This window comes from Weissella paramesenteroides ATCC 33313 (genome assembly GCF_000160575.1).
Taxonomy (GTDB): domain Bacteria; phylum Bacillota; class Bacilli; order Lactobacillales; family Lactobacillaceae; genus Weissella; species Weissella paramesenteroides.
Window position 1 is genome coordinate 232,006 of the sequence record NZ_GG697129.1, and the last position, 115,343, is coordinate 347,348.

The 115,343-nt window shown below is 40.2% G+C and carries 118 protein-coding genes, 8 tRNA genes, 1 other RNA gene and 1 other annotated feature (1 of these 128 running past the window's edge); of the genes, 13 read left to right on the forward strand and 114 right to left on the reverse strand.

Annotated elements, in window-relative coordinates; all coding sequences use genetic code 11:
- Window positions 1-129: 129 nt before the first annotated feature.
- Window positions 130-954 (reverse strand): ammonia-dependent NAD(+) synthetase, encoded by an 825-nt coding sequence (nadE, locus tag HMPREF0877_RS03970; protein ID WP_002827949.1) that lies wholly within the window; start codon window positions 952-954, stop codon window positions 130-132.
- A 33-nt stretch (window positions 955-987) separates the two neighbouring features.
- Window positions 988-2,466 (reverse strand): nicotinate phosphoribosyltransferase, encoded by a 1,479-nt coding sequence (locus HMPREF0877_RS03975; protein ID WP_002827950.1) that lies wholly within the window; start codon window positions 2,464-2,466, stop codon window positions 988-990.
- A gap of 135 nt (window positions 2,467-2,601) precedes the next feature.
- Between HMPREF0877_RS03975 and HMPREF0877_RS03980 the strand changes: the two genes are divergently transcribed.
- From HMPREF0877_RS03980 to HMPREF0877_RS03995, 4 genes are all read left to right on the forward strand, one after another.
- Window positions 2,602-3,303, forward strand: a complete 702-nt coding sequence (locus tag HMPREF0877_RS03980; RefSeq protein WP_081443721.1) for a YoaK family protein — start codon at window positions 2,602-2,604, stop codon at window positions 3,301-3,303.
- Between the two features lie 24 nt (window positions 3,304-3,327).
- Window positions 3,328-3,595: a binding site (T-box leader), on the forward strand.
- A gap of 103 nt (window positions 3,596-3,698) precedes the next feature.
- Window positions 3,699-4,529 carry a MetQ/NlpA family ABC transporter substrate-binding protein gene (locus HMPREF0877_RS03985; RefSeq protein WP_002827953.1) on the forward strand — a complete coding sequence of 277 codons (831 nt, stop codon included), beginning with the start codon at window positions 3,699-3,701 and terminating at the stop codon, window positions 4,527-4,529.
- 71 nt (window positions 4,530-4,600) lie between these two features.
- Window positions 4,601-5,647, forward strand: coding sequence for a methionine ABC transporter ATP-binding protein (locus HMPREF0877_RS03990; RefSeq protein ID WP_002827954.1), 1,047 nt, complete (start codon window positions 4,601-4,603; stop codon window positions 5,645-5,647).
- Window positions 5,647-6,342, forward strand: a complete 696-nt coding sequence (locus HMPREF0877_RS03995; protein ID WP_002827955.1) for a methionine ABC transporter permease — start codon at window positions 5,647-5,649, stop codon at window positions 6,340-6,342. Before HMPREF0877_RS03990 ends, HMPREF0877_RS03995 begins: the two co-directional genes overlap by 1 nt.
- Before the next feature lie 239 nt (window positions 6,343-6,581).
- On the opposite strand, the gene HMPREF0877_RS04000 is transcribed toward HMPREF0877_RS03995, so the two are convergent.
- Entirely contained in the window at window positions 6,582-6,797 is a 216-nt protein-coding gene (locus tag HMPREF0877_RS04000) for a hypothetical protein (RefSeq protein WP_040760530.1), read from the reverse strand.
- 212 nt (window positions 6,798-7,009) lie between these two features.
- Here HMPREF0877_RS04000 and HMPREF0877_RS04005 point away from each other — a divergent pair, with 212 nt between their 5' ends.
- Window positions 7,010-9,769, forward strand: coding sequence for a cation-translocating P-type ATPase (locus HMPREF0877_RS04005; RefSeq protein ID WP_040760531.1), 2,760 nt, complete (start codon window positions 7,010-7,012; stop codon window positions 9,767-9,769).
- 89 nt (window positions 9,770-9,858) lie between these two features.
- Here HMPREF0877_RS04005 and HMPREF0877_RS04010 read toward each other — a convergent pair whose 3' ends face one another.
- The 29 genes from HMPREF0877_RS04010 to rpsJ form a co-directional block, all read right to left on the reverse strand.
- Window positions 9,859-10,329, reverse strand: a complete 471-nt coding sequence (locus HMPREF0877_RS04010) for a hypothetical protein (protein ID WP_002827958.1) — start codon at window positions 10,327-10,329, stop codon at window positions 9,859-9,861.
- A gap of 219 nt (window positions 10,330-10,548) precedes the next feature.
- Window positions 10,549-10,935, reverse strand: a complete 387-nt coding sequence (gene rplQ, locus HMPREF0877_RS04015; protein ID WP_002827959.1) for a 50S ribosomal protein L17 — start codon at window positions 10,933-10,935, stop codon at window positions 10,549-10,551.
- Window positions 10,936-10,973: 38 nt separating this feature from the next.
- Window positions 10,974-11,918, reverse strand: coding sequence for a DNA-directed RNA polymerase subunit alpha (locus HMPREF0877_RS04020; RefSeq protein ID WP_040760533.1), 945 nt, complete (start codon window positions 11,916-11,918; stop codon window positions 10,974-10,976).
- A 51-nt stretch (window positions 11,919-11,969) separates the two neighbouring features.
- A complete protein-coding gene (gene rpsK / locus HMPREF0877_RS04025; protein ID WP_002827963.1) occupies window positions 11,970-12,356 on the reverse strand; it encodes a 30S ribosomal protein S11 in 387 nt (128 codons plus the stop codon).
- 33 nt (window positions 12,357-12,389) lie between these two features.
- On the reverse strand, window positions 12,390-12,755 hold the full coding sequence (rpsM, locus tag HMPREF0877_RS04030) for a 30S ribosomal protein S13 (protein WP_002827965.1): 366 nt from the start codon (window positions 12,753-12,755) through the stop codon (window positions 12,390-12,392).
- A gap of 55 nt (window positions 12,756-12,810) precedes the next feature.
- Window positions 12,811-12,930: a 50S ribosomal protein L36 gene (rpmJ, locus tag HMPREF0877_RS04035; RefSeq protein ID WP_040760535.1), complete on the reverse strand. Its 120-nt coding sequence runs from the start codon at window positions 12,928-12,930 to the stop codon at window positions 12,811-12,813.
- A gap of 35 nt (window positions 12,931-12,965) precedes the next feature.
- Window positions 12,966-13,181 carry a translation initiation factor IF-1 gene (infA, locus tag HMPREF0877_RS04040; RefSeq protein WP_002827967.1) on the reverse strand — a complete coding sequence of 72 codons (216 nt, stop codon included), beginning with the start codon at window positions 13,179-13,181 and terminating at the stop codon, window positions 12,966-12,968.
- Between the two features lie 90 nt (window positions 13,182-13,271).
- Complete coding sequence (locus HMPREF0877_RS04045) at window positions 13,272-13,841, reverse strand: adenylate kinase (protein WP_002827968.1); 570 nt, start codon at window positions 13,839-13,841, stop codon at window positions 13,272-13,274.
- On the reverse strand, window positions 13,838-15,145 hold the full coding sequence (secY, locus tag HMPREF0877_RS04050) for a preprotein translocase subunit SecY (protein WP_002827969.1): 1,308 nt from the start codon (window positions 15,143-15,145) through the stop codon (window positions 13,838-13,840). The genes HMPREF0877_RS04045 and secY overlap by 4 nt, the downstream gene beginning before the upstream one ends.
- Complete coding sequence (gene rplO / locus HMPREF0877_RS04055; RefSeq protein ID WP_002827971.1) at window positions 15,145-15,579, reverse strand: 50S ribosomal protein L15; 435 nt, start codon at window positions 15,577-15,579, stop codon at window positions 15,145-15,147. Before rplO ends, secY begins: the two co-directional genes overlap by 1 nt.
- Window positions 15,580-15,620: 41 nt before the next feature.
- A complete protein-coding gene (gene rpmD, locus HMPREF0877_RS04060; protein WP_002827972.1) occupies window positions 15,621-15,806 on the reverse strand; it encodes a 50S ribosomal protein L30 in 186 nt (61 codons plus the stop codon).
- Between the two features lie 11 nt (window positions 15,807-15,817).
- Window positions 15,818-16,321: a 30S ribosomal protein S5 gene (rpsE, locus tag HMPREF0877_RS04065; protein WP_002827973.1), complete on the reverse strand. Its 504-nt coding sequence runs from the start codon at window positions 16,319-16,321 to the stop codon at window positions 15,818-15,820.
- 19 nt (window positions 16,322-16,340) lie between these two features.
- Window positions 16,341-16,697: a 50S ribosomal protein L18 gene (rplR, locus tag HMPREF0877_RS04070; RefSeq protein ID WP_002827974.1), complete on the reverse strand. Its 357-nt coding sequence runs from the start codon at window positions 16,695-16,697 to the stop codon at window positions 16,341-16,343.
- A gap of 87 nt (window positions 16,698-16,784) precedes the next feature.
- On the reverse strand, window positions 16,785-17,321 hold the full coding sequence (rplF, locus tag HMPREF0877_RS04075) for a 50S ribosomal protein L6 (protein WP_002827975.1): 537 nt from the start codon (window positions 17,319-17,321) through the stop codon (window positions 16,785-16,787).
- Between the two features lie 31 nt (window positions 17,322-17,352).
- A complete protein-coding gene (rpsH, locus tag HMPREF0877_RS04080; RefSeq protein ID WP_002827976.1) occupies window positions 17,353-17,751 on the reverse strand; it encodes a 30S ribosomal protein S8 in 399 nt (132 codons plus the stop codon).
- A gap of 43 nt (window positions 17,752-17,794) precedes the next feature.
- Complete coding sequence (gene rplE / locus HMPREF0877_RS04085; protein WP_002827977.1) at window positions 17,795-18,337, reverse strand: 50S ribosomal protein L5; 543 nt, start codon at window positions 18,335-18,337, stop codon at window positions 17,795-17,797.
- Window positions 18,338-18,367: 30 nt separating this feature from the next.
- Window positions 18,368-18,676, reverse strand: a complete 309-nt coding sequence (gene rplX / locus HMPREF0877_RS04090; protein ID WP_002827978.1) for a 50S ribosomal protein L24 — start codon at window positions 18,674-18,676, stop codon at window positions 18,368-18,370.
- 32 nt (window positions 18,677-18,708) lie between these two features.
- Complete coding sequence (gene rplN, locus HMPREF0877_RS04095) at window positions 18,709-19,077, reverse strand: 50S ribosomal protein L14 (RefSeq protein WP_002827979.1); 369 nt, start codon at window positions 19,075-19,077, stop codon at window positions 18,709-18,711.
- Between the two features lie 45 nt (window positions 19,078-19,122).
- A complete protein-coding gene (gene rpsQ, locus HMPREF0877_RS04100) occupies window positions 19,123-19,389 on the reverse strand; it encodes a 30S ribosomal protein S17 (RefSeq protein ID WP_002827980.1) in 267 nt (88 codons plus the stop codon).
- A 23-nt stretch (window positions 19,390-19,412) separates the two neighbouring features.
- Window positions 19,413-19,619, reverse strand: a complete 207-nt coding sequence (rpmC, locus tag HMPREF0877_RS04105) for a 50S ribosomal protein L29 (RefSeq protein ID WP_002827981.1) — start codon at window positions 19,617-19,619, stop codon at window positions 19,413-19,415.
- Complete coding sequence (rplP, locus tag HMPREF0877_RS04110; protein ID WP_002827982.1) at window positions 19,619-20,038, reverse strand: 50S ribosomal protein L16; 420 nt, start codon at window positions 20,036-20,038, stop codon at window positions 19,619-19,621. The genes rpmC and rplP overlap by 1 nt, the downstream gene beginning before the upstream one ends.
- A 1-nt stretch (window position 20,039) precedes the next feature.
- A complete protein-coding gene (rpsC, locus tag HMPREF0877_RS04115) occupies window positions 20,040-20,708 on the reverse strand; it encodes a 30S ribosomal protein S3 (protein WP_002827983.1) in 669 nt (222 codons plus the stop codon).
- Window positions 20,709-20,721: 13 nt separating this feature from the next.
- The gene (rplV, locus tag HMPREF0877_RS04120; protein WP_002827984.1) at window positions 20,722-21,069 is read right to left on the reverse strand and encodes a 50S ribosomal protein L22; all 348 of its coding nucleotides are present in this window, start codon (window positions 21,067-21,069) and stop codon (window positions 20,722-20,724) included.
- A gap of 16 nt (window positions 21,070-21,085) precedes the next feature.
- Window positions 21,086-21,367, reverse strand: coding sequence for a 30S ribosomal protein S19 (rpsS, locus tag HMPREF0877_RS04125; RefSeq protein WP_002827985.1), 282 nt, complete (start codon window positions 21,365-21,367; stop codon window positions 21,086-21,088).
- 53 nt (window positions 21,368-21,420) lie between these two features.
- On the reverse strand, window positions 21,421-22,254 hold the full coding sequence (gene rplB, locus HMPREF0877_RS04130; RefSeq protein ID WP_002827986.1) for a 50S ribosomal protein L2: 834 nt from the start codon (window positions 22,252-22,254) through the stop codon (window positions 21,421-21,423).
- 16 nt (window positions 22,255-22,270) lie between these two features.
- Window positions 22,271-22,558 (reverse strand): 50S ribosomal protein L23, encoded by a 288-nt coding sequence (gene rplW / locus HMPREF0877_RS04135; protein ID WP_002827988.1) that lies wholly within the window; start codon window positions 22,556-22,558, stop codon window positions 22,271-22,273.
- Window positions 22,558-23,181, reverse strand: coding sequence for a 50S ribosomal protein L4 (gene rplD / locus HMPREF0877_RS04140; RefSeq protein ID WP_002827989.1), 624 nt, complete (start codon window positions 23,179-23,181; stop codon window positions 22,558-22,560). The genes rplW and rplD overlap by 1 nt, the downstream gene beginning before the upstream one ends.
- Window positions 23,182-23,205: 24 nt before the next feature.
- Window positions 23,206-23,832, reverse strand: coding sequence for a 50S ribosomal protein L3 (gene rplC / locus HMPREF0877_RS04145; RefSeq protein WP_002827990.1), 627 nt, complete (start codon window positions 23,830-23,832; stop codon window positions 23,206-23,208).
- A 91-nt stretch (window positions 23,833-23,923) separates the two neighbouring features.
- Entirely contained in the window at window positions 23,924-24,232 is a 309-nt protein-coding gene (gene rpsJ / locus HMPREF0877_RS04150; RefSeq protein WP_040760539.1) for a 30S ribosomal protein S10, read from the reverse strand.
- A 467-nt stretch (window positions 24,233-24,699) separates the two neighbouring features.
- On the opposite strand from rpsJ, the gene HMPREF0877_RS04155 reads away from it, so the two are divergent.
- A complete protein-coding gene (locus HMPREF0877_RS04155; RefSeq protein ID WP_040760541.1) occupies window positions 24,700-25,689 on the forward strand; it encodes a polyprenyl synthetase family protein in 990 nt (329 codons plus the stop codon).
- 79 nt (window positions 25,690-25,768) lie between these two features.
- Here HMPREF0877_RS04155 and tsaD read toward each other — a convergent pair whose 3' ends face one another.
- From tsaD to abc-f, 19 genes are all read right to left on the reverse strand, one after another.
- Window positions 25,769-26,794 carry a tRNA (adenosine(37)-N6)-threonylcarbamoyltransferase complex transferase subunit TsaD gene (gene tsaD, locus HMPREF0877_RS04160; protein ID WP_002827993.1) on the reverse strand — a complete coding sequence of 342 codons (1,026 nt, stop codon included), beginning with the start codon at window positions 26,792-26,794 and terminating at the stop codon, window positions 25,769-25,771.
- A gap of 3 nt (window positions 26,795-26,797) precedes the next feature.
- Window positions 26,798-27,250: a ribosomal protein S18-alanine N-acetyltransferase gene (rimI, locus tag HMPREF0877_RS04165; protein WP_002827994.1), complete on the reverse strand. Its 453-nt coding sequence runs from the start codon at window positions 27,248-27,250 to the stop codon at window positions 26,798-26,800.
- Window positions 27,234-27,818 (reverse strand): ribosomal protein S18-alanine N-acetyltransferase, encoded by a 585-nt coding sequence (rimI, locus tag HMPREF0877_RS04170; RefSeq protein ID WP_002827995.1) that lies wholly within the window; start codon window positions 27,816-27,818, stop codon window positions 27,234-27,236. The genes rimI (HMPREF0877_RS04165) and rimI (HMPREF0877_RS04170) overlap by 17 nt, the downstream gene beginning before the upstream one ends.
- The gene (tsaB, locus tag HMPREF0877_RS04175; protein WP_002827996.1) at window positions 27,802-28,527 is read right to left on the reverse strand and encodes a tRNA (adenosine(37)-N6)-threonylcarbamoyltransferase complex dimerization subunit type 1 TsaB; all 726 of its coding nucleotides are present in this window, start codon (window positions 28,525-28,527) and stop codon (window positions 27,802-27,804) included. The genes rimI (HMPREF0877_RS04170) and tsaB overlap by 17 nt, the downstream gene beginning before the upstream one ends.
- Window positions 28,528-29,152: 625 nt before the next feature.
- Window positions 29,153-30,145 (reverse strand): UDP-glucose 4-epimerase GalE, encoded by a 993-nt coding sequence (gene galE / locus HMPREF0877_RS04180; RefSeq protein ID WP_002827998.1) that lies wholly within the window; start codon window positions 30,143-30,145, stop codon window positions 29,153-29,155.
- 39 nt (window positions 30,146-30,184) lie between these two features.
- Window positions 30,185-30,928, reverse strand: a complete 744-nt coding sequence (locus tag HMPREF0877_RS04185; protein WP_002827999.1) for an acyl-[acyl-carrier-protein] thioesterase — start codon at window positions 30,926-30,928, stop codon at window positions 30,185-30,187.
- Window positions 30,928-31,806 carry a 16S rRNA (cytidine(1402)-2'-O)-methyltransferase gene (rsmI, locus tag HMPREF0877_RS04190; RefSeq protein ID WP_002828000.1) on the reverse strand — a complete coding sequence of 293 codons (879 nt, stop codon included), beginning with the start codon at window positions 31,804-31,806 and terminating at the stop codon, window positions 30,928-30,930. The genes HMPREF0877_RS04185 and rsmI overlap by 1 nt, the downstream gene beginning before the upstream one ends.
- Entirely contained in the window at window positions 31,803-32,807 is a 1,005-nt protein-coding gene (gene holB, locus HMPREF0877_RS04195) for a DNA polymerase III subunit delta' (protein ID WP_002828001.1), read from the reverse strand. Before holB ends, rsmI begins: the two co-directional genes overlap by 4 nt.
- 9 nt (window positions 32,808-32,816) lie before the next feature.
- Entirely contained in the window at window positions 32,817-33,146 is a 330-nt protein-coding gene (locus HMPREF0877_RS04200) for a cyclic-di-AMP receptor (RefSeq protein ID WP_002828002.1), read from the reverse strand.
- Window positions 33,147-33,160: 14 nt separating this feature from the next.
- Window positions 33,161-33,805 carry a dTMP kinase gene (gene tmk / locus HMPREF0877_RS04205; protein ID WP_002828003.1) on the reverse strand — a complete coding sequence of 215 codons (645 nt, stop codon included), beginning with the start codon at window positions 33,803-33,805 and terminating at the stop codon, window positions 33,161-33,163.
- Window positions 33,806-33,938: 133 nt separating this feature from the next.
- On the reverse strand, window positions 33,939-34,202 hold the full coding sequence (locus tag HMPREF0877_RS04210; RefSeq protein ID WP_002828004.1) for a YaaL family protein: 264 nt from the start codon (window positions 34,200-34,202) through the stop codon (window positions 33,939-33,941).
- On the reverse strand, window positions 34,199-34,798 hold the full coding sequence (gene recR, locus HMPREF0877_RS04215) for a recombination mediator RecR (RefSeq protein ID WP_002828005.1): 600 nt from the start codon (window positions 34,796-34,798) through the stop codon (window positions 34,199-34,201). Before recR ends, HMPREF0877_RS04210 begins: the two co-directional genes overlap by 4 nt.
- A gap of 27 nt (window positions 34,799-34,825) precedes the next feature.
- Window positions 34,826-35,134 carry a YbaB/EbfC family nucleoid-associated protein gene (locus HMPREF0877_RS04220; RefSeq protein WP_002828006.1) on the reverse strand — a complete coding sequence of 103 codons (309 nt, stop codon included), beginning with the start codon at window positions 35,132-35,134 and terminating at the stop codon, window positions 34,826-34,828.
- Between the two features lie 24 nt (window positions 35,135-35,158).
- Complete coding sequence (dnaX, locus tag HMPREF0877_RS04225) at window positions 35,159-36,904, reverse strand: DNA polymerase III subunit gamma/tau (protein ID WP_040760543.1); 1,746 nt, start codon at window positions 36,902-36,904, stop codon at window positions 35,159-35,161.
- A 433-nt stretch (window positions 36,905-37,337) separates the two neighbouring features.
- Window positions 37,338-37,423: signal recognition particle sRNA small type (gene ffs, locus HMPREF0877_RS09840), an RNA gene on the reverse strand.
- Between the two features lie 20 nt (window positions 37,424-37,443).
- Window positions 37,444-37,971: a nucleoside deaminase gene (locus HMPREF0877_RS04230; protein WP_002828008.1), complete on the reverse strand. Its 528-nt coding sequence runs from the start codon at window positions 37,969-37,971 to the stop codon at window positions 37,444-37,446.
- Window positions 37,949-38,566, reverse strand: a complete 618-nt coding sequence (locus HMPREF0877_RS04235) for a class I SAM-dependent methyltransferase (RefSeq protein ID WP_040760545.1) — start codon at window positions 38,564-38,566, stop codon at window positions 37,949-37,951. Before HMPREF0877_RS04235 ends, HMPREF0877_RS04230 begins: the two co-directional genes overlap by 23 nt.
- A 26-nt stretch (window positions 38,567-38,592) precedes the next feature.
- Window positions 38,593-39,558: an alpha/beta hydrolase gene (locus HMPREF0877_RS04240; RefSeq protein ID WP_002828010.1), complete on the reverse strand. Its 966-nt coding sequence runs from the start codon at window positions 39,556-39,558 to the stop codon at window positions 38,593-38,595.
- A 66-nt stretch (window positions 39,559-39,624) separates the two neighbouring features.
- A complete protein-coding gene (gene abc-f, locus HMPREF0877_RS04245; RefSeq protein ID WP_040760746.1) occupies window positions 39,625-41,136 on the reverse strand; it encodes a ribosomal protection-like ABC-F family protein in 1,512 nt (503 codons plus the stop codon).
- Window positions 41,137-41,524: 388 nt separating this feature from the next.
- On the opposite strand from abc-f, the gene HMPREF0877_RS04250 reads away from it, so the two are divergent.
- Together HMPREF0877_RS04250 and HMPREF0877_RS04255 are read left to right on the forward strand one after the other, a co-directional pair.
- Window positions 41,525-43,330, forward strand: a complete 1,806-nt coding sequence (locus HMPREF0877_RS04250) for a M3 family oligoendopeptidase (protein ID WP_002828012.1) — start codon at window positions 41,525-41,527, stop codon at window positions 43,328-43,330.
- A gap of 233 nt (window positions 43,331-43,563) precedes the next feature.
- Window positions 43,564-44,976 carry a sugar porter family MFS transporter gene (locus HMPREF0877_RS04255; protein WP_002828013.1) on the forward strand — a complete coding sequence of 471 codons (1,413 nt, stop codon included), beginning with the start codon at window positions 43,564-43,566 and terminating at the stop codon, window positions 44,974-44,976.
- 69 nt (window positions 44,977-45,045) lie between these two features.
- Here the strand turns inward: HMPREF0877_RS04255 and HMPREF0877_RS04260 are convergent, their stop codons facing one another.
- On the reverse strand, window positions 45,046-45,834 hold the full coding sequence (locus tag HMPREF0877_RS04260) for a CHAD domain-containing protein (protein WP_002828014.1): 789 nt from the start codon (window positions 45,832-45,834) through the stop codon (window positions 45,046-45,048).
- Window positions 45,835-46,093: 259 nt separating this feature from the next.
- Between HMPREF0877_RS04260 and HMPREF0877_RS04265 the strand changes: the two genes are divergently transcribed.
- Entirely contained in the window at window positions 46,094-46,276 is a 183-nt protein-coding gene (locus HMPREF0877_RS04265) for a PspC domain-containing protein (RefSeq protein ID WP_002828015.1), read from the forward strand.
- Window positions 46,277-46,332: 56 nt separating this feature from the next.
- Here the strand turns inward: HMPREF0877_RS04265 and HMPREF0877_RS04270 are convergent, their stop codons facing one another.
- The 35 genes from HMPREF0877_RS04270 to HMPREF0877_RS10250 form a co-directional block, all read right to left on the reverse strand.
- The gene (locus HMPREF0877_RS04270; protein ID WP_002828016.1) at window positions 46,333-47,577 is read right to left on the reverse strand and encodes a chloride channel protein; all 1,245 of its coding nucleotides are present in this window, start codon (window positions 47,575-47,577) and stop codon (window positions 46,333-46,335) included.
- Window positions 47,578-47,593: 16 nt separating this feature from the next.
- Window positions 47,594-48,424: a hypothetical protein gene (locus tag HMPREF0877_RS04275; RefSeq protein WP_002828017.1), complete on the reverse strand. Its 831-nt coding sequence runs from the start codon at window positions 48,422-48,424 to the stop codon at window positions 47,594-47,596.
- Window positions 48,425-48,435: 11 nt separating this feature from the next.
- Window positions 48,436-48,837 carry a helix-turn-helix domain-containing protein gene (locus HMPREF0877_RS04280; RefSeq protein ID WP_002828018.1) on the reverse strand — a complete coding sequence of 134 codons (402 nt, stop codon included), beginning with the start codon at window positions 48,835-48,837 and terminating at the stop codon, window positions 48,436-48,438.
- Between the two features lie 130 nt (window positions 48,838-48,967).
- The gene (locus tag HMPREF0877_RS04285) at window positions 48,968-49,816 is read right to left on the reverse strand and encodes a methyltransferase domain-containing protein (RefSeq protein ID WP_002828019.1); all 849 of its coding nucleotides are present in this window, start codon (window positions 49,814-49,816) and stop codon (window positions 48,968-48,970) included.
- Between the two features lie 317 nt (window positions 49,817-50,133).
- Window positions 50,134-51,330: an iron-containing alcohol dehydrogenase gene (locus tag HMPREF0877_RS04290; RefSeq protein WP_002828020.1), complete on the reverse strand. Its 1,197-nt coding sequence runs from the start codon at window positions 51,328-51,330 to the stop codon at window positions 50,134-50,136.
- 172 nt (window positions 51,331-51,502) lie between these two features.
- Window positions 51,503-55,147, reverse strand: a complete 3,645-nt coding sequence (gene rpoC, locus HMPREF0877_RS04295; protein WP_040760748.1) for a DNA-directed RNA polymerase subunit beta' — start codon at window positions 55,145-55,147, stop codon at window positions 51,503-51,505.
- A gap of 148 nt (window positions 55,148-55,295) precedes the next feature.
- The gene (gene rpoB / locus HMPREF0877_RS04300) at window positions 55,296-58,898 is read right to left on the reverse strand and encodes a DNA-directed RNA polymerase subunit beta (protein WP_040760550.1); all 3,603 of its coding nucleotides are present in this window, start codon (window positions 58,896-58,898) and stop codon (window positions 55,296-55,298) included.
- A 270-nt stretch (window positions 58,899-59,168) separates the two neighbouring features.
- Window positions 59,169-61,664 (reverse strand): ATP-dependent Clp protease ATP-binding subunit, encoded by a 2,496-nt coding sequence (locus HMPREF0877_RS04305; RefSeq protein WP_040760552.1) that lies wholly within the window; start codon window positions 61,662-61,664, stop codon window positions 59,169-59,171.
- A gap of 1 nt (window position 61,665) precedes the next feature.
- Entirely contained in the window at window positions 61,666-62,142 is a 477-nt protein-coding gene (locus HMPREF0877_RS04310) for a CtsR family transcriptional regulator (protein ID WP_040760554.1), read from the reverse strand.
- Between the two features lie 137 nt (window positions 62,143-62,279).
- A tRNA-Arg gene (locus HMPREF0877_RS04315) sits at window positions 62,280-62,353 on the reverse strand.
- A 31-nt stretch (window positions 62,354-62,384) separates the two neighbouring features.
- Window positions 62,385-62,457: transfer RNA gene (locus HMPREF0877_RS04320), tRNA-Gly, on the reverse strand.
- Between the two features lie 6 nt (window positions 62,458-62,463).
- Window positions 62,464-62,536: transfer RNA gene (locus HMPREF0877_RS04325), tRNA-Thr, on the reverse strand.
- 20 nt (window positions 62,537-62,556) lie between these two features.
- A tRNA-Leu gene (locus HMPREF0877_RS04330) sits at window positions 62,557-62,639 on the reverse strand.
- Between the two features lie 244 nt (window positions 62,640-62,883).
- Window positions 62,884-64,167, reverse strand: coding sequence for a serine--tRNA ligase (serS, locus tag HMPREF0877_RS04335; RefSeq protein WP_002828025.1), 1,284 nt, complete (start codon window positions 64,165-64,167; stop codon window positions 62,884-62,886).
- Between the two features lie 13 nt (window positions 64,168-64,180).
- A complete protein-coding gene (locus HMPREF0877_RS04340) occupies window positions 64,181-64,834 on the reverse strand; it encodes a deoxynucleoside kinase (RefSeq protein ID WP_002828026.1) in 654 nt (217 codons plus the stop codon).
- 176 nt (window positions 64,835-65,010) lie between these two features.
- Window positions 65,011-65,427, reverse strand: a complete 417-nt coding sequence (locus tag HMPREF0877_RS04345; RefSeq protein ID WP_002828027.1) for a F0F1 ATP synthase subunit epsilon — start codon at window positions 65,425-65,427, stop codon at window positions 65,011-65,013.
- 17 nt (window positions 65,428-65,444) lie between these two features.
- Window positions 65,445-66,845 (reverse strand): F0F1 ATP synthase subunit beta, encoded by a 1,401-nt coding sequence (gene atpD, locus HMPREF0877_RS04350; RefSeq protein WP_002828028.1) that lies wholly within the window; start codon window positions 66,843-66,845, stop codon window positions 65,445-65,447.
- A 44-nt stretch (window positions 66,846-66,889) separates the two neighbouring features.
- Complete coding sequence (locus HMPREF0877_RS04355; RefSeq protein ID WP_002828029.1) at window positions 66,890-67,771, reverse strand: F0F1 ATP synthase subunit gamma; 882 nt, start codon at window positions 67,769-67,771, stop codon at window positions 66,890-66,892.
- Window positions 67,772-67,788: 17 nt separating this feature from the next.
- Window positions 67,789-69,300 carry a F0F1 ATP synthase subunit alpha gene (gene atpA / locus HMPREF0877_RS04360; RefSeq protein WP_002828030.1) on the reverse strand — a complete coding sequence of 504 codons (1,512 nt, stop codon included), beginning with the start codon at window positions 69,298-69,300 and terminating at the stop codon, window positions 67,789-67,791.
- A gap of 74 nt (window positions 69,301-69,374) precedes the next feature.
- Window positions 69,375-69,917 (reverse strand): ATP synthase F1 subunit delta, encoded by a 543-nt coding sequence (gene atpH / locus HMPREF0877_RS04365; RefSeq protein WP_002828031.1) that lies wholly within the window; start codon window positions 69,915-69,917, stop codon window positions 69,375-69,377.
- Window positions 69,917-70,432, reverse strand: a complete 516-nt coding sequence (gene atpF, locus HMPREF0877_RS04370; protein WP_002828032.1) for a F0F1 ATP synthase subunit B — start codon at window positions 70,430-70,432, stop codon at window positions 69,917-69,919. Before atpF ends, atpH begins: the two co-directional genes overlap by 1 nt.
- Before the next feature lie 24 nt (window positions 70,433-70,456).
- Window positions 70,457-70,675 (reverse strand): F0F1 ATP synthase subunit C, encoded by a 219-nt coding sequence (gene atpE / locus HMPREF0877_RS04375; RefSeq protein ID WP_002828033.1) that lies wholly within the window; start codon window positions 70,673-70,675, stop codon window positions 70,457-70,459.
- A gap of 38 nt (window positions 70,676-70,713) precedes the next feature.
- Window positions 70,714-71,424, reverse strand: a complete 711-nt coding sequence (gene atpB, locus HMPREF0877_RS04380) for a F0F1 ATP synthase subunit A (protein ID WP_002828034.1) — start codon at window positions 71,422-71,424, stop codon at window positions 70,714-70,716.
- 295 nt (window positions 71,425-71,719) lie between these two features.
- Window positions 71,720-72,997: a solute carrier family 23 protein gene (locus HMPREF0877_RS04385; protein ID WP_002828035.1), complete on the reverse strand. Its 1,278-nt coding sequence runs from the start codon at window positions 72,995-72,997 to the stop codon at window positions 71,720-71,722.
- A 241-nt stretch (window positions 72,998-73,238) separates the two neighbouring features.
- Complete coding sequence (locus tag HMPREF0877_RS04390; protein ID WP_002828036.1) at window positions 73,239-73,871, reverse strand: NAD(P)H-binding protein; 633 nt, start codon at window positions 73,869-73,871, stop codon at window positions 73,239-73,241.
- Window positions 73,872-73,967: 96 nt separating this feature from the next.
- Entirely contained in the window at window positions 73,968-74,597 is a 630-nt protein-coding gene (gene upp / locus HMPREF0877_RS04395) for a uracil phosphoribosyltransferase (RefSeq protein ID WP_040760557.1), read from the reverse strand.
- A 40-nt stretch (window positions 74,598-74,637) separates the two neighbouring features.
- Window positions 74,638-75,888, reverse strand: coding sequence for a serine hydroxymethyltransferase (glyA, locus tag HMPREF0877_RS04400; protein WP_002828038.1), 1,251 nt, complete (start codon window positions 75,886-75,888; stop codon window positions 74,638-74,640).
- A 29-nt stretch (window positions 75,889-75,917) separates the two neighbouring features.
- Window positions 75,918-76,946 (reverse strand): L-threonylcarbamoyladenylate synthase, encoded by a 1,029-nt coding sequence (locus HMPREF0877_RS04405; protein WP_002828039.1) that lies wholly within the window; start codon window positions 76,944-76,946, stop codon window positions 75,918-75,920.
- A 2-nt stretch (window positions 76,947-76,948) separates the two neighbouring features.
- Window positions 76,949-77,809, reverse strand: coding sequence for a peptide chain release factor N(5)-glutamine methyltransferase (gene prmC / locus HMPREF0877_RS04410; RefSeq protein ID WP_002828040.1), 861 nt, complete (start codon window positions 77,807-77,809; stop codon window positions 76,949-76,951).
- Between the two features lie 9 nt (window positions 77,810-77,818).
- On the reverse strand, window positions 77,819-78,904 hold the full coding sequence (prfA, locus tag HMPREF0877_RS04415) for a peptide chain release factor 1 (protein WP_002828041.1): 1,086 nt from the start codon (window positions 78,902-78,904) through the stop codon (window positions 77,819-77,821).
- Window positions 78,905-78,927: 23 nt separating this feature from the next.
- Window positions 78,928-79,530, reverse strand: coding sequence for a thymidine kinase (locus HMPREF0877_RS04420; RefSeq protein ID WP_002828042.1), 603 nt, complete (start codon window positions 79,528-79,530; stop codon window positions 78,928-78,930).
- A gap of 111 nt (window positions 79,531-79,641) precedes the next feature.
- Window positions 79,642-80,349, reverse strand: coding sequence for a type 1 glutamine amidotransferase (locus HMPREF0877_RS04425; RefSeq protein ID WP_002828043.1), 708 nt, complete (start codon window positions 80,347-80,349; stop codon window positions 79,642-79,644).
- A 4-nt stretch (window positions 80,350-80,353) separates the two neighbouring features.
- Window positions 80,354-81,706 carry a MurT ligase domain-containing protein gene (locus tag HMPREF0877_RS04430; RefSeq protein ID WP_040760559.1) on the reverse strand — a complete coding sequence of 451 codons (1,353 nt, stop codon included), beginning with the start codon at window positions 81,704-81,706 and terminating at the stop codon, window positions 80,354-80,356.
- Between the two features lie 155 nt (window positions 81,707-81,861).
- Window positions 81,862-82,827, reverse strand: a complete 966-nt coding sequence (gene manA / locus HMPREF0877_RS10245) for a mannose-6-phosphate isomerase, class I (RefSeq protein ID WP_040760561.1) — start codon at window positions 82,825-82,827, stop codon at window positions 81,862-81,864.
- 25 nt (window positions 82,828-82,852) lie between these two features.
- The gene (locus HMPREF0877_RS10250; RefSeq protein ID WP_002828046.1) at window positions 82,853-83,572 is read right to left on the reverse strand and encodes a MucBP domain-containing protein; all 720 of its coding nucleotides are present in this window, start codon (window positions 83,570-83,572) and stop codon (window positions 82,853-82,855) included.
- A 197-nt stretch (window positions 83,573-83,769) separates the two neighbouring features.
- On the opposite strand from HMPREF0877_RS10250, the gene HMPREF0877_RS04445 reads away from it, so the two are divergent.
- Window positions 83,770-83,841: transfer RNA gene (locus tag HMPREF0877_RS04445), tRNA-Asn, on the forward strand.
- 133 nt (window positions 83,842-83,974) lie between these two features.
- Window positions 83,975-84,046: transfer RNA gene (locus HMPREF0877_RS04450), tRNA-Asn, on the forward strand.
- A gap of 71 nt (window positions 84,047-84,117) precedes the next feature.
- Here the strand turns inward: HMPREF0877_RS04450 and HMPREF0877_RS04455 are convergent.
- The 5 genes from HMPREF0877_RS04455 to HMPREF0877_RS04475 form a co-directional block, all read right to left on the reverse strand.
- Window positions 84,118-84,849, reverse strand: coding sequence for an SDR family NAD(P)-dependent oxidoreductase (locus HMPREF0877_RS04455; protein ID WP_002828047.1), 732 nt, complete (start codon window positions 84,847-84,849; stop codon window positions 84,118-84,120).
- A gap of 134 nt (window positions 84,850-84,983) precedes the next feature.
- Window positions 84,984-86,771: an ABC transporter ATP-binding protein gene (locus HMPREF0877_RS04460; RefSeq protein WP_002828048.1), complete on the reverse strand. Its 1,788-nt coding sequence runs from the start codon at window positions 86,769-86,771 to the stop codon at window positions 84,984-84,986.
- Window positions 86,761-88,488, reverse strand: a complete 1,728-nt coding sequence (locus HMPREF0877_RS04465; protein WP_040760563.1) for an ABC transporter ATP-binding protein — start codon at window positions 88,486-88,488, stop codon at window positions 86,761-86,763. Before HMPREF0877_RS04465 ends, HMPREF0877_RS04460 begins: the two co-directional genes overlap by 11 nt.
- Before the next feature lie 148 nt (window positions 88,489-88,636).
- Window positions 88,637-89,920 (reverse strand): GTPase HflX, encoded by a 1,284-nt coding sequence (gene hflX, locus HMPREF0877_RS04470; RefSeq protein ID WP_040760750.1) that lies wholly within the window; start codon window positions 89,918-89,920, stop codon window positions 88,637-88,639.
- 7 nt (window positions 89,921-89,927) lie between these two features.
- Window positions 89,928-90,599 carry a histidine phosphatase family protein gene (locus HMPREF0877_RS04475; RefSeq protein ID WP_040760565.1) on the reverse strand — a complete coding sequence of 224 codons (672 nt, stop codon included), beginning with the start codon at window positions 90,597-90,599 and terminating at the stop codon, window positions 89,928-89,930.
- A 215-nt stretch (window positions 90,600-90,814) separates the two neighbouring features.
- Here HMPREF0877_RS04475 and HMPREF0877_RS04480 point away from each other — a divergent pair.
- Window positions 90,815-90,886, forward strand: a tRNA-Glu gene (locus HMPREF0877_RS04480).
- Window positions 90,887-90,919: 33 nt separating this feature from the next.
- A tRNA-Glu gene (locus HMPREF0877_RS04485) sits at window positions 90,920-90,991 on the forward strand.
- Between the two features lie 271 nt (window positions 90,992-91,262).
- Here the strand turns inward: HMPREF0877_RS04485 and HMPREF0877_RS04490 are convergent.
- The 22 genes from HMPREF0877_RS04490 to araA all read right to left on the reverse strand — a co-directional run.
- The gene (locus HMPREF0877_RS04490; RefSeq protein ID WP_040760567.1) at window positions 91,263-92,093 is read right to left on the reverse strand and encodes an exodeoxyribonuclease III; all 831 of its coding nucleotides are present in this window, start codon (window positions 92,091-92,093) and stop codon (window positions 91,263-91,265) included.
- Window positions 92,094-92,197: 104 nt separating this feature from the next.
- Window positions 92,198-94,891 carry a bifunctional acetaldehyde-CoA/alcohol dehydrogenase gene (gene adhE, locus HMPREF0877_RS04495; protein WP_002828053.1) on the reverse strand — a complete coding sequence of 898 codons (2,694 nt, stop codon included), beginning with the start codon at window positions 94,889-94,891 and terminating at the stop codon, window positions 92,198-92,200.
- 347 nt (window positions 94,892-95,238) lie between these two features.
- The gene (locus HMPREF0877_RS04500; protein WP_002828054.1) at window positions 95,239-97,155 is read right to left on the reverse strand and encodes a copper-translocating P-type ATPase; all 1,917 of its coding nucleotides are present in this window, start codon (window positions 97,153-97,155) and stop codon (window positions 95,239-95,241) included.
- Window positions 97,156-97,163: 8 nt separating this feature from the next.
- A complete protein-coding gene (locus HMPREF0877_RS04505) occupies window positions 97,164-97,433 on the reverse strand; it encodes a cupredoxin domain-containing protein (protein WP_002828055.1) in 270 nt (89 codons plus the stop codon).
- Between the two features lie 18 nt (window positions 97,434-97,451).
- Window positions 97,452-97,823: a cupredoxin domain-containing protein gene (locus HMPREF0877_RS04510; RefSeq protein WP_002828056.1), complete on the reverse strand. Its 372-nt coding sequence runs from the start codon at window positions 97,821-97,823 to the stop codon at window positions 97,452-97,454.
- Between the two features lie 18 nt (window positions 97,824-97,841).
- Window positions 97,842-98,294 (reverse strand): CopY/TcrY family copper transport repressor, encoded by a 453-nt coding sequence (locus HMPREF0877_RS04515; protein WP_002828057.1) that lies wholly within the window; start codon window positions 98,292-98,294, stop codon window positions 97,842-97,844.
- Between the two features lie 181 nt (window positions 98,295-98,475).
- A complete protein-coding gene (locus HMPREF0877_RS04520; RefSeq protein WP_002828059.1) occupies window positions 98,476-100,371 on the reverse strand; it encodes a M13 family metallopeptidase in 1,896 nt (631 codons plus the stop codon).
- Between the two features lie 153 nt (window positions 100,372-100,524).
- Window positions 100,525-101,250: a DUF4811 domain-containing protein gene (locus HMPREF0877_RS04525; RefSeq protein WP_131474165.1), complete on the reverse strand. Its 726-nt coding sequence runs from the start codon at window positions 101,248-101,250 to the stop codon at window positions 100,525-100,527.
- Window positions 101,251-101,373: 123 nt separating this feature from the next.
- On the reverse strand, window positions 101,374-103,833 hold the full coding sequence (locus HMPREF0877_RS04530) for a phosphoketolase family protein (protein ID WP_002828061.1): 2,460 nt from the start codon (window positions 103,831-103,833) through the stop codon (window positions 101,374-101,376).
- A gap of 149 nt (window positions 103,834-103,982) precedes the next feature.
- Entirely contained in the window at window positions 103,983-104,714 is a 732-nt protein-coding gene (locus HMPREF0877_RS04535; RefSeq protein ID WP_002828063.1) for a GntR family transcriptional regulator, read from the reverse strand.
- An 82-nt stretch (window positions 104,715-104,796) separates the two neighbouring features.
- On the reverse strand, window positions 104,797-106,218 hold the full coding sequence (locus tag HMPREF0877_RS04540; RefSeq protein ID WP_040760569.1) for a DHA2 family efflux MFS transporter permease subunit: 1,422 nt from the start codon (window positions 106,216-106,218) through the stop codon (window positions 104,797-104,799).
- A 22-nt stretch (window positions 106,219-106,240) separates the two neighbouring features.
- The gene (locus HMPREF0877_RS04545) at window positions 106,241-106,909 is read right to left on the reverse strand and encodes an HD domain-containing protein (protein WP_002828065.1); all 669 of its coding nucleotides are present in this window, start codon (window positions 106,907-106,909) and stop codon (window positions 106,241-106,243) included.
- A gap of 21 nt (window positions 106,910-106,930) precedes the next feature.
- The gene (locus HMPREF0877_RS04550) at window positions 106,931-107,476 is read right to left on the reverse strand and encodes a hypothetical protein (protein ID WP_131474164.1); all 546 of its coding nucleotides are present in this window, start codon (window positions 107,474-107,476) and stop codon (window positions 106,931-106,933) included.
- Between the two features lie 171 nt (window positions 107,477-107,647).
- A complete protein-coding gene (locus HMPREF0877_RS04555; protein WP_002828067.1) occupies window positions 107,648-108,142 on the reverse strand; it encodes an aminoacyl-tRNA deacylase in 495 nt (164 codons plus the stop codon).
- A gap of 177 nt (window positions 108,143-108,319) precedes the next feature.
- On the reverse strand, window positions 108,320-109,801 hold the full coding sequence (locus HMPREF0877_RS04560; RefSeq protein ID WP_002828068.1) for an ABC transporter substrate-binding protein/permease: 1,482 nt from the start codon (window positions 109,799-109,801) through the stop codon (window positions 108,320-108,322).
- A 16-nt stretch (window positions 109,802-109,817) separates the two neighbouring features.
- Window positions 109,818-110,549, reverse strand: a complete 732-nt coding sequence (locus HMPREF0877_RS04565; protein WP_040760584.1) for an amino acid ABC transporter ATP-binding protein — start codon at window positions 110,547-110,549, stop codon at window positions 109,818-109,820.
- Window positions 110,550-110,729: 180 nt separating this feature from the next.
- Window positions 110,730-112,214 (reverse strand): ABC transporter substrate-binding protein/permease, encoded by a 1,485-nt coding sequence (locus HMPREF0877_RS04570; protein WP_002828070.1) that lies wholly within the window; start codon window positions 112,212-112,214, stop codon window positions 110,730-110,732.
- Window positions 112,215-112,230: 16 nt separating this feature from the next.
- Window positions 112,231-112,962: an amino acid ABC transporter ATP-binding protein gene (locus HMPREF0877_RS04575; protein WP_002828071.1), complete on the reverse strand. Its 732-nt coding sequence runs from the start codon at window positions 112,960-112,962 to the stop codon at window positions 112,231-112,233.
- A 164-nt stretch (window positions 112,963-113,126) separates the two neighbouring features.
- Window positions 113,127-113,390: a hypothetical protein gene (locus HMPREF0877_RS04580; protein WP_002828072.1), complete on the reverse strand. Its 264-nt coding sequence runs from the start codon at window positions 113,388-113,390 to the stop codon at window positions 113,127-113,129.
- A 13-nt stretch (window positions 113,391-113,403) separates the two neighbouring features.
- Entirely contained in the window at window positions 113,404-113,637 is a 234-nt protein-coding gene (locus HMPREF0877_RS04585; protein WP_040760587.1) for a hypothetical protein, read from the reverse strand.
- 236 nt (window positions 113,638-113,873) lie between these two features.
- Window positions 113,874-114,722: an aldo/keto reductase gene (locus HMPREF0877_RS04590; RefSeq protein ID WP_002828074.1), complete on the reverse strand. Its 849-nt coding sequence runs from the start codon at window positions 114,720-114,722 to the stop codon at window positions 113,874-113,876.
- Window positions 114,723-114,952: 230 nt separating this feature from the next.
- Window positions 114,953-115,343: the 3' end of an L-arabinose isomerase gene (araA, locus tag HMPREF0877_RS04595; protein ID WP_002828075.1), read on the reverse strand. The gene runs 1,037 nt beyond the window's last position; only the last 391 of its 1,428 coding nucleotides appear in the window; its start codon lies beyond the right edge, outside the window — the gene reads right to left on this strand; it ends in the stop codon at window positions 114,953-114,955.

Sequence of the window (115,343 nt, forward strand, 5' to 3'; positions counted from 1 at the left end):
TGAGGCATTCCACCTCAGCCGCTTTTTGCTAAAAATGTATTTATCGCAATCCTGTAATCTTATAATTTTGATAGCGCAAATCACGTTACACACCGGCTTCAAAACAACTTTTGTCTCGCTCTTTTTGTTTTATCGCCACCACTGATCAAATACGGTCACTGGTTGACGACGCTTATGTTCTGTTGATGTGTATAGCCGTTCAATTTGCAATGCATCTGCTTCAGAAACTTCCTTACCTTCCAAGTAATCATCAATTGCATCATAAGTCACACCTAAAGCAACTTCATCTGGTTGTCCTGGACGATCTTCTTCCAAATCAGCCGTAGGTACTTTCTCATAGAAAGTAGCTGGTGCACCAAGATATGCCAATAATTGGCGACCCTGTCGTTTATTCAATCGATACAATGGCGTGATATCAGCCGCACCGTCCCCGAACTTTGTGTAAAAACCAGCTAAGGCCTCAGCTGCATGGTCAGTCCCGATGACAACACCTTTATAAGCAGCAGCCACACCATATTGCGCAATCATTCGTTCGCGAGCTTTAATATTTCCTTTATTGAAATCAGTTACAGGCACACCTGCAGCTTCTAACTCATGAACAACGCCAAGAACAGATTCTTCAATATTCACAGTCACTGTTTTATCAGCTTCTTGCCATTTGATTGCTGCCAACGCATCTGATTCATCAGCTTGTTCATTGTATGGTAAACGCATAGCAATAAATTGATACTCGCCATCCCCAGTCTCTTCACGCAACTGTTCAACCGCAAATTGCGCCAGTTTACCTGCTAATGTCGAATCTTGTCCGCCCGAAATACCTAAAACAAGTGTCTTTAACCCTGTCTGCTTAAGATAGTCTTTTAACAGTGTGATTGACCGTTTGATTTCAGTCGCCGGATCAATTGTTGGTTGAACACCTAATGTTTCAATAATTTCTGCTTGTAATGGTCGCATGACAGATTCCTCCTATAACTTGATAGCTTATTTCTATTCTTCCGTTTGATCAATGTGATCAACATACTCTCGAGTTGCTTTGATCAAATTAACCTTATGATCCCAAGCCGCTTGTGATAAGTCAACTGGATATTCTTGTGGATTCAAATCACGACGGTATTCTGAATATAATGAATCGATATGTCGTTTTGCATATTCACGCACATCATCTAGCGCTGGCAAATCATAAACTAATTCACCATTAACAAACACATCCTGTAAAACAGGTCGTGCAGTATAATCAACCACCGTCTTATTCAGATATGTGTAGCTGGGGTGGAACATATATAATCCGTTAGGCAAATTCTGAGGATTCTCATCCCACAAAGCCACGTAATCACCTTGTGACTTACCATCAGAATTACGTGTAATGCGCCACACTTGCTTTTGACCTGGTGTTGAAATTTTCTCAGCCGTACCGGAAATTTTGATTGTATCAGTCATGTTACCATTTTCATCTTCAATGGAAACAACCTTGTAAACACCACCCAAAGCTGCTTGGTCATATGCCGTAATTAATTTCGTACCAATACCCCAAGTATCAATCTTTGCATCTTGGAATTTCAAACTTTTGATTGTTGATTCGTCTAAATCATTTGATGCCACAATCGAAGCATCCTTGAATCCTGCCTCGTCAAGCATCTTACGCACACCCTTTGAGACATAAGCCAAATCACCTGAATCAATGCGGACACCAATAAAGTTGATTTTATCACCCATCTCCTTAGCAACCCGAATCGCTGCAGGAACACCTGAACGCAACGTATCATACGTATCAACTAAGAACACAACATCATGATGTGTTTCAGCATATGCTTTAAATGCATCATAATCATTCCGATAGACTTGTACTAAGCTATGTGCATGAGTCCCAGAGATTGGAATGCCAAATAACTTACCCGCACGCACATTTGAAGTTGCGTTGAAACCACCAATGTAGGCAGCACGAGTTCCCCAGATAGCCGCATCCATTTCCTGCGCACGACGTGAACCAAACTCCATTAAGGTTTGATTGCCAACCACTGAACGAATTCGTGATGCTTTCGTTGCAATCAAAGTTTGATAATTAACAATATTTAATAGCGGCGTTTCAATTAATTGGGCATCAAATACAGTTGCTTCAACTTGAACAATCGGTTCATTATTAAAAACAATATCCCCTTCATGCGGCATACGTACCGTGCCCTTAAACCGCCAATCTTTCAAATAATCTAAAAACTCTTCGTTAAATTCACCTGTTGAACGTAAATATGCGAGGTCACTTTCAGAAAAATGTAGATCACTTAAGAAGTTGACCAATCTTTCCAAACCTGCAAAAACAGCGTAACCATTTTTGAAAGGCATTTTACGGAAATACATCTCGTAAACTGCTTTACGCTCATGAATACCCTTCATAAAATATGTTTGCATCATTGATAATTGGTATGCATCAGTGTGTAGTGCCAAGCTATCATCTGGATATGCTAAAGACATAACAAATAACTCCTTGTTTTATTTATTAACTAGTATTTTACCACAAAAACAAGGGTGTAAAGTCAGTCCTGTTTATCTCGCTAGTGGTATACTAGTGAGATGTTTTCATCAAAAAATATGGAAGGAACTCAGATCATGACCAATCAGCAGTACCCCGTTAAAGAATCACGACGCACCGGTATGTTGCTAGCGGCAACGGCCGGATTTATTGATTCCTATACTTTTTCAGCTCACGACATGCGTTTTGCTAGTTTTCAGAGTGGTAATTTACTACAGGTTGGTTTAAACATTGCTGGTGGCAAGTGGCTACATGCAACAATTTATTTCTGGCCAATTTTTGCCTTCCTACTGGGCTCAGCATTTAATCAAGTTTTAAAAGCTTATACCAATAAATCACTGCGGTCTCATACATTATCTGCATTAATTGTTGAATTTTTTGGTCTCTTATTAGTCGCTAGTTTAGAACTACAATCCGTTTCAGCCAACATTATTCTGCCATTATTAGCATTTTTTATGGCCATTCAAGCAGATACATTCAATAAAATTCACGGTATGGCCTATATGACCATTCTGAGTACTGGTAACTTACGGACATTTAGTAGTGGTTTAACGAATTGGCTGATTTATCATGATGAAATGGCCTTTCGCCGTGCAATTCGTGTCGGACCAGTCATCCTAGCATTTTTCTTTTCAGCGATTTTGGCTTACTTTGCCATTCATTTCTTACACCAAGCAGCACTTTTTGTTGCCCCACTATTTTTACTTGGTGTAATTATTTTGGTCAATCATGAAGAAAAATTTCAAAAAGGTATTGACACATCAAATAACATCCACTAAAATACGGTTTAGTATTTCAGAAAAATAAACAAGTTGATCAGGAAAGTAAATTAACTGTGATTCGCCTAGAGAGACAACATTTGGTGGAAGTTGTTCGAAGACACATTAATTGAAAATGGCCTGTGATTGGCATTAATGAGTAGCAAGTCTATAAATTAATGACGGAATGGTCTACGTTAACAGACACACGAATCGGCAAAGCATCATTTCGCTCACTGCCCGCTCGTTGCTAAGGTCTTAATCAGTAATGATTAAGGTGAAGTAGAATGGTAACACGAGACTCGTTTCTATTAGATTATGTCAATAATCGAGATAGGGACGAGTCTTTTTTTATTCCTATTTTTCTGAAATACAATCAAATCAGGTATTAGTAATTAATAAGGAGAATTAGGACTATGAATAAAGGGTTAAAGATTGGTGCCGTATTAGCAGTTAGTGCATTTGCAGCTGGAACGATTGCCCCAGTTACTGCAAACGCTGCTTCAAAGAAGACTGTGACTGTTGGTATTGTTGGTACAAGTGATAAGAAACTTTGGGATCAAATCAACAAAACAACACAGAAGAAATACAATTTAACAGTGAAGACAAAGGTTTTCACCGACTACAACCAACCAAACAAGGCAGTAGCTGATGGTTCACTTGATTTGAATGCTTTCCAGCACGTTGACTTCTTAAGCAACTGGAACAAGTCAAACGGTCACAAGGTTAAGGCTATTGGTAAGACATTTATCACCCCTATTCGTCTTTACTCAGAGAAGCATAAAGATGTCAAAGACTTCAAGAAGGGTGACACAATTGCTGTTCCTAACGATGCCACTAATGAAGGTCGTGCATTGACTTTGCTACAATCAGCTGGTTTGATTAAATTGAAGAGTGGTGTGTCTGCACCAACGCTTAAGGACATTAAGACCAACAAGCTCAACTTGAACTTTAAAGAAGTTGCTGCTGACCAAGGTCCATCAGCATTGAAGTCTACTGATGGTGCTGTTATTAATACTAACTATGCACAAGAAGCTAACCTTAAGTTGAGTTCAGCAATTTATGTTGAACCTGTTAACAAGGATTCAAAGCAATGGATCAACGTCATTGCTGCTCGCAAGAGTGATGCCAACAAGAAGGCCTACAAGGAAGTTGTTAAAGCTTACCAAAGCAAGCAAACAAAGCAATACTTGAAGGACACTTGGGGTAAGGCTGAGATTCCAGCATGGGATATCAAATTAAAGTAATTTAAATATAGCCATCCAGGCTGAGGTGCAAAATGTCTCAGCCTGATACATATCAAGAGTAGGAGAAGAATATGGCTGTCATTTCATTAAAAAATATCAATGTCACTTTTAAACAAAAAAAGCGTGAAATCGTTGCGGTTCAAAACGAAACGATTGAAATTGAGAAAGGTGATATTTACGGTATTGTTGGGTACTCAGGTGCTGGTAAATCAACATTAGTGCGGACAATCAATTTATTGCAACGCCCCACAAGTGGTTCAGTAACTGTTAATGGTACCGACATGTTGCAATTATCACCTAAGGAATTGCGTGACCAACGTAAAAAAATCGGTATGATTTTTCAACACTTCAATCTAATGAGCGAGTTAACCATCTTTGGTAACGTTGCACAACCCTTAAAGCATTCCAACTTATCAAAGTCTGAGAAAAAAGCAAAGGTCAATAAGCTACTTGGTTTAGTTGGCCTTGCAGATCGTGCAGAAAACTTTCCCAGTCAATTATCTGGTGGACAAAAGCAACGTGTTGCCATTGCCCGTGCCCTGGCGAATGATCCTGAAATTTTAATTTCTGACGAAGCAACGTCTGCCCTAGATCCAAGAACAACTAATCAAATCTTGAGCTTATTAAAAAAATTAAATCAAGAATTGGGTCTAACCATTGTCTTAATTACGCATGAAATGCAAGCCATCAAAGAGATTGCCCATAAGGTTGCGGTTATGGAAGATGGTAAAATTATCGAACGCGGATCATTGCTGGAGATTTTTACAAATCCACAACAACAATTAACTAAAGACTTTATCAATACTGCAACTAACTTGGATGAAGCAATCGTTAAAGTTAATGAGTTACTAGAGACACAACCATTGACCGCTGATGAGGAACTTATTCAGATTAGCTATGTTGGTGCTGATACTGCCCAACCACTACTATCAACTATATTTGCTGATTTTGGTGTCACAACAAACATTCTTTACTCAAATATGGAAATATTGACACAAACCCCAGTCGGCATTGCTATCGCTATTTTTAAGGGAACTGAGTCACAACGTGCAACTGCCAAAGCAAGTTTTACAGATCATGGAGTTGCAATTACTGAATTACAAGGAGGTGCCCACTAATGATTGAATGGATCAAAGAATACATGCCAAATGCCTATGGACTAGGTTGGTCAGGTGACTATGGCTGGGGCATTGCAATTTGGCAAACCATATACATGACGGCTGGTGCTGCTATAATCGGTGGTATCATTGGTCTCTTATTTGGTATCGGCCTTGTATTAACAGCTGATGATGGCATTGCTCCTAATCGAACGACCTTCCAAATTCTAGACAAGGTTGTCTCAGTTGGTCGTGCTATTCCATTTATCATCATGGTGGTAGCATTTTCACCATTAACCCAGTTGATTGTTGGAACGACTATCGGAACAACGGCTGCCCTTGTTCCCTTATCACTCGGTGTTTTTCCCTTCTTTGCTCGTCAGGTACAAGTTGCCTTACTTGGTGTCGATAGTGGAAAAGTTGAAGCCGCTCGTTCTTTCGGTGCAACAAACTGGGACATTATTTCAGACGTCTATCTACGAGAAGGTCGTGCTGAATTGATTCGTGTTTCAACGGTTACCCTCATTAGTTTGGTAGGCTTAACTGCCATGGCTGGTGCCATCGGTGCTGGTGGACTTGGTACAACAGCTATTGTTACTGGTTACCAACGTTTCCAGAATGATGTGATGTGGTTAGCAACAGTTATTATCTTGCTATTTATCGTTCTTATCCAATTTGTGGGTGATTTGTTAGCTAAACACGCTCGTCATAATTAATGTATTTTAAAAAAAGTTGGGACAATTTCTTTTGTCCCAACTTTTTTTTCTAAAAATACATTAATTATCAGCTTGAAATTTTAATAGCATAAACGCGTTCCAAAAGTCTGAAGCCTCAATGTAACACAATTTACGCCATTCCTGTCCTTCGCTTTGCTTCGGCCAAAAATGACGCAAACTACGTTACATACCGGCTTCAAAACGACTTTTGTCTCGCTCTCTTTTTTATATTTTAAAAATCAAATCGCATAATAATTTTTTCCAGGTTTACGTGTTTTCTCGACGATGACAAAGTTACCAACTTGTTGTCGGATACGCACTGTATCACCTAAATTTAAATCAATACCCCGATACTGGAAATGACGACCGTTAATAAAAAGTCGATCCAACGTGAAGTTACTTGGTGTTAGATGTATCGTCATGCCAGTTGTATTCACGTTACGTTTTTGTTGCATTTTTCGTCCCCCCGAACTGATCTTTCTCTTAGTATATACTAGCATCGTCAGCTCGTAAATCATTTATCATCTACCTTGTTCATTTTTGCACAAATTACATCATTCTGCAAACTTATCATTAACCTTAACCCCATTTTGGAATTATAATAAACGTGAAAGCGTATACCATCTATTAATTTTGTTCAGTTATTTTTACTAAGAAGGTGAAAGATATGCAGACGGATTTTAATTTAGATGAAATTCTGAAAAGTAATGCTGATCAAGTTTTAGGTCTCTTACTCGCCAGCACCAATGGCTTAAATACTGATGATGTCAAACAACGTCAGGAACAGTATGGTCCAAACGTTCTTGAAAAAGCACATCAAACGCCACTAATTATGTCATTTTTACAAAACTTCATAAGTATGATGGCAATCTTACTTTGGATTGCTGGAGGCATTGCCTTTATCGCTGGATTAACAGAATTAGGAATTGCCATTTGGCTTGTTAATCTAATCAACGGTGTTTTCAGTTTTTGGCAAGAATTTCAAGCTGGTAAAGCAACTGCCGCATTAAATAAATTAATGACCACAGAAACTTTAGTCCTACGAAACGGCCAACAAAAAATGATACCAACCGATCAGCTGGTACCCGGCGATATCGTTATTTTAAATGAAGGTGATCGTGTGCCGGCTGATATTCGCCTACTAGATGCATCGGGTATGCGTGTTGATCAATCCACCCTAACTGGGGAAGTTAATCCTGTTTCAAAAAATACTGCAATTGCAACAGAGATTTCGAACCATGCTGCTGTGCACAACATGGTTTACATGGGGACTTCGCTCATGCAAGGTCATGGTCGTGGTGTTGTCGTGACAACTGGTATGAATACAGAGTTTGGCAAGATTGCTCGCTTAACACAAACTGTGCATGAGAAACTTAGCCCATTACAAAAAGAATTAAATATTTTAACAAAGCAACTCTCACTACTAGCAGTTGGTATTGGTATCATCTTTTTCTTCTGCGCTGTCTTTTTCGTTCACTATCCAGTCGTAGCTTCATTTATTTTTGCTTTAGGTATGATTGTCGCCTTCATTCCAGAAGGACTGCTTCCTACGGTAACCTTATCCTTAGCAGGTGCTGTTTCAAACATGGCTCGTGAACATGCATTAATTAAAAAGCTAGCCAGCGTCGAAACCCTTGGTTCTGCAACGGTCATCTGTTCTGATAAAACCGGAACACTCACGCAAAATGCGATGACTGTTGCTCACCTCTGGACTAGTGTAGACTCATACCATGTTACCGGTGAAGGTTATCAACCAAATGGTACCATTTTCAAAGGTGAGACCGCTTTAAAAGGTAGTGACGAACCTGTTTTGAGAGAACTCTTGCTTGGTGGCTTGTTAACTGATAATGCGATGATTAAAGAAAATGCTGATCACACATTTCAAATTATTGGTGACCCGACTGAAGCTTGCTTAGAGGTCGTTGCCCAAAAAGGTGGTTTAAATGTTAAAGCGCTCCGTCAAAGCCACCAAAAAGTTGATGAACTACCCTTTAATTCTAACCGTAAGATGATGACCGTTAAAGTACAAGCTAATCAATCAGAAGCATTTAATGTTTACAGTAAAGGCGCCCCCAACAAGGTTTTAGACCACTGTACAACTTATCTCACGACAGATAAGCAGATCAAGCCCTTAACTGACAATATCCGTCGAAAAATAATGGCAGCTAATGATGGCTATGCTGCCCAAGCTCTTCGTGTATTAGCCGTTGCTGGTCGACAACTCGACGATACCGATGATTTTAAAACTGCCGAGCAAAACATGACTTTTATTGGTTTATCTGCCATGTTTGATCCACCAAGAAATCAAGTCATCGAAGCGATTGCTGATTGTCATCGTGCCCACATTAAGATCATTATGATTACTGGTGATAATGGCATCACTGCTGAATCAATTGCTCGTAAAATTGGGATTGTGTCGCATAATGACCAGATGCGCGTTGTGACAGGTGGTGAGTTAACTAACCTATCCGATGAAGCATTGAAAGATGCCTTAAAAGGGGATGTCCTATTTGCTCGCATGGCTTCGGAACAAAAATATCGTATCATTGCTTGTTTACAAGATATGGGGCATGTTGTTGCTGTAACTGGTGATGGCGTCAATGATGCACCTGCACTAAAACGTGCTGATATTGGTATCGCGATGGGCAGATCTGGAACAGATGTTGCAAAAGAAGCTGCTGACGTCATTCTAACAGATGATAATTTTGCTTCAATCGTTGCTGCAATTAAAGCTGGGCGTGGTGTATATAGTAATATTCGCAAGTTTTTACTGTATATCTTAAGCTCAAATGTACCAGAAGCATTTCCATCGATTCTATTTCTATTAAGTGGTGGTAAAATTCCACTTGCATTAACCGTGATGCAAATTTTGTTAATTGATTTGGGAACTGATATGATTCCCGCGTTAGGCTTGGGTCGTGAACCAACAGAACCAACAGTTATGTCACAACCACCAAGAAAAAAGGCTGAGCATCTAATTACCAAAAATACAATTCTAAAAGCTTTTGCTTGGTACGGTGCTTTAAGTTCAATTCTGTCCGCTAGTGCATTCTTTTTCAGTAATTACTTAAATGGGCATAGTTTAAATGCTTTAGTCGCTACTGGTTTCGACTATCGCCAAGCAACGACCTTAACATTAGGAACTATTATCTTCTGTCAGATGGCGGTCGTACTAAATTGTCGTTATGACTTAAACTCGCTATTTTATCCGCATCATAACTTCTGGTCAAATGGATTAGTCTATGCGGGTATAGTCTTTGAGGCATTACTATTTATTGCTGTATGCTATGTACCGCTGCTACAATCCGTTTTTGGAACCACACCACTAATCCTACGTGATTGGCTCTATTTGATTCTATTACCTATGCCATTAATCTTATTAAATGAGTTACGGAAGTATTTCCTACGTAAAAAGCAGGTTGCTTAAAACAAAAGATCGTATTCAATTTAAAAATCATCAATCTACCAATTTTAACTAGTAGATTGATGGTTTTTTAACATATTCTGCATATTATTCTATAACCAATCTTGATGCAAATTAAAATAGCTGCCTCGGATTGTCCCCGCAAGCTTTGAACGTTGATGAGCAAATTTAAACTTACCTTGCAGCTCATCAGGAACTGCCATACCTTCGCACAATTTAATACCTACAGCTCGCTTTGGTTTCTCAACACTCTTCTCGTACAAAACATTAATAATCATACCATTATCAAAAATAAAATCCGGCCAATAAAGCTTGTCATCTTCATAGATAGCTACTTCAATAACTTTAGCTTGAAAGACGATTTCTCGTTCATCCAGTAAAATTTTATTAAGCCAAGCAATTTCTTTTTGCATTTCAGAAGCTGGATAAGTTGTATAGATAAACTTGTATTTATTCCAAAAATAACGAGCCTCATTTGCGCGTAAACCGGCCAATTCCTTGGCGAGAGGCAGACCCTCTAAACCAACCGTCTCGACATTTTTAAAGTCAACCTCATAACCCATGATATGTGTCCTCTTTTCACTTTAATCATCCATGTATCATGCATTACATTATATGCTGTATCCAAATAGCTGTATATAAAAAAATACACAAAAAAACCTCACACGTTACAGGTGCGACATAAATGCCTTTCAACCTAGACTTGGCCATTGCCATCATCTTAACAGTTTATACCTTATAACATGAGAGATCTCATTGTGTTTATTAATTAACCAATGAAATTAGTCAACCAATTCCAAGATAACCATTGGAGCAGCGTCTCCACGACGTTGAGTAGTCTTCAAAATGCGAGTGTAACCACCGGCACGACCCTCAAAGCGAGGTGCAACATCGTTAAATAAGTGTTGCAAAGCTGTTTCAACTTGAACTTTGTTATCATCAGTTGTTTTTACGTCTGCAATGACGTTACGCAAGAAAGCAGCTGCCTTACGGCGTGATGATAAATCACCATGCTTACCCAACGTAATCATCTTGTCAGCAGTACGACGAACTTCCTTAGCACGAGCTTCAGTCGTTGTGATACGACCATTGATCAATAGATCAGTAGTCAAATCACGCAACAAAGCCTTACGTTGTGCACTGGTACGTCCCAACTTACGGTATCCCATGAGTGTGTCCTCCTTTTCTTGGTATTCTATCGTTTAATCTAATCTTCCTTGCGGAACCCTAAACCGAGCAGTTTAAGCTTGTCCTGGATTTCGTCAAGTGATTTCCGACCGAGGTTACGAACAGACATCATTTGCGTCTCCGTACGCTCAGTTAACTCTTGTACAGAGTTAATCCCGGCCCTTTTGAGACAATTATAAGAACGAACAGACAAATCCAATTCTTCAATTGGTGTATCTGCATGTTTCGTTGTTGGTTCTTCTTCCTTGTCTGCCATCACTTGTGCAGTAATTGCACGTTCAGACATATCAATAAAAGCGTTCAAATGATCAGACATAATACGAGCAGCCAATGAAACAGCTTCAGTAGCTGTTAATGAGCCGTCAGTCCAAACATCCAAAGTCAACTTATCAAAGTCATCACGTTGACCAACACGAGTGTTTTCAACTTGATAGTTTACGCGTTCGATTGGGGTAAAGATTGAATCAATTGCTAGAACGCCAATAGGCATTTCATCATGCAATTCCTTATTCTGGTCCCCTGAAACATAACCACGACCACGAACTGCAGTCAAAGTCATGTGCAAGGTAGCCCCAGCCGCAACAGTAGCAATGTGAAGATCTCCATTTAAGATCTCGACATCACTATCACCAGCTATGTCACCGGCCGTCACATCAGCGGGACCGGTTACGTTAACTTCGAGTGTTTTTTCATCATCACTGTCGATGCGCATTGAAACCTTTTTAAGGTTTAAAATGATTTGCGTAACGTCTTCAACGACACCTTCGACCGTTGAAAACTCATGCAAAACGCCATCAATCTGTACTGAATTGATTGCCGCACCAGGCAATGAAGACAACAATACACGGCGTAGTGAGTTACCCAAAGTAGTTCCGTAACCACGTTCAAGCGGCTCAACCACAAACTTACCGTAATTGCTATCCTCTTCAACCAGCATAATCTTAGGATTTTCGAATTCAAGCATACTGTTTGTTACCCCTTTCAAAGCATGTTGTGCACTATTTGCAACCGGCAATTAGACACGACGACGCTTTGGTGGACGTGAACCGTTGTGAGGTACTGGAGTAACATCCTTAATTGATGAAACATCCAAACCTGCAGCGGCTAACGAACGGATAGCAGCCTCACGACCTGAACCAGGTCCCTTAACAGTTACCTCAACAGTCTTCATGCCATTTTCCATTGCACTCTTAGCAGCAGCTTCAGCAGCCATTTGAGCAGCAAATGGTGTTGACTTACGGCTACCCTTGAAACCAAGTGCTCCAGCTGATGACCAAGCAACAGCGTTACCTTGAACGTCGGTGATCATTACGATCGTGTTGTTAAATGTTGCGTGGATGTGTGCTACACCAGACTCAATATTCTTACGAACACGACGCTTACGATTATTACGACCTGCCATAATCAAGTTATCTCCTTTCCAATTAGTTTAAAATTACTTCTTCTTACCAGCAATTGAAACAGCTGGGCCCTTACGCGTACGAGCATTGTTTTTCGTGTGTTGTCCACGAACTGGCAATCCCTTACGGTGACGGATACCACGGTATGAGTTAATTTCTTGCAAAGCCTTAATGCTCATTGAAACTTCACGACGCAAGTCACCTTCTACCTTAATACCATCAACGACGGCACGGATAGCGTCTTCTTGGTCTGGAGTTAAGTCACGAACACGGACATCTTCAGAAACCTTTGCTTCTGCCAAAACTTTTTGTGCAGTAGAATTACCGATTCCATATACATATGTTAATGCGATCACGATACGCTTATCGCGAGGCAAATCAACACCAGCAATACGAGCCATTACGATTACCTCCTTTTTCTATATAATAAATAAATTTTTTAAACGTCAGTAAGAATTACTTACCTTGACGTTGCTTGTGCTTTGGGTTTGCAGAGCAAATCACCATTACACGACCATTACGCTTGACAACCTTGCAGCTGTCGCACATACGCTTAACTGATGGACGAACCTTCATGATATTTACCTCCTTGAATTTTTTGTACGATTTGCTTACTTGAACCGGTATGTAATACGGCCCTTCGTCAAATCATATGGCGACATCTCAACTGTTACACGATCACCAGGTAAAATACGAATGAAATTCTTCCGAATCTTACCAGAAACGTGTGCTAAGATGTCTGCGCCGTTTTCCAGTTCAACGGTAAACATGGCATTGGGCAAAGTTTCCTTTACCACACCAGAAATTTCAATAACATCACTGGCCACGTTGCTGCCTCCTTAGTTGTGACATTGGAGAACGTAACAAGTTATTATAACACAATAGATTTACCTTGAACAGTAAAATCTGCGCTATAATTAGCCGTTCTTCAAACTATCAAGTAACTTCTTTACATCTGCGAACACGACATCCAGCTCACGTGCACCATCAATCTTGTGTAAAATACCTTTTTCAGCATAATACTCAGCAATTGGTTCAGTAAGCTTTCCATTAACGTCTAAGCGATTCTTAATCACTTCAGGCGTGTCATCTGCACGTCCACGGGCCATCATACGATCAACTAGCACTTCAGTATCAGCAGTAAAGTAAACAACAGCGTCCAATGAACGATCTTCCTTACTTAACATATCTTCCAATGCATGTGCTTGCTCCAAGTTACGAGGGAATCCATCTAAGATAAATCCTGGCTTCGTATCTTCTTCAGCTAAGCGTTCTGCAACGATACCATTAGTAACTTCGTCAGGGACCAAGTTACCAGCATCCATGAAAGACTTTGCCTTCAAACCAAGTTCAGTTTCGTTGGCCATTGCCGCACGGAACATATCACCCGTACTGATGTGTGGCAAGTTGTACTTCTCTACGATTTTTGCAGCCTGGGTACCTTTACCAACACCTGGCAAACCCAACAACATGATGTTCAAACTCATTTTGCTACGACTCCTTCTCGAATAAATCCAACATACTGCCGCTTCATCATCAATCCTTCAAGTTGGCGAATCAGGTCAATTGCCACACCAATGACAATCAAGATTGACGTTCCTGACATAGCAAGGTTACTATCCAACCCAAAGACATGTGTCGCTAGGATTGGTGCTAAAGCGACAAATCCTAGGAACAGAGCGCCGACTACTGACAAACGCATCAGCAGACCTGACATCCACTTTTCAGTTGATGGACCAGGCCAGACACCCACAATATAACTACCTTGCTTCTGTAAGTTTTCCTGGACCTTTTCAGGATTAACCTGAACAAAGGCGTAGAAGAACGTAAACAAGACAATCAATAGTGTGTATACAATACCACCTTGCATCGTTTGAATTGAAAGGTATTGCATAACTGTATTATACCAACCTGCGTCCGCAAACTTGCTGGCAAAAGCCTGCAAAATTGTTTGTGGTGTCACCAATAGCGATGACGCAAAGATAACTGGAATCACACCTGCAATATTAATACGCAATGGTAGGTAAGAAGAACTTCCTGATCCTACTGAACGACGTGTATATTGCATTGGAACCTTTCGAATTGCTTGGTTAAACCAAGTAACGAAAGCAATGACCACCACAAAGATAATCATGATACCTACGAAGAATGCCCACCCACGCGCTGGGTCGTCACCTTGTAGAATGTGTTCCTTGAATAATTGGTAAATACCTGCTGGCAAACGCGCAATTATACCAGCAAAAATCAACATTGAAACACCTTGTCCAAGACCACGTTCAGTAATCATTTCACCTAACCAGACTGATAACATTGTACCAGCCGTTAAGATAAATCCGATTAATAAGTAAGTCTCAGTATTTGGTGTTTTCACCAAATTAACTTGGCTTAGTTGATTAAATCCAGCCGTTATACCAATTGATTGGACAAACGCTAGGACAATGGTCAACCACCGGGTCACTTGGTTCAACTTACGTCGTCCAACTTCCCCTTGTTTCGACCATTCAACAAATCGTGGCACAATATCCATTTGTAGGAGCTGTACCACGATTTGTGCAGTAACGTATGGTGAAACTCCCATTGCAAATAATGAGTAATTTGTCAGTCCACCACCGCTAAACATATTCAAAATGCTGCCGAGCCCAGAATTTGCTACCTCTGTCAGTGCTGCCGTGTTAATACCCGGCACAGTAATGTAGGCACCTAATCGGTAGACAATTAGAATCCATAAAGTGAAAAATAATTTCTTGCGAATATCTTTTTCTTTTAATGAATTGAGCACGGTTTTCAGCATTAGATCACCTCAGCTTTACCACCAGCAGCTTCGATCGCTGCGGTTGCTGCTGCTGAGAACTTGTTAGCCTTAACAGTCAATGACTTTTCTAGTTGACCATTAGCCAAGATCTTAACGCCGTTCAACTCGTTCTTAACAATACCAGCTTCAACCAACAAGGCTGGTGAAACTTCAGTACCGTTATCGAAGCGGTTCAACACATCAAGGTTGACGACAGCATACTCCTTACGGTTAATGTTCGTGAAACCACGCTTTGGCATACGACGGAACAATGGCATTTGTCCACCTTCGAATCCTAGACGTGTCTTACCACGAGCCTTTTGACCTTTTTGACCACGACCTGCAGTCTTACCATTACCTGATGACTCACCACGTCCAACACGGTTGCGGACGTTACGTGAACCTTCAGCTACTTGGAGTTCATTTAGCTTCATTAGGGTTTTACCTCCTTCAATGCAATCTAATTATTAAGCTCTTACTTAACTACTTCAACAGTAACCAAGTGAGCAATCTTGAACACTGCACCACGCGTTGCTGCGTTGTCAGGCAATACAACTGATGATTGCACCTTGTTTAATCCAAGGGCCTTCACAATTGCACGTTGCTTTGGCAAACGGTGGGCAGCACTCTTTACAAGAGTAATTTTAACTTGTTCAGCCATGTTCTGCCTCCTTAATCTGCCAAGTGCTCTAATGAGACCTGACGCAATTCAGCAACTTCTTCAGCGTTCTTCAATGAGTTGATTGCATCGAAAGTTGCGCGTACAACGTTAATTGGCGTAGCTGATCCCAATGACTTTGCAGTCACGTCGGCAACTCCCGCCAATTCCAAAACGGCACGAGCAGCACCACCAGCTGCTACTCCAGATCCTTCAACGGCGGGCTTCAATAAGATGCGACCACCTGCGTAGACACCCAATGTAGAGTGAGGAAGGGTTGTACCAACAGTAGGTACACTAATAATGTTACGCTTTGCATCTTCAGCAGCCTTACGGATTGCCTCAGGAACTTCTTGCGCCTTACCAGTACCAAAACCAACATGTCCGTCACGGTCACCAACTACTACCAAAGCAGCGAAACGCAAACGGCGTCCACCTTTAACAACCTTGGTAACACGGTTGATGGCTACAACGTTTTCTTCAAGCTCACCGAGCTTATTTGCATCGATAAATGCCATGTTTTCTTTCCTCCTTCCCTTAGAACTTCAAGCCAGCTTCGCGAGCTGCTTCAGCCAAAGCTTGTACACGACCATGGTACAAGTAACCACCACGGTCAAATACTACAACTTCAACATTAGCTGCTTTCGCGCGCTCTGCGATCAAAGCACCAACTTTAGCTGCCTGTTCTGTCTTTGGAGCAGTCTCAATTGACTTATCCAATGTTGAGGCACTAGCAAGCGTCACACCCGCTACGTCATCAATTAATTGCGCGTAGATGTTCTTGTTAGAACGGTAAACGTTCAAGCGTGGGCGCTCAGCAGTACCAGAAATCTTGCCACGAACGCGAGTGTGTCGGTGTTGACGCACTTTGTTCTTGTCTGACTTCGTAATCATGTTCGTAACCTCTTTTTTTATTATTCGAAAGATATACTCATAAGTAAATCGTAACGTTGCTTACGATTTTAAGCACAAAGCTTAAGCTTACTTACCAGTCTTACCTTCCTTACGTGCAACGTATTCACCTTCGTAACGGATACCCTTACCCTTGTATGGTTCAGGTGCGCGTACGGCACGGATTTCAGCGGCGAAATCACCAACAAATTGCTTGCTGATTCCTTCAACTGTAATCGTTGTTGAGTCAGGAACTTCAACAGTTAATCCTTCACGAGCTTCAAATTCTACTGGGTGTGAGTAACCAACATTCAAAACAAGCTTATCGCCTTGCTTTGAAGCACGGTATCCAACACCGACTAGCTTCAAGGTCTTCTTGAAACCATTTGAAACACCCTCGACCATGTTATTAACAATGGCACGAGTAGTTCCGTGAAGTGCCTTCATGCGTCCATCATCTGATGGGCGAGTGAATGAAACCTCAGTTCCATCAACAGTCAAATTGATTTCGTGAGCAACCGAACGTGATAACTCACCTTTAGGTCCCTTAACAGTAACAACATCACCTTCGCGTGCTACTTCAACACCAGCAGGCAATGTTATGGCCTTATTACCAATACGACTCATTGGTTGACACCTCCTTGTTTAAATTTTATTTTTACCAGACGTAAGCCAATACCTCGCCACCAATTTTCTTGGCGCGAGCTTCTTTATCGGTGATAACACCTTCAGAAGTTGAGATGATTGCAATTCCCAAACCGTTCAATACCTTAGGTACATCATCTGACTTAACGTATGTACGTAAACCAGGCTTTGAAATACGCTTCAAACCTGTAATTACGCGAGTCTTGTCAGCAGAGTACTTAAGGAAAACACGGATGACACCTTGCTTGTCATCTTCAATGTATTCAACGTCACGAACAAAGCCTTCACTCTTTAAGATCTCGGCGATGTCCTTCTTGATCTTTGATGCAGGTACTTCAACTGAGTCGTGGCGAACCATGTTCGCATTACGAATGCGAGTCAAGAAATCTGCAATTGGGTCAGTCATTGACATTGATATTTGCCTCCTATTATTAATTACTGTAAATCAGTATTGATTACTTTGAGAAAGGCATACCCATTTGAGTAAGCAATTCACGAGCTTCTTCGTCAGTGTTTGCAGTCGTTACAAGAACGATATCCAAACCACGAACGCGATTAACCTTATCATAATCGATTTCTGGGAAAATAAGTTGTTCACGTACTCCCAATGTGTAGTTTCCACGGCCATCAAAAGCCTTTGGTGAAACTCCACGGAAGTCACGAACACGTGGCAATGACACGTTGATCAACTTATCTAAGAAGTCGTACATACGCTCACCACGCAAAGTAACCTTTGTACCGATTGCCATACCCTCACGCAAACGGAAGCCAGCGATTGACTTCTTTGCACGAGTGATAACTGGCTTTTGACCAGCAATCAATTCCAATTCAGCAACAGCTTCATCCAAGTTCTTTGAGTTTGAAACAGCGTCACCAACACCCATGTTAAGCACGATCTTTTCGATCTTAGGTGCTTGCATGATTGATGAGTACTCAAACTTCTCAACCAATGAAGGTGTAACTTCATTGACGTACTTTTCTTTTAAGCGATTTGCCATGATAATGATTTCCTCCTTTCACCTAGAAAATTATGCCAAAGTCTTTCCAGACTTCTTAGCGAAACGTACCTTCTTACCATCTTCAACTTTGTAACCAACTTTTGTTGGTTCGTTAGTAGAAGGGTCAAGCAATTGTACGTTTGAAACGTGGATTGGAGCTTCAAGCTCAACAATTCCACCTTGTGGGTATTGGTTATTAGGCTTTTGGTGCTTCTTAACCATATTGACACCTTCAACAACGACACGGTCTTGTGATGAAATAGTTTTTACAACTACGCCTTCCTTACCCTTGTCCTTGCCGGCGATAACCTTAACCTTGTCACCAGTCTTCACAAACATGCGAGGCTTCCTCCTTGATTTAATGATGGTAATTACAATACTTCAGGTGCCAATGACACAATACGCATGTAATCATTGTCACGCAATTCACGCGCAACAGGTCCGAAGATACGAGTACCTACAGGACTCTTGTCATCCTTAACGATGACAGCAGCGTTTTCATCGAAACTGATGTATGAACCATCAGCACGGTGAGTACTAGCAGCAGTACGAACGATAACGGCTTTAACAACGTCACCCTTCTTAACATTTCCACCAGGAATAGCTTGCTTAACAGTTGCAACGATCATGTCACCGATTCCAGCGAACTTACGACCAGATCCACCCAATACCTTGATAGTCAAGATTTCGCGTGCACCTGAGTTATCAGCAACCTTTAAACGACTTTCTTGTTGAATCACGATTTTGTCCTCCTTCCGTTATTGGTAAGATTCGAGATTAAACGATTAGATAATAACGGCCTTCTCGACGATTTCTACCAAACGGAAGCGCTTTGTAGCTGATGTTGGACGTGTCTCCATGATACGTACCAAATCACCAGTCTTAGCTTCGTTGTTCTCATCGTGAGCCTTAAACTTCTTCGTGTACTTAACACGCTTACCATAAACTGGGTGATTCTTGTAAGTGTTAATGGCAACGGTAATTGTCTTATCCATCTTATCTGAAACCACGCGGCCTTGGTAAACCTTACGTGTGTTACGAGCTTCAGTCATAACGAACGGTCTCCTCTCTTAGTCTACTTGTTCAATTCTTGTTGACGAATGACCGTCTTGATACGGGCAATTTGCTTGCGTACTTCTGACAATCGAGCCGTGTTCTCAAGTTGACCTGTAGCTAATTGGAAACGCAAGTTGAATAACTCTTCCTTGTAGCTCTTTTCCTTGGCAACCAGCTCAGCTTGGCTGAGACCCTTGATTTCGTTTTGTTGATCCTTGATCTTCATTATTCACCCTCCACTTGACGAGCCAAGATCTTAGTCTTGACTGGCAACTTGTTAGATGCAAGACGCAAGGCTTCGCGGGCAACCTCTTCAGGAACACCGGCAACTTCAAATAATACCTTGCCGCGCTTTACAGGTGCTACCCAGCCTTCTGGGGTACCTTTTCCGTTACCCATACGAACACCAACACCCTTTGAAGTGTATGACAAGTGTGGAAAAATCTTAATCCATACTTTACCACCACGCTTCATGTAACGCGTCATAGCAATACGAGCAGCCTCGATTTGACGGTTTGTAATCCAGTGTGATTCAGTAGCTTGTAAACCGAAATCTCCGAAAGCTACTGTTTTACCACCTTTAGCCTCACCACGCATCTTACCGCGGTGTGGTCGACGGTACTTTACACGCTTTGGAACTAGCATGTTACTCGCCTCCTTGCTTCTTTACTGACTTTTTCTCTGGCAAGATATCACCACGGTAAATCCAAGTCTTAACTCCGATTTGACCGTAAGTAGTAGTTGCCTCATCCCATGAGTAGTCAATGTCTGCACGCAATGTGTGCAAAGGCACTGTACCCTCAGTATATTGCTCAACACGAGCCATATCTGCACCGTTCAAACGTCCAGAAACTTGCGTCTTGATACCTTTAGCACCAGCACGCATTGCACGTTGGATAGCACTACGCATTGCACGACGGAAAGCCACACGGCGAACCAAATCTGCTGCAATTTGTGAGCCTACCAAGTGGGCGTCCAAATCAGGCTTCTTGATCTCAATGATGTTGATGTGAACACGTTCACCCTTGGCAACAAGCTTTGCAAGCTCGTTACGCAATGCATCAACTTCAGATCCACCTTTACCAATAACCATACCTGGCTTAGCAGTGTGGATTGAGATATTTACACGGTTAGCAGTACGTTCAATTTCAACACGTGAAACTGATGCTTCAGCCAACTTAGCTTCGATGTACTCACGCAACTTTAAATCTTCGTGCAAAGTTGTTGCGAAGTCCTTCTTGTTTGCGTACCATTTTGCATCCCAGTCGCGGATGATGCCGACACGCATACCAGTTGGGTTAATTTTGTGACCCATGACTCAATCCTCCTTACTTTTCTTTTACCACAATAGTAATGTGGCTTGTACGCTTGTTGATTGGTGAAGCTGATCCTTTAGCACGTGGACGGAAACGCTTTAGCGTTGGTCCTTCGTTTGCAAAGGCTTCAGCAACTACCAAATCTTCGCGATCTAATGAGAAGTTGTTCTCAGCATTTGCTACTGCTGAGTTCAACACTTTATATACATCTTCTGAGCTGTGGTTTGGCAAGAATTGCAAAATTGCAAATGCCTCTGCCACAGACTTACCACGAACTTGGTCAAGCACTAGGCGGACCTTACGTGGAGCGACACGAACGATCTTGGCCGTGGCGCGTGCTGACGTGATTTGTTCAGCCATTGTATTGTCCTCCTAATTACTTACGCTTAGTTGCTTTGTCGTCTGCTGCGTGTCCGCGGAACGTACGCGTAGGAACGAACTCTCCAAGCTTGTGACCAACCATGTCTTCTTGTACCAAAACTGGCATGTGCTTACGACCATCGTAAACTGCAAAAGTCAATCCAATGAAGCTTGGGAAAATCGTTGAGCGACGTGACCATGTTTTGATGACGGTATGCTTGTCTGAAGCATTAGCTTCTTCGACCTTCTTCAACAAAGAAGCATCAGCAAATGGCCCCTTCTTTAGGCTACGACCCATTTTGAGGTCCTCCTCTCGTTTTTTAAAAACTTATAATAGCTGGATGCTATGTTTTACTTGTTCTTACGACCACGAACGATAAACTTCGTTGAACGAGCCTTAGCGTTACGTGTCTTCTTACCAGCTGTCTTCTTACCCCATGGTGACAATGGTGATGGACGTCCGATAGGAGCCTTTCCTTCACCACCTCCGTGAGGGTGATCGTTAGGGTTCATTACAGATCCACGAACGTGTGGACGTTGACCCTTCCAACGACGGCGACCAGCCTTACCCCAGTTGATCAATGAGTGTTGTTCGTTTCCAACAACTCCAACTGTGGCACGGTTAACTGCCAAGATCATACGAACTTCACCAGATTGTAGGCGAACTAGAACGTACTTTCCTTCTTTACCTAGCACTTGAGCTGAGGCTCCGGCTGAACGGACAAGTTGTCCACCATGACCAGGCTTTAGCTCAATGTTATGAATTTGAGTTCCATCAGGAATCTTTGCTAATGGTAGGGCGTTACCTACCTTAATATCAGCATCTACTCCAGATTGAACTGTCATACCAACTTCCAAGCCCTTAGGTGCCAAGATATATGCCTTAGTACCATCAGTGTATTGTAGCAAAGCGATGTTTGCAGTACGGTTAGGATCGTATTCGATCGCAACAACCTTAGCTGGTACATCATCCTTGGTACGCTTGAAGTCGATAATACGGTATTGGCGCTTGTGTCCACCACCACGATGGCGTACAGTCATGTGACCGTATGAATTACGAGCACCAGTGTTTGACTTTGATTCCAACAAGCTCTTTTCAGGCGTCGTCTTAGTGATTTCAGAAAAATCTGAAGACGTCATGTTACGACGACCGTTAGAGGTTGGCTTGTACTTCTTGATAGCCACGCTAATTTCCTCCTAATTAGTTTTCGTTGAACAATTGAATGTCCTTTGAAGCTTCTGACAACGTAACCGTTGCCTTCTTACGCTTCTTAGTGTAACCAGCAAAGCGTCCTTGACGCTTTAACTTACCACGTACGTTAGCTGTGTTGATCTTTTCAACCTTAACGTCAAAAATTTCTTCAACAGCACGCTTAATTTGTGGCTTAGTGGCGCGAACATCAACTTCAAACGTGTAACGCTTTTCATCCAAAACGCTCATCGTTTGTTCAGTGATGACCGGGCGCAAAATGATATCGCGTGCGTCCATTATGCCAAAACCTCCTCAACTTGTGCCAAAGCTGATTGAACTACAATCAACTTATCGTTGTTGATTACGTCAAGCACGTTAACACCCTTAGCAGTCATAACAGTCACGTTTTCTAAGTTACGTGCTGCTAATGCTGCATTAGCATTATCATCGTCCAAGACAACCAACGTCTTTTCATTTACGTTTAAGTTGTTCAAAACTGCCTTGAATTCCTTAGTCTTTGGTGCGTCGAATGACAATGCATCAACAACAACCAATGAAGAATCCAAAACCTTTTGTGACAACACTGACTTCAATGCCAAACGGTAAGCCTTCTTAGGCATCTTGTAGGCATATGAACGTGGTGTAGGTCCGAAGACAATTCCACCGCCACGCCATTGTGGTGAACGGATTGAACCTTGACGGGCACGACCCGTACCCTTTTGACGCCAAGGCTTCTTTCCACCACCAGAAACCGCTGAACGGTTCTTTACAGCATGTGTTCCTTGACGCATTGAAGCGCGTTGCATCAATACGGCATCCGTAATGACATTGTTGTTTGGCTCTACACCGAATACTGAATCATTCAATTCAATATCACCGGCATTTGAACCGTCTTGCTTAAACAAAGCAACCTTAGTCATGTTAATTTCCTCCCTTCGTCCTTATTACTTAGCTTTTTTTGAGTACTTAACAGTAACAAGTGACTTGTTGGCACCAGGAACATTACCCTTAACCAAGATCACGTTATTTTCTACATCAACGCGAACAACTTGCAAGTTTTGTACAGTACGCTTATGGTTACCCATGCGTCCAGGCAACTTCTTACCCTTGAAGACGCGGTTAATAATGGCACCCAATGAACCAGGACGACGGTGGTAACGAGAACCGTGAGCCATAGGTCCACGAGCTTGGCCATCCTTCTTGATGTTACCTTGGTAACCATGACCCTTCGTAATTCCAGTTACGTCAACAGCTTCACCAGCGGCGAAGATATCAACCTTAACTTCATCCCCAACATTGAATTCTCCCTCAGCATCGCGGATTTCACGAATGTAGCGCTTAGGGGTCGTGTTTGCTTTGGCAACGTGACCTTGCTCAGGTTTGTTGCTCAAAACTTGGCGCTTATCTTGGTAACCCAATTGAAGTGCGCTATAACCATCATTTTCCAAAGTCTTAACTTGAAGAACAACGTTTGGCGTAGCTTCAATAACTGTTACAGGGATAAGTTCACCAGTCTCAGTGAATACCTGAGTCATGCCGACTTTGCGGCCTAAGATACCCTTAGTAGTCATGACTATCTCCTTTTCAAATAGTAAATCTAATTTTTAGTTAGTTAAATGCATAACCAGGCAAGTTAATCATCTATATTTTAAGCTATAAGAATTACAACTTAATTTCGATATCAACACCACTTGGCAATTCCAACTTTGACAATGCATCGACTGTCTTAGCAGTTGGCTTCATGATGTCAATCAAACGCTTGTGAGTACGCAATTCGAATTGCTCACGTGCATCCTTGTGCTTGTGAGGTGAGCTCAAAACTGTGTAAATCGTACGTTCTGTTGGCAATGGAATAGGACCTGAAATTTCAGCACCTGTACGCTTTGCCGTTTCAACGATCTTTTCAGCTGATGAATCCAAGATCTTGTGCTCGTAAGCCTTTAAGCGGATACGAATCTTCTTATTTGCCATGATATAAATTCTCCCTTCGTCCATATTGGAATATGAAACTAACTCCGTGGAAACTACCGACACGCCCCACAAGGCTCCATGGCAATGGGCCTCGTGGCAATGCTGCCGGGTGTGTCGCAACCTCCCACATCATTGCTCGTCAATGGCACACTAATATGAGGACACATTTATGTTGTCCTTCATTTAGCGTACTTGATTATGATACAGCAGCCTTGCTTGATAATCAAGCATTTTATTTGTTTTTATCAAATAAATTTTCAAGCGCATTTTTTCGCATCACAACGTCATTCATCATACACAATTTAAAAACAAAATACCAATATAAACTCTTGAGTTTGTTAATTATTTTTTACAGATTAAAATTCGTCTGTCGCTTCTCTTTTTTTCATATATAATAGAGATTAGTTTAAAAGACGTTATGTCAATTGATGTTATACAATATAGTAGATTTAAGGAATTCCAAATTAATGAAACAATCACTTACGCAAATCCACGCGATGTGGGAAAAATTTCCAACAGTGCAGCAGGAACTTCAAGATGTGCTATTCATTATCCAAAATTCATTACAGGCAAATGATAAAGAAGTTGAGCAAGCATTATTAGATATGTTCCGTGCTGGTGGCAAAATGTTACGCCCAGCATTCGCAATTATCATCGGGCAATTTTATCCGGGCAATACTTCAAATCTAAAACACATTGCTGCTGCGGTTGAAATGTTACATACCGCCACGCTCATTCACGATGATATTATCGACGATTCACCAGAGCGACGTCATGCACCAAGTATTCAATCAAAGTTCGGTAAGGACATTGCCGCATATGCTGGTGACTACCTTTTTGCTGCTACCTTCAAAACATTGGCTTACCACACCGACGATATGACGCTAGTTCGTCAGGCAACAAAGTTATTAGAAGATATTTTAACTGGCGAACTTACACAACGTACCAATCATTATGATCGTCACATGACGTTAGCCGACTATAAGGAACAAATCGCTGGCAAGACAGCTGCTTTGTTTGTCCTCTCTGCCCAGTTAGGTGCCGCAAATGGTGACGCTCCAGACGAATTTGTCGATTTGGTTACTGAATTTGCTTTCAACGTGGGAATGGCTTTTCAGATACTAGATGATATCTTGGATTATCAATCAACAAAAACAGATTTAGGTAAGCCAACGTTACAAGATGTTCGTGAGGGGGTTTATTCTGCCCCATTAATCATTGCCATGCAGGACAAAGCAGAAATCCAAAATCTTTTGGCAAAGAAAGATCGTATTAGCAACGATGAATCAATCCAGCTGCGTGACTTAGTTATTGCCTCAGGCGCTGTTGATGAAGCAACTAGCTTAGCTAGTGAGTATACTGAAAAGGCATTAGATTACCTGGCACAGTTACCAGATGGTGAAGCAAAGGATACTTTGATTACCATCAGCGAAGCATTATTAGAACGTGCAAATTAAAACGACTACTACAATAGTAGAAATTCATTATTTATAAAAACCGACATTCAGTCAATTGGCTGAGCGTCGGTTTTTATATTTATTCATCTTCGTATTCAAATTCAAGCGCCGGATCGGCATTCAATGCCCAATCACCACGCATGCCATGCCGATATGCGATATCAACGGCTGCCCCAATCATCGCTGCATTATCACCAGCTAATTTAATAGGTACCGGAATAAAAGCGATATCTGGTCGTGCTGCCATCATCTTTGTCAATGCATCACGTAACCCCTTGTTGGCAGCTACACCACCAGCAACAATAAATGATTTTACTGGATAATTATCTAATGCCTGTGCTGTTTTACTTACCAAAACTTCAATAACGGCTTGTTGGAAGGAAGCAGCTAAATCATTATGATCAACCGTTTCACCACGTTGATCAGCATTATGCATCAAGTTAATAACCGCACTCTTTAATCCGGAGAAAGAAAAATCATAAGCACCATCATCAATCAGAGCCCGTGGTAACTTATAATTTGGCTGACCAAGATGAGCCATATCGTCTAAGGTTTTACCAGCGGGATACTTTAGTCCCATTGTCCGGCCAACTTTGTCATAGCTCTCACCTGCCGCATCATCACGCGTATCACCAATCACCACGTAATCATACTCTTCGCGCATCAAGACTAATTCTGTATGACCACCGGATACCATTAACGCTAGTGCTGGATACTGAATAGGTGAAACAAAATTAGCGGCACTGATGTGACCAGCCAGATGTAATACTGGGACTAGCGGTAATTGATGTGCCCAAGCAATCGTCTTTGCAGCAGTAACGCCAATTAATAAAGCACCAACCAATCCAGGGCCTTGGGTAACACCAATTGCTGTTAAATCACTGTAAGTCAAGTGTGCATCTTCAAGCGCAGCATCAGCTAGGATCGTGACTTGTTCAATATGGTGGCGACTAGCGACTTCTGGCACGATACCACCAAATCTTTGGTGACTCTTGATTTGAGTCGCTGTCTCCAAACTCACAATTTCATCACCATTTTTTACTATTGCCACACTAGTTTCATCAGCACTTGATTCAAATGCCATGATATAACGTGTTTCTGTCATGCTTTACTCCTTTACCTGTATTGGTAACTCTAACATCATTAAATCAGCATCCTCAACAGGACGACTATAATACGCTTTACGCTTACGATAGGTTTTAAACCCTAAGCGTTGATACAAATGCTGAGCTGCCTGATTACTTGCCCGAACCTCTAATAATACTTTTGTCCCATCACTAAATTCATCAAACCAAGCACGTAATAAAATTTCTCCAAGATGTTTACCTTGTTGCGTTTTCAAAATAGCGACATTACTAACATCTAAAGTGTCATCTAAATAGATGCCCCCAGCAAAACCAACTAACTGATTATGGTCAACGATTCCCACATAATGTGAGTATTCATTTGCCAGGTCTTGTTGAAAAGTTTTTAATTGCCATGGCGAACCATTTGCATAGGCATCATCAGCAATGCGATACAATTGTGCTGCAGTCATATCATGTTTATATAAGAAGTTCATTATCAATTTGATTTCCTAATATTTGTGCCATATCAAATGCATCCTCACCATTTTCACCATAGTAATGGGCTTTTCGGCGTATAATTTGAAAACCCAATCGTGCATATAGTTGTTGCGCGCGTTTATTAGACACACGTACTTCTAATGAGATACGATGAAAATTAATTTGCTGTGCAATCGTCATCATATACATGACCAAGAAGGTGCCAACACCACGACTTTGCCAATGAGGTGCGACCATAATATTGGTAATATGAACTTCATGAATGCCTGGTCGAAAAGCTGCCCCAATTAATGCGACCATCGATCCTGTTTCAGGTTGACGGACTATCACATATAATCGGTCTCGCGTGCGTCGCAACTCCTCAGCAAAAGCTTCCATTGGCCACAAAACTTCTCCATCATATGCTGCCTTTTCAAGCGCAATAATATCTTCTAAATCTGAACGTTTGGCAGGCATCAAATCAAATTCAAAATCTTTGATGACAATTGTTTGGTGAAATTCACGCATTTCATCTGATACCGGTTTTTCCCACCAATGAGTCAATTGATTAAACTTTTTCCACATAGGCGTGACCACCTTGATCTTCTGGATGCGCCTTGGCCCAATCAGCCTCTGCTTGTGATAAACGATGATAATTGGGAACAAATTGATGAATATCATTCATATCAGTCAATCTCGTACTATCTGCTGTCAGGTTCATCATATTAGCTGCATGTGGTAAATTATCTTGCGCAAAATTTGCTGTTGGAAACAGCTCACGAAGTTGTTCTTCAAAACGTTGCCACTCACCAACAAAAATAATTGGTTGACTAAGTGTATCTAACGCAAGATGCAATTTATCAATATTCATATGCTGATCAGATTGACGGACAACAAGGTGCCCTGATTTCCACTGATATTGTGCAGCATAAATATTTTGATTGCGGGCATCCATAATTGGCACGATAATTGCATCGGTATCTGTCACATTCATGGCTAACAATGCCAAACTTGAAACACCCGTCAACGAAATGCCCAGCGTAAAAGCAAGCGTCTTTGCTGTCGTTACAGCAATTCGTAAACCAGTATATGAACCTGGACCCTGACTAACGATGACGCTATCCAAATCTTGTGGTGTCCAATTTGCTTGCTTAATCAACTCATCAATGAATGGTAATAGTTGTGTCGAGTGATTACGACGAACATTGGTTTCACGTTGATCAATCAAGTGATTATTTTCAAATAGTGCAACGCTCAAAGGTTGATTGCTTGTATCAAAAGCAATGGTTTTCATATCACTAGCTCCTTTATTTGTGAAATACTAATACTTATTTTACCGCAATTTTAACAGAACAAAAATGTTTTAAATACGATTATCGAACTAATTATGTACTTTACCCCGGCGCTGTGAAACATATAACCAGATTCCTAATATAATCATTAAACAAATTAAACCAAAATCAAGCATCTGTCTAATCCAGATTAAACTGATGCATTGAATTATGATAATTACTGGTAACAAATAGATGGCATAGTTAGGAACTTGCCATGATGATGAATCAAACACGTACGCTAGTAATCTGTCATGATATAAAGGGTCAGATGAATGTTCTTGCTTATACACTTTATATCTTCGATATATTGATCGTCCAATAAATGACAAATCAATTATAATCATCAATGGCAAAAAGCAAATAAAAATCAAGAAAAATCCAATATTGAGGCTTTTCTCTGCCTGACTAAGCGCAAGCAAATACACAAAACTGACACAGAGTGTATAGATATATATTAATCTTGTCCGTTGTGTTGTTAAATATTCTAGCATACCCCTCCCTTTCTTAAATAAAAAAGACCAATGCTGTCTTCGTCCTTGATTAACCATTCAAGGTACTTAACACATTGATCTAATTTTCTACTACTTACCGATCACCATAGCCATTAGGATGCTTTTGGTGCCAGTTCCAAGCTGTACTAATAATTTCCTTCACATCGTCATACTTTGGTGTCCAACCAAGGATTTCACGTGCTTTGTCTGATGAGGCAACCAATGAATCAGGATCACCTGCACGACGAGGACCTATTTCAGCAGGAATAGGTTGGCCGGTTGCTTCACGCGCAGCTTCAACCATTTGCTTAACTGAGAAGCCATTAGCAGATCCCAAATTAAACTGATTTGATTCATTACCCTTAGCTAGGTAATCCAAAGCTAATACATGAGCATCTGCCAAATCCATTACATGGACATAATCGCGAACGTTAAATCCATCTGGTGTATTATAATCATCCCCAAACATCATGATCTTCTCACGTTGACCCAAAGCAGTTTGCAAGATAATTGGTACCAAGTGAGTTTCAGTTGGATGGTCTTCACCGATTGAGCCATCCGCCTTTGCACCCGCCACATTAAAGTAACGTAATGCGACCCACTTTAGTCCGTATGCTTGGTCAGCCCACTTCATGATGTGTTCCATTTGTAGCTTTGATTCACCATATGGGTTAATTGGATTTTGTGGTGTCGTTTCCTTGATAGGATTTTCTTTAGCCACCCCATACGTTGCTGCCGTTGATGAAAAGACGATTTGCTTCACATCAAAGTCTAACATCACTTCTAGCAAATTAATCATACCGTAAACGTTGTTATCAAAGTACTTCAATGGCTTTTCAACAGATTCAGGTACGATTGAAGATGCCGCAAAGTGGACAACTTGCTCAATATTTTCCTTTTCAAACACTTCTGACAATGCTGCCTTATCCCGAATATCAACTTCGTAGAATGGTACCCCCTCAGGTACTGAAGCACGGTGTCCCGTTAACAAATTATCAACAACCACAACATCACGATGATCAGCTAGTAATGTCGCAACCATATGAGAACCAATGTAGCCAGCTCCCCCTAATACTAATACAGACATATCAACTCTCCTTATTGTCTTAGTTACCTTTAGTTTAGCTTAATTACTTGCTGTCGTCCACTCAATTGTGGCTTCAGCAGAAAGCACATCGCCAAACCAAATGCGGTGTTTTGTGACATTATCAACAAGTTGGACTTCTGACTTAATTTTATTGCCATACAAAACTTCATGCTCATATTTAATGTTCATTGCTGTTGGTTCATGACTTGTCAAAAATTCAACAGGTAGCACATCGCTCATCCATTCAGCATACTTAGAATTATTCACGTGATGGTTAGAATCAATATCCAAATAACGGACAAAATAATCCTGTACAAAATCAGCCTCACGGGTTTCATCAAATGGGGTCACTTCAGGAGCACGTGGTATTTTACGAACATGCTCTGGTTGATAAGCTTCAGCCATGTCTTTAGGAATTCGAGCTAACTTGCGCTTATTCATATCAATCATTGAGAATAGCCCATCCATAATAACCAGATCATTACCTGCTGCATCGATTAATCGATACTCACGCTTGGCGAAAAATGGATTAAATTGCTTGGCCTTTGTGGCTAAAGTAATGGTTTCACCGTCTTTTGGTCGGCGATTAATCGTTACAAGTTGTTGTAATACAACCCATCCCAACCCTTTTGCATGGGTATATTCCGGACCAATATTTAAGTCAATTGCTTGTTGTGTTGAACTTAAAATCGCCAAATTATAAATCATTGGTAGACTCAATTTACCGGTGACATCTGCTTCATAGTAGACCACATCATGTGGCATACGAAATTCTACAGCCATTATTTATTTTCTCCTTGATATTTTAAATAAAGTGTTTGGCGATCAAGTGACCGTTGTTTAGCGATTTGCTTAATAGCCGCCGTTGGTTTTAAACCATTCTCTACTAATTCTTTTACTGCATCAACGGCAGATAACTCTGCTAACGGATCTGCATCAGAGGTTGCAATGACTTGGTCATTTCCTGAAACAATCACTACAAATTCACCTCGCACCTCATTGCTAGTTGCCCAAACAACAAGTTCGGCAATGGTACCACGCAAAAATTCTTCATAACGTTTTGTCAATTCACGAGCCAATACCACCTGACGTTCAGCACTAAATACCTTTTGAATCGATTGCAAAGTCTTTGCTAATCGGTGTGGTGCCTCATAAAAAATCATCGTTTCCTGATGCGTTTTAAGCAGATCAAGTTCATGCAGTTGTTCTTTAGGTTTACGCGGCAAAAAACCATAAAACATAAACGGCTGTGGTGCCAAACCAGACGCAATCAAAGCTGTAATACCGGCACTAGCCCCGGGAATTGGCACAACTGGCACATCAGCTAAAATAGCTGCTTTAACCAATTCATGACCAGGATCTGAAATTGATGGCATACCTGCATCAGAAACCTGGGCAATACTATCGCCTGCTTTAAGTCGCGCAACTAATTCCGGAATACGAGTTTCCTTATTATGTTCGTGAAAAGAAATCTGCTTTGTTGTAATTTCAAACTGATTCAATAATTGTTGTGTGTGCCTGGTATCTTCGGCAGCAATCACATCAACTTCTTGCATGACTTGAATTGAACGGTTTGTCATATCACCAAGATTTCCAATTGGTGTTGGCACTAAATATAGGGTGCCAGTAGTGTGTGTGCCAAAACTTTTCTGTTGTTTCATGATAAACCTGCTAACTTAAATTGACTTTCTAGTATGGTTGCTTCCAATGTTGTTTGAAAATTAATATTTTTTTCTAGTTGCTGTGGTGCCGATAATACAATATTAATTACAGCTAACAATGTTTTTGTGTCAAAACGTTGCACTTCACGCGACCAGTCATTTGCAAAATGACTGTTTTGCACGCCAGTTTTTAACAGTAAAATATCTCGCCAAGCCTGCGCTAACATCATTAACAATGTTTTTCCATGCGCAATATCTAGTGCTAAGGGAACATATAACGTTTGAACTAATGTAAAGGCTTGATCAGAATTCTTCAAGATAGCCGACACTAACGAACTGGTTGCCTGTGTTGCTTGCCTAAACCAATCATCGATCAACCATTCTTCAGCAACAACTTTGCTGTCTGTTAATGACTGTACCAATGATACTTCATCAGCATGATATCCTAACGATAATAATTCTTCCTCAAATTGTTCATTTCCCACTGCCGCAAAAGCAATGACTTGTGTTCGTGAAATAATTGTCGGCAAAATTTGGGCGCGATTTTCAGCAATTAAAATTGCTGTTTGTCCTGGTGCTGGTTCTTCAATAAATTTCAACAATCCATTGGCAGCACTGGTCGTCATCGTATCAGCACCAGCGACAATGAAGATTTTTTGTTGTCCTTCGACGGCAGTTTTTGTAAATTCTTCTTTCAAAAAACGTACTTGATCGACTTTAATACTTTTACCATCTGGATGCACTTCAATGACATCAGGGTGTTCGTGTTGCACGATTCGTTGGCATTGATCACAAGTACCATCAGGCTGTCCATCTGCTGTGACATGTTGACACATCAGACGCATAGCTAACCAATCCGCAACTAGTTCTTGACCACGCCCAGCTGGTCCGGTAAACAAAAAAGCGTGAGCAAGTTGTTGACTTGCTAACGCCTTTTGTAGTTGCGCAATCAATTGAGGCTGTAGCGCCATGACGCGTGCAATTAGTTCTTTGGCGTTCATGAGCACCTCTTAGAAACGATGGAATTGTTCAACATCTTGAACGAATACAGTTGCACCACCAACTTGCACTTCCATTGGCGTGGCAGCTGTTGATTCCATTGATACATCAAGACTAACCGCTGGTGTCATAAATTGCTTACGCGTATGTGATGTATCATGAATCAAATCCAATACCTCTTGTACACGATCATCTTCAATACCGATCATAAAAGTTGTGTTTCCAGAACGAAGGAAGCCACCAGATGTTGCTAACCGAGTTGCTCGAACATTCGCCTTAACAAACTTACCACCTAATTTATTAGCATCCTTATCTTGTACAATTGCGATAATCATTTTCATAATGTGGAAACCTCCTAGTCGTGTATACCAAGTATTGGCATCAATGCTGTCCATGTATCTGTTATAACATCAGCCAAGTCCTGCTCGGCATTAATAATTAGAAAACGTTCTGGATATTGCGTTGCAAGTTGGTGATAGGCATCAGTCACTCGTTGATGAAATGATAGCTTTTCAACATCCAAACGATTAATTTCGTCTTGTCGATTTTCCTGAATCCGCTGTAGCCCAACCTCAGGACGAATATCTAAGTAAATCGTTGCTGTTGGCATAATGCCCTTTGTTGCAAACTGATTAATCTCTGTTACTGCCTCAATACCTAAGCGACGACCACCACCTTGATAAGCGATAGAGCTATCTACATATCGATCACTCACAACAACCTTATCAGCCGCCAATGCTGGCAACACAGTATCGACTAAATGTTGACGCCGTGATGCCGCATATAGCAAAGCTTCAGTCCAAGCATCCATACTGGGTAAATTAGGATCTAAAACCACGTCACGAATTGCTTCAGCAACTTGGCTATCTTTGCCTCCTGGTTCTCTTGTTAATACCAACTTGTCACCTAGTAACGGGGCTAGTCGTTCAACGATTGCTCGTAAGACAGATGTCTTTCCCGCGCCATCAGGACCCTCGAATGTGATAAATGTCCCTGACATGTATTCACCGCTTTCTAATCATTCTATATTTTTTATTATACCAAAAAGAAGCCGATACAAAATAGTTTCGACCTCTTATTTAATAAATTACCAATAAAATGATAATTTTATATAACTTTTACTATCATTCATATTACTCTGGATGAACAAATGCAGTTGACCAATGTCCCCGCATCCCCCGTTGTCGTGCAGCTCGTAGTAAAAAGAAGTATTTTTGCTTTGCTCTGGCTGTCTCGGCCTTGATCATCCGTGGCGCAATATCGCTTTCAAACATAGCTGTCTCAGATTTACGCGCTTTTTCGTAATCATATTTTGCACGTTCGATTGCTTTTGATAATTGCTCATCATATGCTTGTTTGTCAAACTTTGGACGTTTACTATGTAATTTAAATCTCACAGTTGCGTCCTCCCTTCGACTGCCTTAATTAACGTAATCTGATCAGCATAATCAATATCACTACCAACTGACAATCCAGTTGCTAATCTTGAAACCTTTAACCCTGCTGGCTTTAATAAACGTGACAAGTACATTGCTGTCGCCTCTCCCTCAGCATTTGCATTGGTGGCAACAATAACTTCTTGAATCGTTTCATCCTTTTGCAGACGATTGACCAATGACTCAATATTAATATCATCAGGGCCCTTACCCTCTAGTGGTGAGAGCACACCATGTAAGACATGATACAAGCCACGATATTCACCTGTATTCTCAATGGCCATCAAGTCCTTCACTTCAGCAACAACCAGCACTTGGCTCTGATCACGATTCTTATCTGAACAAATCACACAAGGATCAGTTTCCGTTAAATTACCACATATTGAACAAAACTGGAGATCACGCTTTGCCGAAATTAATGATTGTGCAAAACTAGTAACCTCTTCTTCAGGCATATCGATGGTGTAGAACGCTAACCGCGTTGCAGTCTTTATGCCAATACCTGGTAATTTTGTATAACTATCAATTAATTTTGCAATTGGCTCTGGATACTGCATGCATCTGCCTTCTTTCTACAACATTTTTTAGAACATACCCTTTGGTGCAAACTGTCCTAAGCGCTTTTGTTGATCCTGCTCAATTTGCTTTAACGCATCATTGACAGCGACAATAACCATATCTGATAGACCTTCAACATCTTCTGGATCAACAATTTCTTCATTAATTTGTAAATCTTTCAATTCACGATCACCATTGAAGGTTGCCAATACAACATCAGATGGTGCGTGACCAATATAATCCGTCTTTGCAATTGCAGCCTGTTCATCTGCCATTTGCTGTTGCATCTTCTTTGCTTGCTTCATCATTTGTTGCATATTTTGTCCACCGAACATTTATCATTTCCTCATTTCATATTTTTAATCATCAATTTCTTCAACAAGTGCTGCATCAAAAATTGTTTTTGCTTCTGTTACTAAATTATCTTCCACCGGTTCGTCAGTTTCTTCAACATCAGGATTTACCGGTGGGGTTTGCTGTTTGTGTTTTGGCAATTGCGCCACAAATTTTGCACGTAATTGTGGCCAACTCTCTGTTGTAATAAAGATTAATTGACGTTCATTTTGTGCTTGTGTTAATTCACGAATTTGTGTCACCATCGTCTGTAACAAATCCGCCTTGTGCATGGCATTAACACGAATCACATCAAAATCGAATGCGACAACTAATCCATTGCTTGATGCTGCAATTGGCCGTGAGACATTCAACATCGCCTGCTCAGGCACTGGCAACATATTGATCATGTCACCCCATATCGATGTAATGCGGTCTAAATCACCACGGGTTGCTTCCGATAGCACCCCAAATACAGCTGCTTGGTCATCACTAACATGTGGCGCAACACGCGATCTTTGACCATTCATCGCAGTTGGTTCTGGTGATGGCTTTGGTTGATCTTCGACAGTAGTTTTTAACTGCTCTGGTGCTGACGACGACTTGACAGTAACAGGTTGCACAGATGGCTGAACCGGTTGGGACACTGGTGTTACGTGTACAACTTCCGCTGAAGACACAGACGGCGAACCACCTTGACTCGTAGGTTGACTAAGTTTAACGGTCAACACTTCAAGGTAAATAGCTGGGCGATTCGTGAAACGTAATTGTTGCTGCGTTTCATTCAATGTATCAATCATGTTATACCAGACATTTGCTGATTGATCCTTTGCTAATTGTGTAAATGTCTCATCAGGGACCAGCGTCACCAACTCTGGTGCTTCGGTATACAATAATAAGTCACGTGCGTAGCTGATTAAGTCTTCAACAAAGCGATTGGCATCTTTTCCTTCGTCCAAAACTTCAGATAATTTTGCCAATCCCTGCTTCGTATCCTGATTAACAACTGCTTCAACATAGTTGCCCAGCAATGTTTGCGTCACAGAACCTGTCACTAACAACGCATTATCCAACGTCACATGTCCATCACCAAATGATAATGCCTGATCTAGAATGCTTAATGCATCACGCATTCCCCCATCGGCTGCATTAGCAATAACCTTCAATGCCGCCTCATCATACGTATTACCACGTTGATTCAATATATAGACCATGCGTTCATATGCTGATTGCGCATTGATGCGCTTAAAATCAAAACGTTGCGTACGTGAAATGATCGTTGCTGGGATTTTTTGTGGCTCAGTGGTTGCCAAAATAAAGATAACATTTGCTGGTGGTTCTTCTAAGGTTTTGAGTAACGCATTAAAGGCCCCCGTCGATAACATATGAACCTCGTCAATAATATACACTTTATATTTTGCACGAGTTGGCGCATAAGTCACATCTTCACGAATTTCACGAATTTCATCGACCCCATTATTCGATGCCGCATCCAGCTCGATAATGTCACCGAGTGTGCCATTATCAGCTGCTTGACAAATCTCACAAGTACCATCCGGTTCACCATCAACTGGATGGAGACAGTTAATGGCTTTCGCAAAAATTTTAGCAGCGGACGTCTTTCCGGTTCCCCTGGGTCCATTAAACAAATATGCGTGCGTTATTTGCCCAGTTATAATGGCATTCTTTAAAGTCTTGGTCACGATTTCTTGACCAATCATATCGCTAAATTTTTGTGGACGCCACGTCCGATATAACGCCTGATATGCCATGACTTGTGACCCCTTTCTCATCAGTTACTTTTCGCCGATTTATTTGTAACTATCACTATCAATAATATCAGAAAAAACGTGTTGATAACAGCTTACTTCAATGTTTTAAATCTAGTTGTCACGTTGTTGTGCTACTTCATTATACAAAATAAGTAACAGAGACAGTGATATGAAAAAGAAGTTGAAACAAAAAAATTGTTCCAACTTTTTTTGCTAAAAATATATTCATTATCAGCATAAAATTTTTATAGCATAAACGCGTTCCAAAAGTTTGAAGCCTCAATGTAACGCAATTTACGCAATCCCTGTCCTTCGCTTTGCTACGGCCAAAAATTGCGCAAACCACGTTACACACCGGCTTCAAAACGACTTTTGTCTCGCTCTCATGAAAAAGAGGCTAGAACGAAATGTTCTAACCTCTGCTTAATTACTAAAAGAAGTGAAGCACAATGCACGGTCTCCTTAGTGCTGCTGCCTTCCGACCCTGACACGATTCGAAGTGCACACTTGCCCCACGAACTATATTATAGCAAGAATTTTTATTTTTGACCAGTGTTTTCCGCAGCCAATCGTCGCTGACGTTTTTCTGCTTTTTTCCGTTGTCTAACTGCTTTAAAAAATTGTTTTAACAACGAACTCGCCTCATCTGCTCGAACCCCTGCATGTACGTTTACTTGATGGTTTAATCGTTCATCTGTCAATAATTCATACATGGACGTCACACCACCAGCCTTGGGATCATCTGCACCATAATAAACATCTGTCAATCTGGTTTGCTGAATCAATCCGGCACACATAATGCAAGGTTCTAACGTGACAAATAATTGTGCATCTGGCAAACGCCAAGAATGCAATTGCCTGTTTGCTTCTATAATAGCCTGATATTCAGCATGCTGACTGCCATCTTGCATATGTTCTCGTAAATTAAATGCTCGACTGACGACCTGACCATCCTGTACAACGACTGCACCAATAGGGACCTCGCCAATCATGGCTGCTTTACGTGCTTCAGCTAAAGCAAGACCCATAAAGTAATCAACTTGGTTAGTTGTTAATGGTGCTGCCATAACGACTCTCCAAAATATAATACCCCTTATCTTTAGCAATCGTTTGCACGTTACCAAATAAGTCAGCCATTAATTTTTTAGCAGAAGGTGCACCCTGTTTCTTTTGCAAAACAACAGTCAATGTACCACCATTGACCAAGCGGTCAGCTGCTCCGGTAATCATATCCGTCACAATTTGCTTACCAGCTCGAACGGGTGGATTAGTTAGAATAGCCGCGAATTTCCCTGATACATGCTCATATCGATCAGATTGTATTACTGAGATTTGCTGCGCCACATGATTTTGTTCAGCATTACGTGCGACTAATTCCACGGCACGCGCATTAATTTCAGCGGCTACGAATGCTCGTTCTGGCATAACTTTCGCCAAACTAATGGCTACCGGTCCGTACCCCGCACCCAGATCTAAAATTTTGCCTGCGGGGATGTCTTGATTAAATGCCATCAACATTGTCCGTGTGCCATAATCAACCGTGCCTTTTGAAAAAACACCTGCATCAGTTGTAAACGTTAGCTGGTTATCAAATAACGTAAACGTCCAAGTATGTTCATCGTGAGCTGTGGTTGGGTTTGCGGTGTAATAGTGTTCAGCCATAATATTCCTTTCTTCAATCATTTGTTCTATTTAAAATACTGATTCAAAAAATGTCGCACTTTTGCTTCATACTTGGCAGGGTCTGTGCGGTATGATTCCACATGAGCGGCACCTGGTACCAAATACTTTTCTTTTGGTCCATTACTTGCCTCATAAACCGGCTTCATAAACCTAGTTGGCACAAACTTATCATTATCACCATGAATGAACAACATTGGCCGCTTATTCTTTGCCAATAGCTTTTCTGCATCGGCTTCGTGGTAGCTATAGCCAGCTAATACTTTTGAATAACCTGAAACAACTGGAATGATTAGATTTGCTAACCAGTCCGGCAGTCCATACATATTACCTGCTTCATAATGCAATTCATCAGTAACTGATGTATACCCAGAATCTTCAATGTATGCTTCGACCTGCTTTGGCGGATTCATCCCCGATAACATCATTGTCGTCGCACCACCCATGGATGCACCCATTACCGTGATACGACTTTGCTTGCCATTCTTAGCAAGCAATTCTTTTATCCAACCTTGATAATCTTTCGCATCTAGGTAACCAAAACCGATATACTTACCACCAGACTTACCAGCTGCACGATTATCAGGCATCAAAACGTTATACCCCATGCGATGGAACATTTCACCATATGGCGCCATTGACTTATGATCAACGCCAAACCCATGAATTACGATGACTGTTTTATTCGTTGGCTGCGTCGCCGGTAAATATGAGCCAACTAATTTGGTACCATCTTTTGCTCGTAAATGCCATGTTTCTGTATCGGCCGCTAACCACTTTTGTTGTTGTGGATATAGTGGGTTCTTCTTGCTAACTAAACCACTGCCAACAAAATCTTTTTTGGTCCGTACCTCAGCAACATGAAAAAAATACCCACCAGCGCCAAGAACAGCTGCCCCCATCACTACGACCAAAGTAGCTGCTACTGACCATATTTTTCTTTTGCGAGACCATCTTTTATGTTGTTTTGTCATCTTTAAATCCTTATCTTTTACCTACGAAACTTACTCAAAGTATTATATCATAAGGATTCGACTACTTTATTTTTCCGATTGTTCAGAATGGAGTTTGATTACTTGTGTCGCAACGTGCTTTAGAAAAGTTTCATCATGTTCAACAAGCAACATGGTCGGTTGTACTAATTTGATAACTTGTTCCAACTGTTCATGATTAAACACGTCAAGATAATTCAATGGTTCATCCCAAATAAATAACTCTGCTGGTGTCGCTAATGATTTGGCTAATTCAACCCGTTTCCGTTGGCCCATACTCATATCTTCAATCCGGTTTTCAAATACTCGTCGTTCCAGTCCCAGTTTGTGTAAGTTATTAAGTAAGTCTTCATAACTTAAATGATGTTCCTCAGCAAACTCAGACAAAGTGCCATGATTATCCTCATAATTCTGCCGAACATAGCTAATTTGCATATTGTTCGCTAAATCAGCCTGACCTGTTGCCTGTCCATCAAATTGTCCAAATAAATATTGAATAATTGAAGATTTACCAGAACCATTAGGACCTTGCAGTGCAATACGTTGGCCCTGTTCTAACTGAAATGAAAGTGGTTGAAACAGTGCTTGATTATCATAACTTAATTGCAAGTCTTCAACGGTTAATAATTGTTTTCGGTAACTAGGCTCATAGCTCATCGTCAGTGGCTCGACCGTTTCGATCTCCTTTAGTAATTGCTGTTTTTCTTCAATACGCTGTGTCATATGATTAACCAACGTCTTGGAACGTTTCATCGTCCGCGCAGCCCGCGCACCAATAAAACCAGTATCAAAAATTGCACCACTACCCTTAACATTTGGCTTACCATATTTATCTTTTTCTCGTCCGCGTGACCATTCTGCTTTTTCAGCCGCTGTTTGCTTTAACCGACTAATTTCTGATTGCAATTTTTTGTTTTGTTCTTGTTCATAGCTATCACGTGCCGCTTTTTGTTCTTCATACACAGAAAAGTTTCCTTGATATAACACAAGTTGCTGCTTTTCAATGGCAACGACATGATCAACAACTTCATCAACAAATGAACGATCATGGCTAACTAATATAAAACCCTGTTTTTTAGCTTTTAAATACTTAGCTACTTGCCGTCTAGCTTGTTGATCTAAATGATTGGTCGGCTCATCAATTAATGGAAAATGTTGATCATCACTGAAAAGTAGCGCTAATAAAGCCTTGGTTTGTTCACCACCTGAAAGACTATCAAATGGTCGCCATAAAATACTTGGATCCGTTTGTAGCAAGCTTAATTCTTTTTCTATTCGCCAACTCTCAATATCATTTTTATCAGTTAGTACAAAGTAAGTTAGTTGGGTTCGGTCTTTGATTGGCTGTGGAAAATAATTAAAAGCCTCTTGATGAATAATCGTCCCTTGATAAGGGTATTCACCCATGATCAATTTCAGCAAAGTTGTTTTACCACGCCCATTACGACCAATTAATCCTAGTTTCCAACTTGTGTCGATAATTAAATTTGTTTGGTTAAACAATAACTGTGTTTGATTACCAAAACCAAACGTTAGTTTTTTTAATTCAATCGTGCTCATATTGTGACCCCCTGTAAATAAATCAGGCAGTAAAAACAACATAAAGCGCACAAAAAAACCGCCATATGAAGTCATCATACCACCTGAAAATGCCGAAACTACACCATAAAAATATGGCAATAGTTATTGTTGCAATTTCAATATGGTATTAATTCTTCAATGGACGGTCCTCACTTTTTTTATTTATTTACAAGCTATAAATTATCATAAATAATGTCAGAAGTCTATATAAAGCTATCGTAATTAGGTATCCTTCTTTAGAGAATCATCTAAAGAGGAACAGATGCCCCCATTAATAAATTAATTAAGCTTAAATGGCCACTCATGTACGGTTTTTGCTATTTATGCTAAAATAATTAGAACAATATGAGATTAACGGAGATATAAAATGACATATTCATTAAATTGGGATCTAGATCCTATCTATCCAGGTGGGATTGAATCCCCTGAATTCGCAGATAAACTATTATTACTTGCACAACAAATCACTGATCTAAAAAACAATGTTGCTGAATACGAAAAGCAGACGGATCATGCTTTTACAGTTTTTGCCAAATTGGTCAATGATAACCAAGTCATTTTTTCAGGTCTACGAACAGCTGCCTTGTTTGTTAATGCCCTATCAGCTGCCGATTATACAAATCCAGCTTATCGTCCTTATCAAACGAAAGTGTCTGAATTAGGCGTGGCCTATCAAGCATCATTGAATGCCTTCGCAAAATTATTAACGACATTCTCAGATACAGAATTTAAGCAAGCTTTGGCAGAAGAAACGGTTGCCCCAGTGGCTTTTTATCTTAATGAACTTCGTACGCAAGCTGATCGTTTATTAGATGATCAAACCGAAGAACTGCTAAACACCTTAGCCCTAGATGGACTGAAAGCTTGGTCAGAACATTATGATACAATTAGTGCCGGGTTGACGATGACTTACACGGATGAAAATGGTAAACAACAATCATTATCAGCCGGTCAAGCCTTAAACCGAATTGATGATTATCCAGACAATGATACTCGTGCCGAAATTATGCACCAATACGAAAAAATGTGGGGTAGTGCCGAGAATTTAGCAGCTGATACCTTAAATCATTTAGCTGGTGCCCGTTTGACTGAGCAAAAGGCCCATGGTTACAATGATTTCCTTGAAGAACCACTTGAATTAAACCGTATGTCTCGCGCAACACTGGATACGATGTGGCAAGTTGTAGATGATAATAAGGATATGTTCAAACCTTATTTTGAACGTAAAGCACAACTACTTGGTCTTGAAAAAATTGGTTGGCAGGATCAGTCTGCACCAATCACAAAATTAGGAGACTATGAACCAACAACCAACACTTATGATGAGGCAGCTGCCTTTATCATTAAAAACTTTGGCAAGTACTCCCCTAAGATGGCTGCTTTTGCGCAACATGCATTTGAGAATCAATGGATTGAAGCTGAAAATCGGCAAGGTAAAACGCCAGGTGCTTGGATGGAAAGTGTGCCAGATATTCATGAATCGCGTATCATTACAACCTTTACGGGTTCTGTCAATGACTCTGCGACCATTGCGCATGAAGTTGGTCATGGTTTCCACACCTCTGTCTTAACAGATTTACCTGTGTGGCGAGATTCTTATGCGATGAATGTTGCCGAAACAGCATCAACTTTTGCTGAAATGTTGATTGCTGATGCCAATGTACAGACGGCTAAATCAGATGCGGAAAAAGTTGTCTTGCTAGATGCAAAAATGACCAATCCAATTGCGATGTTCTTGAACATCCATGCCCGTTTCTTATTTGAAAAGAGTTTCTATGAAGAACGTGAAAATGGCTTCGTCCCTGCTTCACGCTTAAATGAATTAATGGACCATGCACAAAAAGCCGCCTTTGGTGGTATTTTGGATGAACGCCACCCACACTTCTGGGCTTCTAAGTTGCACTTCTATATTGATGATGTGCCATTCTATAACTTCCCATACACCTTTGGTTACCTATTTAGTCAAGGTATTTATGCTTGGGCACAAACACAAGATGATTTTGAAGCTGCCTATATTTCACTGCTACGTGATACCGCAAATATGACAACCGAAGAATTAGCTAAAAAGCACCTCGGCGTTGATTTAACTGAACCAGACTTCTGGCAAGCTGGTGCTGATTTGGTTAAAAAGGATATCGATGAATTCTTGCGCTTATCAGAGCAATTCATTTAAAAGTAAATTAAATCTAAGTATTACTTAGGCTGAGCCGTAATTTCGTGCTCAGCTTTTTTTCTAAAAATATATTCATTATCAGCATGAAAAACAGCACGAAATTTTCATAGCATAAACGCTTTCATGCTGTGCTATAAGCATTTTAATTTTCGCTTAAGTTTCGTGTTATTACACTATATACATAAGACTATTTCACTTGGACAAGTATTGTTAATACTTCATAACGTCCATTAATGCAATTTTTATTAAAAATTTTGGAAGGAAGTGTTTCATTTTTGCATAAAGAAAAGTCTGGTCCGAAAAAGAATAATCCGTTTCTAAGCTATACATCCTATGTCATTGCGTTAGGTGGCTTCTTATTTGGTTACGATACTGGGGTGATTAATGGTGCCTTAACTTTTATTAGTCGTCCAGATCAACTTGGGGCTTTGCCCACTGTTCAAGGGTTGATTTCTAGTGCCCTTGTGCTGGGTTGCATGTTTGGTGCATTAGCCAATACAACCCTCGCTGATAAGCTTGGGCGCAAACGACTATTACAATGGGTAGCTGCTATCTTTACGATTGCCACAGTGGCCTGTGCATTATCACTTAATGCTTGGATGTTGATCAGTTCACGCTTTATTCTTGGTTTATCTGTTGGCTGTGCATCCAGTTTGTCACCGTTATATCTCAACGAAGTGTCTCCAGATATATTGCAAACTCAAAATGTTAACAAAAATGCGATCGCCATCGTCCTTGGACAATTAACCGCATTTACGGTCAATGCCATTCTTGGTTCACTTTGGCCTGATTGGCACCCAATTTGGCGAATCATGATGCTAGCCGCTGCAATTCCCGCAATTTTACTGTGGATAACCTCAACAAAGATTCCCAACAGTCCATTTTGGTATCTCTTGCAACGTCAACGTGAGCATGCTGGTCGTATTTTTAAGGAACTTGGTTTCTCAAAAACTGATATACACGAGAATGTTGTTGATGCCAAAGAGTCAATCAGTCAAGGAGATAAAACCAACTGGCATATGCTTTTCTCATCTAAGCCAGCAATTTATCTATTGGGTGCTGGTATCACTGTTGGTTTTATTCAACAAGCATCTGGAATCAACACGGTCATGTATTATGGCTCTGTTATTCTTGAAAAGGTCGGTTTAGGATCTGGTGGTTCTTTGTATGGTAACGTTTTAATCGGTCTTGTCTCATCCTTGGCTATTTTAGGTGGTAAAAGAGTCGTTGAACGGCTGTCATCTTATCGGCTACTCACAATTGGCCTAACAGCCAACGTTGTGAGTTTAGGATTATTAAGTTGGGTCATGAAAACCACCCCATTAGCACCAGCAGCAAATAATGTTCTCGTGCTAATCATTTTGGCATTTTTCTTGGCAACGCAACAAGGTCTAGTTAGTCCAACAACTTGGATGTTACTATCCGAAATGTTTCCACAACAATTACGAACAACCTTTAATGCAATGAGTACCGCAATGATTTGGTTAACAAACTTTGTTATTAGTCTAATCTTCCCAATTCTAATTGCTCATCAAGGGACAGCAGGTGTCTTTATTATATTCACATTTGCCAATCTTGGCTGCATCTTTCTGGCTGCTATATTCGCAAATTCACGCCTGGTCAAGCGTGCTGCGGCAAAGTTCTAAAACAATCTATAAAATCATAGCGTATACGTTTAAGAGGTTGGAACAAAAAAATGTTCCAACCTTTTTTGGCTAAAACACATCTTTTACAGCAACACTATTTTCTTGGTAATCTGCAATCTTCATGTACATCTCATGCTTCGACTGACTAGTTGTTTTTTCAGCCAAATCTTGCAGTTGATGCTTAATAACATGCGCATCTGTGATTGCACCACATATATCTTGAATCTTCTTAGCAAGTTTTACTCGCTTATGTTCTTTCTTAGGCACATAATCTGCAAAATAAGTCGCTGAATAACGTAGCGTTTTGGCACGTTTACGTACATGATGGACACGCTCATAGTTTTGAAAATCCAGATTATGATATTGCTTCATTAATTTTCGATCTCGGCGTTTAAACTCTTTGGCCATCATGTTACCTTGATCGATTTCCCCTGCAAACTTTAAGTCTTTTAAAGTGGTGTTTACCTTATCAAGATATTTCTCGATGATTACTCGTGATTCTTCGGTAAGAGTCTGCGCCATTTTTTCGACTCGGCGGTGTTGCAATTGCTTAAAAAGTTCTGGATAAATGGTACCATCCTCCGGGTATTGATAAGCATACTCACCAACTTTTGCAATTAAAACATCCAAATCTCGTAAATCACTAAAATGTTGTGCAAATTCACCTAAATCTGTATTCAATTGGTTATAAATTGATGTTACCAACGCTGGTTTCAAAAATTTAATCAAACCACGTAACGTTCGAATTGATACACGTAAATCGTGGACTCGCTCAACTTCATAAGGATTATTTTGATATCGTAACCACTCAGCTTGAATTTGTTGATACTGTTGTTGCATAACTTCTTTAACTGACATACGAGCCACCTCCTCTGGCTATTAATCATCATTCTCACGATGTCAGGTGAAACATCCATCTTTTGTTTAAAAATAGCACGTTTCGTTAATAAAGTAGACCAATAAGTATCAGGTTTTTATCGCATATTTCTGATGTAATGCTAGTCAAGCGCATAGAATTTATATTTTAAAGCATCAATATTATTATATAAGAGTACATGCAACCTATTTCTTTCACTTACCTGTATAATAAAGACAAACTAACTAGGGGGAACTACAAATGAATTTATATCGTTCAAAAAATCATCGCATCATTGCTGGTGTCCTTGGCGGAATAGCTGAACGCTTTGGATGGAATGTCACCTTACTTCGTTTTATCTGGATTCTCTTAACCATCACACCATTGCCTGGTTTGATTATTTATCTAGTTCTGTGGCTAATTTTGCCTGAAAAAGATGATTAACCAAAAAATATCTATACCAAAAAAGCGACCGATATGTGGTCGCTTTTTTATATAAATTATTTTAGTATCAATTTAGATGATGCACTAGCTAAAACCACAGTTAGTCCTAGTGGTAACAGTGCTGAATAGTCTAAGTGACACACCTCAAATAACATAAACAATGCCATCAATGGTGCTTGTTGAGATGCTGCTAAAAAGCCCACAGCCCCAATAACACCAGCTTGGACAAGGGAAGCTCCTGGTACAATCAATACATATCCAAAGCCAAGCAAGACACCTAATGCACCACCAATGGCAATCGATGGTGTCAACGTACCACCGGCCGCACCTCCTTTAATTGTCATAATTGTAACAGCTGCTTTTAGCAATGCGCCAATAAGTAAGAAGATTGCTAAATGATAGTCCGTATTTACAAAAGCAAATTCAGCTAATCCACGACCATTCCCCATAATTTGTGGCATAAACATGGCAACTAGACCGGTTATCAACGCTGCTGTTGGTAATTGCCACAAAATTTGTGAGTGCATTGCACTATATTTACCAGCCCACTGAAAGCCACGTCGGAACCAGGCCCCCAACACACCCATTAGGACTCCAATAACCAAAACAAATGGCAACATATCCAAGGCAAAACTCTTTTGCGCGATTAAGTAGTATGGTACAAAGCCCTTCGAAATTGAACCAACTAACATCGCAATTACTGACATCCCCAGGCTAACCGAAATGGTTTTCATATCAACCTTTTTTAATAAAATTTCTACTGCAAATAGCATCCCCGTGATTGGTGCAATGTAAATCCCCGCAAATCCAGCACCAGCAGCAGCAGCAATTAATAATCGTTGATCATCTGTTGATAACTTGGCCAAACCAAAACGAATCATCAATATTTGCCACTGTTGCGCCAACAATGCACCAGCTTCTCGCGGGGCTAGCTCACGGCCAACTGATCCACCTGTTCCAACATAAACTATTTGCGTCATGACATGAATAGCAGTCGACCAAAATGGCATTTTTTTGCCCTTCAATGCCCCATTAATACTAACTGTTGGTTGTGAATATCGTTTTAAAAAATACCAAATTAGTGCCACAATAACACCACCAACGGTTACTGAAACCAAGCGATTAACGGCCGTTGCTTGTGTTGGTACAGGTATTTTTGCATTTTCTTCAAAATGTAAAAATAATCGCTCCACAACATCTAATAGTTCACCAAGCAACAATGAACTAAATCCAACCACTAATCCAAGTACAATGGTTGAAATGATTAGGGTAATTGTCTGTTGCTTCGTCTCTTTCACCATGATTTACATCCTTTATTTACTCTACCTCAAAAACTTGCTCATTAATCAAATCAAACGATTGATGATGAGTATTCAATAATGGCTTTAATTTAGCCTCTGACCAAAAGGCTTTAGAATTCGTCGCACCGTTTTCTTCACCAATAACAAGAAACTTTTTATTACGATATTGTGTTCGAATAGCTTGAAGGACTTCCCAATCATCTTCTGAAGTATCTGGTGCCCAGCTCATCAAAATAACAGCAACACTATCACCATAATTCGCTAACGCTGATAACGCACTCATCTTTTTTACTTTGGTTACCGGCTGACACAGAGTAACTTCAGGTTGATGACGCCATGATTTATTATCCGTTGCAATGATTGTTTGTTTTGGTTGACAGGCACGTAAGCCCGCAGAAAGATACCCATGACCAGCCATTAATTCCAATACTGGATACCCAGCAGTATAGTAAGATAAATCCTGAACAAATGGTGTCGAGACAAAGCCATACATACTAAAATACTCAATGAGTGCATCTCTCAGATGGCGCACTAAAAAATCAATGTTTTCTAATGATTCGACCATTTGTCCCCATAAGACATTACCTTTATTTGGCTGATTTGGAAATTTATTTAAAACATTTTGTTGCACGTCTGCAATCATTACATCTGTTACTGCTAATTGTGGTAATTGGTCTGGCAAATATCCTGAATTAATCGCTTGGATTACTTGCTGAACTTGATGAATGAGTGCCGAAACTGAATGAATTTCTTTAAATAATGATTGATACGACAACAGCTCACTAAGATAATCAATCTCAGCGAGCTGTCTGCCGGTACCAAAACGAATAAGTTCTTCTTGGTTCATATGGGATCCTTTTAAAATAAACTTTCTTGGTGATTACTACGTTCATCATCCTCAGCAGTATAAGATACTGGATTTAAGTATGAATTGACATATTGGAAGATATCAAACCGCTGTTGATCTGTCAACGGTTTTCCATTAAAATCAATTTCCTTACCTGACAAGAATAATAGTGATAAATCAGTCTTCTCAGACATTGCGCGCCCAACTAAAAAGTCCATTGATACATTAAAAAAGTCAGCTAATTTGCGTACTTCAATGTAAGATGGTGAACGGTCTCCTCGCTCCCAGTTTCCAATTTGAGCAGCTGTATTGGGCTTCTGACCTGGCTCAAGATGTTTATTCATTTCTTCAGCAAGATTTTCCAATGTGATATTACGACCTTTGCGTAATTCACGTAAGCGATCTGGAAACATACGCGCAAGACTCCATTCATTAAATATCGTTGATGGGCTCTCACCCTAGTATGTCCATTTTACCGAACTTTCATCGTTTTTTCCACAATTATTTGTGGAAAAGCTGTTATTTTATCCACATTATACACAATTAGTTTTGAACTGTCATAATAACAACGTTCACAGTGACCTTAGTTAAGGGCGTTGCTTCTGCCATTGCCTGTGTTTCTGGTCGTGCACCCCAATGTAATGGCGTCATATGTAATAAATCAACATATAAGTCTGCCGGAATTACCCAATCATATGAAATTTCATGTTGTGTTGCTGTCGGATAGTTTTCCATAAAACGTTGCACAACTTTATCATTTTGATAGGTATGCTTGGGAGAATCCATTGGATATAACATCTCACGTAACTGGTGCAAATAACCAGAGGCAGGCACAACCTTTACCAAAGTCCCACCTGGCTTTAGCACTCTTTTGAATTCTTCATAAGCGCTTGGTGAAAAGAATTCAACAATACTATCAAAACTTTCATTTGTAAAAGGTAAGTTTGCTAAATCCGCGACTGCAAAAAAGGCATCAGTATCTAATTGCGTTGCTAAATTTACCCCAGCTTTTGAAATATCAAAACCAATTGCCGTATCACTTTGATTACGCAAGGCTAACAAACGTTGCAATGGTGTCCCTTCACCCGTTCCAACATCTAAAATACGTTGTGCTGTCGTTGGTAACTCTGCATTCACTGCTTGTACAATACCATCAAAAAGTCCTGCTGTTAGCACTTTTCGCCGTGACGCTAACATACTATCATCGTATTCTGTATTGACTGCTTTATTTAAAAAATTGATTGATCCTTTTTTATTCAAATCCAGTTGGTGCCCTTGTGGACATACTAAACTATGCCCACTCACATGGTCATAGGGCTCATTATCTACTAAACATCGAAACATCGATAAATTTTGCGTAATAAAAGCAATCCCTTTGTCTATTTTCTTCATTTTAAATTACAATCTTTCCATTTGTTTTCAATTGATAGCATATCACAAATCGAAACTGATAGTATATGGACAAAAAGAAAGAGAGCGAGACAAAAGTTGTTTTGAAGCCGGTGTGTAACGTGATTTACGCAATTTTTTTCCGTAGCAACGCGAAGGACAGGAATGGCGTAAATTTCGTTACATTGAGGCTTCAGACTTTTGGAACGCGTTTATGCTATAAAGCTTTCATACTTATAATGAATACATTTTTAGCAAAAAAAGATTGGAACCTTTTCCTGTCCCAATCTCTTACAAACTACTCAATATGCTTGTAATTTTTATTCAAAGCCTTCAACTGTTGATGATGCTTGATACAAAGCAACAATGTCATCTACCGTCAAGTTTACGTAACCGCCACCTTGATCCAAATGACCGATGCGAACGGCTTCTTGCGCCATTTCAACAAATTTTTCATCCGTATTAATGTCAACGCCACCAAGAGTCATTGGAATATCAAGTGACTTTATCCAATCATAGGTGGCTTGAATCGCCTTTTCGGCAATCTCATGATCATTGTCGCCTGTCAAGTGCCAGACTTCACGACCAAATCGCACAAACTTTCCCTCAGTTTCAGCTGAAAGTGCCCGCTTCATCCACCGTGGTGTTAAGATTCCTAAGCCAACCCCATGAGTAATATCATAATAAGCTGATAACTCGTGTTCAATTGGATGGACTGTCCAGCCATTAGCATTTCCTGAACGAGCAATGCCATTCAGCGCCATTGTAGCACCCCACATCAAGTTAGCCCGTGCATCATAATTATCCGGTTCCTTAATGGCAATCGGTGCCCATTTGATAACTGATCGCATCATCCCTTCAATAATTCCTGCGGTCACATCATTTGCTGTTGAACGATCAAAATATTGCTCTGTCAAATGTGAGAAAATATCAAATGAACCAGCTGCAGTTTGCCATTTCGACACTGAATAAGTTAATTGTGGGTCTAAGAATGAAACGGCAGGTGTCTTTGGTCCATAAGTCCCCAACTTAACGTTTAATTCTGGATTTGAAATGACTGATCCGGCATTCATTTCTGATCCCGTCGCTGACAAAGTTAAGATATCTACAACGGGAAGTTGATCAATATTCGCACGAGACTGCGATCCACGATCCGCAACTAGGTCCCATGCATCGCCATCATAAAACTTAGCTGATGCAATTACCTTTGATGCATCAAGAACTGAACCACCACCAACTGATAGCACAACATCAATATCATGATCCTTGGCTAACTTTTGTCCTTCACGAATCGAGTCAATTTTAGGATTTGGTGCAATGCCTGATAATTCAACAACATGTAATCCCGCCAAAGCCTTCATCACACGATCATAAAGACCTGACTTTTTAATTGAGCCACCACCATAAGTTAGTAAGACATTTTGACCAAATTGTGCAACGGCATCATGTAATTCTTCATCAATATGATGCTTACCAAAGCGAATATCTGTGCTATTTTGAAAACGAAAATCTTCCATTTGAACCTCCTGTCAATTACCGACGGTTGTTACTATTTATTTATTTTATTATTGACTACACTCTTATATTAACAAAAAAGTCTCGTAGACAACAACCGAATGTCGTCTACGAGACCTTTAATCAACTAAAGAACTTGGTGAGATAAACTCACTCAGTGCGCTCTTTGTTTTTTTATTTTGCTAAATGCATGGCATTTTCAATATCAGCAATTGATGTTGGTGTATCATCCTCATTGACGATTGGTTCAGCAACAACTTTATCTTCAATTTCTTGATATTGCTTCATTCCAGTACCAGCTGGAATCAACTTACCAATAATAACATTTTCTTTCAAACCAACAAGTGGATCATTCTTACCGCGAATAGCAGCGTCAGTCAAGACACGTGTTGTCTCTTGGAATGATGCGGCAGACAAGAATGAGTTGGTCTCCAATGATGCTTTGGTAATACCAAGCAAAACAGGACGACCAGTTGCAGGTAATCCACCCTTTAGCAATGTATCTTCGTTAGCATCACGGAATTGGGCGATGTCCATCAAAGTACCTGGCAAAAGATCTGTTTCACCTGGATCCATGACACGAACTTTACGTAGCATTTGACGTGCCATAACCTCAATGTGCTTATCAGAAATCTCAACACCTTGCATACGGTAAACCTTTTGAACTTCATGCACAATATAATTTTCCGTTGCAAGTGTATCACGAACTTGAATAATTTCCTTAGGATCAGCTGAACCTTCATTCAACGTCTCACCACGGTGAATACGATCGCCCTCACCAACACGCATACGTGCAGTCATTGGCAATGTATAAGTACGTGTATCTGTCTCACCTTGAATAGTTACTTCCTTGGTACGATCAGCAGGGTTTTCCTCGATTGAAGTCACTTCACCAGTTACTTCAGTAATCATCGCACGACCCTTAGGGTTACGTGCTTCAAAGATTTCTTGCACACGAGGAAGTCCTTGTGTGATATCGTTTCCAGCAACACCACCAGTGTGGAAAGTACGCATCGTCAATTGTGTACCTGGCTCACCGATTGATTGTGCGGCAACAGTACCAACAGCTTCACCAACTTCAACAACATCACCAGTAGCCATGTTACGACCATAGCAACGCACACAAACTCCGTGTTCAGTGTTGCAAGTAAATGCTGAACGAATAGTTACAGTTGTGATACCCGCTTCAATAATGCGCTTAGCAATATCTTCAGTAATCATCTCGTTATGGTTAACCAACGTCTCACCAGTCTCTGGATCAAAGACAGACTTTTGCGCATAACGACCTAGAATACGCTCATATAGTGGTTCGATAACTTCGTTACCATTCATAATTGCTGTAACATCTAAGCCACGATCACTATGACAATCTAGTTCACGAATAATAACATCTTGCGCAACATCAACCAAACGACGTGTCATATATCCTGAATCGGCAGTCTTCAAGGCCGTATCAGTCATTCCCTTACGAGCACCGTGAGTAGAGAAGAACATCTCCAAAACAGATAGTCCCTCACGGAAGTTAGCGATAATAGGTAGCTCCATGATGCGACCATTAGGTGCAGCCATCAATCCACGCATACCAGCTAGTTGCGTAAAGTTAGAAATATTACCACGGGCTCCAGAATCTGACATCATGAAGATGTTGTTATCTGGTTCGAAGTGCTCAATCAGCTTTTCAGTGATATCATCCTTAGCCTTATTCCAAATAGCAATAACACGCTCATATCGTTCTGAATCAGTAATCAATCCACGACGGAATTGCTTTGTTACCGTTGCAACCTGCTTGTGGGCATCTGCGATAATTTCTGGCTTTTCCTTCAAATCGGTAACGTCAGAAACTCCAACAGTCAAACCAGACTTCGTCGACTCATCGTAACCCAAGTCCTTCATGCGGTCCAACAACAATGATGTTTCGGTAACTTTGTAAATCTTGTAGACTTCAGCAATGATATCTGACAAGTAGCCCTTCTTAAATGGTGGCAAGATTGGTGTCTCAGCATAATGTGCTTTGATATCCTCACCTGGCTCCAAGAAGAAACGATTATCAATTTCATGCAAGTTAGCTTCTGTGGGCTCGTTCAAGAATGGGAAGTCTTCTGGCAAGATATCGTTAAAGAATAACTTTCCAACAGAAGTCAACATAATACGTGAACGCTGCTCAGCAGTAAATGGCTTGGCAGCTGGTAATGAACTTGTCTGAATACCAATACGTGTATGCAAGTGTACATACTTGTTTTGGTAAGCAGTACGAACCTCATTAACATCCTTAAAGATCATGCCTTCACCTTCACGACCAGCTTCTTCAGTCGTTAGGTAGTAGTTACCGATAACCATGTCTTGTGATGGCGCAACGATAGGCTTTCCATCCTTAGGTGCCAAGATGTGTCCGGCAGCCAACATAAGCAAACGTGCTTCGGCTTGTGCTTCATCTGATAGAGGCACGTGGATAGCCATTTGGTCACCGTCGAAATCGGCGTTGTAAGCTTCGGTTACCAATGGGTGCAAACGCATCGCCTTACCAGAAACTAGCACTGGTTCGAATGCTTGGATACCCAAACGGTGCAACGTTGGTGCACGATTCAAAAGCACTGGGTGCTCTTTGATAACGTCTTCCAAAACGTCCATAACATCATCATCACGACGATCGATCTTACGCTTTGCGGCACGAATATTACCAGCCAAGTCACGCTTGACCAATTCCTTCATGATAAATGGACGGAATAGCTCCATAGCCATTTGGCGAGGTAGTCCCATTTGATTCATCTTCAAGAAAGGACCAACATCGATAACTGAACGTCCAGAGTAATCAACACGCTTACCAAGCAAGTTTTGACGGAAACGTCCTTGCTTACCTTTAAGCATGTGTGACAATGACTTCAATGGACGGTTACCTGGACCTGTAACTGGACGACCACGACGACCATTATCAACCAAGGCATCAGCTGCTTCTTGCAACATACGCTTTTCGTTTTGCACGATGATACCAGGAGCATTTAACTCTAACAAACGCTTCAAACGGTTATTACGGTTAATTACACGACGATACAAATCGTTCAAATCTGAAGTGGCAAAACGACCACCTTCAAGTTGAACCATTGGACGCAAGTCAGGTGGAATAATTGGAATAACATCCATGACCATCCACTCTGGCTTATTACCAGACTTTACAAACGCCTCAATGATGTCCAAACGACGAACAGCACGAACACGCTTTTGTCCAGTTGCCTCACGTAATTCAGCCTTTAATTCGGTAACTTCTTCTTCCAAGTCAACATTAGCTAACAAGGTCTGAACAGCTTCTGCACCCATACCGGCTTCAAAAGCATTACCATATTCAGCCTTTAATTCACGATACTCACGTTCTGATAGTAATTGCTTTTCGGTTAATGGTGTATCACCACCCTTAGTAACTACGTATGAAGCAAAGTAGATAATTTCTTCAAGTGAACGTGGTGACATATCCAAAACTAATCCCATACGTGATGGGATACCCTTAAAGTACCAAATATGTGATACTGGCGCAGCCAACTCAATGTGACCCATGCGCTCACGACGAACCTTAGCTGACGTTACTTCAACACCACAGCGGTCACAGACGATTCCCTTATAACGGATTCGCTTATATTTACCACAGGCACATTCGTAATCTTTTGTAGGTCCAAAGATACGCTCATCAAAAAGACCATCTTTTTCGGGTTTAAGTGTTCGGTAGTTGATTGTCTCAGGCTTTTTTACTTCACCATAAGACCAGCTGCGAATCTTATCTGGACTGGCCAGACCGATTTGCATGCTTTCAAACTTATTGACATCGATCAATGGTTCGACCCCTTTCATAGGTTCTTTATACAATTCCGACCCAAAGCTCCGCTAAATTTGTGCTTAGTATTATTGTCATGAAGGACCTTAACACTAAGCACAAACCTAGCAAAAGCTAGGTCGGCTAACACTTTATTTAATTAATGAATTAATTAGCACTATCATTAGTGTTTGCAACACTATCTGAATTTGCTGTGTTACCAGCACCTTCAGCATTAAATTCTTGTGCTAATTTGTCAGTTTTCTTATCTGCTGAAGCGATATTAAGGACTGAATCATCTTCATCCATATCACGCAGTTCAATTTCGCGTTCATCAGCATCTAAGACCTTCATGTCCAACCCAAGTGCTTGCAATTCCTTAACTAGCACGCGGAATGATTCAGGTACACCTGGCTTAGGAATTTGCTCACCCTTGACAATGGCTTCATAAGTCTTAACACGTCCGACAACGTCATCAGACTTGTATGTCAAAATTTCTTGCAACGTGTGCGCAGCACCATAAGCTTCAAGGGCCCAAACTTCCATTTCACCGAAACGTTGACCACCGAATTGTGCTTTACCACCAAGCGGTTGTTGCGTAACCAATGAGTAAGGTCCGATTGAACGGGCGTGAATCTTATCGTCAACCATGTGAGCTAGTTTCATATAATGCATGATACCAACAGATACACGCTTATCGAATGCCTCACCAGTACGACCATCATAAAGAATTGACTTTCCATCGGCTGGCAAACCAGCTTCTTGAATGGCATCCCAAATATCCGTGTCACGAGCCCCATCAAAGACAGGTGATGCAACGTGAATACCTAGTTCACGGGCAGCCATACCTAAGTGCAACTCAAGTACTTGACCAATATTCATACGTGAAGGCACACCCATTGGTGACAACATAATATCAATTGGCGTACCATCTGGCATAAATGGCATATCTTCAGAAGGTACAATAACTGATACCGTTCCCTTGTTACCATGACGCCCGGCCATCTTATCACCAACTTGAATCTTACGACGTTGGGCAATGTAGACACGAACCATCATGTTAACACCTGGTGACAATTCATCCCCATTTTCACGAGTGAAGATACGAACATCTTGGACAACTCCACCACCACCGTGAGGAACCTTCAATGAAGTATCACGTACTTCACGAGCCTTCTCACCAAAGATAGCATGTAGCAAACGCTCCTCAGCTGATAGTTCAGTCACACCCTTAGGCGTTACCTTACCAACCAAAATATCACCGTCTTCAACTTCAGCACCGATGCGAATAATTCCGCGCTCATCCAAGTTCTTCAACTGATCTTCACCAGTGTTTGGAATTTCACGTGTAAATTCTTCAGGGCCAAGCTTTGTATCACGCGCTTCTGACTCGTATTCCTCAATGTGGATTGATGTATAAACATCATCACGAATCAAACGCTCATTAATAATGATAGCGTCCTCGAAGTTATATCCTTGCCAAGTCATGAAGGCAATCAATGGGTTTTGACCCAATGCCAATTCACCTTGTTCCATTGATGGACCATCGGCCAATACTTCATCAGCATCAACCTTGTCACCAACCTTAACAATTGGACGTTGGTTATAGTTCTTACCAGCATTTGAACGACGGAACTTCATCAAAGCATACTTATCTAATGAACCATCTTCACGGCGAACGCGGATTTCGCGACCGTCAACGTACTCAACAACACCAGGATATTGTGAAATAATCGCAACACCAGCATCGTGAGCAGCCTTATATTCAATACCAGTACCAATCAATGGTGCATGTGGATCAATCAAAGGAACTGCTTGACGTTGCATGTTGGCACCCATCAAGGCACGGTTTGAGTCGTCATTTTCCAAGAAAGGAATGGCAGCAGTAGCGACCGCTACGATTTGCTTAGGAGAAACATCCATGTAATCGACTTGATCAATTGGCACTTCAACGTTTTCATCACTCTTACGAGCCAAAACAGTATCAGTAGCAAATGAACCATCTTCATTTAGGACAGAATTTCCTTGGGCAACCACGAAATTATCTTCTTCATCGGCTGTTAAGTAGTCAATTCGGTCAGTAACCTTGTGAGTTGTCCAATCAACACGACGATATGGTGTCTCAATGAAACCGTACTTATTAACACGTCCATACGTAGCTAATGAGTTGATCAATCCAATGTTAGGACCTTCGGGTGTTTCAATTGGGTCCATACGACCATAGTGTGTATAGTGAACGTCTCGAACTTCATATCCGGCACGGTCACGAGTCAAACCACCAGGTCCCAAGGCTGACAAACGACGCTTATTCGTTAATTCACCCAATGGATTTGTTTGATCCATGAATTGTGACAATTGTGATGAACCGAAGAACTCTTTAACAGCAGCAACAACTGGACGAATATTAATCAATTGTTGTGGTGTAACAGTGTCTGGGTCTTGAATTGACATACGTTCACGAACCACACGTTCCATACGGCTCAAACCAATACGGAATGTGTTTTGTAGCAATTCACCAACACGACGAATACGACGATTACCCAAGTGGTCAATATCATCAGTCGTACCAACGCCTAATGGCAAATTCAAGAAGTAGTTCATACCAGCGATGATATCGGCTGGCTTAACTGTACGAATAGCTGGATCAAATTGACCGTTACCAATGATTGGTAATGTCTTTTCTGGATCCTCTGGATTCTCAACCAAAATTGTTTGCAAAACCATTGGTTCCGTAACAACCGCATCGTCAGAAGGTGTGAACGTTGTCCGCTTGAAATCTTCACGATCCAAGTAAGGTGACAATGCTGACATAACCTTCTTGTCAATCAATGTACCCTTTTCGGCAATAATTTCACCAGTATCTGGGTCAGCCAAAGTTTCACCCAAAGTCAAGCCCATCAAGCGTGACTTCAATGACAACTTCTTATTGATCTTGTAACGACCAACTGGTGCTAAATCATAACGCTTTGGGTCAAAGAAACGTGCAGTTAACAAGGCACGTGCTGAATCAGCTGTCTTAGGCTCTCCCGGACGTAAACGTTCGTAGATGTCTTTCAAGGCCTCTTCAACTCGTGAATCTTCGATGTCTTTGTGCACATCTTTGTCCAAAGTTAATGAGATAGAATCATATTGATCACCTAACATTTGTAGGATTTCTGAGTCTGAACCATAACCCAATGCACGTACCAACTCTGTGATTGGCAACTTACGCGTACGGTCAATACGAACATAGCTAAGACCCTTAGCATCTGTCTCAAATTCCAACCAAGCACCACGACTTGGAATGAATGTTGTACCGTAATTTGGGCGTCCGTTCTTGTCTAATTCTTCATTGTAGTACACACCAGGAGAACGTACTAATTGTGAAACAATAACACGCTCAGCACCATTAATAATAAAGGTACCTGATGGTGTCATTAATGGGAAATCACCAAAGAAAACATCTTGTGACTTAATTTCGCCAGTTTCTTGATTTGTTAAGCGCAACGTAACGTGCAATGGTGCTGAATAATTAGCATCATGGTTACGTGCTTCTTCTACTGTGTACTTTGGCTCCATGAGCTTATAGTCCACAAATTCTAGAGACAACTTACCTTGGAAGTCCTCGATTGGTAAAATGTCCATGAACATTTCACGTAATCCTTCATCCAAGAACCAGTTGTATGAGTCCGTTTGAATTTCGATCAAGTTAGGCAAATCAAGGACTTCCTTGATTCGTGCGTAACTACGACGAACACGGTGTTTACCATACTTTACAAGCGTTCCTACCAAGTTTTCCACCTCGCTTTGAATTGGCCAACTGTGCACCCAGTTATATTACAGTTTGTTTACATTTTCTGTTTTTTACCGGTTTTTAAGTGCAAAAAAGACAACAGCATCCCCATACCTGAAAACGCTCTTGTCGTTATTATGCAGGCTTTCAGGGACAATATTTCCTGTCAGCCGTTGTCTTATACACAATTAAACTAATGATAAGTATACAAGAAAAAGTAAGCTTTATCAAGAAAAACAATTCTTGTCAACGCTTACTTTTTAATTTTTTTATTCAGTTACTGTTTCGACATTATTTTTTGGTTGCTTAACGGTGATATTAATTTCACCACCCTTGGCACCAATCGTGACTTGATCGTTAACAGTGACTTTTCCAGTCAACAATTCTTCAGATAATGCATCTTCAATCTTTGACTGCAATGCTCGTCTAATTGGACGTGCACCATATTCTGGATCGAAACCAGCTTTGGCAATCACATCAATTGCTGCTGACGTAATTTTTACCTTAAATCCTTGCTCACCGATACGCTGCAAAACTGACTTTGACATCAACTTAACGATTTGGTGAAGTTCTTCCTTATTTAATGAGTGGAAGACAACAACTTCATCCAGACGATTAATAAACTCTGGCCGGAAAGTTTCTTTCACCGTTTGCATAATTGTATCACGCATCGCGTTGTAATCAGACATCTTATCAACGGCACCGAACCCAACTGATTTTTCATCACGAAGGCGTGTTGCACCAAGATTTGACGTCATGATAATAATCGTATTTCTAAAGTCAACTTTACGTCCCTTAGAATCTGTCAAAAAGCCATCATCAAAGACCTGTAACATTAAATTATAGATATCTGGATGTGCTTTTTCAGCTTCATCAAGCAAGACCACTGAATATGGTTGACGACGAACTTTTTCAGTTAACTGACCGCCTTCTTCATAACCAACATATCCAGGTGCTGATCCAACCAATCGACTGGCTGAATAAGCTTCACGATATTCTGACATATCGACGCGAATCATGTTATCTTCTGAACCAAACATTGCTTCAGCTAAAGCCTTCGCTAATTCAGTTTTACCAGTTCCAGTTGGCCCTAAGAACAAGAATGTTCCAATTGGGCGTTTTGGATCTTTCAATCCTGAACGTGCCCGACGAATCGAACGCGCAATTGCTGAAACAGCTTCATTTTGGCCGACAACTCGATTATGCAATACCTTCTCTAAGTTCATTAGGCGATCTTTTTCTGATTTTTCCATCTGCGTCACAGGAACACCCGTTTGCTCAGAAACCACCTCGGCAATATCATGCAATGATAAGACAAGATCATATTGACTTTCACTATCACCATCATTCTTGGCTTGCGCATCTAGCTGCTTGTCAATACGGCGTTTTTGACTCATTTCTTTTTTGCGCAATTCAGCAGCTAATTCAAAGTCCAACCGCTCAATCGCTGCATCTTTTTCCTGTCGCAATGCAGCCAATTTTTCCTGTTGCTTTGCGAGTGGGGTTTCATGACCCGTTCGGTCGATACGGACTTTAGCTGCTGCCTCATCCATAATATCGATTGCCTTATCTGGTAAGAAACGATCTGTGACATATCGTACTGAAAGTTTAACCGCTTCAACAATTGTCTCATCTGGAATTGCCACTTGATGATGTTGCTCATAGCGGTCTTTCAACCCTTTTAGAATAGCAATGGCATCTGCTTGCGTTGGCTCATTGACCGTAACCTGTGCAAAACGACGCTCAAGTGCAGCATCAGCTTCGATGTACTTTTGATATTCATCGAGAGTCGTTGCCCCGATAGTTTGCAATTCACCACGTGCTAAAGCAGGTTTCAAAATATTTGAGGCATCAATGGCACCTTCTGCACCACCAGCACCAATCAAAGTGTGTAACTCATCAATAAACAAGATAACTTGACCATCGTGTTGAATTTCATCAATCACCTTTTTTAGACGATCCTCAAATTCACCACGATACTTCGTTCCTGCAACTAATGATCCCATATCTAACATCATCAACCGTTTTTGAGTCATGTCTGACGGTACATCACCAGCAACGATTTTTTGTGCCAAGCCTTCAGCAATCGCTGTCTTTCCAACACCTGGTTCACCAATTAAAACTGGATTATTTTTTGTACGACGCGACAAGATTTGAATGACACGCTTAACCTCAGTTTCACGTCCCACAACTGGATCCATTTTTTTATCGCGTGCTAATTGCGTTAAATCACGTGCTAGCGCATCTAAAGTTGGTGTTCCTTCAGATGATTGGCCTTGAGCACCACGTTTACGTCGCGGATCACGACGCTTCGGTGCCTCACTAACGCCTAATTTACGCAAAATTGCGCGACGCATTTCTTGGGGATTCACACCTAAATTAATCAGAATACGTGATGAGAAGATAGTTTCATCTGATAGTAGGGCTAGCAAGAAATGTTCAGTACCCGTTCGCTCTTGATGCAATTTAGTTGCACTCTCATTTGCCAAGCGCAGAATTTCGGCTGCTTTTGGTGAATAAGGCAAATAAGATTCTTTTTCTGCGCGAGATAACGTACCATAGCCAGTAAATTGTTCAATTTGACTTTTAATATCGTCATCGACCACATTAAATTGTTGCATCACCTTGCTGGCAATACCTTCTTTTTCAATCGCTAATGCAAGTAGTAAGTGCTCAGTACCCACTGCTTGATGTTTAAAATATTTTGCTTGTTCTTGTGCAACGACTAGCACGTTCTTTGCACTCGGTGTATATTGATTATCCATATTAATCACGCTCACTTTCAAACCGTAAACGGTTCAATAATTGCTGTAATAACCTAGCCCGAATACGACCTTGAATAGTTGCATCGCCAACTGCTAACGCTTCTTTTGATAACATTGTTAATAGAAGCTCGCCTTCACGCCGTGTTAAAATCTGTTCTCGGTATAGGCTAGATATTACTGCTGTTGCTGTTCTAAAGCTAACAATTTCAGGGAGACTCTGTCTCATTTCTTCAATGAGATCAGGTTCTGTTCGTAGTGCCATTTTTACAATACGAATATAGCCACCACCACCACGCTTTGATTCTACCAAATAACCATTCTCTGCACCAAATCGTGTTTTGATTACATAGTTGATTTGTGATGGGACAACATTGAAGCGGCGGGCAATTTCAGCCCGACGAATTTCAATTTCATTCGCCTGCTGTAAAATTTGTTTCAAGTATGCCTCAATATTATCGGACATATTTGAATCAGCCATGTCCTTCACCCCCTTGACCAATATTGACATAATTATAAGGCGCATTGCAAGACAATGCCACTAAACAATCACATCTTTTTAAAAAACATCAATTGACACAAAAACCACCAAGATTTCTCTTGATGGTTTTTAATTGATGCACCTAGAAGGATTCGAACCTTCAACCTTCTGATTCGTAGTCAGACACTCTATCCAGTTGCGCTATAGGTGCATGTTCATTTAAAACTTCCCATTTGGAAGAAAGCGAACAACGGGATTCGAACCCGCGACCTCTACCATGGCAAGGTAGCGTTCTACCAGCTGAACTATATTCGCATGGGATGCCGACTACTGGATTCGAACCAGCGACCTCTTCATTACTAGTGAAGCGCTCTGCCAGCTGAGCTAAGTCGGCTTCTGTATCGATAATCGATATACGGATGACAGGAATCGAACCTGCACGCCCTAGGGGCACTGGAACCTAAATCCAGCGCGTCTGCCAGTTCCGCCACATCCGCAACAGACGTCAAACGAGTTTAACACTCGAGACAACTTTTATAGTATACCTAATCAATCAATAAGTGTCAATACTTATTTAGATTTTTATACCCGATGATAATTGTGTTATGCCTAACAACAACTTACCACTCGATATATATTACTAGGTTTTACCACTTTCTGCAACTGTTTTTTTGTTTTTCCAACAAAAAAGGCCAGGACAAAAGAAAATGTCCCAACCTCTGCTTGCTAAAATTGTATTAATTATAAGGAATCTTCTGGCACGATCTTATCTGCACCAAAGTATGGACGCAAAACTTCTGGAATTGTCACTGTGCCATCTTGGTTTTGGTAATTTTCCAAAATTGCAGCAACAGTACGACCAACTGCCAAGCCTGAACCATTCAACGTGTGCACAAATTGTAACTTACCGTTTTCATCACGATATTGAATTCGCGCACGACGGGCTTGGAAGGCTTCAGTATTTGATACTGAAGAAATCTCACGGTAAATATTTTGCTGTGGCATCCAAACTTCCACATCATAAGTTTTGGCTGCTGAGAATCCCATATCACCTGTTGATAGCGTGATGACATGATAAGGTAAGTTTAGCTTTTTAAGCAAATTTTCAGCATTAACCGTCATATCCTCTAATGCTTGGTATGAATCTTCTGGCTTAGTAAACTTAACCATCTCAACTTTATTAAATTGGTGCATACGAATCAATCCACGCGTATCACGTCCTGCTGAACCAGCTTCTTGACGGAATGCAGGTGATAGCGCAGTCACACTATATGGCAATTTGTCAGCATCAATCACTTCTTCACGGAAATAATTTGTTAATGGTACTTCAGCTGTTGGAATCAATGTCATTTCATCATTTGTACCAACCCGATAAGCATCATCCATGAATTTTGGATACTGACCAGTTCCGTACATCGCCTCGTCTTTAACAAGATAAGGTGTGATCATTTCCTTGTAACCTTCTTTTTGATGTTCATCAAGCATGAAATTATAAACAGCTCGTTCCAAGCGAGCACCTTGACCAACGTAATAAACAAAGCGGGCACCAGACACTTTGGCACCACGTTCAAAATCTAGAATACCTAATTCTTCACCGATTTCAAAATGAGCTTTAGGCGTAAAGTCAAAGGTAGGAATTTCACCCCATTGACGCTCTTCACGATTTGAATCTTCATCTGGTCCAACAGGAATTGTCTTGTTAGGCAAGTTTGGAAAATGGAGTGCCCGGTCTTGAATTTGCTTATCTAATGCCGTTACTTGCTCGTCTAGCTCCTTAATCGTCGCTGAAACCTTTTGCATTTCAGCTATCACTTCACTAGCATCCTCTTTTTGACGCTTCTTAAGACCGATTTGGTCTGACACCGTATTACGATGTGCCTTAAGCTCTTCAGTTTGAACCAATAATTCACGACGCTTGGCATCATCTGCTACCAAGGCATCAACTTCTTCAGGTGCAACACCACGTGTCGCTAATCGTTCTTTTACTTGTTCCGTTTCATGACGAATTAATTTCATATCTAACATAATAATTATTCTCCTAGTTACCCTTTAAACCTAGCTCCGTAATCTTATGATCAATCAATGCTAATACTTCTTTCGCTGCTGATTCATCAGCAACGAAGTCATACTGATCACCATCAATACTCAACTTTGGTGACCGGTCATAAGAATCAAACCAAGCAACATAGCGTTCATTCAAACTCTTATAGTAGTTGTATAGTGATGGATCATTTGCAATCTGTTCAAAATCACGACCACGCTTTTTAATACGTTCCAACATCGTTTCGAAACTAACATGAATATAAATCAGTAGATCCGGTGTCTTGACAATAGCATCATCAGAAAAATCTACTTGTTCCATGATGTTGTTTAATAAATCACCATAAATCTGCACTTCAGTTTGCGTTGCTCTATCTAAGTCTGCATTTAATTTAAATAATAATAAATCCTCAAAGATAGATCGATCAATCACATTTAATTGACTACCTTGTGCATCCTTGATATTATCCAAACGCTTATTTAAAAAATAATTTTGCAACAAAAATCCGTAACGCTTTGGGTCCTCATAAAACAATGGCAGAATAGGATTATCATCCACGGATTCGTATAAGGCTTCACTTCCTAAATGTTCTGCGAGCATCGTTGTTAAGCTGGTCTTTCCAGCACCAATAGTTCCCGATAGTACGATCATCCTGTTGTCCTACTTTCCTTAATCAATATTATGTCTATTTTATCAAATTTTACGCCGACTAACACGTCTAGTTTTATAAACTCTACATTGACACAAAAAAGTCATCAAACTACCAACTTGAAGCCAGTAGCTTGATGACTTTAATTTTGTTAATAAACGTTTATTCGTTTCATGAATTACTTTTTACCAGTAACCACATGAATACGATTAACCGCACGCATTAAGGCAGCTTGTGCACGTGCAACATCATCTGTATCGCTTGCAGCTATATGCTTCTCAGCACGTTCCTTAGCCTGTTCAGCACGCTCAACATCAATGTCCTTTGCACGCTCTGCACTGTCAGACACAATTGTTAATTGATTTTCAGAGAACTCTGCAAAACCACCACTAACCGCAATGATTTCTTCAAATCCTTCCTCTTCATCAACAATCTTCACCTCGCCAATGTGCAACGATGCAATAATTGGTGCATGGTTTGCCATGATTCCCTCATCACCATTAGTTGTGTCAAGCACAACCAATGATGCAGTTTCATGTCCAAACACCACACCATCTGGCGTTACCACCTTAACATGTAGGGTGTGTTCACTCATGGCGCCGCCCCCTTTGTTTAGTTAGCCATTTGAGCAGCTTTTTCGGCTACCATTTCAACGGCACCAACGTTACGGAAGGCATCTTCAGGATATTGGTCATACTTACCATCCAAAATTTCCTTGAAACTGCGTACAGTTTCAGTCAATGGTACGTATTGTCCAGGCAATCCCGTAAATGTCTCAGCAACAGAGAATGGTTGAGACAAGAAGAATTGGATACGACGAGCACGGTTAACAATCGTCTTCTCTTCGTCTGACAATTCATCCATTCCTAGGATAGAAATGATATCTTGTAACTCACGGTAACGTTGAAGTGTGTGTTGTACTTCAGTTGCAACATCATAATGCTCTTGACCAACAATTTCTGGTGCTAAGGCTGTTGACGTTGAAGCCAACGGATCCACAGCTGGGTAGATTCCTTGTTGCGTCAATGAACGTTCCAAGTTGGTCGTTGCGTCCAAGTGGGCGAACGTCGTTGCAGGAGCAGGATCAGTATAATCATCGGCAGGCACGTAAACGGCTTGGATTGATGTAACTGAGCCCTTCTTTGTTGAAGTGATTCGCTCTTGCAATTGACCCATTTCAGTAGCTAATGTTGGTTGGTACCCAACGGCTGATGGGATTCGTCCAAGCAAGGCAGAAACTTCTGATCCAGCTTGCGTGAAACGATAAATGTTATCGATGAATAATAGCACATCTTGACCATTAACATCACGGAAATGCTCAGCAATTGTCAAACCAGTTAAGGCAACACGCATACGTGCACCAGGTGGCTCATTCATTTGACCGTAGACCATGGCAGTTTGCTTCAAAACACCAGATCCTTGCATTTCATAGTACATGTCATTACCTTCACGGGTACGCTCACCCACACCAGTAAAGACAGAAATACCATTGTGACCTTGTGCGATGTTGTGAATCAATTCTTGAATCAACACCGTCTTACCAACACCGGCACCACCGAACAGACCAATTTTTCCACCACGAACATATGGTGCTAATAGATCAATAACTTTGATACCAGTTTCTAGAATTTCTGTTGATGTTGACAACTCATCGTATGCAGGTGCATCACGGTGAATTGGGTCACGTTGTACGTCGTCTCCTAGTGCTTCTCCACCATCAACTGGCTCTCCTAGCACATTAAACACACGTCCCAACGTTGCCTCACCAACAGGGACACTGATTGACTTTTCAGTGTCTGTTGCCGTCATTCCACGGCGCAATCCATCAGTTGAGTCCATGGCAATCGTACGTACGACACCATCACCCAATGACAAAGAAACTTCAACCGTCAATGTTTGATCATCACCTTTATCGATAATCAAAGCATTGTTAATATCTGGAATCTTTGAGTCTGATGGAAAGGCAATGTCAACAACGGGACCAATGACTTGAACAACTTGTCCGGTATTCATTGTCGTTTCCTTCCTTCATTCGTATAAATCTGATGCAAGATGCTTTAATCCAAAGCGGCCATTCCACCAGTAATTTCTGTAATTTCAGTCGTAATTGCACTCTGACGCGCACGGTTGAACTGAAGACCAAGTGAATCAATAATTTCCTTGGCATTATCAGTTGCTGAAGACATCGCATTTGCAGATGCCGCATGTTCAGCAGTTTTCGCATCAATGATGGCACCATATACTAAACTCTCAGCATATTGTGGTAACACAACACCCAAAATTTGTTCAGCTGACGGCTCCATCTCATAGTCGGCCGTATACTTACTGTCATCCTTAGATTCTTCCAAATCCTCTGTTGAAACTGGAAGCATCTTTTCGAGATGTACTTCGTTAGAAATACGACTGACAAAATGCTGATAACCCACAATTAATTCATCAAAGACTTCGTTATCATACATTGTCGTGACTGTCTTAACGATCTCCCGCACCTCTGTAAAGGTCGGTACATCAGATACGCCACGATATTCGTATGCAACATCAAAGCCACGCTTCTTAAAGAAGTCAGCACCATTACCACCAACTGCTAAAATAACAACTTGATCAGGTGTCAATTGGCGTTCCGTAATTCTAGCCATTAATTCTTTTAATAGTGTTGAATTATAGCCACCAACTAACCCACGATCAGATGATAGGACTAAGAATCCTACCTTTGATACATGCCGTTGTTCAAGCAACGTTCCTGACACATTATTAATATGTGCAGTTGCTAGGTGTGCTACAACGTCATGAAGGGCATCGGCATAAACCGTATATGAACCACCATGACGTTGAATTTGGCTTAATTTAGAAGTTGAGACCATTTGCATGGCACTCGTGATTTGACGCGTCTTTTTTGTTGAGGCAATTCGGCGTTGAATATCTTGTAAAGAAGCTGCCATTTATCGCCCCTCCTTTACTATTCTGCTGAGCTAGCAAATGTTGCTTTGAATTCCTTAATTGCTGCATCCATTGCATCAGTATCAGGCAAATTCTTTGTCTCGACGATTGTCTCGAACAAATCATTGTGTGATGCGTGAACGGCAGAAATTAATTCTGACTCAAAACGTAGAATGTCATCAACCGCAACATCATCCATAAATCCATGTGTCAAAGCATATAGTGATAGCACTTGCTCTTCAACAGGAAGTGGTTGGTGTAATGGTTGCTTTAATAGCTCAACGGTACGACGACCACGTGCTAGCTTAACTTGCGTTGCTTCATCCAAATCTGAACCGAATTGGGCGAATGACTCAAGCTCCTTGTATGAAGCCAAGTCCAAACGTAACGTACCAGCAACTTTCTTCATGGCTTTAATTTGTGCGTCACCACCAACACGAGAAACAGAAGTTCCGGCATCAATAGCAGGACGAACACCAGCGTAGAACTGATCAGAATCCAAGAAAATTTGACCGTCTGTGATTGAAATAACGTTAGTTGGGATGTATGCAGAAACATCACCAGCTTGTGTCTCAATAATTGGCAAAGCCGTCATTGACCCACCACCAAGTTCGTCTGACAACTTGGCAGCACGCTCTAACAAACGTGAATGCAAGTAGAAGACATCACCAGGGTAGGCTTCACGTCCAGGTGGACGACGAAGAATTAATGACAGCTCACGATATGCCGTTGCTTGCTTTGACAAGTCATCATAAATGATCAGCACATGCTTGCCGTTATACATAAATTCCTCACCCATTGCAGCACCAGCATAAGGCGCTAGGTAAAGCATTGGGGCTGGTTCTGAAGGACTAGCGGTAACAACAATTGTGTAGTCCATGGCACCCATACGACGCAAAGTTTCAACTTGTGTACGAACAGTTGATGCTTTTTGTCCAATAGCAACATAAACAACAATCATATCTTGATCTTTTTGGTTCAAGATTGTGTCAATAGCAACTGATGTCTTACCAGTCTTACGATCACCGATAATTAACTCACGTTGACCACGTCCAATTGGTACCAAAGAATCCACAGCCTTTAGACCAGTTTGTAGTGGTTCAAACACAGATTTACGCTCCATAACACCTGGAGCTTTAACTTCAACAGGACGTGTTTTGTCTGTTTCAACTGGGCCCATACCATCGACAGGTTGTCCCAAAGCGTTAACAACACGACCAATCAGTTGCTCACCAACAGGCACTTCCATGATACGACCAGTGCGCTTAACAGTATCGCCTTCACGAATGCTGTCATAGCTACCAAGAATAATGATACCAACATCATTTGATTCCAAGTTCTGCGTCATACCATAAACGCCGTTCTCAAATTCGACAAGCTCACCGGCAAGGGCGTTTTCCAACCCAGTTGCGCGAGCGATACCATCACCAATGTAGGTAACAGTTCCAGTTTCTTTTACTGTTAAGTCGTCTTGATAATTGGCTAATTGCTTTTTGATGAGTGAACTGATTTCTTCAGCTTTGATGCTCATTTCAGCAGTTCCTCTTTCTTTATAGTGTGTCTATTCATCACACACAACATCAATTTCAACTAGAATTTCGATTACTAGCGGATGATACTCTGACGAATAGCAGCTAACTTAGTTGCTAATGATCCATCCAAAATTTGGTCATTGGCTTTAACAATAACCCCACCAAGTAAGTCCTCATCAACGATTTGCGTCAAACGCACTTCGTTAGCCTGATAACGTTGAACAAGTTGCTCTTTCAAGCGTGAAACTTGCTCATCACTCAATGGCACCGCTGTTTGCACCTCTGCGTTCACAACACCAGCAGCTTTATTAACAAGTTCTTCATACTTAGTAATAATCGCTGGTAAGTTTTGGATACGACGGTAGTCATATGTCATCTGAATCAGATTAGCGACTACTTGACTCGTTCCTTCAGATAAAGTTGCTAACATATTACGCTTAGCAGCTTCATCAATTCGCAAAGATAGCAATGCTTTCGTAAATTCTGGATTTTGTACTAATATATCACGAATAGCTGTCAATTCAGCTAGCGTGTCAGCATCAGTACCTTGATCATGGGTTAATTCGAACAAAGCAACGGCATATCGCTTAGCAATCGTTGCTTTATCTAATGCCATTACTTGTTACCTAACCCTTCAATATAAGCGTCAATAAGCGCTTTTTGATCATCTAATTTTAGTTCTTTCTGGATAATCTTTTGTGCGATGGTTACTGAAAGTTCAGCAACTTCACTCTTAACGTCAGCCATTGCTTCAGAACGTTCTTGTGCAATTTGTGCACTTGCTTGTTCCTTTGTAGCTTGGGCATCTGCCTGAGCATCAGCAACGATTTGGTCACGTTGCTTTCCTGCTGCTGTCTTAGCATCAGAAACGATGCTGTTGGCTTCAGTACGTGCTGATTGCAACTGTTCAGAACGCTTAGCAGCCATTTCTTCGGCTTGCTGACGCGCTTCTTCAGCAGTATCCAAATCGTGGGCAACCTTCTCCGCACGCTTTTCCATCATTTTTACTACCGGACCCCAAGCATACTTCTTCAAAAGAAGCATCAATACTAGGAATGCCACTAGCACAAACAACATGTTACCCAAAGCCAACCCTTCGCTAGCACCCGCTAGAACAATTTGATTAAACATAATTAGTTGGCCTCCGCGTTTCGATTATCGTGCTAACAACATGAAGGCAATAGCGATAGCGATGATTGGAACGGCCTCAACCAAACCAACTCCGATGAACATGTTCGTACGTAACTTACCTTCTAATTCAGGTTGACGCGCCGTACCAGCGATCATACTTGAAATAACAATACCATTACCAATACCAGCACCAATAGCGGCACCAGCTGCGGCAACTCCAACACCAATGGTTGCAACATCCATTTTTACAATCCTCCGATTAATTTAAACAGTTACTGTAGTTACTCTGTCTTTTCTGAAACATAGACAGTTGTCAAAGTGACGAAGACAAACGCTTGAATTGCCCCAATAAATAATGAAAATCCTTGCCATATAATTGTGAGCAAGAATGCTGGTACAAATGAAATTGCACCGGCAGACTGAGCTAATTGCCACAATAGAGACAAAACCATTTCACCAGCAAAGATATTACCGAACAGACGTAGTCCCAATGTTAAGAAACTTGTAAACTGCTCAATAAGATTTAAGGGGAACAAGACACTAAACGGTGACAGATATACTGACTTGAAGTAATTCTTGAAACCTTGCTTTTCAACACCTAAAAAGTGGGCAATGGTAATAGCAATTAATGCTAATGTCATTGTCACTAATGGGTTAGCTGTTGGGGAGTTCAGGAATGTATTACCACCAACATCAACCGTAAAGGCGACACCTAATTGATTTCCAACGAAGATGAACAAAAACATGGAAAATATGAAAAACTTCAAACTGTTACCAGTCTTATTTGGTAGTGATCCATCAACAATATTGTTGGTAAAATCAATGACCCACTCTAGCATATTCTGTTTACTCTTTCCAGCCGGCTTCATCACCAACTTTCGAGAGGTCCAAAACGCTAATAGAAAAACTATTGTCATTGAAACTAATGTTGAAATTACCACACTCCAATCAAACGTCAACCCCGCAATGCTAAAGGTCGCGGTTTTCTCCAATGAAATTCACCTCTTTCCTTTCTTGAAGTATAATCAAGCGGCATGCATTTGAAACAGAACCGTTTAACTTTTACCACCTAATATTACCCCTTTTTGGACTTAATTCAATCATTAACAATCATAGGTACTTGTCCCATTTTTGCAACGCTTTTTTATAAAGCTTGTTATATCACACTTTCTACTATTCCAAAAAAGAATAATAAAACTTTTTTATCCAAAATAGAAATGCTTATTATATATAAATCTTAACTTAAAAAATAAAAGACAGCTTTTTTGCAAAAACTGTCTTTATTTTTTATTTTTCAGAAGCAGCCTTTTCAGGCAATATTAAATTCAACACAATGCCCAGAACTGTTGCAATAGCAACACCTGAGAACTGTACGATGTTATTTCCGTGGCCAGTTTGTAGGTAGGCATTTCCAATACCAATGACCAAAACTGATGAGGTAATCATCAAGTTACGCTTCAAATTAAAGTCAAGTTTATTTTCAACAATGATACGTAACCCTGAAGCAGCAATGACCCCAAACAACAAAAATGAAACACCACCAGTTACTGCACCTGGAATACTTTGAATAACTGCCGATAACTTACCAACGAAGGAGAATAGAATCGCAAATATGGCTGCACCAATCAAAACATAGACTGAATGAACCTTAGTAATAGCCATCACACCAATGTTCTCACCATATGAAGTAACTGATGGACCTCCTACTAACCCCGCAAATAGCGAAGCAGCGCCGTCCCCAGCTAAAGTTCGGTGTAAGCCAGGATTTTTGATATAATCACGCCCTGTTAAGTTATCCAAAACCATCAAATGACCTAAGTGTTCGGTGATTGTTACTAATGCGATCGGTGCCATCACTAGTACCGCACCCCAATGCATGATTGGTGTATAGTCAACAAAAGGTATGTCAAATTTTGGCAAGGCAAACCAAGCCGCATCAGCAACCGGCTTTAAATCAACTAATCCAACGACAATTGCTAGTAGATAGCCAGTAATTATACCTAATAGAATTGGAATCAACCCTAGAAAACCACGTAGATACATATTAAAGAAGATTGTGACACCTAGTGTTACCATAGCAACTAAAAATACACGAATATCATATTTACCATTCAATAATGTTGCCGACTGAGCTGCTGAACCAGACAATGATAGTCCAATCACCATAATAATCGGACCAACAACAATTGGTGGTAATAGTTTTTCAATCCATTCGGTACCAATAAAGCCTACAATTGCTGCGACAATCAAATAAACAATTCCGACAGAGATAACTCCAGTAGCAACACCCGGATAACCAGTTGTTTTCATTAAGGCAACCATCGGAATAATAAATGCAAAACTTGAACCCATGTAGGCAGGAATTTGACGTTTTGTAATCAAAATATGCAATAACGTTCCCACACCTGAACTAAACAACGCAATTCCTGGATTTAATCCAACTAATAGTGGCACTAAAACCGTTGATCCAAACATCGAAAACATATGCTGTAACGATAGCCCTATCCATTGCCAGAAACCTGGTTTCTCATTCACATCTAATACAACATCACGTTTCATTTCCATTGTGTTAATCCTTCCATATATAAACTTATAACCTGAAATAAAAAAGTTGCGGTATAAAAATACCCCAACTTGATAGATTTATCTAATATGATAGTTTCGCTCACCGCCAGATTTACACGACAGCACCAAAATAATCTTATTAGCCTCACAGGACCAAGTTAAAGTTATTTTTTAACGATTATAATTATATATCAGTTAACAAAATTAGTAAACAAAACTTCTACCGGTTAAACGTTTTAAATCAAACCAATTTTGCAATTTCAGTTTCAATGGTGTTTTCACCATCACTCATCGATAGCACTTTACCATAGGTATTCTTAGCATTTAAAATGCCGACTAATACATCAACAACATTTTCAATACTATTTTGTGCTGGCGAATCAGGATCAAATGCAATTTTCCCTGACCCAGGTGTTTCCGTTAAGGCACCTGGTTGCAAAATCGTATAATTGCGGGTTGTATGATCGATCAACCAGTTATCAGCAAAGAACTTGGCAATATTATAATCTCTTAGCTCTTCGCCCCAAGCCTTAGGGTTTGTTGCTTGCCAACTACTTAACATAATAAATCGGTCAATACCAGCTTTTTCAGCCGCATTTTCTAACTTCACGGCACCAAATGCATCAACTTGTAACAAATTCTTTCCTTTTGAACCTGCAACAAAATAAACTGCATCTAATTTTAAGTCAAGTAATTCATTTACTAATTGCTCTTCATCAATCAATACATCTAGTTTAGCCAAAACAACTCGTTTACTAGTAAACGTCTCATCTAAGTGACGGGTACCTGCAATCACTTCATGGCCTTCAGCTGCTAACTTTTCAACTAATAAATGACCAACACGACCACTTGCACCAACTACCAAAATTCTCATAAATACCCCTCTCTAAAAATAAAAAAGGTCAGGACATATTCTTTTGTCCCAACCTCTCCACAACATTTCTATCGATAATAATGAAATTTTATTCGCTTAATGAGTTCCAAACAAGCGATCACCCGCATCACCAAGACCCGGAATAATATAACCATGTTCGTTAAGCTTCTCATCTAAGCCAGCTGTATAAATATCTACATCTGGATGTGCCTTCTGAACTGTTTCGACACCAACTGGCGCTGAAACTAACGTGATTAACTTAATTTTTGTTGCGCCACGCTTCTTTAATGCATCAATTGCCATGACGGCTGATCCACCAGTTGCTAACATTGGATCAACCACCAAAACCTCACGTTGATCAATATCCTCAGGCAACTTAACAAAGTACTCAACTGGTTCAAGTGATTCTTCATCACGATACATACCAATGTGACCAATTCGAGCAGCAGGGATCAACTTCATAATGCCATCAACCATTCCCAAACCAGCACGCAAAATTGGCACAATCGCAAGTTTCTTACCAGCAAGTGTTTTTTGTGTTGTTGTTGCAACTGGTGTTTCAACAACAACATCTTCAACTGGTAAATCACGAGTTACTTCATAAGCCATTAATGATGCAATTTCATCAACAATCTCACGAAATTCTTTTGTACCAACATTTTTATTACGAATAATCGTTAATTTGTGTTGAATTAATGGGTGATCAAAAACCGTTAGCTTACTCATTTCAAAGCTCCATTTCATTTTTCTTTATTATAACGCTTTTTTAATTAGCGTGTTCAATTCCTGATAAGGGGAATCGACTTGTTAAGCCCAATACAGATTGTTCCACTGATGCAAGTGTTGCTTCATCTTCAGGATTAGCAAGTACCTTCAAAATTAATTCGGCCACTTCTACTGCTTCTGCCTCTTTGAAACCACGAGTCGTAATTGCTGGTGTCCCAATTCGAATACCTGATGTCACAAATGGGCTGCGTGGTTCATTTGGAATCGCCTCTTTATTTGTTGTAATATGCACACTGTCCAAGACATTTTGCGCTTTTTTACCAGAGATACCCGTTTTGGTTAGATCTAAATTAAATAGGTGATTATCCGTACCACCTGAAACGACACGAACAAGATCTGATTTTGCAAAGACATCAGCCATTGCCTTTGCATTAGCAATAACTTGTTGACCATATGTTTTAAAACTAGGTTGCATAGCCTCATAAAAGGCAACTGCTTTACCTGCAATAACATGCTCTAATGGTCCACCTTGCGTACCTGGGAAAATTGCTGAATTCAACGCCTTACCCAATTCTTCTTTAGCTAAAATCAATCCGCCACGTGGTCCACGCAATGTTTTATGCGTTGTTGATGTCACAACATCAGCGATTCCTACTGGTGATGGATGAACCCCAGCTGCGACCAAACCAGCAATGTGCGCCATATCAACCATTAAGTATGCCCCAACAGAATCCGCAATTTCACGGAATCGATCGAAATCAATAAAGCGTGAATATGCTGATGCCCCGGTAACAATTAATTTTGGTTGATACTCAGCAGCTAATGCGGCAACCTGATCATAATCAATTCGTTCATTATCATCCAATCCATAAGCGTGAAATTGGTATGTTTTCCCCGAAAAGTTAACTGCAGATCCATGTGTCAAATGACCTCCAGCATTAAGATCAAGCCCCAAGACATGATCACCCGGTTCCAATAATGCTGCATAAACAGCTGCATTTGATTGTGAGCCAGAATGCGGCTGTACGTTTGCATACTCTGCCCCGAAAAGTTCTTTCACACGATCAATCGCTAATTGCTCGACTTGATCAATATATTCTGTTCCACCGTAGTATCGCTTATTAGGATAACCTTCAGCATACTTATTAGTTAGAATACTTCCTTGAGCAGCACGTACACCTGCAGATGCAATATTTTCTGAAGCAATCAGTTCAATATTATGTTCTTGACGATCAGCTTCACGATCGATTGCAGCCCACAATTCAGGATCAAAATCACGGTAATTTGTCATTGGGTTTGACCTCCTTTAAGTCAAGCAGCTTAAATATGTAACAACTCAGTAATCCAGTGTCCACCTGATGCTTTACCTAAACGGTTATTATAAGCACCATTCACATCAACTTGCGGCATTGCAGCGACAAGAATAGTTTGTACATCCTTCTTATCGTCAAAATAACGTAACCCTGCAAATAATTTTGCAGCAGCTGTGTCATTATTATCTCCTAATGACCAAATAAAATCCATACCTGCTAGCTGATGTTTTTTAATTAAATCATTCGTTAACATTAGTCCAACTGGTTCAACTTGAGATTGCATCCAAATAATTGCCTGTGTCCAGTCCTCTGGTGCAACCATGTAAACTGCCTTATCAGGAGCATAATGGCGATATTTCATACCTGGTGCCTTAGGTGTTTCATTATCAGCCACACGATGAATTTCAGAATCAACTGGTACACCAATTACTGATTCTATTTGTGCTGGTGTAATTTTCCCAGGACGTAAAACCGCTGGCATGTCAGTTGATAGATCCAATACCGTTGATTCAACCCCAATTTTAGTGGGACCATCATCCAAAATACCAGCAATTTTACCATGTAGATCATGGTAAACATGTTTTGCTAATGTTGGTGAAGGCTTGCCCGATGTATTAGCTGAAGGACCAACAAGTGGTTTACCACTTTCACGAATTAACTGACGAGTGGCAGCATTGTCAGGCAAACGAACCGCTACCGTGTCCAAACCACCAGTGACTGTCATTGATAATACATCTGGTTTAACGGGCAAAATCATCGTTAGTGGTCCTGGCCAATAAGCAGCCATAAGTTTTTGCGCGCGTTCATTGACAATAGCAAAATCTGCCACTTGTTCTGGATCAGCAACATGTACGATCAAAGGGTTATCTGAAGGACGCCCCTTCGCTGCATACACTTTACCAACAGCCTTTTCATTATATGCATCTGCACCAAGTCCATAAACAGTTTCAGTCGGAAAGGCAACTAATGAACCACGTTTAATTGCACGAGCTGCCGCATCCATTTCATCTACTGTCCATATTTTTGTTTCTGTCATTTCTAAATCTCCCGTAATACTTTAATCATTCGATCATGACCACTCAGATCTTGACGCAACGTTACGATGACATGAGGTAATGTGCTGAATAAATCAACAAGCTTTTCTCCTTGTTGATACCCAATTTCAAAGTATGCGGCCCCACCGGGTTTTAGAAAGGTCAGTAAGTCCGTAGCCATTTTCTTATATAGTGCTAAACCATCATCATCTGCATAAAGCGCAATATCTGGTTCAAACATGACAACTGATTCATCCATCAGTGATTGTTCATTACGACTAATATAAGGTGGATTGGCGACAATAATATCAAAACTACCTGTGACACCTGTAAATAAATCACTCTGAAGTAATTGTACTGACGGTGCGTATAGTTGCGCATTTTCTTTTGCAACAGCCAACGCCTCTTCAGAAATATCAGCACCAACCACTGCCCAACTGGTACGCTCTGCGCTCAAAGAAACAGCAATCGCACCTGAGCCAGTACCCATGTCTAATACATGTTGTTCCGTATTTGTCGGATGATCCGCTAACACCCATTCCACAAGCTCTTCAGTTTCCTGTCGCGGAATCAAGACACGGCGATCTACCTGAAATTCACGGCCATAAAACGCAGCATGTCCAAGGGCATATTGCACTGGTTGTCCACCCTTAATTGCCCGCACAGCCACCATAAATCGCAGACGCTTTTCATCCTCTAAAACTGTGTTTAAGTTATTTGCCAATTGCGCATAGTTCCAATCCATCATACCAGTTAATAAATAATCGATTTGTGCCATACGCTCGTCTATATCATGAATGTAAGGCTCTAATTGCCAATCTCCCCATTCACGAACAGCTTGAATAGTCCATTGTTCATCAAACATACGTTTATATTACCCTTGTTTTAAGGCTTCAAGCTTTGCTGTTTGGTCAGCAATCAACAAAGCATCAATCACATCTGATAACTCACCGTTCATAATACGGTCTAATTTATTCAATGACAGACCAATTCGATGATCAGTCACACGATTCTGTGGATAATTATATGTGCGAATTCGTTCAGAACGGTCACCAGTTCCGACTGCTGTCTTGCGTTGTTCAGCGTACTCCGCTTCATTCTGTGAAGCGTAATAATCATACACACGAGCCTTTAAGATTTCCATTGCCTTGGCACGATTCTGTTGTTGTGAACGTTGATCTTGCATCGCAACAACGATACCAGTTGGCAAATGCGTCATACGTACCGCTGAAGAGGTCTTATTAATGTGCTGACCACCGGCACCAGATGAACGATACACATCGACACGCAAATCTTTATCGGCAATTTCGATATCAACGTCTTCATATTCTGGCATCACACCAACTGTCGCTGTGGAAGTATGAACACGACCTGCGGATTCGGTTTCTGGCACTCGTTGCACACGATGCGCACCATTTTCAAACTTTAACTTTGAATAAACATTATTACCAGTGATCATTAAGACAATTTCCTTGTAACCGCCAATTTCTGTCTTATTTTCATCAATGATTTCAACTTGCCAACCTTGTTTTTCAGCATAACGAACATACATATCATAAAGATCAGCTGCAAATAATGCACCTTCATCCCCACCGGCTGCTCCGTGGATTTCCATGATGATATTCTTATCATCATTAGGATCCTTAGGTAGTAATAAAATCTTAATTTGATCTTCTAATGCTTCTTTTTCCACACGAAGATCCTTTAATTCTTCTTTAGCTAGTTCTTCTAACTCTGAATCATTGGCTTCTTCACGTAAAATTTCTTCATTTTCTTCGATACCTACAACCACTTGTTTGTAGTGCTTAAAGGTCTCGACTGTCTCACGTAAACTACCTTCTTCTTTAGACAATGCTAAAAAGCGTTTTGTGTCTGCAATAACTTCTGGATCAGAAATCATTTCACTGACTTCTTCATAGCGATCTACAACAGACTGCACCTTTTCAAAAATTTCATCCATATCTTTTCAATCCCTTAACTATTTTATTTATTGTTTAATCCTGTCCGACGGGCTAATGCTTGTAAATCAGGATGATTATAATGTTTCCGACAAACCGGCATATAGGCCTCATCCCCACCAATTTGAACTTGTTCACCTTCATATACAGGTTGACCGTTCGAAATGCGTAAATTCATAATCGCTTTCCGACCACAAAATGAGCAGAGGGTTTTCATCTCTTCAATCTTATCAGCATAAATCAACAATGCCTCTGAACCCGGAAATAGTTGATTAAATGCATCATTTTTTAGGCCAAAAGTCAGTACTGGAATATTTAATTCGTCCACAACTCTGGTTAATTGCAAAACCTGTGCTTTAGTCATAAATTGTGCTTCATCAATTAACACAGCTGCGACCGACTTATTTTGTGATATCAATTCAAACAGGTCATCGGTCGTTTGAATTGCTTGCGCCGCCCGTTGCATCCCAATTCTTGATGCAATTTCGCCAACTCCTGATCGATTATCAAGCGCACTGGTTAAGAGCAGCACACGTCTTTGCTGCACCTCATAGTTATGTGCAACTTTTAAAATCTCAATACTTTTACCACTGGCCATTGCACCATAACGAAAGAATAATTGCGCCATCTTTTTCTGCCTTTCTCCTGTATAAGTCCAGTTTACACTCCAGTCTAGTATACCAAAAATGTGAATAAAAAAAAGAGAATGGCGTTAACACTCATCCTCTTCATCAGGTAGTTAGAAAAACTCAGGTGTAATCGTTGCAATTTTTTCTTGCCAATCAACATCTGGATATTTCCGTTCTAAAGCAAGTTGTAAAATATGTAGCGCCAAATTTCCATTACGAGTCAAAATAGGGCCATGAAAGTATGTGCCATAAACGTTACGGTACACTAACCCCTCGCCACCATCTTCACCATTGTTACCATTACCTTTAATCACTTTACCCAGTGGACGCTCATCATCACCTAGGAAAGTTCGTCCTTGATGATTTTCAAAACCATGATACTCTAAATCATTAACCTCATCATGGATCGTTACATTACCAATAAAACGATTATCAGGCTGGTTTAATGTGTAATGGCTCAATGCACCAATCCCATCAACTCTCGTACCATCAGCCAACAAAAAATACTGACCCAATAGTTGGAAACCACCACAAACTCCTAATAATGGCCCATTTGTTTCAATATATTGTTTCAAAGCTGGTGCTTTATCTGGCAAATCATCAGCGACTATCATTTGTTCATAATCCTGGCCACCACCAAATAACACGAAATCATAAGCCGTTGGATTAAATTCATCGCCTAATGAAACAATTGTCTCATCAACAGCAACCCCAATTTGTTGCGCATAATATCTGAGGGCAACAATATTACCAAAATCACCGTACGTATTCATTAAATCACCATACAAGTGTGCTGTATGTAACTTATAATCAGCCATTGGCTTATTCCCCCATTCCTGTATGAATATAATTTTGTTGTTTCAATTCTGCACGTAATTGTAGCATTGCTGTGTAGGTTGCTAAGATATAAACCCGTTTGGTTGGCATCGACTTGATTGCCGTTACAATTTGCTTCAAATCTTGATAAACTGGGTGATCACCAAAACCAGCCATCTTTAATCGAACATAGAGGTCTTTGTAACGTTCACCACCCGTTGCCACTGCTTGAATCCCAGTATCATGTAATGATTCAAAATTGGCATCCCATATCCAACTAGTATCAATACCATCCGCATAGTTAGCATTTAACAGGGCAATTATTGAGAATGGTTGATCATCAGTTTTCATCATATCAATCACTTGATTAGCACCTACTGGATTTTTGATCAAGACGATGGTCACCTCTTTATCATCGACTTTGACCGCTTCTTGGCGTCCAAATATTTGCGCATTAGATGAAAAGGCTCGTTGAATTTGCGCCACTGACACACCCATATAACGACCAACTGCATAAGCTGCTAGTGCGTTATAAATATTGTACATACCCCCAATTTCAATCTGAAAAGTCTTACCATCAATATCAAAATTCGATGAAATTGGCGTTAATTTATTCAATTTTGTTACTGCGTAATTCAAGGCAGGACGTTTAAAATCATCAGTCACAGAAAAATAATCTCCCTGATTACCAAATGTCATAAAATGATAATGCAAGATAGAATTATCTGTTGGTGATAACACACCATCAGTATTATGTGGCGCCTTCATATCTCCGGTAGCTGGCACATGTTCAAATCCATAATAAACTTTTGGATTAGGCAAATCGCCACGCATAAAAATTGGCGAATCAGCGTTAGCAATCACAGTTGCTTCAGGAAAGAGACGAATACCTTTTAAAATTTTCTCATAAGTTGTGTAAATTTCGCCATATCGATCCATTTGATCACGGAAAATATTTGTTAACACAAATGCTTTAGGTTTCAATTGTTTAGCTACGGCAGCCACATTGGCTTCATCAACTTCAAGTAAAGCAACTGGACGTTGTTTTTTATCAGTCACTTTGGCTGTCAGCATGGTACCAGTAATTCCCTGCATCATATTTGATCCAGACGGATTGGTGATGACATCAGCATATTTTTCGCGTAATACCCGCGTCGTCAACGTTGTAGTCAACGTCTTACCGTTTGTTCCAGTAATCAGGATAACATCATACTTTTCAGCATAGCTTTGCATCACATTAGGGTCAATTTTTGTCGCTAATTTCCCGGGCAATGAGGTACCACCACGGTGTAATACATCATGTAATACAGCATAAGTACCCTTCCCAACCAAAGTTGCTAATCCACTCTTAAGGCTCATGTTATCCTCCTGCTTGTGCTTACTAATCACACACGTTTTTATCTTCAACTTTATTTGTAATAATCATCTATCAAATTTTACCATTTTGAAATAAATAAAGACACCACTGTTCATATAACAGTTGGCGCCTTTAACATAAATGTTATGGTTACATTTTATAGTGATTTTGGTCCAGGTGTTGATGTAATCAAGGTTGCATGTCCATTAATTGTCCATGATTCAACATCATTAGGTAAAATAAAACTAGCCCCTTTAGCCAAGGTATAAGTAACCCCAAAGACCGTCAATTCAATATCACCATCAACAACCGTTGCCAATGTGTAAGGTGCCGTTGCATCGACCGTTGCCCGTCCTGCAATGTCCCATTTAACAACATTGAAATATGGTGCAGTGACCAATTCCGTGAGCGTTAAATCCTCAATATGTGAAACCTTTTGTTCTGGCTTAGTAGGGACAAACGGAACTGTTGTCACATTCTTAGCATCAGCTAAATGCAAATCGCGCTTTTCACCTGTCTTTGCATCGACACGATCAAAATCATATACACGATACGTCACATCTGAAGACTGTTGCGTTTCCAATGTTAATACACCTTCGCCTAGTGCATGCAATGTACCAGAAGGAACATAAAAGAAATCACCTGCTTTGACCGGAACTTTTTGTAATAATTTATCCCAATCTGCATTATCGACCTCTTGATCGAATGTTTGCTTATCTTTGGCTGTATGCCCATAATAAATGGTTGCCCCTGGTTCAGCAGATAAAATATACCAAGACTCTGTTTTACCTAATTCACCTGCATGCTCACCTGCATATTTATCATCAGGATGTACTTGAACAGATAAATCACGATGAGCATCTAAGATTTTTACTAATAATGGAAATGGTCGATCAACATCTTTGTTCGCAAACAATGTTGGTTCATCATGCCATAATTCTGCAACTGTTTTACCCGCATATTTACCATTAGTAACCGTAACTGGCCCATTAGGATGCCCCGAAATCACCCATGCTTCACCGGTTTTTTCTGATGGGATGTCAAAATCGTAAACGTCACGTAAAGCTGTACCGCCCCAAATTTTTTCGTGTAATGCTGGCTTTAATATCAATGGTTCTGTCATCATGTTCCCCCGACTAATTATATATTTAATTTAACGACAAATAAATATTTGATAACCATCCTTGTTGAGCAACGTGATACCACGTCACCCCTGAAGGATCTACTACCTGCTCTGTAATATCTACAGCAACACCATGCTGGATACGCCCAATTTCATGACCATATGGTTGTGAATAAACAGCAACATCAGCACCCGGAATATAATCAACTTTCCCATGCGCACTATATGGCGTTGGTTGCCAGACAGTTGGTCGTTTCCACTCGGCCACCGGTTGTTGATGTTGACCATCATTATCCGTTAGCTTCATAGTTTGCATATCATACTTGAGCCACCGTGAATCTGCTAATTGATACCAAAAATCACCAGTCCGTGTTGCCATTCGTTGTGCAACCTTCACGACAGACCCTGCCCACAATTTCTGACCAGTTTCAGTTGCATCTTCTACCCCAACTACGGGCTGTATATTAGCAAAAATATGCAAATATTTGTGCGTTAATTTTTCTGTTTCAGCAACATCTTCACGCTGATAGTAAAATGTTGTCGTATACATTTTTTGCTCATCAAAAGTACCAGTTAGTGTGCCTTCCGAAGACACAAAACGATAGCCTGGTATTGACTCAGGATCAATTGAAAATGTTTCACCAACATAACCGTCAATTAACCGTGCCCGTGTCAGCGCACTTTTTGTATCAACATCTTTTGCATAAACCCATACGGGCATCCCTCTTAGTTGAAAGTCAGCCATCTGCGCTGCCTCCTAATCGTCATTTATTAGTTCTATCATACCAATTAAATGAAATTTTTTCTTCTTTTATTGACATCCTTTTACTTTTTATTTAGGATTCATTTCTTTATAAAAAGCAACGATTAGATTTTTTTCATTTATCTGGTTGACTTTTAATTTTCAAACATGTATATTAAATATATTCGCTGGTTAATTATTGCTCTGTAGTTCAGTGGTAGAATAACTCACTGTTAATGAGGAGGTCGCTGGTTCGAACCCAGCCAGAGCAGTTATATAAAAGGAATATTTTGATCACTTCAAGACATCTCTTTTATATATCAGATAAATTAAAAAACTTTCATTTATCTGGTTGACTTTTAATTATAAGCATTGTATATTAATTACATTGCTTGATGCGATTATTGCTCTGTAGTTCAGTGGTAGAATAACTCACTGTTAATGAGGAGGTCGCTGGTTCGAACCCAGCCAGAGCAGTTATATAGTAAAAAGATGTTGTACTTCATTTGAAGCGCAACATCTTTTTTATTGTTATGAATTTGTATTAACTAAATTGCTGTATAACCACCATCAACTAACAACGTCGTGCCATTAACAAATGATGCATCTTCACTAGCTAGGAAAGCGACTACCTTGCCAACTTCTTCTGGCTTGCCTAGACGACCTGCTGGATGCAATGCAATGAGATCCTCCTTATTAGCACCAGCAATCAATGGTGTATCAATATAACCTGGCGCAACTGCATTTACCCGAATATCTTCTGATGCATAAGTTGCTCCTAATGTTTGAGTCAGCAACTTAACACCACCTTTGGCAGCAGCATAAGCAGTGACACCACGCTTACCAACAAAACTATGAATTGATCCGGTATTAACAATAACGCCTTTGCCCTGCTTACGCATTTGTTCAATTGCATATTTATCAGACAAGAAAACACCACTCAAATTAATATCAATCGTTGTTGACCACTGATCATAAGTCATATCAGTAATATCACCATCACGTGCAATTCCTGCATTGGCCACCATGATATCTAACGAACCAAATTGCGCAACAGTTTGTTGCACCAAATTCTTAACATCGTCTTCAACCATGACATTTGTTTTAACAAACGAAACAATACTTGCATCCCCCAATGATGCAGCAACTTCTGAACCTTTTTCTGATAAATCCGCAATAACAACCTTAGCCCCCTCTGCTAAAAATTGTTTAACGATAGCTAGTCCGATTCCTGAAGCACCACCAGTGACAACAGCAACCTTATCTGTAAATTTTCCCATGATATTTCCCCTTTAATAAGATTTCTTACAAAGCCATTTTACGTCAGCTATCCGATAAATGCAACCGCTTACATTTTTTTGTACGAAAAAAAGGACTGAAACTTCTTCTTGAAATTTCAACCCTTTTGTATCGTCTAGTCAAAAACCATTTGATTCTTATATAATTCAGCATAGAAACCATTTTGTGCAAGCAAAGCTTCGTGATTACCTTGTTCAATGATCCGACCGTTCTTCAAAACAACAATCTTATCAGCATTCAAAATCGTCTTCAAACGATGGGCAATGACAAAACTTGTTCGACCAGCAATGACATTATCCATAGCACGCTGAATTTTCTCTTCTGTTACTGTATCCACATTTGATGTCGCTTCATCTAAAATCAGCAAATCTGGTTGTGTCAAAATTGTACGGGCAATCGATAACAATTGCTTTTGACCAGTAGAGAAAACTGAATTTTCATCAGAAACCTCAGTGTCGTACCCATGTTCCAGCGTCATAATGAAATCATGAATATTAGCTTGCTTGGCAGCGTCAATAACCTCATCATCTGTCGCATCAGTCTTTCCAAAAGTAATATTATCGCGGACTGATCCGGTGAACAGCACAGACTCTTGTAGCACAATCCCAACATTATCTCGTAATGCCGTTAGATCCATATCACGAACATCGACATCATCAAACAAAACTGCACCAGATGTGACATCATAAAAACGGTTCAGCAGGTTCATAATCGTTGTTTTACCAGACCCAGTCGGTCCAACTAAGGCAACCATTTCTCCCTTTGCAACATCAATATCGACGCCATGGATGATCTCACGTTCCTCGTTATAACCAAAATGAACGTCTTGCAACTTAATATCATGTTGCACACCTGCAAACTGCACACCATTCTTTGGATTAACTTCTTCATCCTGGTTAAAGATATCATTCAAACGGTGCACACCAGTCATGGCTTGCTGCATCATATTGTAAAGCGATGTAATTTGTGAAATTGGTTGGAAATATTGTTGTGAGAATGAAACGAAAGTAACGATCAATCCCAATCCAGTTGCACGTGAGGCAACATCACCAGTTAAGGCAAGTTTCGCACCGAAGAAGATAATAATCGCCAAATTAAATAATCCTAACCCTTGCATGATCGGATTAAGGACCCCTGACCAGGCTTGTGAACGAACCATCGCTTGGCGAACCTTTTCATTGTGTTCGACGAAACCTTCAATAGAGTCTTTTTGCAAACCGTTAGTGATAATTACCTTTTCACCATTTATTTGCTCATTAATGTACCCATTCAAATGGCCAACTTCAGCTTGTTGAATATCAACATACTTTTTTGCTTGAATCATAATCACAATACCAACGATGACAACAAGCGGTGTCGTTGCCATCGTTGCTACAGCCATTTTAGGACTCTCGTTAAACATCATCCATATAACCCCAATAAACATGACAACTTGTTGCAAAATTTGGAATAATGCATTATTCATGGCATTGAAAATGTTATCTAAATCAGATGTAAAGCGTGACAAAATTTCACCGTCTTGATGATTATCAAAATAACGTACGGTCATTCGTTGCAATTTAGCAAATAACCCAGTACGCATATCATTCACTGCTTTTGGGGCCACAATTGCTTGTAATAGGCCATTGATAAACAAAGCAACTAGAATCATTAAGGTAAATAACCCAAACAATAATAATGCTTGATGAAAATCAGCGAGACTAGCTTGGCTTTTCGTCATCGGATTAAGATAAGTCATCAAATATTTTGATAATTCAGTGATTGAACGACCCATATAAACTGGTGCTTTAACCTGCAGCCAAGTGGCTAAAATTGTAAATACCAAAATAAAAAACAAAGCCACCTTGAAACGTTTCAAGTAGTGGGCAAAGAACTTGGCTGATTCATTTAAATTATTCTTCATTATTCATTGCCTCCTTTGCTTTTTGGGTTGCATAAATCTCCTGATAAACTGGTGATGTTTGCATCAATTCTGAATGCGGTCCATACGCCACCATTTCACCATTATCCAAAACCAAAATATTGTCTGCATTGATGACTGAAGAAATTTTTTCAGCAATGATAAATGTTGTCGTATCACCCAACTCTTCATCCAATGCTTGTTTTACTAATTTTTCAGAACGTGCATCCAAAGCTGATGTCGAATCATCTAAAATCAAGATTTTTGGCTGACCAATCACACCACGAGCAATTGATAAACGCTGCTTTTGACCACCAGAGAAATTGGCTGATCGCTCCTCAACCACATGTTCATAATTGTCATCATATTGCTCAATGAATTCCGCTGCTTGCGCAATGTTTGCAGCGCGTTTCATATCTGATAATTGTGCAGTTGCCATTCCTTGACGTAAATTATCAGCAATCGTACCCGAGAACAATGTTGCCTTTTGTAGAACAAAAGATACCGTCTGACGTAATGAATGTTCATTGACATGTTTCAAATCAACGCCACCAACTTTAACCGTTCCTGCACTAGGGTCATAAATACGTGGAATCAATTGTGCCAAAGTTGATTTACCAGATCCTGTGGCACCAACAATACCAATCATTTCGCCAGGCAAAGTTTTAAATGACACATGCTTTAGCGTTGGATGATCATCATCTTGGTAGGTAAATGACACATCATCAAATTCAACACTACCGTCCAAATTTTGGCTTTCATTATTTTCATAAGTAAATTCTGGCTCAGTGTTCATAACTTCTTGGATACGTCCCATTGAGACGAACGCACGTGTTGCAAATGACATCATCATTCCACCAATAATAATGGCGTTCATAATAATCATAATATAGTTAGTAAAACCAGTAATTTGAGCTAATAATTCAGGCTGTGCATCGATCATGTTTCCGACTGAATAGATGGCAACGACCATTAATCCCTGCCCAACGAACATAAAAGCTGGCATAATCAACGCAAAAATGTAACCGATTTGGATATTAACATCACGCAACTCATTTGAGACATCAGTAAAACGTGCTTCTTCATTTGCTTCTTGGTTAAATGACTTAACCACACGCACACCTTGCAAATTTTCTTTAGCTTTCGCATTAACTTTGTCCATCAACCATTGGATCTTTCCAAAGCGCTTCCCCAAATTTTTAACAACAATGTAAGAAATAAATCCCACAAGGACAATCATTAAAATGACGATCCACCACAATTTAGGAATTGAGCGCATGGCTAAAATAAAACCACCAACAAATAAAATTGGCATACGCATCAATGGTTGCAACACAAGCATCAACACGTTTTGAATTTGCGTGATATCATTCGTTAATCGAACAACCAAGTTCCCAACTGAAATTTTTTCAATATTCGCAAATGAAAATGTTTGAATCTTGCGATAAGTCGCTTCACGTACATCAGCAGAAATTCCTTGAGATGCCCGTGCGGCAAAAATAGTATTCAAAATACCAGCAATCAAACCAATAACGGCTAACACCAATAATTGAATTCCAATTTTATTAACCTTGTCCATATTGTCATCCGTAATCGCCTGCACAATATCACTGAGCAATGTTGGCTGTAGCAACATCGCCACTGATGAGATGGCAACCATCAAAATGGCAATGGTCAAATTAAGTTTATAACGCCCAATAAAAGGCTTAAGCAACTTCATTTGGTTTCCTCCCATAACACTTATTTTTTATCCATGTAATATGCTATTGTATCACTATTTCATGCACGCATGTCAACCTACTTTACAAAAACCAGAGATAAAAAAACCAACAACACTTTCATGTTCTTGGATTCTCTATCAATTTCACTTATTTAGTCATTTCGTACTGTGCAAAACGAGCAGCTTGAATCGGCGTCAACGTAACTTTCAAAATGGTTCCTGATTCATCATAGTCTAATTCATGAACCGTTGCCTGCTCGTTTAATTCATTAACAACTTGGCCATCACTAAATGGCACATGTAGCGTTGTTGTAACGTAGTCAGGAAAAATATGTTCCTTAATCACCTCAACCAATAAATCTTGAGATGCTTCATCAATCGCAGATAATATCAAAGTATCTCCGGCCCGATCCGGATATACTTGCTCTGGTATTTTATCAGCCTTATTATATACCGTTACCATCGGCACATTCCCAACACCAATTTCTTTCAGTGTCTCAGCAGTTGTTGTCATCATTTCTTGATAGTGTGGATCAGAATAATCAACGACTTGAATGAGTAAATCAGCGTCTGCTGCTTCTGCTAGAGTTGCACGGAAGGCTGCCACCAGTCCGTGCGGTAGCTTAGAAACAAAACCCACAGTATCAGACAGTAAAAAGTTTTGTTTATCTGGTAACTGGATTTTACGCACTGAAGTTTCTAAGGTAGCAAACAACATATCTGCTTGGAAAACTGTTTTCTCTGGATTATCACCGAAACGTTTGACCAAACCATTCATAATCGTTGATTTACCTGCATTGGTATAACCAACCAAAGCGACATTACGAATACTCTGCTTTGCTCGATAAGCCCGCCGCGTTTCATCATCTGCCTCGATATTAGCCAATTCAGTTTGTAATAACGATATTTGATGCTGAATATGACGCCGATTCGTTTCCAGTTTGGTTTCCCCAGCACCACGACTCGTAAAGCTACCGCCACCACCAGTTTGTTGATCGAGACGAATATTCATTGATGTGCGTAAGCGAGGTAATTGATACTTTAATTGGGCAATTGCCACTTGTAACTTAGCAACTTTTGTCTTGGCACGAGAGGCAAAAATGTCCAGAATTAATGCTGTGCGATCCATAATATCAGCAGCTGTTCCTGCCTCTAGATTACGAATCTGCGATGGTGATAATTCATCATTTGTCACCACCATATCCGCATCATAGTAGGTCAGTGCTTCCTTTAATTCATCGACTTTACCTTTGCCAAAGTATGTTGCGGCGTTAGGCTTTTCTAATTTTTGAACAACGCGCCCAACAACTGTCATATTGTTAGCAGCAGCTAAATTAGCCAATTCAGTCATCTCGTAATCAAAATTTTCATTCTGTTGATCTAACCCAGCTAAGATTACTTGCCGAGTTGGTTGTTGTTCGTTTTCTATCATATTTTTCTTACCATTTTGTTGCTGTGTCATTATATACCTTTAGTTTCAAATCATCGTCTGTTACTTCCCAAATTGTAACAGAACCATTAAGTGGCTTTTCTACAGCTAATTCATGAGACGCATACTGAGCAACCAAGTTTCGAATCAATGTCCCATGTGATACAACTAAAATATTTTGACCATCTCGCGTGTTGCGGCGTAACAGTTCTAATCCCTTATTAACACGGGCCCAAAACATTTGCGCATTCTCAGCATCCCCAGTTGGATCGGCAACATGCATCGCATCCATCACATCATCCTGGCTAAGATTTGCCATTATATCCGCATATGTCTCAACATTTGCTAAGCCATTCTTTTCGGCAATTAGCTGTGAACTTTTATCACTTGGCAAACCTTCAAAGAAACCAAAAAACTGTTCACGTAATTGTTGTAGTTGCTCTGGCTCTTTCAAATCACCACTTTGCTTGTTACGTGATAGGACGAACTCCGCCGTTTGAATCGCACGTTGTAAGTCCGAAGAATAAGCCGCATCAAAGCGAATATTCTCTAAACGATCACCAGCAGCATAGCCATCTGAAATCCCCTTATCAGTTAGTGGTGCATTGCTCCAACCTTGCATGCGTTCGTAATGATTAAAAATCGTTTGTCCATGACGTACAAGATATAAATTGAATGACATTATTCTGAGCTCCTCTTCGCTTTTCACATTTTCATTTGTAAGTTATTACTTACAATTGTAACATTAAGTACTTTATTCCTCATTAAGTTAACTACCTTTACCACTTTATTTTAAAAAAGCAAATCAGAAGCAATAATTATGCAATAATAATATTGACAGGAACAGTGTTTCACTGTATAGTTAATTATTGTTGTTAAGACAAAGATGATAATATTGGCCCAATGGTCAAGTGGTTAAGACGTCGCGTTCTCAGCGCGGAATCCAGGGTTCGACTCCCTGTTGGGCTATTATAAAATAGCTTTGCTACAATTTATCATCATGGCCCAATGGTCAAGTGGTTAAGACGTCGCGTTCTCAGCGCGGAATCCAGGGTTCGACTCCCTGTTGGGCTATATATTAGAGATCATACATAATGATTACACGTCGACACGGTTACTTCTTTGTAGAGGTAGCCGTGTTTTTGTTTTTGTTTATGTATATATAATAAAAATAGTTATTATATTGAAAAAAGTTGGAACAAAAGAGACTGCTCCAACTTTTCTATGCTAAAAATGTATTAACCATAAGCCTGTAGTCTTGATAGCATAAACATATTGCAAAAGACTAAAGCCAATTATTTCGCTCCCTTTAATAAGTTATCGTCGCTATCTTATTATTCAATCATCACAACCTAAATCCATCAGTCATTTCTAATTTGATTGGCGCATGATCCTGACGAGCACCAGTGTCAATGACTGATAATTCGCTCACTTGATCGGCTAGTCGATTTGAGGTCAAATAGTAATCAATCCGCCAGCCAGAGTTATTAATCTTTGAGGTTTTTGAGATTTGCGCCCACCAAGTGTAAACACCTGCTTGATCCGGATGTAGATAACGGAATATATCCGTAAATCCTGCATCTAGTAGCTGGCTGAAGTGTTCACGTTCTTCATTAGTGAAACCCGCTTTTTTGTGATTAGATTTGGGATTCTTCAAGTCAATTTCTTGATGAGCAACATTAAAGTCACCAGAAAAGATAACTGGTTTTGTGGCATCCAACGTTTGCACATAGGCACGATAGGCATCATCCCACGCTTGACGATCCTCTAAGCGCGCTAACCCACTACCTGAATTCGGCGTATAGACAGTTGAAACATAATTATTTTCAAACTCCAATGTAATGATGCGACCTTCAATATCCATTTCACCAGGCGCTCCAATTTCAGGCATCGTCACACTAATTGGCTCATGACGAGTCAACATCATCGTTCCAGAATAACCTGAACGTCCGGTACTCATTCTTAAATAACGGTAGTAATTAGGAAATAATTCATCTAAGGCTGTTTCCTGTTTCTTAGTCAAACCAGTTGCCTTTAATTTTGTCTCTTGAATAGCTAACACATCTGGCTTTTCTAAGGCAATCTGTTGTAAGACTTCCCAGGTCATTACACCACGCACTGACTTATGTTCGACAGCTGCATTGATACTATCAATATTCCATGATATAAACTTCATTTTGCCACCGTTCCTCTTTGAAAAATCATTTTTATTCATTATAACAAAAAACAACCGCAGACCAACTCACTTAGTTGTTAGTCTACGGTTATTTGTATTAATTGTTAGAATTGGTCATGCAACAATTGTTCAATCTCACTCAAACGTGGTTGACGAGGATTTCCTGGCGTTGTTTGATCATTGTAAATAAGATCCATCAATCCTGATAGTTCACGATCGAAATCTTCTTTCTTCACACCATTACCAGAAAGTGTTAGATCCATATTCAACTTTGCAGCCAAATTCTCAATCTTATTGATCAATGCTTGAACTAGCTCGGCATCATTATTACCGGCCAGGCCAAGATGACGAGCAATATCGGCATAGTCTTTTTGTGCAGTGTATGTCTCATAACGTGGGAATGGTGTCCGCTTGACGTTACCAGTCACACCGTTAAACTTGATGACATGTGTCATGGCAATTGAAATTGCCAATCCGTGAGGTAGACCGAACGCACCACCAGTTTTGTGGGCAATCGCATGATTTAGTCCCAAGAAAGCATTTCCAAATGACATACCAGCTAATGTTGAAGCATAGTGCATCTTTGAACGCGCAAGCTCACCTTCCTTTGTTGGATTCTTTGCATCGTACTTATATGATTCTTCTAGATAATCAAAGATCAACTTGATTGCTTGCAAAGCCCATGGACGCGTAAACTCTGAAGACATTACTGAGACATATGACTCTAGAGCATGTGACAAGGCATCCATACCTGAATAAGCAACTGTACGACTAGGTACTGTCATGACAAATTCTGGATCAACAATCGCTACTTGTGGTGTTAACTCGTAATCTGCCAATGGATACTTAACATGTGTTTCGTCATCAGTAATAACTGCAAATGGTGTTACTTCAGAACCAGTACCTGAAGTCGTTGGAATTGCAACCATCTGAGTAAGACGTTGGTGCTCAAACTTTACAATACGCTTACGAATATCCATAAATTTTTGTGCTAATTCTTGGAACAAGCTCTTCAGTGCTTCATCATCGTACAAGATGTCTGGATTTGTTGCTGAGTACTCATACAAGAACCGCGCAATCTTACCAGCATCAAGCGCTGAACCACCACCAAGCAAAACTACCGTATCTGGTTTAAAATCAGCCATTTGGCGCGCAATTTCAATTGCTTGTGAAATCGTTGGATCTGGACTTACTGAACCATAGAATGATGTTTTTACTTGATCATCACGAAGCGCAAATTGATCCAAAATCTTATCCACAAAACCAAACTTAACCATACCTGGGTCGGCCACGATAAATGCTCGATCAACATCTGGTAATTCTTGTAAATACGTAATCGCATTTGTTTCGTAGTAAATATCCTTTGGTAAACGAACCCACTGTGGACGGTTACGACGACGAGCGACTGTCTTAACATTTAATAGATCATAAGTTGATAGATTATGCGACAATGAATTCTTCCCCCAAGTACCAGTTCCAAGCGTTAGTGATGGTCGCAAAGCGTCTGTATAAATGTCCCCAACACCACCAATTGAGTCGGGTTGGTTAACCAAAATACGTGATGCTTCGACTCTATCTGCATATTCTTTAACAAACGGATCATCTTGTGCCCCAATTTGAATTGCCGCATTATGACCAGCCCCCTGGTAGTTCAATAATGCGCGCACAATTTCAACCGCTTCGTTACGATCCTGTGCCTTGTAAATTGACAATAAGGGACTTAACTTCTCAGATGAAAGTGGTTCCCCAATATGGCGCTTTTCAAGTTCAAACAGTAGCACGTCTTTATCCTGTGGCAATTTTAGTCCAGCTTGCTCAGCAATCCAGCGACCAGAACGACCCGCAACCGGTCCAGTTACCCCATAACCATCACCAGTTGGCTTGAACACAAAGTCAGAAATTTTTTGATAATCTTTCTTTGGTGTCAAATAAGCACCTTGTTCTTGCAGTTTTTGTAGCATTTCATCATAGATTGATGCATCAATGACCACCGAGTTCTCTGATGCACAAATCATCCCATTATCAAAACGCTTTGATAATAGTAAGTCAGAAACTGCACGATCAACATTAGCTGTTTTATCAACATATACGGCACCATTTCCAGCACCAACACCCATTGATGGGTTTCCAGAATGCAATGCTGCATTAACCATTGATGGACCTCCAGTTGCTAAAATTGATGCAATTTTTGGATTCTTAATCAATGCATTTGTCGCATCAATTGAGGGCGTTTCAATCCATTGGATGAAGTTCTTAGGTGCACCAGCTGCAACCGCTGCATCATAAACGATTTTAGCAGCATGAGCAGAAGACCGTTGTGCTTGTGGATGGAATGCAAAAACAATCACATTGCGGGTTTTTGCTGTTAACATTGACTTAAAAATTGTCGTTGATGTGGGATTTGTTGTTGGCACAATACCTGCCAAAATACCAAGTGGTGCAACTAATTCAACTTTTCCACTTACTTTATCTTCTGAAATAACACCAACTGTTTTATCATTTTTAATTGCATTATAAACGGATTCTGATGCAAAACGATTTTTAGTATCCTTATCTTCAATAACACCACGTCCCGTTTCATCATAAGCTTCGTGAGCAAGTAGTAAAGCATTTTCAGAACCAGCTAAGGCCATGGCTGCGACAATCTTATCAACTTGCTCTTGCGTGTAAGTTTCAAATTTTTGTAAAGCAACTGCTGCCTGATCAACTAACTTATTAGTCATTTCTTCGGCAGCTGCATAGTGAGCTGCCTTTTCTTCAGGTGTCAGTATCTTCTTTTTTTTAGTCGTAGTAGTCATTGTATCTACCTCTCAAATTGTTTAAATTCATTAACTTTGCTCATCTTTTAACAATGTTAATTATAGCAAATGCACAACGCCTGTCAACTATATAAATTGTGTTTTATCAAGCTTTCACGTTTGTTTTCATTATTTTTCACAAACTTAATATACGTTTAAATTGTCGATATTGCTCATTTATTAACAAATGAAGCGCTTACATATTTTGTCGGATTTTATTTTTTAAACAAGCAAAATATTTTAAAAAAATACACATTTTTAACTATTAAAAATAATGAGGTTGGAACAAAAAATGTTCCAACCTCATTTTGCTAAAATTGTATAAATTATAGACTTGTAAATTTGATCTAATTCGTTGCAATTCTTGTTTTTCCAAGTAATACTGAACTAATAACGACTGATAGCGAACTGAGCGCCATTGCAATACCAGCAATTTCCGGACTCAAAATAAATCCAAGACCGTAAAACACTCCCGCGGCAACTGGAATTCCCAGCACATTATAAACAAATGCCCAGAAAAGATTCAATTTAATCCTACCAAAAGTTTTCTTACTCAAAGCCAAAGCAGTATCGACATCACGTAAATCATTTTTAACTAGCACAATACCACCGGCATCAATCGCAATATCAGTTCCTGATCCCATCGCAACCCCCACATCTGCAGTAGTTAACGCTGGTGCGTCATTAATACCATCCCCAACAAAAGCAACTGTACTATTTTTTTGTAGTTCATGAATTTTATCAGCCTTTTCTGCCGGTAATACTTCAGCAATCACCTCATCAATACCAACTTCATCCGCAATCGCCTGTGCAACTTGTTTATTGTCACCAGTCAGCATAATCGTCTTTAAGCCTCGTGATTTCAAGGCTGCAATCGCTTTTGCAGAAGTTTCTTTTGGTGTATCCTGAATTGCAATTAAACCAATCACTTGTTTTTGCTGTCCAACCAACACAACTGTCTTAGCTTCCTTTTGCAACTGTTTCATTCGCAGATTTAATTCATCAGTAATTGATGCATCGTCTAATAAACGATTATTACCAACAAACGCCCGCTGATTATCAATCGTTGCTTGCACACCTTTTCCAGATACTGCTTGAAAGTCTTTAACTGATGCCAAGTCTATTTGTTGTTTCTTAGCCTCTGCTAGGATAGCTAGTGCCAATGGGTGTTCTGAACCAGCTTCTAATCGAGCTGCCAAGGACAGAACTTGTTTTTCATCACCAACAATATCGGTTACTTCAGGTTTTCCAACCGTAATTGTACCCGTCTTATCAAAAACAACGGTGTCTACATCATTAACTTTTTCGAGCACCTCGCCATTTTTGATTAATATGCCCATTTTGGCACCACGACCCGTCCCGACCATCAAGGCAGTCGGTGTTGCCAAACCAAGCGCACATGGGCAGGCAATCACGACAACTGAAACGGCAAAAATTAATGAATGTGAAACATCATGGCCGATGAAGACATACCAAATCAAGAAAGTTAAGATTGCCACAATCAAAACAACTGGTACGAAGATATCTGATACACGATCGGTTAATTTTTGAATAGGCGCATGACTAGATTGTGCCTTTTTAACTAGGGTCACAATTTGGGCAAGCATGGTTTGGTCACCCACCTTTTCGGCACGAAAAACAAATGTTCCTGTCATATTCATTGTTGAGCCAATAACTTCATCTCCAGTCCGTCTAGTAACTGGCATACTTTCACCAGTCACCATCGATTCATCAATGGTTGATGTACCATCGACAATTTTTCCATCAACGGCTATTTTTTGACCTGGTCGCACTCGAATTAAATCATTAGTTACCACCTCATTCAGTGGTAACCGAATAAATTTACCATCACGCTTTACTTCAGCATCTTTTGCTTGTAGATCCATCAATTTTTCAATTGCCGAAGAAGCGTTGTCGCGCATTCTTTCCTCAAGTACTTGTCCAAGCAAGACAAAAGTAATCACAAAAGCTGCACTTTCAAAGAAGACAGCTTTCCCCGTAAACATTGCATAAATACTATATACATAAGCAGTTCCCGTTCCCACTGCAATCAATGTATCCATATTTGAGTGATGCTTTTGAAAAGATGACCATGCACTAGATAAAAACGGACGCGCTGAAATCAACATAATGACCGATGTTAAAATCAACATTGTCACCTCGCCACCTGGCAACATCCAGTGAGTGAACGGCATGACAATCATTGCAATTAACATTGGCAGTGACAATATCAATGATATCCAAAACCGTGTGGTAATTTTCATGGGTTCACCTACTTTACCACGACTTTACCATGGAACATATCCATACCACAGCTAAAATCAAATTCACCAGATTCTTCAGTGTTAACGCTGACTGTTCTAGGTTCATCAATTGGCAAATTCTCTTCAAAGCCAAGTTCCTTTGAATGGACCACATCTAAACATCCCTGCGCACTAGTACGAGTGAAAGTAATTTCTGCTGGCACACCTTGTTTTAAATTGACCACTTCTGGATCATAACCACCTGCGACTGTTACATTTACTTTTTGTAGTTCACTCATCTTTTTTCTCCTTTATTGTTATTTAATAATAACTTTGCCATGGAACATATCCATACCACATGCCCAACCATATTCACCTGGTTTACTTGTATCAATCGTAATCGTTTCTTCTTGATTTTGTGGTAAGGCTTGATTGATGCCAAAATCAGGGAAAACAACATGATCTAAGCAACTCGATGGATCAGTTCTCGTAAAGTGTAATTTAGCCGGCACGCCTTGTTTCAAGACAACTTGTTCTGGTGAGTATCCTCCCTTAACAAGAATATCAACATCTTGTTGATCTGACGCAATAGCTGCCGTTTCAGTCACTGCTTCATGTTTGCCAAAGAACCACCAAACAATAAAACCAATAATACAAATACCAATAAGTAGTACAATTATTCTTACCATATGAACTAACACTCCTTTCTAAGCCATCACAGAATCATTTTCGCAATGTCCACAGCTCATCGGTGCAATACAATCACAAGCCACCATCTCCGGAGCTGTTTGTAATTTTTCAGCTAAAGTTTTTTGTAATTCCTTAATATCACTTTGACTTAACGTTGTATTTGCCACCAATTTTGTCAGGGTACGTCCTTTTTTCATGCGACATAAACGGCCAAAAACTTCAGTTGTCATTTGATCCATCGCATCATCTTCACCAATCAATGGTCGATAAATAAATTTTCGTCCTTCTTTGCGCGTTGTTAGAACTTCTTTTTGCACCAAACGACGTAATAAAGTTTTAATTGTTGATTCAGTCCAATCTTTTTTACCATGAATTGCCATTATGATGTCACTACTGCTAGCTTCATGTAAAGTCCAAACGACACGCATTAACTCCCACTCAGCAGTTGACATCTCTTTTGCCTGCGCCATGATCTCACCTCTCTTTTTCGTCTACATTTGTAACTGTAATCAGTATAACCCTTTTCGTTGACGTTTGTAAACAAAAAAGGGTTGGAACATTTTCTTTTGTTCCAACCCTATCTTTTGTGCTAAAAATGGTGCAAATCACGTGTCACATCGGCTTCAAAACGTGTCTCGATTCCCCTTTTTATTACCAAATCATCGTCCGATCGATTGGTTCACGATACATACCATCATCAGGTTTTACATCAAAGGTCTCATAAAAATCATCAAAATTTGAAACAATCACGTTAGTACGTGCTTTGTTGGGTGCGTGCACATCAACGGCGGCAAAAAACTTCATTAATTCTGGCCGTGCCTTCATGCGCCAAATCGTTGCCCAGCTTTCAAAAAATTCCTTCGCCGAAAAATCTGCTTCTCGTTTTGCTGCCGCTAACGCAGCAGCAAAACCACCTAAGTCAGCCACATTCTCCGAAACCGTTAGTTTACCATTTACCTTTGCACCATATGAATCTAAACCATCAAATTGATCAATAATTTTTTGCGTGCGTTCCTTAAAGGCCGCAAAATCTTCGTCAGTCCACCAATTATTTAAGCTACCATGTTCATCAAATGAAGCACCATTAGTGTCAAAGGCATGCGAAATCTCGTGAGCGATAACTGCACCAATCCCACCATAATTTGCCGAAGCTGATTGCTCTAAACTGTAAAATGGTGCCTGCAAAATGGCTGCTGGGAACACGATTTGATTTTGCTGTGGATCGTAATACGCGTTGACCATATGTGCTGGCATATGCCACTCATCACGGTCCACTGGTTGATGCCACTTTGCCCATGTACGCGCAACACTTTGTTGTGTAAATTTTTGCATTGCTTCAAACAAGGTTGCCCCATCATCGACTATTTTATCCTGATAGTAATCAGGTAGTTTCTCTGGATAGCCAATGTGTGGCTTAATCGCATTCAACTTAACAACCGCTTGATCTCGCGTTGCTTGTTGTAACCAAGTCGCCTGCTGTAAACGCTCTTTATAAACGTCAATCATCGTCGCCACTTTGTCCTCAACATCAGCTTTGGCTGCTGCGGAAAACTTTTTATGTGCATACCACAAACCTAATGCCTGATTAAATGGTCCTTCAGCTAGATAATAAGCTGATTTTTGACGATTCTTTGCTTCCGGTGTACCTGATAATGCACGGCTATAGGCACCACCTAGGATACGAACTTCGTCAGACAAGTAACCTGTATAACCGTTGGCAATACCAACAATTAAGGTCGCTTGCAAAAATGGCCAAGCTTCTTCAGAAAAGAATTGATCAGCCGCGTGCCAGAACCGTTCTTCTGGTACGACAACCATATCAGGTTTCTCACCAATCATTGCTGTCACGATATCGTCTAATGGCAATGCAGGCGCTAAAGCTGTAAAATCTTCCCATTTATATGGCTTATATAGTTTGACATACTCTGAAGATTCTTCTTGACTCAATACGACCTTGGCAACACGCGCATCAAAAGCAATCGCTTTATCCAGTAAGTCCTTAATTTCATCAGAACTAAAGCCAAATTTAGGTAATAATTGTTCTTGAGATTCACGCCATTGCTTTAGTAAATCGGCACCTTGTGGATGGCCGGGTTCATAGTAAGTTGTATCTGGCAGAATCGTCCCTAAAGCGTCAGCCCATAAGACGTATGTTTGGGCGTCTTTGAAATCAGGTGCAATACCTAATGGTAAAGCATTTGACAAACCTTCTTTTTCTAAAGCAACGATATTTTGAGCAAAATCTGCGAATGATTTAAATTGCTGATAGCGTTCAATAATTGGTCGAACTGGATCAGTACCTAGTTGATTACGTGTTTGCCAATCTGCAGCTAGACGATGGTACTTGATAAAATTTTGTAGCACCTGATCATCTGGTACATCATCCCCAGCTAGCCATTTATCAGTTGTTGCCAACATTAGTTCTTCAATCTCATCAGCTAAGTCAATGAAGCCACCTGTTCGTGACTTATCATTTGGAATCACAGCTTGTGCGATCCATTCTTCATTGATTGCTTCATAAAAATCATCTTGTCGACGTGTCCCCATTGTTTCACCTCAAATTTTAATTTTTCTTATAGACTAAGATAACACAATTTACCATCTTAGAACATCTGCCATTTTTATTTTCAATAAAGGTGTAATAAAAAAGCCGCATACGGTGCTATAAATTACAGGCACACGTATTCGACATTAAAAATATTATTCTGCTTGTTGCCATTTGCTAATTTGGTTTACTATATCAACCTTTAATTGCTTCTTAGCATCGCTCGTTACTTGCTTAACAACATCATTCTTCAACTTATTCTGACTCTCCGTATCATTAACGAAATCTTTATCCGTTTTCACTTTTTCAGCAACACGTTTATCAATTTCGTCACGTACCTTATCAGAAATTTTTGATTCATTTGTGTCAATTAATTTTTGTAAATCGTCAACTTTATCATTAGGCACAACATACCAGCCCTCAGGTAACGTCAATTTATAGGTTGTGCCACCTTGTTCAAGGGTCTTTTGCCCCAAAAGTAAGAAACGACGCCATGTTGAGTTAGCTTGGTAGGTCATTACTGTTGTTTTCAGCGTTGCGTCCTTACCAGCAACCACTTTCGTTTGAGCTTGTTGTGTCAATGTTTGATACGTTTTATCATTTGTTTTGTATGTATAACGCAAGCGACCGTTACTACCTTTTTCTGTTGTAACTAAATTAAACCCATCAATCACAACCGCAGGCTGAATTTTTTGTGTCTTAGTAAATGGCACTTCCGCCATCAAGAAGTGACGTTGTTGTGCTCGTTGCAATCCCAACCCCATAAAAATAGTCAATAAAAGACCAAGCGTAATCGGTACCCATCGGACTTGATGGTGAACGACCCCTTGGATGGCTGCATACGCTAGCAGCACAATTCCTAACACAAATAAGACAATCATTAACTTTCTCCTTAAAAACATATTCAACCATTAAAAATTATACCAAAAAAAGCTCATAACCGCCAAAAATTAGCGATTATGAGCTTTTATTTTATCGATTCAAACCTGAATCTGATTAGTCGATTACTTGTTTAAAGCAGTCCACTTCCAGTCAGTAAACTCTTCGATATCGCGTCCCTCATTACGAGTAACATCGAAGTGCTTTGCCAAGATAGCATCCATCTTCTCATCAAAGGCCTTTGCTTCATCAGCATTGATTACACCCTTGTCAGCCAAGATGTTTGCAGCTTCCTTAGCTTGGTGGAAACGATCCAACTCTGAGTATACACGCATATCGTAAGTTGTTGTGATGTCACCATCTTCACGGTAACCGTGAACGTGTGCACCTAAGTGCTGACGCTCGTAGAAGATTGACTCAATCAAGTCTTCGAATCCGTGGAAGCCAAACATAACTGGTGTTCCTGATTCACCGAACAATGCAGTAAACTTGTCATCTGACAAGGCACGTTCGTGGTTCATCTTACCATTCTTGTTTAGCAAACGGTGCAATTCAACAACATTGACATAACGCATCTTAACTGCAGGGAATGCCTCGTTGATCAAGTGCAATGCAGCAAGAACTTCGATTGTTGGCTCAACACCAGCTGATGCAAAGACGATATCAGCATCTTCACCTTCAGCAACAGTTGAAGCCCAGTCAATGACCTTAACACCTTCAGTAGCCAACTCTTCAGCTTCAGCAACTGAGAACCATTGTTGACGTGGTTGCTTTGAAGCAACGATGTGGTTGATCTTGTGACGTTCAGTAAATGCACGACCAAAGACAGCCAACAAAGTGTTACCATCGGCTGGCAAGTACTGACGGATAAAGTCAGCCTTCTTCTCAGCCAAGTGTGTCAAGATACCTGGATCTTGGTGAGTGTAACCGTTGTGGTCTTGTTGGAAAGCAGTTGAAGTTGAAATCAAGTTCAATGATGGGTAATCATTACGCCATGGTTGTTCTGAAGCATGACGCAACCACTTGAAGTGTTGTGTAATCATTGAATCAACAACACGTAGGAATGATTCGTATGATGCGAAGACACCAACACGACCAGTCAATGTGTATGCTTCTAGCCAACCTTCAGCTTGGTGCTCTGACAATTGTGCATCCAAGATACGACCTTCATGAGCTTCGTGTTGGTCATTAGGTTCCTTAACCTCTTCCATCCACTGACGGTCAGTAATCTTGAACATCTCCCACAAACGATTTGACATCGTCTCATCAGGTCCGAAGATACGGAATGATGTTGGGTTCAACTTTGAAACTGCAGCAAAGTAAGTTGACAACACGTTCATGTCCATGTTGCGGTTACCATCTGACAATTCAGTTCCGCGGTTGTCAGCAGTCACTTCGTTAGTAAAGTCCTTCCAGTTTGGCAATGCCAAATCAGTAGGTTCTTCACCACGACGACGACCACCATTAGCAACTGGATTAGCAGCCATACGCTTGTCACCCTTCGGTGCCATTTCGGCAACTTCTGCCTTCAATGAACCATCAGTGTTAAACAATTCGGCTGGCTTGTATGAATTCAACCATTCTTCAAATTCAGGCAAAGTGTCCAACTTTTGTTGTGCCAAAGGAAGTGGCACTTGGTGGGCACGGAATGAATTTTCAATTGGCTCACCAGCAGCGTTATGAGTTGGTCCACCCCAACCCTTTGGCAAGCGAGCAATGATAACTGGCCATGCAGCAACTTCACCATCAATATAGCGGCCCTCTTCACGGGCAGCCTTTTGAATAGCTTGAATGTCTTCGATAGCTTGGTCGAATACCTTAGCAGCCAATTCGTGGTATGCCATGTAATCGTGGATGTCATCATTTTCGATGAAACGTGGTGAATATCCCAAACCTTCAAAGAACTTAGTAATCTCTTCATCACTCATACGTGAGAAGATAGTTGGGTTTGAAATCTTAAATCCATTTAAGTCCAAGATTGGCAATACAGCACCGTCGTTCTTAGGGTTCAAGAACTTGATTGAGTGCCATGCAGTCATTGAAGGACCAGTTTCGGCTTCCCCATCACCAACAACTGCGAAAGCAATTTGATCAGGGTTATCCAAAACAGCACCAGTTGCGTGTGATAGTGAGTAACCTAACTCACCACCTTCGTGCAATGAACCTGGTGTTTGTGCAGTCATGTGTGATCCAATTCCACCAGGGAATGAGAAACGCTTAAACAAACGGGCCATACCTTCAACATCTTGAGTGATCTCAGGATAATTTTCAGTATAAGTACCATCCAAGTATGAGTTCGTAACCATAACTTGGCCACCGTGACCAGGACCACCAATGTAGAACATGTTCAAATCGAACTTGTTGATCAAACGGTTAGCATGAGCGTATAAGAAAGTTTGTCCTGAGATAGTTCCCCAGTGACCGATAGGCTTAACCTTAACGTCATCCGCTTGTAGTGGTGTGTTAGTTACTGAAAACAATGGGTTGCTCTTCAAAAAGATCATACCTGCTGAAAGGTAGTTGGTAGCACGCCACCAAGCATCAACCTTTTCTAGATATGCTTTTGAATCAAAATCTACTGCCATTTTGATTAGATCTCCTTTTTACTTTTGAGAAAGGTTTAATCGCAGAAGTTATCTCCTGGATTACAATTATTATAATAACAGATTTCCAAACCAGGTACAATAAAAAACTCCTAATTGGACCGTCCCAATTTGTGACATTGAATTTTCCGTTATTCACCATCTAAACTAACGAAACTATTGTAACGCATGTACTCGTAATGAACGCGCATTTGTCCAACTTCAAAGGGGGTACCATCATCTAAAAAGTACACACCAGACATCACACCAACCGGTTCCGTCGGCTTTAAGTTTAAATATTGTTGATCTTCTTCACTAGAAGGTTCTGCTGTGACAGTCATAAATGATTTGGTGACTGCTTTATTGGTTGTTTGCTCAGCATACTGAAACATTGAATGGGTCATGTCCTCAGCTGTTAGCATTGGTAATAGCTTCACTGGCACAACCGCATTTTCAATCATAAATACTTTATCCTGCAACGTACGCAAACGTTTAATACGATAAACCTCTTCATCTTGCTCTAAAAATAAGGCTTCTCGGTCTTCCTCATTTGCAATTTCTTTTTCAAAAACGAGCAATTTAATTGCTGGCGTTTCTCCTTTAAAACGAAATGAATCAGAGACACCTAAATTTTGACCAACCGCATGAAACATACCTTGATTTTTTAGATAGAGCGGATTAACAAAGGTTCCTGATCCACGTTTTTTGAAAATGATGCCTTGTTGCACCAACACCGTTAATGCTCTTTTGATCGAACTTCGTGAAACACCATATGAACTAGCTAATGACCGCTCATCTGGTAACTTTAGATCCGGGAATTCTTGCGCATTGATACGCCGGTTTAAATCATTGAGCACTTTTATATAGAGTACTTCCTTAGCCATTTTGAACCTCCTGTTCACTACAAGTTCTAATCATAACATAAAAGTGGTCCAACCAAAATAAGGTTGGACCACTTTGATAAATTTATTCAGTTTCACCGTGTACATGACGATCATCAACAAAATCCTGACGGTTTCGTAACAAACTAGTCAACAACAAAGCAAGGATAACTAACCCTGTTGCTATCCAAAACGCCACATGTATCCCATTTAAATCCGCTGATACTTGTGTATGACCTGCCTTTACACTAGCAGAGGTTAACCCATAAGCAGTAATCAGAGCGGCGGTACCAAATGATGCGGCAACTTGCCGGATCGTCGTATAGACAGCAGAACCATCCGGTACCATATTTATTGGTAATGAATTAAAAGCTTCTGTCTGAATAGGCATTGTCACCATCACAAGACCTAACTGACGAATCAATTGACCAAGGGCCGGTAACCACAACGGTGAATTCAATTGTAAGTTAGCCAAAATAATTGTTCCCAAAACAACAATTCCTAAGCCAATCGGTGCTAGGCGTCGGGCACCAAATTGATCGTACCATTTACCGGATATTGGTGACAAAATAGCTGTGATCAACGCACCAGGCAATAGCACCAATCCAGAAATCAAAGCTGATTCACCACGTACTGTTTGCATATATAAAGGTAACATCAACGCACCACCATACAAGGCACACATTAAGACCACATTGATAATCGTAGTAATTGTAAAATTATGATACTTAAACACATTAAAGTTTAGCAATGGATTTTTCGCATGCGTTTGTTGATAAACAAATAAAGTGGTTACTAAGAGTCCAACAACTAAAAAGCCCCATACGTTTGGGCTGGTCCATTGACCATCCCCGGCATTTGAGAAACCATACAATAAACTTCCTAACCCAACACTTGATAGTAAGACACCCAAAAAGTTAAAGCGTAAGAATTTTTGCGTGCCAATATTCTTTAATAGGAAAAAGGCTAAAATCAAATCTAAAAAGATAAACGGTGCAATTCCCCAGAATAACCACCGCCAAGAATGATTGGAAACAATAAATCCAGATAATGTCGGCCCAATTGTGGGTGCAAAATTCAATGCTAACCCAATAATTCCCATGGCCTCACCACGACGATTAGCTGCAAAAATGTTCATTACCACAACATTCATTAAGGGGCCAAAAATACCAGCACCAGCTGCTTGCACCATACGTCCTAGGATTAAAGTAAAATAAGTTGGCGCAAATCCTGAAATCAGTGTCCCAATTGCAAAAACCAATAACGCACTAAGATATAGGGTTCGCGTTTTTAAACGTTGGATTAGAAAAGCAGTCAATGGCACCATAATACCATTCACTAACATGTACCCATTGGTCATCCACTGACCAAGTGCAGTGGAAATTTTAAAATCCGCCATGACTTGTGGTAATGCCGTATTCATTAATGTTTGGTTTAAAAAGCCCAGAAAAACGCCGACCATTAATATTAATAGCACACCACGTTCCTTTTTTGATATCGTATTCACATCCACACTCCTATGTTATAAATTAGTAATCCTTTTGTTGCCACTCTAATTCAAATTGTGTCACAAATTCGTGCATCAGTTTGTCTCTTTTCTCACCAATCCGCTTACCCTCATCCGTATTCAAATAATCTTTTAGTAAAAAAAGCTTCTCATAAAAATGATTCATGATTGTCTCACCATCCGCCTGACGATACTCAGCCTTTGTTTTGACTTGTCGTGGCTTAATATCTGGATTATACAATTCATGTCCATGCGCAACGCCATATTGAATTACGCGAGCAATCGCAATGGCCCCAATGGCGTCTAGACGATCTGCATCCTGGACAATTTGTCCAGCTAAGGTCAACGGTACCGGGTGACCAAACCGTTGTTTACTCCATGACATATTATCAATGATTGTAAAAATTTCTAATTGTTGTGCTTGAGATACGCCAATTGTTGTTAACATATTAACAACCTGCAACTTTGCTTCATCGACATCATCAAATAATTTATCATCATAAGTATCATGTAAGACAGCAGCAGCTTGTGCAATAAATGCGTCAGCCGTTGGTTCCGTAGTTAGAATGTGTTGCGTCATGTTAAGTACCCGCAGAATATGGGTCATATCATGACCAGTTTGATCTGCAGTTAATAGTTGTGCCGTAAAATCAGTAATCGCTGCTAATTGTTTGTCTACCTGTTCATCCATGAGCGTCCTCCGTTAAAATCGTTAATCTAAAATTTTTGCTATGATCAGCATTAAAAGACTAATCCCCATATCAATCAGCCAAACTAATCCTAACCAATAACCAGCCGTTTCAACAATTAGCCACGGATCCGAAATAAAAAGTCCCACAACTAACCCTATCAAAAGTAACAACAAGCTGTAATAAAGAACGCCATGCCCAACGTTCAGCCAGTCTGCACGGCTAAGATTCATCGCTAAATTTAGATTAATTACAATAACTAGCCAAACCACCAAGCGCCACCACGGTACCTGACTAAAAATCTGCCAGCCAACAGTTTGCACGTGGAACACTTGTGGCCAAAGTAACTGTGTTATTATCCCGGTTAATAAGGTAATGCCAATAATCGGTGCCAACCCAATAAAAAAATTTCCTAACTGTTGATACTTATTTTTTGGTTGCCATGAATGGGCAACATAACCTAATCGATTTTCTTTGTCCGACTGAAACGGGTTAATCAATAATACTAATCGATTGATTTTATGACCAAATAACAGTGCCATACCTGCGTGAGATAATTCGTGAACCATTATCCCTAACCAACTAAATATTATTGGTGCATGGTACCCAAATCGATTGACGAGATGTTGATTAGTTCGCATGGTAATTGCAGACAGACAAAAGCTAGCAATCAGCGGCAACAGTAAAAAAATAAGAAATAAATACAGCACAGTATGCCAAATAACTACGCCTGACATAAACTATTCAACCGTACGAATATCAGCAAATTTTGCATGTACAAATTCGGCTAAAGTCTCCGCATCAATACGAATCGAACGGCCAACTTCACCTGCTGAAATCGTAATCGTTCCAGCTTCCTTAGCACTGTTATCAAAATAAATTGGGAATTTCTTAGTTTGCCAAATTCCAACAGGGTTATTCGCACCATGTATATAACCTGTTGTCCTTTGCAAATCCTTGGTTGGAATCATGTTGACCTTTTTATTACCAGACACCGCTGCTAACTTTTTTTCATTTAAATGGTTATCAACTGGTACAATGCCAATTACTGGTCCAGTCACATTGCCATCCAACGCCAATGTCTTATAAATATCATGATCTGTCAGCCCATAAGCATCTAACTCTGCTTGGTTACGATTCATCCCACCTGAAAAAACAATGGTTTCATAAGGGATATTGGCCTTATCTAAGATTTGTTCAACAAGAATTTTCTTAATGCGTGCTTTCTTTGCCATCTTGTCTCTCCTTCATTCTCTATCCTTTTTAATATACGCCATTCTTTTCACTTAGAAAAGTAAACCCTACTTTAAAGAAACAGGTAAGCAAAAAAATTCCTATCACGACACTTATAAGAAATTTCGTGATAGGGGATTTTAATAATTCACATTGTGTTGACTACACTATATCTTTAACTAACCCAATGTTTTATCAGATTTACGTAATTTCTTTTCAAACAAGTTCAACAACCGGCTGATACCGAATGTCAAAATAAAGTAAATTGCTGCCGTGATAATTAATGGTATAAATGGTTTGAAAGATGCTCCTTGAACCACTGATGTTTGGAAGGTCAACTCACCAACACCAATGACCGAAACAACTGAACCTTCCTTAATAACCGTCACAAACTCATTACCTAAGGCTGGCAAAATATTTTTGATTGCCTGTGGTAAGATCATGTACCGCATCGTTTGATTTTTCGTAAAACCAAGCGAACGTGCTGCTTCAGTTTGTCCTGTTGGTACGGCTTGAATCCCTGAACGAATAATTTCCGCCACATATGCTGCTGAGTTCAAGAACATCGCAATCGCACCAGCTAAGAAACTTGATACATGCACACCAATTGCTTGGGTACCAAAGTAAACAATAAATACTTGAATCAACAAAGGCACCCCACGGACAGCTTCAATGTATGCAGACGCCAACCATTTAAATGGTTTGATTGATGATAGTTTCATTAGGGCAAATAAGATACCCAAGATAATACCAAAAAAGACACCAATCACAGCCAACCCAATTGTATATAGGGTTCCCTTCACAAAATATGGGGCATACTTCGAAGCGAAGGATTCTTTTTTATTCATCAATTTAATGGCCTTGTCCTGCATTTTTTGCAATGGCGCACCAATAATATGATCATCTAATATCTTGTTAACTTTTGCCTGGAGTACTGTCGCATTTTTGTTCATAACGACTGATGAACCGTTCGTAATACCTGGTAATTTTGCCGGTGACACAGCAAACTGATTACTTTGTTCCAAGTAGCTCTTAGCAGTTGTACTTGCAACAACTACACCATCAACTTTTTTCTGCGTTAATTGTGTGACTTCATCAGTGATTTTCTTTAATGAAACCACCTGTTTATTCGAAATTTCATGTGCCAAATCGTCTTGTTTAGATGAGACTTGCGCTGCTAATTTTGCGTGACGAATTTGCTTCAACGTTGTCCATTTATTTTTGTTTTGCTTCAATGTTAAGACAACATTCTTATCGACAAAGTAAGGCTTTGAAAAGTTAACTTCTTGTGCACGTTCTGGTGTCTCAGTCATTCCCGCAACAACGATATCAACTTTACCAGTCTTTACAGCACCTAACAAAGCATCAAAACTCATCTCTTGGATTTCTGTTTTAACGCCCAATTGCTTACCAATTTCACGAGCCACATCCATGTCAAAACCAACAATCTTATCTTGACCATTTTCAGTTGTGTGGAATTCATAAGGGGCATAGTCCGCTGAAGTTCCAACCACTAATTTACCAGATTTCTTAATGCGTGCTAAGGTTGGATCCGTTTGATCAGCATTTATGGTATGAACATCCAAAATCCCCATACCACTACTAATCATAAGACCAAACGCCATTACCATCATGATGAGCTTTTTCATCCATTTATTCATGATTTAATTTCCTCTCTTACAACATCTTTGCTAAGAAATTTTGCGCACGTTCTGAATTAGGATTTTCAAAAAAGCCTGTTGGATCATCATACGCCGTCATTTCACCATCACTCATAAACCAGATTTTTGAAGCAACTTCACGCGCAAAGCCCATTTCGTGAGTAACCACTAACATGGTCATTCCTTCTTGAGCTAACTCACGCATCGTTTTCAATACTTCACCAACCATTTCTGGGTCCAAGGCAGAAGTTGGTTCATCAAACAACATAATCTTGGGATTCATTGCCAATGCACGAGCAATCGCCACACGTTGTTGTTGACCACCAGACAAAGATGCTGGGTAGACATCAACTTTATCAGCCACACCAACCTTTTCTAAAAATTTTCGGGCCGTTGCCGTTGCTTCACTATCAGAAATTCCTTTTACCTTAGTCAAAGCAATTTTTACATTCTCCAAAACCGTCATATTTGGAAACAAGTTAAAACTTTGGAAAACCATCCCCAAATCTTGACGAATCTTATCAAGACCAGCTTCACTCGCTTTAGTAATATCTTGATCGTCAAAAATCACTGCTCCTGAAGTTGGGTGTTCTAACATATTTAGCTCACGTAATAAGGTCGACTTTCCAGTACCAGAAGGACCTAGGATTGCAATCACATCCCCTTCTTCAACTTGGGCATTGATTGACTTTAAAACTGTATTTTCACCATATTCTTTATGTAAATTTTTAATCTCTAGAATTGCCATATTTCTACTCCCATTCATTACTGACCAATAAATATTAACAGTAATTGAAAGTATATGCAATAAATTCCTCAAAAAACCCTTAAAATTCTATTTTTTATTCAAAAAAACTAAATATATGCGTAAAATAGCGTATACATTCAGTTTCCTAATTAATATGAAATTTTTAAACAAACGATTGTTTTATCCAAACGACTTATCTGATTTATGTAATTTCTTTTCAAATAAGTTCAGTAAACGACTAATGCCAAATGTCAAAATAAAGTAAATCGCTGCTGTAATAACTAATGGTAAGAACGGCTTAAATGATGCACCTTGCACAACTGATGCTTGGAAAGTCAATTCACCAACACCAATTACTGAAACAACAGATCCTTCCTTAATAACCGTCACAAACTCATTACCTAAGGCTGGCAAAATATTCTTGATGGCCTGTGGCAAAATCATATAACGCATCGTTTGATTTTTCGTAAAACCAAGTGAACGAGCAGCTTCGGTTTGACCATCGGGTACCGCTTGAATTCCTGAACGAATAATTTCTGCCACATACGCTGCTGAATTCAAGAACATCGCAATCGCACCAGCTAAGAAACTTGAAACATGAATGCCAATCACTTGCGTTCCGAAGTAAACAATAAAGACTTGGATTAGCAGTGGCACACCACGGACAGCTTCAATATAAGCAACTGCTATCCACTTCAATGGCTTAATTGATGACATCTTCATTAGTGCAAATAATACACCCAAAACAATTCCGAAAAAGACACCAATTACAGCCAAACCAACAGAATACTCAGTACCCTTGATAAAGTAAGGAGCATACTGTGTTATAAACGATTCCTTCTTATTCATCTGTTTGATTGCTTTATTTTGCCAACGATGCAATGGTGCCCCAATAACATGAGCTTTTAAGATACCATCAACTTTTTCTTTCAAGACAGGCGCATTTTTGTTCATCACAACCGAAACAGCATTTCCTGTTTTGATTGGCAGCACTGCTTTAGTGATAGCGAATTGATCACTTTGATCTAAATAACTTTTGGCTGTCGTTTGAGCAACAACGACTGCATCAACTTTTTTCTGACTTAACTGTGTCACCATATCCGTCACTCTTTTAACGGACACAATTGGCTTACTTGTTAAATCGCCCGCTAAGCTTGCCTGACTAGAAGAAACCTGAGCACCTAGCTTGGCATTCTGTAGTTGTTGTAGGGTAGCAAATTTATTTTTATTTTGCTTCAATGTTAAGATAACGTTTTTATCGTTATAGTATGGTGTTGAGAAGTTAACTTCTTTTTTACGTTCTGGCGTGCTAGTCATTCCGGCAATAGCCATGTCGATTTTGCCAGTTTTAACAGCGCCCAACAACGCATCAAAACTCATATCTTGAACAACTAGTTTAACTCCTAGATGTTTCGCAATAGTCCGCGCAACATCCATATCAAAACCAATAATTTTGTCCTGACCATTAATGGTTTTGTGAAATTCATACGGTGCATATTCAGCAGAGGTTCCAACCACTAATTGACCTGATTTTTTAATATGCTGTAAGGTCGGATCAGTCTCATCTGCATTAGCACTTGAGACACCAAATATTCCGATACCACTACTAATAAACATACCAATCGCCATTAGTAGCACAATTGCTTTTTTCATCCACTTCTTCATAAATACATTCCCTCTCTTACAACATCTTTGCTAAGAAATTTTGCGCACGTTCTGAATTAGGATTTTCAAAAAAGCCTGCTGGATCATCATACGCTGTCATTTCGCCATCACTCATAAACCAAATTTTTGAAGCAACTTCACGGGCAAAGCCCATCTCGTGAGTAACCACTAACATAGTCATCCCTTCGTCTGCCAACTCACGCATGGTCTTCAACACTTCGCCAACCATTTCTGGATCCAAGGCAGAAGTTGGTTCATCAAATAACATAATTTTAGGATTCATCGCCAATGCACGAGCGATGGCCACACGTTGTTGTTGGCCACCAGACAAAGATGCTGGATAAACATCAATCTTTTCAGCCACACCAACTTTTTCTAAAAATTTTTGCGCTGTTGCCGTTGCTTCACTGTCAGAAATTCCTTTTACCTTAGTCAAAGCAATTTTCACATTCTCCAAAACCGTCATATTTGGAAATAAATTAAAACTCTGGAAAACCATCCCCAAATCTTGACGAATCTTATCTAATCCTGACTCAGTAGCTTTGGTAATATCTTGATCATCAAAAATCACCGCCCCTGAAGTAGGGTGTTCTAACATATTTAATTCACGCAGTAAGGTCGACTTACCAGTACCAGAAGGACCTAGGATTGCAATCACATCCCCTTCTTCAACTTGGGCATCAATTGACTCCAACACTGTGTTTTTACCATATTCTTTGTGTAAATTTTTAATCTCTAGAATTGCCATATTGCTACTCCCGTTCTTGTTGATGAATAAATATTAACAGTAAATGAGAATTTATGCAATAAAAACCCAATAAATTACTTAAAAAACTTTAATTTATACAAAAATAGCGAATATATGCAAAGTGTTATGCACATATTCACTATATATTGTATAAAATTTAATTTTTAAATCATTTTTTGAGACTCATCGAAAATAATTTTTTTAGTTGTTGCTACCAACGTTGCCATATAAGGACGACCCAATGTCATTGATTCACCCTTATTATTCAACAAAAATTCAAAATCAGCTAATTTCAACATTGCTTGATAAACTGAATCACGATCTAGTGTTGCGGCTGGATGCTTAATTTTGATTACTGATAATTTTTTGTTCGTGTCTGTTGCTTGTTGTCCTGGCGCCAAAAATGATAATTCTAGTACTTGATTCATATTGCGTGCCTCCTTAATTACTAGTAATAGCTGAACTAAATAAGTGCGCCTTTGTATCAACAGTTGTTATTGTCTCAATGACAACCTCTGCACCCAGTTGTAACATCAACTGGGCTAACTGGGTCAATTCATTAACTGTCGTCCCTGGCTTCACGTAAAATTGACGGCTTGTACCAACACCTTCATTTGTTTTACCAACAATCTTTACCTTCAACATATTTTCAGGTAACCGCTTCTTATCTACCATATATTTCATCCTCGTTCCTTTCGCTTTTCGAACGGCCATTCGATCATCAGCTAAGCGCTGACATCTATACTAACGAATTAAGTCGGACAAAATGTCACATTTTTATTTTAAGTGAAGATGCGAGACAGCATAAACTTTAGAGATAAGTAGTTAATTGTAGACCAAAAAAGCCATCAATCCATTCGTCGATAGATTGATGACCTTAAACTGTGTACCTTACTGTAGATCAAAGATAATTAATGGTGTGGATACTGACGACCACGTTCGTAGACTTGTTCAGGCTCTTGGCTAATCCGTGTAAAATTATTTAACGCATCAATTGCCGCAACCTCTTCCACCGTTAGTGAGAAGTCATAAATATCAGCATTTTCAATAATTCGTTGTGGATGAACAGATTTTGGAATAATACTAGTTCCATGTGCCAAATGCCAGCGAAGAACTACTTGCGCTGGTGATTTACCATATTTATCTGCAATTGAACCAATGGTTGGTTCAGCCAATACTGAGCCACGCCCCAAAGGCGCCCAAGCTTGTGTCACAATATTATTTTCTTGTAAGAAATTGCGTAGCTCAGGTTGAACAAGATGTGGATGATTTTCAATTTGGTTTACTACTGGCATTTCATTAGCTTGGGTTGCTAAATATTGTAAATGGATCATCCCAAAATTCGATGTCCCCAATGATTTGACCAGTCCCTCAGCCTGTAAACGTTCAAAAGCACGCCAAGTATCAAAAAATTGTTCATGCAATGGCCAATGCACCATTAATAAATCGACATAATCCATCTGTAGATCCTTTAAGGACTGCTCAACAGATGCTAAGGTTTGATCATATCCTTGATTAGCCTCAGCTACCTTGGTCGTTACAAAATAATCTTCACGAGGCACACCTAATTCACGTAAACTGTGACCAACTTCAGCTTCATTTTTATACATTTGTGCGGTATCAAATAAACGATAACCAGCTTCCCATGATGCTTTAATGACCTCTGTTAGGTTATCTTGATCAGTTACTTTATATAATCCTAACCCTTGCTGTGGCATCTGATAGCCATCCGCTAATTGCAACTTTGTTGTAATATCCATCTTATGATTTGTACCCCTTTTAACTGAAGTTTAGCATGCCATTAATCTCAATTTCCTCAATAGCATCATAACAGATAACATAAAAAGTCAGCAATAATATGTTTTTAGAGCATATCATTACTGACAATTTACATGAGAGATTTTATTTTATATTGTTAACTTTTATATGAGATTTTAGGTTTTATTTTTTGATTTTATTATTAGGTTAGAAATTTTAAATTAATGAATGATTAGTCTTTGATATCAACGTATGTCAAACCAAACATCTTTGACAAATCTGACAATTGTTCTGAATCGATATCAAATGATAGTACAGTATGGTGTCCACCACCAAGTGTCAACCAACCAACTGAACCATCACGCAAACCTTGCTTTGGTGTCCACAATTGCTTAGCAACTGGTAGCAATGGCATTTCTGCTTCAGGCTTGTTACCACGTACGTCATATGACATCAACTTGAACTCATCACCATAGTCTGCAAGGGTTGCGTCAACCGCATCACCTTCCATACCAGTGAATACCAAACGTGCAGGATCAGCCTTGTCACCAATGTCCAATGGGTGAACTTCAACACGTGGCTTGTCTGAAGCGATTGTTGGGTCAACTTCAAGCATGTGTGAT

What these genes read in the sequence shown, in the direction of transcription:
- rimI (WP_002827995.1), bottom strand. Translation starts at nt 27,818, where the DNA reads ATGTGGAAAAAGTTTAATCAATTGACTCATTGGTGGGAAAAACCGGTA.
- atpH (WP_002828031.1), bottom strand. Translation starts at nt 69,917, where the DNA reads ATGGCATTAGATAAAGCAACGATTGCTAAGCGATATGCCGTTGCTTTG.
- HMPREF0877_RS04000 (WP_040760530.1), bottom strand. Translation starts at nt 6,797, where the DNA reads ATGCAACAAAAACGTAACGTGAATACAACTGGCATGACGATACATCTA.
- rplD (WP_002827989.1), bottom strand. Translation starts at nt 23,181, where the DNA reads ATGACTAAGGTTGCTTTGTTTAAGCAAGACGGTTCAAATGCCGGTGAT.
- HMPREF0877_RS04285 (WP_002828019.1), bottom strand. Translation starts at nt 49,816, where the DNA reads ATGAAGAAAATAGACAAAGGGATTGCTTTTATTACGCAAAATTTATCG.
- HMPREF0877_RS04235 (WP_040760545.1), bottom strand. Translation starts at nt 38,566, where the DNA reads ATGGCTGAACACTATTACACCGCAAACCCAACCACAGCTCACGATGAA.
- HMPREF0877_RS04490 (WP_040760567.1), bottom strand. Translation starts at nt 92,093, where the DNA reads ATGAAGTTTATATCATGGAATATTGATAGTATCAATGCAGCTGTCGAA.
- atpE (WP_002828033.1), bottom strand. Translation starts at nt 70,675, where the DNA reads ATGGATGTTGCAACCATTGGTGTTGGAGTTGCCGCAGCTGGTGCCGCT.
- HMPREF0877_RS04280 (WP_002828018.1), bottom strand. Translation starts at nt 48,837, where the DNA reads ATGTTTCCAGATCGCTTACGTGAATTACGCAAAGGTCGTAATATCACA.
- HMPREF0877_RS04405 (WP_002828039.1), bottom strand. Translation starts at nt 76,946, where the DNA reads ATGACAGAAACAAAAATATGGACAGTAGATGAAATGGATGCGGCAGCT.
- manA (WP_040760561.1), bottom strand. Translation starts at nt 82,827, where the DNA reads ATGACAGAACCATTGATATTAAAGCCAGCATTACACGAAAAAATTTGG.
- HMPREF0877_RS04230 (WP_002828008.1), bottom strand. Translation starts at nt 37,971, where the DNA reads ATGGCAGCACCATTAACAACTAACCAAGTTGATTACTTTATGGGTCTT.
- HMPREF0877_RS04045 (WP_002827968.1), bottom strand. Translation starts at nt 13,841, where the DNA reads ATGAGTTTGAACATCATGTTGTTGGGTTTGCCAGGTGTTGGTAAAGGT.
- rpsS (WP_002827985.1), bottom strand. Translation starts at nt 21,367, where the DNA reads ATGGGTCGTAGCCTAAAGAAGGGGCCATTTGCTGATGCTTCTTTGTTG.
- rplC (WP_002827990.1), bottom strand. Translation starts at nt 23,832, where the DNA reads ATGACTACTAAGGGTATCTTAGGCCGCAAAGTCGGCATGACTCAGGTA.
- tsaB (WP_002827996.1), bottom strand. Translation starts at nt 28,527, where the DNA reads ATGAAAACCATTGCTTTTGATACAAGCAATCAACCTTTGAGCGTTGCA.
- HMPREF0877_RS04425 (WP_002828043.1), bottom strand. Translation starts at nt 80,349, where the DNA reads ATGGCTGATTATAAGTTACATACAGCACACTTGTATGGTGATTTAATG.
- atpF (WP_002828032.1), bottom strand. Translation starts at nt 70,432, where the DNA reads ATGTTTAATCAAATTGTTCTAGCGGGTGCTAGCGAAGGGTTGGCTTTG.
- HMPREF0877_RS04510 (WP_002828056.1), bottom strand. Translation starts at nt 97,823, where the DNA reads ATGGTAAGAATAATTGTACTACTTATTGGTATTTGTATTATTGGTTTT.
- HMPREF0877_RS04220 (WP_002828006.1), bottom strand. Translation starts at nt 35,134, where the DNA reads ATGTTCGGTGGACAAAATATGCAACAAATGATGAAGCAAGCAAAGAAG.
- rplP (WP_002827982.1), bottom strand. Translation starts at nt 20,038, where the DNA reads ATGCTAGTTCCAAAGCGTGTAAAGTACCGTCGACCACACCGCGGTAAG.
- recR (WP_002828005.1), bottom strand. Translation starts at nt 34,798, where the DNA reads ATGCAGTATCCAGAGCCAATTGCAAAATTAATTGATAGTTATACAAAA.
- HMPREF0877_RS04355 (WP_002828029.1), bottom strand. Translation starts at nt 67,771, where the DNA reads ATGGCAGCTTCTTTACAAGATATTCAACGCCGAATTGCCTCAACAAAA.
- HMPREF0877_RS04535 (WP_002828063.1), bottom strand. Translation starts at nt 104,714, where the DNA reads ATGGCTAAGGAAGTACTCTATATAAAAGTGCTCAATGATTTAAACCGG.
- HMPREF0877_RS03985 (WP_002827953.1), top strand. Translation starts at nt 3,699, where the DNA reads ATGAATAAAGGGTTAAAGATTGGTGCCGTATTAGCAGTTAGTGCATTT.
- adhE (WP_002828053.1), bottom strand. Translation starts at nt 94,891, where the DNA reads ATGACTACTACGACTAAAAAAAAGAAGATACTGACACCTGAAGAAAAG.
- hflX (WP_040760750.1), bottom strand. Translation starts at nt 89,920, where the DNA reads ATGATAGAAAACGAACAACAACCAACTCGGCAAGTAATCTTAGCTGGG.
- HMPREF0877_RS04275 (WP_002828017.1), bottom strand. Translation starts at nt 48,424, where the DNA reads ATGAACCAAGAAGAACTTATTCGTTTTGGTACCGGCAGACAGCTCGCT.
- rpsQ (WP_002827980.1), bottom strand. Translation starts at nt 19,389, where the DNA reads ATGACTGAAGCTCGTAACACACGTAAGGTTTACCAAGGCCGCGTGGTT.
- HMPREF0877_RS03975 (WP_002827950.1), bottom strand. Translation starts at nt 2,466, where the DNA reads ATGTCTTTAGCATATCCAGATGATAGCTTGGCACTACACACTGATGCA.
- atpA (WP_002828030.1), bottom strand. Translation starts at nt 69,300, where the DNA reads ATGAGCATCAAAGCTGAAGAAATCAGTTCACTCATCAAAAAGCAATTA.
- HMPREF0877_RS10250 (WP_002828046.1), bottom strand. Translation starts at nt 83,572, where the DNA reads ATGGCTGACTTTCAACTAAGAGGGATGCCCGTATGGGTTTATGCAAAA.
- HMPREF0877_RS04560 (WP_002828068.1), bottom strand. Translation starts at nt 109,801, where the DNA reads ATGAATAAATGGATGAAAAAGCTCATCATGATGGTAATGGCGTTTGGT.
- rpsE (WP_002827973.1), bottom strand. Translation starts at nt 16,321, where the DNA reads ATGGCATTTATCGATGCAAATAAGCTCGGTGAGCTTGAAGAAAACGTT.
- HMPREF0877_RS04340 (WP_002828026.1), bottom strand. Translation starts at nt 64,834, where the DNA reads ATGATCGTACTATCGGGAACTATTGGTGCTGGAAAGACCAGCTTAACA.
- HMPREF0877_RS04240 (WP_002828010.1), bottom strand. Translation starts at nt 39,558, where the DNA reads ATGACAAAACAACATAAAAGATGGTCTCGCAAAAGAAAAATATGGTCA.
- HMPREF0877_RS04310 (WP_040760554.1), bottom strand. Translation starts at nt 62,142, where the DNA reads ATGGCTGATTCAAATATGTCCGATAATATTGAGGCATACTTGAAACAA.
- rpsC (WP_002827983.1), bottom strand. Translation starts at nt 20,708, where the DNA reads ATGGGTCACAAAATTAACCCAACTGGTATGCGTGTCGGCATCATCCGC.
- secY (WP_002827969.1), bottom strand. Translation starts at nt 15,145, where the DNA reads ATGCTGAAAACCGTGCTCAATTCATTAAAAGAAAAAGATATTCGCAAG.
- HMPREF0877_RS04390 (WP_002828036.1), bottom strand. Translation starts at nt 73,871, where the DNA reads ATGAGAATTTTGGTAGTTGGTGCAAGTGGTCGTGTTGGTCATTTATTA.
- HMPREF0877_RS04185 (WP_002827999.1), bottom strand. Translation starts at nt 30,928, where the DNA reads ATGGCTGTAGAATTTCGTATGCCACATGATGTGGTCTACTATGAAGCA.
- HMPREF0877_RS04515 (WP_002828057.1), bottom strand. Translation starts at nt 98,294, where the DNA reads ATGGCGCAGGCAAAAGAGATGTCAACTGCTGAGTGGGAGTTAATGCGT.
- atpD (WP_002828028.1), bottom strand. Translation starts at nt 66,845, where the DNA reads ATGAATACCGGACAAGTTGTTCAAGTCATTGGTCCCGTTGTTGACATT.
- HMPREF0877_RS04460 (WP_002828048.1), bottom strand. Translation starts at nt 86,771, where the DNA reads ATGAAGAATAATTTAAATGAATCAGCCAAGTTCTTTGCCCACTACTTG.
- HMPREF0877_RS04385 (WP_002828035.1), bottom strand. Translation starts at nt 72,997, where the DNA reads ATGGAAATGAAACGTGATGTTGTATTAGATGTGAATGAGAAACCAGGT.
- prmC (WP_002828040.1), bottom strand. Translation starts at nt 77,809, where the DNA reads ATGTTTGATGAACAATGGACTATTCAAGCTGTTCGTGAATGGGGAGAT.
- HMPREF0877_RS04500 (WP_002828054.1), bottom strand. Translation starts at nt 97,155, where the DNA reads ATGAAAATTACCACACGGTTTTGGATATCATTGATATTGTCACTGCCA.
- HMPREF0877_RS04305 (WP_040760552.1), bottom strand. Translation starts at nt 61,664, where the DNA reads ATGGATAATCAATATACACCGAGTGCAAAGAACGTGCTAGTCGTTGCA.
- rplX (WP_002827978.1), bottom strand. Translation starts at nt 18,676, where the DNA reads ATGTTTGTGAAGACTGGTGACAAGGTTAAGGTTATCGCCGGCAAGGAC.
- prfA (WP_002828041.1), bottom strand. Translation starts at nt 78,904, where the DNA reads ATGGATGAAATTTTTGAAAAGGTGCAGTCTGTTGTAGATCGCTATGAA.
- holB (WP_002828001.1), bottom strand. Translation starts at nt 32,807, where the DNA reads ATGAACGCCAAAGAACTAATTGCACGCGTCATGGCGCTACAGCCTCAA.
- rplO (WP_002827971.1), bottom strand. Translation starts at nt 15,579, where the DNA reads ATGAAGCTAAATGAACTCCAAGTAGCTGAAGGTTCACGTAACGTCCGC.
- HMPREF0877_RS03990 (WP_002827954.1), top strand. Translation starts at nt 4,601, where the DNA reads ATGGCTGTCATTTCATTAAAAAATATCAATGTCACTTTTAAACAAAAA.
- HMPREF0877_RS04525 (WP_131474165.1), bottom strand. Translation starts at nt 101,250, where the DNA reads ATGATTGTCTTATTTGTGTTAGGAATTGTGCTGCTAGCGTATGCAGCC.
- HMPREF0877_RS04585 (WP_040760587.1), bottom strand. Translation starts at nt 113,637, where the DNA reads ATGGTAGATAAGAAGCGGTTACCTGAAAATATGTTGAAGGTAAAGATT.
- rplV (WP_002827984.1), bottom strand. Translation starts at nt 21,069, where the DNA reads ATGGCTGAACAAATCACGTCAGCACGCGCCACGGCCAAGATCGTTCGT.
- rplE (WP_002827977.1), bottom strand. Translation starts at nt 18,337, where the DNA reads ATGGCAAATCGCTTAAAAGAAAAGTACGTCAATGAAGTTACACCTTCA.
- HMPREF0877_RS04555 (WP_002828067.1), bottom strand. Translation starts at nt 108,142, where the DNA reads ATGGCAAAGAAAGCACGCATTAAGAAAATTCTTGTTGAACAAATCTTA.
- galE (WP_002827998.1), bottom strand. Translation starts at nt 30,145, where the DNA reads ATGTCTGTATTAGTATTAGGGGGAGCTGGCTACATTGGTTCTCATATG.
- rpsH (WP_002827976.1), bottom strand. Translation starts at nt 17,751, where the DNA reads ATGTCAATGACTGACCCAATTGCAGATTTCTTGACTCGCATTCGTAAT.
- abc-f (WP_040760746.1), bottom strand. Translation starts at nt 41,136, where the DNA reads ATGAGCACGATTGAATTAAAAAAACTAACGTTTGGTTTTGGTAATCAA.
- HMPREF0877_RS04270 (WP_002828016.1), bottom strand. Translation starts at nt 47,577, where the DNA reads ATGGTGAAAGAGACGAAGCAACAGACAATTACCCTAATCATTTCAACC.
- HMPREF0877_RS04290 (WP_002828020.1), bottom strand. Translation starts at nt 51,330, where the DNA reads ATGGAAGATTTTCGTTTTCAAAATAGCACAGATATTCGCTTTGGTAAG.
- HMPREF0877_RS04570 (WP_002828070.1), bottom strand. Translation starts at nt 112,214, where the DNA reads ATGAAGAAGTGGATGAAAAAAGCAATTGTGCTACTAATGGCGATTGGT.
- HMPREF0877_RS04475 (WP_040760565.1), bottom strand. Translation starts at nt 90,599, where the DNA reads ATGTCATTCAATTTATATCTTGTACGTCATGGACAAACGATTTTTAAT.
- HMPREF0877_RS04545 (WP_002828065.1), bottom strand. Translation starts at nt 106,909, where the DNA reads ATGGATGAACAGGTAGACAAACAATTAGCAGCGATTACTGATTTTACG.
- HMPREF0877_RS04550 (WP_131474164.1), bottom strand. Translation starts at nt 107,476, where the DNA reads ATGGTTCACGAATTATCTCACGCAGGTATGGCACTGTTATTTGGTCAT.
- rpsM (WP_002827965.1), bottom strand. Translation starts at nt 12,755, where the DNA reads ATGGCTCGTATTGCTGGTGTTGATTTGCCTCGCGATAAGCGTATCGTG.
- rimI (WP_002827994.1), bottom strand. Translation starts at nt 27,250, where the DNA reads ATGAACTTCTTATATAAACATGATATGACTGCAGCACAATTGTATCGC.
- rplW (WP_002827988.1), bottom strand. Translation starts at nt 22,558, where the DNA reads ATGGACGCACGCGATATCATTTTGCGCCCGGTCATCACTGAACAAACG.
- HMPREF0877_RS04010 (WP_002827958.1), bottom strand. Translation starts at nt 10,329, where the DNA reads ATGGGTTATGAGGTTGACTTTAAAAATGTCGAGACGGTTGGTTTAGAG.
- HMPREF0877_RS04260 (WP_002828014.1), bottom strand. Translation starts at nt 45,834, where the DNA reads ATGTCAGTTAAAGAAGTTATGCAACAACAGTATCAACAAATTCAAGCT.
- HMPREF0877_RS04575 (WP_002828071.1), bottom strand. Translation starts at nt 112,962, where the DNA reads ATGGCAATTCTAGAGATTAAAAATTTACACAAAGAATATGGTAAAAAC.
- HMPREF0877_RS04465 (WP_040760563.1), bottom strand. Translation starts at nt 88,488, where the DNA reads ATGAAGTTGCTTAAGCCTTTTATTGGGCGTTATAAACTTAATTTGACC.
- rplR (WP_002827974.1), bottom strand. Translation starts at nt 16,697, where the DNA reads ATGATTACGAAGTCAGACAAGAACAAAGTGCGTCAACACCGACACACT.
- HMPREF0877_RS04020 (WP_040760533.1), bottom strand. Translation starts at nt 11,918, where the DNA reads ATGCTTGAATTCGAAAATCCTAAGATTATGCTGGTTGAAGAGGATAGC.
- rplQ (WP_002827959.1), bottom strand. Translation starts at nt 10,935, where the DNA reads ATGGGATACCGTAAGTTGGGACGTACCAGTGCACAACGTAAGGCTTTG.
- HMPREF0877_RS04590 (WP_002828074.1), bottom strand. Translation starts at nt 114,722, where the DNA reads ATGGATATTACAACAAAGTTGCAATTAGCGGATGGCTATCAGATGCCA.
- HMPREF0877_RS03995 (WP_002827955.1), top strand. Translation starts at nt 5,647, where the DNA reads ATGATTGAATGGATCAAAGAATACATGCCAAATGCCTATGGACTAGGT.
- HMPREF0877_RS04005 (WP_040760531.1), top strand. Translation starts at nt 7,010, where the DNA reads ATGCAGACGGATTTTAATTTAGATGAAATTCTGAAAAGTAATGCTGAT.
- tmk (WP_002828003.1), bottom strand. Translation starts at nt 33,805, where the DNA reads ATGTCAGGGACATTTATCACATTCGAGGGTCCTGATGGCGCGGGAAAG.
- HMPREF0877_RS04345 (WP_002828027.1), bottom strand. Translation starts at nt 65,427, where the DNA reads ATGAGTGAACACACCCTACATGTTAAGGTGGTAACGCCAGATGGTGTG.
- HMPREF0877_RS04200 (WP_002828002.1), bottom strand. Translation starts at nt 33,146, where the DNA reads ATGAAAATGATTATCGCAATTGTACAAGATAAGGATGCTAATAAATTA.
- rpmC (WP_002827981.1), bottom strand. Translation starts at nt 19,619, where the DNA reads ATGAAGATCAAGGATCAACAAAACGAAATCAAGGGTCTCAGCCAAGCT.
- HMPREF0877_RS04580 (WP_002828072.1), bottom strand. Translation starts at nt 113,390, where the DNA reads ATGAATCAAGTACTAGAATTATCATTTTTGGCGCCAGGACAACAAGCA.
- serS (WP_002828025.1), bottom strand. Translation starts at nt 64,167, where the DNA reads ATGTTAGATATGAAATTAATTCGTCATGAAACGGAACAAGTAAAAGAA.
- HMPREF0877_RS04565 (WP_040760584.1), bottom strand. Translation starts at nt 110,549, where the DNA reads ATGGCAATTCTAGAGATTAAAAATTTACATAAAGAATATGGTGAAAAT.
- rplF (WP_002827975.1), bottom strand. Translation starts at nt 17,321, where the DNA reads ATGAGTCGTATTGGTAATAAGGCCATAACATTGCCTGCTGGTGTTGAA.
- rpsJ (WP_040760539.1), bottom strand. Translation starts at nt 24,232, where the DNA reads ATGGCAAATAAGAAGATTCGTATCCGCTTAAAGGCTTACGAGCACAAG.
- glyA (WP_002828038.1), bottom strand. Translation starts at nt 75,888, where the DNA reads ATGACAAATTACCGTGATTTTGATCCTGAATTGTGGGCTGCAATCGAT.
- HMPREF0877_RS04420 (WP_002828042.1), bottom strand. Translation starts at nt 79,530, where the DNA reads ATGGCGCAATTATTCTTTCGTTATGGTGCAATGGCCAGTGGTAAAAGT.
- HMPREF0877_RS04455 (WP_002828047.1), bottom strand. Translation starts at nt 84,849, where the DNA reads ATGGGAAAATTTACAGATAAGGTTGCTGTTGTCACTGGTGGTGCTTCA.
- HMPREF0877_RS04430 (WP_040760559.1), bottom strand. Translation starts at nt 81,706, where the DNA reads ATGAGCCTTAAGAGTGGATTAGCAACTTTGGTTGGGAAGGGTACTTAT.
- HMPREF0877_RS04530 (WP_002828061.1), bottom strand. Translation starts at nt 103,833, where the DNA reads ATGGCAGTAGATTTTGATTCAAAAGCATATCTAGAAAAGGTTGATGCT.
- rpmD (WP_002827972.1), bottom strand. Translation starts at nt 15,806, where the DNA reads ATGGCTGAACAAGTTAAAATTACTCTTGTAAAGAGTGCTGCCCACCGT.
- HMPREF0877_RS04505 (WP_002828055.1), bottom strand. Translation starts at nt 97,433, where the DNA reads ATGAGTGAACTACAAAAAGTAAATGTAACAGTCGCAGGTGGTTATGAT.
- upp (WP_040760557.1), bottom strand. Translation starts at nt 74,597, where the DNA reads ATGAGTAAGCTAACGGTTTTTGATCACCCATTAATTCAACACAAATTA.
- nadE (WP_002827949.1), bottom strand. Translation starts at nt 954, where the DNA reads ATGCGACCATTACAAGCAGAAATTATTGAAACATTAGGTGTTCAACCA.
- HMPREF0877_RS04520 (WP_002828059.1), bottom strand. Translation starts at nt 100,371, where the DNA reads ATGGGGACACGTCGACAAGATGATTTTTATGAAGCAATCAATGAAGAA.
- HMPREF0877_RS04265 (WP_002828015.1), top strand. Translation starts at nt 46,094, where the DNA reads ATGAATTTATATCGTTCAAAAAATCATCGCATCATTGCTGGTGTCCTT.
- tsaD (WP_002827993.1), bottom strand. Translation starts at nt 26,794, where the DNA reads ATGACAGAAACACGTTATATCATGGCATTTGAATCAAGTGCTGATGAA.
- rsmI (WP_002828000.1), bottom strand. Translation starts at nt 31,806, where the DNA reads ATGAAACAACAGAAAAGTTTTGGCACACACACTACTGGCACCCTATAT.
- HMPREF0877_RS04255 (WP_002828013.1), top strand. Translation starts at nt 43,564, where the DNA reads ATGCAATTTTTATTAAAAATTTTGGAAGGAAGTGTTTCATTTTTGCAT.
- dnaX (WP_040760543.1), bottom strand. Translation starts at nt 36,904, where the DNA reads ATGGCATATCAGGCGTTATATCGGACGTGGCGTCCACAAAAATTTAGC.
- HMPREF0877_RS04250 (WP_002828012.1), top strand. Translation starts at nt 41,525, where the DNA reads ATGACATATTCATTAAATTGGGATCTAGATCCTATCTATCCAGGTGGG.
- HMPREF0877_RS03980 (WP_081443721.1), top strand. Translation starts at nt 2,602, where the DNA reads ATGACCAATCAGCAGTACCCCGTTAAAGAATCACGACGCACCGGTATG.
- rpmJ (WP_040760535.1), bottom strand. Translation starts at nt 12,930, where the DNA reads ATGAAGGTTCGTCCATCAGTTAAGCGTATGTGCGACAGCTGCAAGGTT.
- HMPREF0877_RS04155 (WP_040760541.1), top strand. Translation starts at nt 24,700, where the DNA reads ATGAAACAATCACTTACGCAAATCCACGCGATGTGGGAAAAATTTCCA.
- rpsK (WP_002827963.1), bottom strand. Translation starts at nt 12,356, where the DNA reads ATGGCAGGTCGTAATAATCGTAAGCGTCGTGTTCGTAAGAATATTGAG.